At 35.5% G+C, this 98,522-nt stretch carries 88 protein-coding genes, 1 tRNA gene and 2 pseudogenes (1 of these 91 only partly in view); 51 read left to right on the top strand and 40 right to left on the bottom strand.

All coding sequences use genetic code 11. The annotated features are described in order from the left end of the window. The first annotated feature begins 373 nt into the window (after positions 1–373). The 3 genes from HNP35_RS19070 (at position 374) to HNP35_RS19060 (ending at position 1,997) form a co-directional block, all read left to right on the top strand. A complete protein-coding gene (locus HNP35_RS19070; protein ID WP_184164949.1) occupies positions 374–631 on the top strand; it encodes a hypothetical protein in 258 nt (85 codons plus the stop codon). A gap of 290 nt (positions 632–921) precedes the next feature. Further along, positions 922–1,179, top strand: a complete 258-nt coding sequence (locus HNP35_RS19065; RefSeq protein WP_184164952.1) for a hypothetical protein — start codon at positions 922–924, stop codon at positions 1,177–1,179. Between the two features lie 101 nt (positions 1,180–1,280). After that, a complete protein-coding gene (locus tag HNP35_RS19060) occupies positions 1,281–1,997 on the top strand; it encodes a type 1 glutamine amidotransferase (RefSeq protein ID WP_184164955.1) in 717 nt (238 codons plus the stop codon). Between the two features lie 58 nt (positions 1,998–2,055). On the opposite strand, the gene HNP35_RS19055 is transcribed toward HNP35_RS19060, so the two are convergent. Both HNP35_RS19055 and HNP35_RS19050 read right to left on the bottom strand, forming a co-directional pair. Continuing rightward, complete coding sequence (locus HNP35_RS19055) at positions 2,056–4,176, bottom strand: cation:proton antiporter (protein WP_184164958.1); 2,121 nt, start codon at positions 4,174–4,176, stop codon at positions 2,056–2,058. Between the two features lie 3 nt (positions 4,177–4,179). Continuing rightward, complete coding sequence (locus HNP35_RS19050) at positions 4,180–4,752, bottom strand: hypothetical protein (protein ID WP_184164962.1); 573 nt, start codon at positions 4,750–4,752, stop codon at positions 4,180–4,182. A gap of 257 nt (positions 4,753–5,009) precedes the next feature. On the opposite strand from HNP35_RS19050, the gene HNP35_RS19045 reads away from it, so the two are divergent. From HNP35_RS19045 to HNP35_RS19025, 5 genes are all read left to right on the top strand, one after another. Further along, positions 5,010–5,528, top strand: a complete 519-nt coding sequence (locus HNP35_RS19045; RefSeq protein WP_184164965.1) for an RNA polymerase sigma factor — start codon at positions 5,010–5,012, stop codon at positions 5,526–5,528. A 46-nt stretch (positions 5,529–5,574) separates the two neighbouring features. Then, positions 5,575–5,784, top strand: a complete 210-nt coding sequence (locus HNP35_RS19040; RefSeq protein WP_184164968.1) for a hypothetical protein — start codon at positions 5,575–5,577, stop codon at positions 5,782–5,784. 10 nt (positions 5,785–5,794) lie between these two features. Continuing rightward, entirely contained in the window at positions 5,795–6,637 is an 843-nt protein-coding gene (locus tag HNP35_RS19035; protein WP_184164971.1) for a FecR family protein, read from the top strand. A 101-nt stretch (positions 6,638–6,738) separates the two neighbouring features. After that, positions 6,739–9,357 carry a TonB-dependent receptor gene (locus HNP35_RS19030; protein ID WP_184164975.1) on the top strand — a complete coding sequence of 873 codons (2,619 nt, stop codon included), beginning with the start codon at positions 6,739–6,741 and terminating at the stop codon, positions 9,355–9,357. Positions 9,358–9,388: 31 nt separating this feature from the next. Continuing rightward, a complete protein-coding gene (locus tag HNP35_RS19025; protein ID WP_246453600.1) occupies positions 9,389–10,201 on the top strand; it encodes a DUF4249 domain-containing protein in 813 nt (270 codons plus the stop codon). Between the two features lie 257 nt (positions 10,202–10,458). On the opposite strand, the gene HNP35_RS19020 is transcribed toward HNP35_RS19025, so the two are convergent. From HNP35_RS19020 to HNP35_RS18990, 7 genes are all read right to left on the bottom strand, one after another. Next, on the bottom strand, positions 10,459–12,261 hold the full coding sequence (locus HNP35_RS19020; protein ID WP_184164981.1) for a glycoside hydrolase family 2 protein: 1,803 nt from the start codon (positions 12,259–12,261) through the stop codon (positions 10,459–10,461). Between the two features lie 202 nt (positions 12,262–12,463). Then, positions 12,464–13,882, bottom strand: coding sequence for a hypothetical protein (locus HNP35_RS19015; protein ID WP_184164984.1), 1,419 nt, complete (start codon positions 13,880–13,882; stop codon positions 12,464–12,466). Between the two features lie 74 nt (positions 13,883–13,956). Beyond that, the gene (locus HNP35_RS19010; protein ID WP_184164987.1) at positions 13,957–14,856 is read right to left on the bottom strand and encodes a PKD domain-containing protein; all 900 of its coding nucleotides are present in this window, start codon (positions 14,854–14,856) and stop codon (positions 13,957–13,959) included. 168 nt (positions 14,857–15,024) lie between these two features. After that, the gene (locus tag HNP35_RS19005) at positions 15,025–16,116 is read right to left on the bottom strand and encodes an endo-1,4-beta-xylanase (RefSeq protein WP_184164990.1); all 1,092 of its coding nucleotides are present in this window, start codon (positions 16,114–16,116) and stop codon (positions 15,025–15,027) included. 90 nt (positions 16,117–16,206) lie between these two features. Further along, positions 16,207–17,796 carry a RagB/SusD family nutrient uptake outer membrane protein gene (locus tag HNP35_RS19000; RefSeq protein WP_184164993.1) on the bottom strand — a complete coding sequence of 530 codons (1,590 nt, stop codon included), beginning with the start codon at positions 17,794–17,796 and terminating at the stop codon, positions 16,207–16,209. Between the two features lie 44 nt (positions 17,797–17,840). Continuing rightward, positions 17,841–20,867, bottom strand: coding sequence for a SusC/RagA family TonB-linked outer membrane protein (locus tag HNP35_RS18995; protein WP_184164996.1), 3,027 nt, complete (start codon positions 20,865–20,867; stop codon positions 17,841–17,843). Positions 20,868–21,193: 326 nt separating this feature from the next. Beyond that, positions 21,194–25,318, bottom strand: coding sequence for a hybrid sensor histidine kinase/response regulator transcription factor (locus HNP35_RS18990; protein ID WP_184165000.1), 4,125 nt, complete (start codon positions 25,316–25,318; stop codon positions 21,194–21,196). 359 nt (positions 25,319–25,677) lie between these two features. Here HNP35_RS18990 and HNP35_RS18985 point away from each other — a divergent pair. Continuing rightward, positions 25,678–26,232 (top strand): annotated as a pseudogene (locus HNP35_RS18985) (REP-associated tyrosine transposase). Positions 26,233–26,860: 628 nt separating this feature from the next. Here HNP35_RS18985 and HNP35_RS18980 read toward each other — a convergent pair. Continuing rightward, the gene (locus HNP35_RS18980; protein WP_184165003.1) at positions 26,861–27,466 is read right to left on the bottom strand and encodes a nucleosidase; all 606 of its coding nucleotides are present in this window, start codon (positions 27,464–27,466) and stop codon (positions 26,861–26,863) included. A gap of 181 nt (positions 27,467–27,647) precedes the next feature. On the opposite strand from HNP35_RS18980, the gene HNP35_RS18975 reads away from it, so the two are divergent. The 4 genes from HNP35_RS18975 to HNP35_RS18960 all read left to right on the top strand — a co-directional run bounded on the left by HNP35_RS18975 (position 27,648) and on the right by HNP35_RS18960 (position 30,002). Next, entirely contained in the window at positions 27,648–28,211 is a 564-nt protein-coding gene (locus HNP35_RS18975) for a DUF6642 family protein (RefSeq protein WP_184165006.1), read from the top strand. Positions 28,212–28,213: 2 nt separating this feature from the next. Next, a complete protein-coding gene (locus HNP35_RS18970) occupies positions 28,214–29,134 on the top strand; it encodes an AraC family transcriptional regulator (RefSeq protein ID WP_246453598.1) in 921 nt (306 codons plus the stop codon). 70 nt (positions 29,135–29,204) lie between these two features. Beyond that, positions 29,205–29,405, top strand: a complete 201-nt coding sequence (locus HNP35_RS18965; RefSeq protein WP_184165009.1) for a hypothetical protein — start codon at positions 29,205–29,207, stop codon at positions 29,403–29,405. 24 nt (positions 29,406–29,429) lie between these two features. Next, a complete protein-coding gene (locus HNP35_RS18960; protein WP_184165012.1) occupies positions 29,430–30,002 on the top strand; it encodes a pentapeptide repeat-containing protein in 573 nt (190 codons plus the stop codon). Positions 30,003–30,126: 124 nt separating this feature from the next. Here the strand turns inward: HNP35_RS18960 and HNP35_RS18955 are convergent, their stop codons facing one another. The 4 genes from HNP35_RS18955 to HNP35_RS18940 all read right to left on the bottom strand — a co-directional run bounded on the left by HNP35_RS18955 (position 30,127) and on the right by HNP35_RS18940 (position 38,577). Continuing rightward, entirely contained in the window at positions 30,127–31,701 is a 1,575-nt protein-coding gene (locus HNP35_RS18955) for a DUF4957 domain-containing protein (RefSeq protein WP_221433468.1), read from the bottom strand. A 17-nt stretch (positions 31,702–31,718) separates the two neighbouring features. Then, positions 31,719–33,521: a RagB/SusD family nutrient uptake outer membrane protein gene (locus tag HNP35_RS18950; protein WP_184165014.1), complete on the bottom strand. Its 1,803-nt coding sequence runs from the start codon at positions 33,519–33,521 to the stop codon at positions 31,719–31,721. A gap of 17 nt (positions 33,522–33,538) precedes the next feature. Continuing rightward, positions 33,539–36,781 carry a SusC/RagA family TonB-linked outer membrane protein gene (locus HNP35_RS18945; RefSeq protein WP_184165017.1) on the bottom strand — a complete coding sequence of 1,081 codons (3,243 nt, stop codon included), beginning with the start codon at positions 36,779–36,781 and terminating at the stop codon, positions 33,539–33,541. A gap of 629 nt (positions 36,782–37,410) precedes the next feature. Then, positions 37,411–38,577: an MFS transporter gene (locus HNP35_RS18940; RefSeq protein ID WP_184165020.1), complete on the bottom strand. Its 1,167-nt coding sequence runs from the start codon at positions 38,575–38,577 to the stop codon at positions 37,411–37,413. A 103-nt stretch (positions 38,578–38,680) separates the two neighbouring features. Here HNP35_RS18940 and HNP35_RS18935 point away from each other — a divergent pair, with 103 nt between their 5' ends. The 9 genes from HNP35_RS18935 to HNP35_RS18895 all read left to right on the top strand — a co-directional run bounded on the left by HNP35_RS18935 (position 38,681) and on the right by HNP35_RS18895 (position 47,426). Beyond that, entirely contained in the window at positions 38,681–39,514 is an 834-nt protein-coding gene (locus HNP35_RS18935) for an AraC family transcriptional regulator (RefSeq protein WP_184165023.1), read from the top strand. Positions 39,515–39,584: 70 nt separating this feature from the next. After that, positions 39,585–39,944 (top strand): hypothetical protein, encoded by a 360-nt coding sequence (locus tag HNP35_RS18930; RefSeq protein WP_246453596.1) that lies wholly within the window; start codon positions 39,585–39,587, stop codon positions 39,942–39,944. Between the two features lie 97 nt (positions 39,945–40,041). Then, a complete protein-coding gene (locus HNP35_RS18925; RefSeq protein ID WP_184165026.1) occupies positions 40,042–40,569 on the top strand; it encodes a DUF3347 domain-containing protein in 528 nt (175 codons plus the stop codon). 2 nt (positions 40,570–40,571) lie between these two features. Further along, positions 40,572–41,132 (top strand): helix-turn-helix domain-containing protein, encoded by a 561-nt coding sequence (locus HNP35_RS18920; RefSeq protein WP_184165029.1) that lies wholly within the window; start codon positions 40,572–40,574, stop codon positions 41,130–41,132. Positions 41,133–41,363: 231 nt separating this feature from the next. After that, on the top strand, positions 41,364–43,892 hold the full coding sequence (locus tag HNP35_RS18915; RefSeq protein WP_184165032.1) for a heavy metal translocating P-type ATPase: 2,529 nt from the start codon (positions 41,364–41,366) through the stop codon (positions 43,890–43,892). A 186-nt stretch (positions 43,893–44,078) separates the two neighbouring features. Beyond that, a complete protein-coding gene (locus tag HNP35_RS18910; protein WP_221433469.1) occupies positions 44,079–46,322 on the top strand; it encodes a multicopper oxidase family protein in 2,244 nt (747 codons plus the stop codon). A gap of 62 nt (positions 46,323–46,384) precedes the next feature. After that, positions 46,385–46,699 carry a hypothetical protein gene (locus tag HNP35_RS18905; RefSeq protein WP_184165034.1) on the top strand — a complete coding sequence of 105 codons (315 nt, stop codon included), beginning with the start codon at positions 46,385–46,387 and terminating at the stop codon, positions 46,697–46,699. Between the two features lies 1 nt (position 46,700). Next, entirely contained in the window at positions 46,701–47,126 is a 426-nt protein-coding gene (locus HNP35_RS18900; RefSeq protein WP_184165037.1) for a hypothetical protein, read from the top strand. 141 nt (positions 47,127–47,267) lie between these two features. Then, the gene (locus tag HNP35_RS18895) at positions 47,268–47,426 is read left to right on the top strand and encodes a hypothetical protein (RefSeq protein WP_184165040.1); all 159 of its coding nucleotides are present in this window, start codon (positions 47,268–47,270) and stop codon (positions 47,424–47,426) included. A 141-nt stretch (positions 47,427–47,567) separates the two neighbouring features. Here HNP35_RS18895 and HNP35_RS18890 read toward each other — a convergent pair whose 3' ends face one another. Further along, on the bottom strand, positions 47,568–48,020 hold the full coding sequence (locus tag HNP35_RS18890; protein ID WP_184165043.1) for a DUF4442 domain-containing protein: 453 nt from the start codon (positions 48,018–48,020) through the stop codon (positions 47,568–47,570). Positions 48,021–48,251: 231 nt separating this feature from the next. On the opposite strand from HNP35_RS18890, the gene HNP35_RS18885 reads away from it, so the two are divergent. The 5 genes from HNP35_RS18885 (at position 48,252) to HNP35_RS18865 (ending at position 52,568) form a co-directional block, all read left to right on the top strand. After that, positions 48,252–48,731 (top strand): DUF4870 domain-containing protein, encoded by a 480-nt coding sequence (locus HNP35_RS18885; RefSeq protein WP_246453594.1) that lies wholly within the window; start codon positions 48,252–48,254, stop codon positions 48,729–48,731. A gap of 111 nt (positions 48,732–48,842) precedes the next feature. Next, positions 48,843–49,175: a PadR family transcriptional regulator gene (locus HNP35_RS18880; RefSeq protein WP_008464689.1), complete on the top strand. Its 333-nt coding sequence runs from the start codon at positions 48,843–48,845 to the stop codon at positions 49,173–49,175. Between the two features lie 3 nt (positions 49,176–49,178). Further along, complete coding sequence (locus HNP35_RS18875) at positions 49,179–50,900, top strand: PspC domain-containing protein (RefSeq protein WP_184165046.1); 1,722 nt, start codon at positions 49,179–49,181, stop codon at positions 50,898–50,900. A gap of 14 nt (positions 50,901–50,914) precedes the next feature. Continuing rightward, a complete protein-coding gene (locus HNP35_RS18870; protein ID WP_184165049.1) occupies positions 50,915–51,649 on the top strand; it encodes a head GIN domain-containing protein in 735 nt (244 codons plus the stop codon). 85 nt (positions 51,650–51,734) lie between these two features. Next, on the top strand, positions 51,735–52,568 hold the full coding sequence (locus tag HNP35_RS18865; RefSeq protein WP_246453592.1) for a GIN domain-containing protein: 834 nt from the start codon (positions 51,735–51,737) through the stop codon (positions 52,566–52,568). Between the two features lie 147 nt (positions 52,569–52,715). On the opposite strand, the gene trxB is transcribed toward HNP35_RS18865, so the two are convergent. Next, positions 52,716–53,663, bottom strand: coding sequence for a thioredoxin-disulfide reductase (trxB, locus tag HNP35_RS18860; RefSeq protein ID WP_184165055.1), 948 nt, complete (start codon positions 53,661–53,663; stop codon positions 52,716–52,718). 174 nt (positions 53,664–53,837) lie between these two features. Here trxB and HNP35_RS18855 point away from each other — a divergent pair. From HNP35_RS18855 to HNP35_RS18810, 10 genes are all read left to right on the top strand, one after another. Further along, positions 53,838–53,912: transfer RNA gene (locus HNP35_RS18855), tRNA-Pro, on the top strand. Positions 53,913–54,212: 300 nt separating this feature from the next. Further along, on the top strand, positions 54,213–55,451 hold the full coding sequence (locus tag HNP35_RS18850; protein WP_184165058.1) for a site-specific integrase: 1,239 nt from the start codon (positions 54,213–54,215) through the stop codon (positions 55,449–55,451). Positions 55,452–55,810: 359 nt separating this feature from the next. Next, positions 55,811–56,272 carry a DUF2231 domain-containing protein gene (locus HNP35_RS18845; protein WP_184165061.1) on the top strand — a complete coding sequence of 154 codons (462 nt, stop codon included), beginning with the start codon at positions 55,811–55,813 and terminating at the stop codon, positions 56,270–56,272. Positions 56,273–56,282: 10 nt separating this feature from the next. Beyond that, entirely contained in the window at positions 56,283–56,960 is a 678-nt protein-coding gene (locus HNP35_RS18840; RefSeq protein ID WP_184165064.1) for a response regulator transcription factor, read from the top strand. Further along, positions 56,957–58,333, top strand: coding sequence for a sensor histidine kinase (locus tag HNP35_RS18835; RefSeq protein WP_184165067.1), 1,377 nt, complete (start codon positions 56,957–56,959; stop codon positions 58,331–58,333). The genes HNP35_RS18840 and HNP35_RS18835 overlap by 4 nt, the downstream gene beginning before the upstream one ends. Positions 58,334–58,424: 91 nt before the next feature. Next, positions 58,425–58,643 carry a hypothetical protein gene (locus HNP35_RS18830; RefSeq protein WP_184165070.1) on the top strand — a complete coding sequence of 73 codons (219 nt, stop codon included), beginning with the start codon at positions 58,425–58,427 and terminating at the stop codon, positions 58,641–58,643. Further along, positions 58,630–59,385: a rubrerythrin family protein gene (locus HNP35_RS18825; protein ID WP_184165073.1), complete on the top strand. Its 756-nt coding sequence runs from the start codon at positions 58,630–58,632 to the stop codon at positions 59,383–59,385. Before HNP35_RS18830 ends, HNP35_RS18825 begins: the two co-directional genes overlap by 14 nt. Before the next feature lie 12 nt (positions 59,386–59,397). Beyond that, on the top strand, positions 59,398–59,892 hold the full coding sequence (locus HNP35_RS18820; protein WP_184165076.1) for a DUF2231 domain-containing protein: 495 nt from the start codon (positions 59,398–59,400) through the stop codon (positions 59,890–59,892). 101 nt (positions 59,893–59,993) lie between these two features. Continuing rightward, complete coding sequence (locus HNP35_RS18815) at positions 59,994–60,695, top strand: VIT1/CCC1 transporter family protein (RefSeq protein ID WP_184165079.1); 702 nt, start codon at positions 59,994–59,996, stop codon at positions 60,693–60,695. A 111-nt stretch (positions 60,696–60,806) separates the two neighbouring features. Next, a complete protein-coding gene (locus HNP35_RS18810) occupies positions 60,807–61,706 on the top strand; it encodes a bestrophin family protein (RefSeq protein WP_184165082.1) in 900 nt (299 codons plus the stop codon). 181 nt (positions 61,707–61,887) lie between these two features. Here the strand turns inward: HNP35_RS18810 and HNP35_RS18805 are convergent, their stop codons facing one another. Next, positions 61,888–62,637 (bottom strand): phosphatase PAP2 family protein, encoded by a 750-nt coding sequence (locus HNP35_RS18805; protein ID WP_184165085.1) that lies wholly within the window; start codon positions 62,635–62,637, stop codon positions 61,888–61,890. Between the two features lie 505 nt (positions 62,638–63,142). Here HNP35_RS18805 and eptA point away from each other — a divergent pair. The 4 genes from eptA (at position 63,143) to HNP35_RS18785 (ending at position 67,896) form a co-directional block, all read left to right on the top strand. After that, on the top strand, positions 63,143–64,669 hold the full coding sequence (gene eptA, locus HNP35_RS18800; RefSeq protein WP_184165789.1) for a phosphoethanolamine--lipid A transferase EptA: 1,527 nt from the start codon (positions 63,143–63,145) through the stop codon (positions 64,667–64,669). 849 nt (positions 64,670–65,518) lie between these two features. Beyond that, positions 65,519–65,797 carry a helix-turn-helix domain-containing protein gene (locus HNP35_RS18795; RefSeq protein WP_184165088.1) on the top strand — a complete coding sequence of 93 codons (279 nt, stop codon included), beginning with the start codon at positions 65,519–65,521 and terminating at the stop codon, positions 65,795–65,797. 229 nt (positions 65,798–66,026) lie between these two features. Continuing rightward, positions 66,027–67,538, top strand: a complete 1,512-nt coding sequence (locus tag HNP35_RS18790; RefSeq protein ID WP_184165091.1) for a DoxX family protein — start codon at positions 66,027–66,029, stop codon at positions 67,536–67,538. A gap of 76 nt (positions 67,539–67,614) precedes the next feature. Beyond that, positions 67,615–67,896 carry a DUF6520 family protein gene (locus HNP35_RS18785; protein WP_123869462.1) on the top strand — a complete coding sequence of 94 codons (282 nt, stop codon included), beginning with the start codon at positions 67,615–67,617 and terminating at the stop codon, positions 67,894–67,896. A 143-nt stretch (positions 67,897–68,039) separates the two neighbouring features. On the opposite strand, the gene HNP35_RS18780 is transcribed toward HNP35_RS18785, so the two are convergent. Continuing rightward, positions 68,040–68,528, bottom strand: a complete 489-nt coding sequence (locus tag HNP35_RS18780; RefSeq protein ID WP_184165094.1) for an alpha/beta hydrolase family protein — start codon at positions 68,526–68,528, stop codon at positions 68,040–68,042. Between HNP35_RS18780 and HNP35_RS18775 the strand changes: the two are divergent. The 10 genes and pseudogenes from HNP35_RS18775 to HNP35_RS18730 form a co-directional block, all read left to right on the top strand. Continuing rightward, a pseudogene (locus HNP35_RS18775) lies at positions 68,518–68,715 on the top strand (conjugative transposon protein TraJ); the annotation flags it as partial. The gene HNP35_RS18780 and the pseudogene HNP35_RS18775 sit on opposite strands and share 11 nt — an antisense overlap. 21 nt (positions 68,716–68,736) lie before the next feature. Next, on the top strand, positions 68,737–69,360 hold the full coding sequence (traK, locus tag HNP35_RS18770) for a conjugative transposon protein TraK (protein ID WP_184165097.1): 624 nt from the start codon (positions 68,737–68,739) through the stop codon (positions 69,358–69,360). A gap of 12 nt (positions 69,361–69,372) precedes the next feature. Continuing rightward, positions 69,373–69,810 carry a hypothetical protein gene (locus HNP35_RS18765; protein ID WP_035649978.1) on the top strand — a complete coding sequence of 146 codons (438 nt, stop codon included), beginning with the start codon at positions 69,373–69,375 and terminating at the stop codon, positions 69,808–69,810. 20 nt (positions 69,811–69,830) lie between these two features. Further along, entirely contained in the window at positions 69,831–70,115 is a 285-nt protein-coding gene (locus tag HNP35_RS18760) for a nitrogen regulatory IIA protein (protein WP_184165099.1), read from the top strand. Next, positions 70,102–71,424, top strand: coding sequence for a conjugative transposon protein TraM (gene traM, locus HNP35_RS18755; RefSeq protein ID WP_184165102.1), 1,323 nt, complete (start codon positions 70,102–70,104; stop codon positions 71,422–71,424). The genes HNP35_RS18760 and traM overlap by 14 nt, the downstream gene beginning before the upstream one ends. 23 nt (positions 71,425–71,447) lie before the next feature. Continuing rightward, positions 71,448–72,341, top strand: coding sequence for a conjugative transposon protein TraN (traN, locus tag HNP35_RS18750; RefSeq protein ID WP_184165105.1), 894 nt, complete (start codon positions 71,448–71,450; stop codon positions 72,339–72,341). Between the two features lie 21 nt (positions 72,342–72,362). After that, positions 72,363–72,923: a conjugal transfer protein TraO gene (locus HNP35_RS18745; protein WP_184165108.1), complete on the top strand. Its 561-nt coding sequence runs from the start codon at positions 72,363–72,365 to the stop codon at positions 72,921–72,923. Between the two features lie 11 nt (positions 72,924–72,934). Beyond that, complete coding sequence (locus HNP35_RS18740) at positions 72,935–73,375, top strand: DUF3872 domain-containing protein (RefSeq protein ID WP_184165111.1); 441 nt, start codon at positions 72,935–72,937, stop codon at positions 73,373–73,375. A 529-nt stretch (positions 73,376–73,904) separates the two neighbouring features. After that, complete coding sequence (locus HNP35_RS18735) at positions 73,905–74,357, top strand: response regulator (RefSeq protein WP_184165114.1); 453 nt, start codon at positions 73,905–73,907, stop codon at positions 74,355–74,357. Positions 74,358–74,431: 74 nt separating this feature from the next. Next, positions 74,432–74,989, top strand: a complete 558-nt coding sequence (locus tag HNP35_RS18730) for a sigma factor-like helix-turn-helix DNA-binding protein (protein WP_084157329.1) — start codon at positions 74,432–74,434, stop codon at positions 74,987–74,989. A gap of 250 nt (positions 74,990–75,239) precedes the next feature. Here HNP35_RS18730 and HNP35_RS18725 read toward each other — a convergent pair whose 3' ends face one another. The 22 genes from HNP35_RS18725 to HNP35_RS18620 all read right to left on the bottom strand — a co-directional run. After that, entirely contained in the window at positions 75,240–76,046 is an 807-nt protein-coding gene (locus tag HNP35_RS18725; protein ID WP_184165117.1) for a PRTRC system ThiF family protein, read from the bottom strand. Next, positions 76,043–76,771: a PRTRC system protein B gene (locus tag HNP35_RS18720; protein ID WP_184165120.1), complete on the bottom strand. Its 729-nt coding sequence runs from the start codon at positions 76,769–76,771 to the stop codon at positions 76,043–76,045. Before HNP35_RS18720 ends, HNP35_RS18725 begins: the two co-directional genes overlap by 4 nt. After that, positions 76,768–77,943, bottom strand: coding sequence for a hypothetical protein (locus tag HNP35_RS18715; protein WP_184165123.1), 1,176 nt, complete (start codon positions 77,941–77,943; stop codon positions 76,768–76,770). The genes HNP35_RS18720 and HNP35_RS18715 overlap by 4 nt, the downstream gene beginning before the upstream one ends. A gap of 17 nt (positions 77,944–77,960) precedes the next feature. After that, positions 77,961–78,179, bottom strand: a complete 219-nt coding sequence (locus tag HNP35_RS18710; RefSeq protein ID WP_184165126.1) for a PRTRC system protein C — start codon at positions 78,177–78,179, stop codon at positions 77,961–77,963. A 24-nt stretch (positions 78,180–78,203) separates the two neighbouring features. Further along, the gene (locus tag HNP35_RS18705) at positions 78,204–78,803 is read right to left on the bottom strand and encodes a PRTRC system protein E (RefSeq protein WP_184165129.1); all 600 of its coding nucleotides are present in this window, start codon (positions 78,801–78,803) and stop codon (positions 78,204–78,206) included. 12 nt (positions 78,804–78,815) lie between these two features. Next, positions 78,816–79,013 carry a hypothetical protein gene (locus HNP35_RS18700; RefSeq protein WP_246453590.1) on the bottom strand — a complete coding sequence of 66 codons (198 nt, stop codon included), beginning with the start codon at positions 79,011–79,013 and terminating at the stop codon, positions 78,816–78,818. Positions 79,014–79,067: 54 nt separating this feature from the next. Further along, entirely contained in the window at positions 79,068–79,220 is a 153-nt protein-coding gene (locus HNP35_RS18695) for a DNA-binding protein (protein WP_184165131.1), read from the bottom strand. 54 nt (positions 79,221–79,274) lie between these two features. Continuing rightward, positions 79,275–80,348 (bottom strand): DUF932 domain-containing protein, encoded by a 1,074-nt coding sequence (locus tag HNP35_RS18690; protein WP_184165134.1) that lies wholly within the window; start codon positions 80,346–80,348, stop codon positions 79,275–79,277. 44 nt (positions 80,349–80,392) lie between these two features. Beyond that, positions 80,393–80,770, bottom strand: coding sequence for a single-stranded DNA-binding protein (locus tag HNP35_RS18685; protein ID WP_184165137.1), 378 nt, complete (start codon positions 80,768–80,770; stop codon positions 80,393–80,395). 1,247 nt (positions 80,771–82,017) lie between these two features. Beyond that, the gene (locus tag HNP35_RS18680; RefSeq protein WP_184165139.1) at positions 82,018–84,528 is read right to left on the bottom strand and encodes a multicopper oxidase domain-containing protein; all 2,511 of its coding nucleotides are present in this window, start codon (positions 84,526–84,528) and stop codon (positions 82,018–82,020) included. Positions 84,529–84,555: 27 nt separating this feature from the next. Next, a complete protein-coding gene (locus tag HNP35_RS18675; RefSeq protein WP_246453588.1) occupies positions 84,556–85,059 on the bottom strand; it encodes a DUF305 domain-containing protein in 504 nt (167 codons plus the stop codon). A 139-nt stretch (positions 85,060–85,198) separates the two neighbouring features. Continuing rightward, positions 85,199–86,071, bottom strand: a complete 873-nt coding sequence (locus HNP35_RS18670) for a DUF2911 domain-containing protein (RefSeq protein ID WP_089055918.1) — start codon at positions 86,069–86,071, stop codon at positions 85,199–85,201. Positions 86,072–86,083: 12 nt separating this feature from the next. Continuing rightward, a complete protein-coding gene (locus HNP35_RS18665) occupies positions 86,084–87,328 on the bottom strand; it encodes a hypothetical protein (protein ID WP_089055917.1) in 1,245 nt (414 codons plus the stop codon). A 26-nt stretch (positions 87,329–87,354) separates the two neighbouring features. Further along, positions 87,355–89,880, bottom strand: a complete 2,526-nt coding sequence (locus HNP35_RS18660) for a heavy metal translocating P-type ATPase (protein WP_089055916.1) — start codon at positions 89,878–89,880, stop codon at positions 87,355–87,357. Positions 89,881–90,056: 176 nt separating this feature from the next. Then, positions 90,057–90,596, bottom strand: coding sequence for a DUF3347 domain-containing protein (locus HNP35_RS18655; protein WP_089055915.1), 540 nt, complete (start codon positions 90,594–90,596; stop codon positions 90,057–90,059). A 21-nt stretch (positions 90,597–90,617) separates the two neighbouring features. Then, positions 90,618–91,832 (bottom strand): efflux RND transporter periplasmic adaptor subunit, encoded by a 1,215-nt coding sequence (locus tag HNP35_RS18650; RefSeq protein ID WP_089055914.1) that lies wholly within the window; start codon positions 91,830–91,832, stop codon positions 90,618–90,620. A 3-nt stretch (positions 91,833–91,835) separates the two neighbouring features. Continuing rightward, a complete protein-coding gene (locus HNP35_RS18645) occupies positions 91,836–93,176 on the bottom strand; it encodes an efflux RND transporter periplasmic adaptor subunit (protein ID WP_089055913.1) in 1,341 nt (446 codons plus the stop codon). Beyond that, entirely contained in the window at positions 93,154–94,404 is a 1,251-nt protein-coding gene (locus tag HNP35_RS18640; RefSeq protein ID WP_244284433.1) for a TolC family protein, read from the bottom strand. The genes HNP35_RS18645 and HNP35_RS18640 overlap by 23 nt, the downstream gene beginning before the upstream one ends. Beyond that, positions 94,388–96,337, bottom strand: a complete 1,950-nt coding sequence (locus HNP35_RS23945; RefSeq protein WP_260402251.1) for an efflux RND transporter permease subunit — start codon at positions 96,335–96,337, stop codon at positions 94,388–94,390. Before HNP35_RS23945 ends, HNP35_RS18640 begins: the two co-directional genes overlap by 17 nt. Next, entirely contained in the window at positions 96,309–97,619 is a 1,311-nt protein-coding gene (locus HNP35_RS23940) for an efflux RND transporter permease subunit (RefSeq protein WP_089055911.1), read from the bottom strand. Before HNP35_RS23940 ends, HNP35_RS23945 begins: the two co-directional genes overlap by 29 nt. Positions 97,620–97,623: 4 nt before the next feature. Further along, positions 97,624–98,094 carry a heme-binding domain-containing protein gene (locus HNP35_RS18625; RefSeq protein WP_089055910.1) on the bottom strand — a complete coding sequence of 157 codons (471 nt, stop codon included), beginning with the start codon at positions 98,092–98,094 and terminating at the stop codon, positions 97,624–97,626. Position 98,095: 1 nt separating this feature from the next. Beyond that, positions 98,096–98,522, bottom strand: the 3' portion of a protein-coding gene (locus tag HNP35_RS18620) for a DUF3347 domain-containing protein (protein WP_089055909.1). The gene runs 86 nt beyond the window's last position; 427 of the gene's 513 nt are visible here — the last part of the coding sequence; its start codon lies off the right edge, out of view; the stop codon is at positions 98,096–98,098.

Raw genomic sequence — 98,522 nt, 5'->3', positions numbered from 1 at the left:
CTCACTTTGCACCGAAATTAGATGGTCACTTTAAACCGAAACGAAGTGGTCACTTTAAATTGGAAAACAGTGGTCAATATGACTGAGTTTTACAGCAACTTAAATGTCATTTTAAATCGTTCAAAGAGTTGTTTTTCTCAAGCAATCACTAGAAAAACAAGCAATAAAACACAAATACAAATATACTAAAGTTAGACAAAATACACTGCTTTAAACTCTAAGAAAAACAAGATAAATACACCCGAAATTTGGTGGTCAAATCTTTCCGAAGCTCTGAATCTACATAGATCCATATTTAAAATTTGATTTGATATAATTATACAAAATTACTGTAATTGCAATAACTTTGTCCTTCATTACCTAAAAATCAAAAATGGACATTGTCAAATTTAAAATTACTTCAAAAACAATAAAAGTTGAAGTCCGAAATTCTAATAATTATGTTTTCAATTTTAATACAGCTTTAGAGATAGAAAAAGAAGATAGAGATGTCTTGTTGAAACTATATAATGCCTTAGATCTTCTTTTTAAAAAAGATAATAATGCTGAGATAAAAAATTACATTTCCCCAAATCAAACAAATATTTTAGATCAAATTTCAGCTGTTGAAAATCATGAGTCAGAGGTCTAAATTTCACAAGATTCTCAAGTGAGGAAAGGGAGTGAGGAAATCATTAAAAAGCTAAAAAAATCTTTTTTTTCGAAATCAAAAAGAAATTGAAAATCAATTATTTACATTTTTGTAAGTTTTAACTTTCACGATTCATAACCCTGAGGTCACGGGTTCAACTCCCGTCCTCGCTACGAAAAGGCAAAACCCTTAAACAGAAATGTTTAGGGGTTTTTTATTTGAAATAATGCTTTATTTAAGTCAAGATCTTTATTAAATTAGCATCTTTGCAGAAAGTAATTTAGAAATGTATGGATATAGTTAAATTTAAAATCACATCGAAAACAATAAAAGTGGAAGTAAGAAATTCCAACAATTATGTTTTTAATTTTAATACTGCTTTAGAGATTGAAAAAGCAGACAGAGATGTTTTATTAAAACTGTATAATGCTCTTGATTTACTTTTTAAGAAAGAAAGTGCTCCTGAAATAAAAAACTACATTTCGCCAAATCAAACTAACATTCTGGATCAGATTTCTGATGCAGATAATTTGGAACAGAATAAATAAAATATACGTTTCATTCAACTGGACTATTATTTTAAAATTAAAGCTGGACCATTAACAATGTTCTTTATCAAAATAAATTTGACATAATTTATTATATCGCGATGAACATACACTTTATACAGCACGAAACTTACGAAGCTCCAGGCGCCTATCTTAAATGGGCCGAAAATAGAAACTATAAAATATCTTTTTCGAAAGTTTTTGAAAAAGACGTTTTGCCAGATTCTATAGATTTTATAGACATCCTTATTGTAATGGGCGGTCCTCAAAGTCCAAATACAACTATTGAAGAATGTCCTCACTTTAATGCTGATGCGGAAATTGGGTTAATACAAAAATGCATTGCGGCTGGAAAAGCAGTTGTCGGAGTTTGTTTGGGTTCTCAATTAATCGGGCAAGCTTTAGGAGCAAACTTCAATCATAGTCCAGAAAAAGAAATTGGTGTATTTCCGATAACTTTGACCGAAGACGGAAAAAACGATGAAAAAATAAATCATTTTGGAAATATTTTAAATGTTGGGCATTGGCATAATGACATGCCAGGTTTAACAAAAGAAAGTAAAGTTTTGGCTTTTAACGAAGGTTGTCCAATTCAGATTGTTTCTTACTCAAACCTTGTGTATGGATTTCAATGTCACATGGAATTAAATACTGAAGTTGTTGCTCTTTTGATTGAAAGTGAAACAGATTTATTAGCCAAAAGTGAAAAGTTTAAATTCGTTCAAGATCCTAAAACTATTTTAGATTATGATTATACCGAAATGAATGAAAAACTTTTTCAATTTCTCGACAAACTTGTATTAGTATATAAAAATTAGAATTTCCACAATAAAAACAAACCCTTAAACAGAATTTGATTAAGGGTTTGTCTTTTTATCATTTAAAAATATTTCGAATTATTTTTCCGATTTCAGCAAAATCGTCGTGACTGCTAACGGCTCTTTTCTCGGCAGTATTTTTTTCAATTTTAGAAAAAGGATAGATAAGCATGTAATTATTATTACTCACTCTACTATTAAGTAAATTTGGCACTTCTTGCATTTTAGCAAAATAAGAATGCATTCCCTTATTGGCCATCATAATAATTAATCCATCGTCTTCTTTGAGATCAAAAGCTGTTTGTTGAGCCTCTTCCCAAGAACTAATAATATCAAATGAAGCTTCAATAGTAGCTTTCTTTACGATTCTTTTTAAAATCTGCATCGTTTTGTCTTTTCCATAAAAATTCATTTTCGCTCCAGAATTGCGTCCAATATTCCATATTCTAAGCATCGAATGAAAAAATCCAGCATCCATTTCTGCGTTTTCGGGTATAAGTACCACATATTTTTTAATTGTCGAAACAGGCTGAACGGCATGATAAACCATAAGATTTATATTCTTATTCTGAAGATAACCATTGTACAAATTGTATCCAAATGAGGCAGAAAAACCTTTTTCGCCTTGCAAACCAATAATAAGATCTGTTATTTCTTTTTCTTTAATCACATTACTTATTCCGCTTGCTGTATCATTATCGTGCCGCGTAATCGGATTCAGTTTAACATCGGCTGCTGAAGCGGCTTTTACCGCCGTTTCCAGAATCTTTTCAGCATTTTTAACCGATGATTCGTTTTCTGCCTCATTAATCACATTTACAGCAAAAACACGATCCTTGTTGGTTGAAGTTTTTACAATAAGTCCTAGATTAACTATTTTCTCTACAGTTTCTTCGTGGTTAAGTGCCAAAAGAATATTTTCTTTTTCTTCACTATTACCAGACACTTTATTGTCTTTATCAGCTTCCGCGATTTTTTGAGCGCTTGCCATAGAAACAAATGAAGAAACAGTACATGAGATTAATATCAACAGAATACTTCCATTTAAAACATGATCATTTAAAAGTCTGATTGGTTCTCCTGCGTCATTTTCGCCAATAATAATATTATATCCAACCATTACAGAAGCTAGAGTTGCCGCTGCTGAAGCTGAACTCATTCCAAAAATCAGCTGGCCTTCATCATTAGTAAGTTTGAATGTTTTTTTGGTTAGCATGGCGGCAAAATATTTTCCGCCAATAGAAGCTATTAACATAATTGCTGCCACCCATAGCGTTTCCCAACTTTGAATAAACGCACTGAAATCAATAAGCATTCCGACACTTATCAGAAAGAAAGGAATAAAAATAGCATTACCAACAAATTCTACTCTATTCATTAAAGAGGAAGTATGCGGAATCAATCTATTTAAGGCTAAACCGGCAAAAAATGCACCGATAATAGATTCTATTCCGGCAAGTTCTGCCAAAAGTGCCGCTAGATAAATCATTACAATAACAAAAAGATATTGCGAAATCTTATCTTCAACGTTTTTGAAAAACCAGCGTGCGATTATTGGAAAAACTAATAATACAATCAATGTAAAAACAATCATCGAAATAGAGAGTTTCAGCCAGAAAGCCGCTCCGACTTCTCCTTGCGACATTCCGACCACAACTGCCAAAACCAAAAGAGACAAAACATCTGTAATCATGGTTCCTCCGACAGTTATATTGACAGAAAGGTTTTTAGCAATTCCTAAACCACTTACCATCGGATACACAATTAGAGTGTGCGACGAGAACAAACTAGCAAAAAGTACTGAAGTTAAGAACGAAAATCCTAATACATAATAACCACCAACAAGCCCCAATACAAACGGAACTGTAAAAGTATAGAGTGAAAACAGTATGCTTTTCCATTTATTCTTTTTAAAATCGGCCATATCGATTTCTAATCCAGCCAAGAACATGATATACAAAAGTCCCGTAGTTCCTGTAACCACAACACTGCTATCTCTTGATAAAACTCCGAATCCATTTGGACCAATAACTGCTCCCGCAATAATAAGCCCAAGCAAATGCGGCACTTTAATCTTATTTAATAAAAGCGGAATACACAGTATTATGATAAGTTCTATGAGAAATTTTAAAAGCGGATCTTCAATAGGAAGACTAATATGATGAATACTCAAAAACATAAATTATTTTTTAGATGGCGTAAGTTCGACTGAGAATTTTGCGGTGCAATTATCTTGTCCTGTTATGGTTTGTGTTCCTTTTATGATATTCTTTTTAATATCGTCGAGCACAACGCTAACTTTTATATTGTTTTTAGCAGAACTCTCTTTTGCCGAATCAAGAACTATTTTATTGACTAAATACTGTCCTCTAAAAACTCTTTTAATTTCTTTATTACTGACAACATTTGCATACATTCCTGTAGAATCTGATACAAAATCCCAAATTTCTGTGCGTTGGTCTCCAATAACATAATTACTGCAATTTGATTCTTTGCAAATCATTTTACTGCTCCATTTAATCTTTAAACTATCTGGCCAAACTTGCATTTTAGGAACTGTATCTTTTACTTGAAGAGTTAATTGAATACTATCTTTCATTTTCAATAATAATTCATATTCAGCTTCTTTATCGGCAAATTTCTTTTCGCGCTCCAGAAGCTCATTTTCTCTTTTGGTAATTTCTTGTTCTTTTTTATCATTACAGGAAAATAAAAAAGGTAGAAACAATACAACTAAAAGTTTTTTGAAAGTCATGATATTTAGATTTTGTTATCTACAATTTAAGCATAAAAATCCTTTTATCTCTGTAAAACCAATAAAAATGCAACATTTTGAAGATTTTTAAAATCTCATTATGTAACATTTCTCCAGCAACAGCGTCAAATCTTAAATTAAATACGGTTCTTTGTAACTAATTACATTCAATATTTGAAATCCTCTAGATTTTGAATGCAATAATATTGAAACCAATGAGTTTAGATTAGTTAAAAACTGGTCGCGATATTTTCGTTATGGACAATAAAAAGTTTATTTTAAGTTTAAAAAAAGGTAATGAAGCAGCTTTCAAAGAAGTTTACTTCAACTATTACGATAAACTTATCAATATTGCCCGACGATTTAATTCTTCTGTTTTTACTCCCGAAGACTTTGTTCAGGAAACTTTTATCAGATTATATAACAAAAAAGAATTACTCCACGAAGATGTTTTGCTAGACAAACAATTGTTTACAATCTGCAAAAACATCATTATCAATCACATTAACCGAGAAAATAAAATCATTCAGCTTGATCCTCAAGTTGATATTTTACAAGAAGAAACTGATTCTGGAATTTTTGATGAAAGAAAAGAAAAACTACACACTTTCATTAATCAGCTTCCAGAACAGCAGCAAAAAATATTTACTTTACATAAACTGGAAAACCTTAGCTATAAGGAGATTGCCGAAATTACAGATCTTTCTGAAAAGACAATTGCCAATCACATTTATCTTGCCAGTAAATTTATTCGAAAAAAAATCGAAAACCATTAGGAACTTTTTTGTTCTCGTTTGTTATCTATAAAAACAAGGACAGAAAATGCATATTGAAGCGTATAAAACTAATGTTAGAACTAAAAAAGAGGCCAATCTACTTGTGGCACATTTACAGTTCATCATTTCAGATTGTATCATCAATTTTGATAAAAAGGGCCGTGAAAACATTCTAAAAATCGAAACCAATCGTGAGATTAAAGAAATGGTTTATGGAGTTTTTACCAAACAAGGATTTCATTGTCAAATTATTTAAAACCAAAAAAATGGATAAGAAAAAATTTGACGAAGAATTTGAAAAGTTATGGAATGAAAACCCAGCTTCACATTCAGAAGATGAAAAAGAAGCTTCTTGGGAACAATTTCATGAAGCAACTTTTGCTAAGAAGAAAAGAAAATCTAGACCTTGGCGCTATATTGCAGCTGCTTCAGTTTTACTTTTTATTCTTATTGGAACAGGAATTTATTTTAATGGAAATGCTTTAAGCGAAAACAATATTGTTGCCGAAACTATTATCGAAAATACTTCTTCAACAATAAAATTTGTTGTTTTACCCGATAGTTCAAAAGTGGAATTGAGTCCAAATTCTAAAATTTCTTACGGAGCTAATTTTGCTTTAAACAGAAAAATAGAGATTGATGGTGAAGCTTATTTCAAAGTTAAAAAAGACAAACAGCATCCTTTTCAGGTTTTCTGCGACGAAACTACAACTACTGTTTTAGGAACTTCATTTATTGTAAAAGAATCTGAAAATGAAGAAATAACAGTTGAACTTTTTGAAGGAAGTGTTCAAATGAACGTAAAAGGTCAAGATCAGAAATGGATTTTGAAACCTGGGGATAAATTTACCTACGGAAACCAAAAAGCTTCTTTAACTGAATTTAACCGTTTTATAGATTTTGACAATCAGAAACTTTCTGTTGTAAGTCAATATATCGAAGAAAACTATGGTTACAAAGTGATTCTTCCAAACGAAAATCTGAATCAGAAAATCACAATTCGAATCAATAAAAAAGAAGATTTAAAGACAATTGTACAATTAATATCAGAGATGTATAACCTAAATTTTGAAATCAATGAAGATTTAAAACAGATTACTTTTCAATAGAAAAGAAAAAAGGATGTAAGCCGCGAAACTCCACATCCTCCTCATATTCAGGATAACACGAGGTTATTCCATTTAATAATAATTCAAAAATACAAAATTTCATGAAGCATATAATTTCAGCATGCTTTTTTTTACTCAGTTTATCTATGACCGCACAAAAGGTCACCGTAACTGTAGATCAGAATGTAACATTAAAAGATTTTTTTAAACAGATCGAAAATCAATCTGATTTTAAATTTGCCTTTACAGAGCAATTCGATACCAATAAAAAATATTTCACTAAAAAAAGCATTTTTAAGCAAATCGAAATCGAGAAGCTTATTGCGGAATTAAACAAAACTGCAACGGTCCAATTTTCTATTGTAGGCAACAATATTTTTGTAAAACAGAAATCTCCCTCTCAAAAAGCAGTCAAAAAAAAAAGCAAGCTAAAGGGACAGATTTTTGATAATGAAAGACAGCCAGTTATTGGTGCTAATGTTTTTATTAAAGAATTGGAAGCTGGAACTATAACAGATATTAACGGAAGATATAGCTTTGAGATTCCAAACGGAACCTACACTCTCACGATTAGTTATGTTGGATCTAAAAATCAGGAAAAACAAATTACAATTTCTGATGATGTGACGATGAATTTTAGCATTGAATCTGATAGTCAGCAATTAGGAGAAGTTATTGTAATGAATAACAAAGCTGTCGATATCAAAACAACTCAAATGAGTGTCAACAAGCTTTCGATGCAGGAAATCAAAAAAATTCCGGTTGCGATGGGAGAACCTGATCCTTTGAAATCAATTCTGACTTTGCCTGGAGTTACCAATGCTGGAGAAGCTTCTTCTGGTTTTAATGTCCGCGGAGGTGCTGCCGATCAGAATTTGATTCTTTTAGACGGTGCGCCTGTTTATGCTGATTCGCATATGTTTGGTTTTTTCTCCATTTTTAATGCTGATATCGTTAATGGTTTAGATTTATATAAAGGTGGAATTCCGTCTAAATTTGGAGGCCGTGTTTCTTCCGTTTTGGATGTAGCACAACAGACCGGAGATTTTGATGAATATAAAGTAAATGGCGGAATCGGAATTATTTCGAGTCGTCTTTTGGTTCAAGGACCAATACAAAAAGAGAAAAGTTCGTTCATCCTTTCCGGACGTACTTCGTATGCGCATTTGTTCATGAAACTGGCGGACAATAACAACTCCGCCATGTTTTATGATTTGAATGCTAAATTAAATTTCCGTTTTGATGCCAATAACACCTTATCTTTTTCAGGTTATTTTGGAAATGATTTATTCGACATTAATGATCGTTTTGCGAGTACTTACGGAAGCACAATGGGAATTTTAAGCTGGAAACATAAATTTTCTAATAGCTTAAACAGTAACCTATCTGCTTTTTATAGCGATTACAGATTTAATCTTGAAATTCCGATTGAGAGTTTTAAATGGGACAGCAATATTCAGAGCTACGGAATGAAATACAATTGGAATTACCAGCAGTCCGAAAAATTCAAAATCAATTACGGTATTGATGGTTTGTATTATAATTTTAATCCGGGAGTTGTACAGCCGACTTCTTCAGATTCTCAATTCAATTACAAACAATTAGATAAAAAATATGCTCTTGAAGCTTCTGCATTTATTGATTTTGAAAACCAGATTACAGAAAAACTGAATTTCCGTTATGGACTTCGTTATAGTTCATTTTACCGTTTTGGACCAGAACCAATCAGCACTTACGAAAATGGTCAAGCGGTTGTATACAATCCTTTATACAAAATTTACGAAGAAGGAACTCCGACAGGAACAATCAATTATAAAAAAGGACAGGCTATAAGCACTTTTAATAATTTAGAACCTAGAGCTGCTCTTTCTTATGCTTTTAATGATGAAACTTCTATAAAAGCAAGTTACAACAGAATGGCGCAGTACATTCATATTTTAGCCAATACACAATCTCCGTTACCAATGAGTATCTGGACTCCAAGCGGACCTTTTACAAAACCTCAACTTTTGGATCAGTATGCGATGGGTTATTTCAGAAATTTCAGAGATGGCGATTACTCTTTAGAAACCGAATTATTTTATAAAAATGTCCAAAATCGTATTGATTATATTGACGGAGCTGATGTTTTGGCTAACAATAATATTGAACAGGTAATCTTAAATGGTAAAGCAAGGTCTTATGGAATGGAATTATTATTTAGAAAAAATGTCGGCGTTTTCACCGGATGGATTTCTTATACTTTATCTCGTGCAGAACAAAAAACTCCAGGAAGAACTCCTGAAGAACCAGGCGTTGCAAATGGAAATTGGTATTTATCTGGTTATGATAAACTGCACAATTTAAGCATTGTTGGAAGTTATGAATTAAATCCAAAATGGTCTTTTAATGGTAATTTCACTTTGCAATCTGGCCAGCCTGTAACTTATGCAAATGGTTATTATGAAATGGGAGGCATTCATGTTCCGAATTATTCTCTAAGAAACGAAAATAGACTACCGCTTTTCCATCATTTAGATCTTGCGGCGACTTACACGCCAAAACCAGACAAAAAGAAAGGATGGCAGAGTTACTGGGTATTTAGTCTTTACAATGTTTACAACAGAAAAAATGCTGCTTCGGTAAGTTTTACAACCAATGAAGACACTGGCGCAAACGAAACCAGAAGACTTTCTATTTTCGGAATTGTACCTGGGGTTTCTTATAATTTTAAATTTTAATGCTATGAATAAATTGAAAAAAAATTGGATAATGAACAGAGCGTTAGCATTAATAACTCTTCTTTTTGCTTTTTCGTTTACATCTTGCGAAGACGTCGTGAATCTTGATCTCGAAACAGGCGAAACCAAATTGGTGGTTGATGCCGAAATTCTATGGAAAAAAGGTACAACAGGAAACGAGCAAACCATAAAAATTAGTAAAACCGCACCTTATTATAGCGGTTCAACGCCAAAAGTTTCTGGCGCACAAGTGAGAGTAGAAAACAGCAACGGAGATGTTTTTACTTTTAATGAAACCGAAGCAGGAATTTATAAATGCAATAATTTTGTCCCAGTAATAAACATGGATTACAAATTATTTATTACTGCTGAAGGACAAAGTTATACGGCAACAGAAAAACTAACAGCTACAAATCCAATAAATAAAATAGAGCAGAAAATTGTTCCTGATTTTGGAGGTGAAGATGTAATTGAATTGACTTTTTATTACAACGATCCAGCAGATCAAGTCAATTTTTATGTAACCGATTATCAAAGTGAATTTTTGATTTATCCAGAATATGAAATCACAAATGATGATTTTTATAACGGAAATGAAATCAGCACAAGATTTTCGCATGAAGATATGAAAGCTGGAAATACGGTAAAAATTACGCATAGAGGTGTTTCTAAAAACTTTTTTAATTATTGGAAATTAATTTTGGAAGCTTCAAACTCAAATCCTTTTCAGGTTCCACCTGGAAATATCAGAGGAAATATCATCAATACGACCAATACTAATAATACCGCTTTTGGTTATTTTAGACTTTGCGAAGCCGATCAGGTTGATTATTTGGTGAAGTAATTTTTAAATTCAGTATTCATTCCGTAGGAATGTTTGATCGGTAGAAAAAAATGTAATAGTCCAGAATTACGTTCCGTAGGAACGTTTGACATGCGTATTATTGAAAATGATTTCAAAATCAAACGTTCCTACGGAACGTAAAACAATAATTGCGACGTAATTTTTTCTACCGATGAAATGTTCCTAACGGAACATAAAAAAACCTCCAAAATCATTTTTGATTTTGAAGGTTTTTCCACTTTATTTAAACTACTGACTTATTTATATTCTTTTTCTTTCTGTGCGTACCAATCTTTCATCACATAAAAAGCTTTCTTTTTAATTCCCTGATCTGAAATCAAACCTTTACGGTTGAAGAAATCCTGAATATTTGGCAATTGTCTTCTTGGTGATCTAAAGTCAACTAAAATCCACGGTGAAACTCCTGCTAAACCTTCAATTCTATTAAACATCTGTGTATTCTGAATGTATAACTCCTCCTGGTATTCTTCGTTCCAGCGTTCTTTTTTGTCTCCGTGGAGACCTTGCAATGCTTCTCCTCCAAATTCGCTAATAATAACTGGTTTGTTATACGGAATTACCCATTGCATATCTTTACAAGATTCGTTTGTTCCTCTGTACCAACCCAAATATTGATTAAAACTTACAATATCTACAAACTCATTCATATTATCGTGAAGTGTATTCACATTGTTTGGACTTTTAGTCACTTCCATCGCCATACTGATTAAACGTGTATTGTCTTGCGTGCGGGCATATTTTGCCAGTTTACTTAAGAAAAGATCTCTTTCGTCGCTATGCGGAGTTTCGTTTGCAATTGACCAGATTACGATTCCACAGCGGTTTTTATCTCTGTAAATCATATCGTGCAATTGACGTTCTGCGTTAGCGTATGTATCTGGATTTGTCCACGAAATTGTCCAGTAAACCGGAACTTCAGACCAAATCATAATTCCCATTTTTTCGGCTTGTCTTACCATATTTTCGTTATGCGGATAATGTGCCAGACGAACATAATTGCAACCTAATTCTTTTGCCCAGTTCAATAAAGTGATAGCATCGTCTTCAGACCAGGCTCTTCCCGATCTGAAAGGCGCTTCCTCGTGAATACTGATACCGCGTAAAAAGACTTTTTTTCCGTTTAAAAGAATTTCTTTCCCTTTGGCTTCAATTGTTCTAAAACCAATCTGATCTGCAATATTTTCATCCGCTTTAGAAATCGTCACCTCATATAATTTTGGTTTTTCAGGCGTCCATAAAACTGGATTGGCTTTAATCTCAAAATAAGCCATTCCTTTTGCATCTGTAGTAACGCTCTTTTTGATTTTTAATTCCGGAATAGAAACTGAAACCGACTCGTTTGCTGTTTCACTATTTAGTTTTATCCAGCCAGAAATCTTTCCTTTTTCTTTTTTATCCAATTGAACCAAATAATCTTCCACATAAGTATTTGGAACCTGAGCTAAAGTGACGTCTCTTGTAATTCCGCCGTAATTCCACCAATCCATGTTTACAGTTGGCACATTGTCTTTATGGCGTTTGTTATCAACCTTTACAACTACGAAATTGTTTCCGTCGACTAATAAATCGGTAACATCAAAATTGAAAGGCGTATAACCGCCAACATGAGTTCCTGCCAGTTTTCCGTTTACATACACTTTTGCATCGTAATTGACTGCTCCAAAATGAAGAATCCCTTTGGTTTTAGCATCTTTTTTATAATTAAAGTCTTTCTGAAACCAAACAGTTCCTTCATAAAAAAACAATCTTTCGTCTTTGCTGTTCCAATCAGACGGAATATCCATTGTGGCTGATGTAGCGAAATTATATTCGGTTAAATCTGTAGCGTTCCATTTTTTATTTTCGAAAAATCCGTTGTTTTTAAAGGGCATTAATCGGTAATCGTAATATCCATTTTCCAAAGGATCTACAATATAACTCCATTTTCCGTTTAAGGTAATATTGTTTCGGGCAGCAATATTAGAAACTAATGGAACTTCCTGTGCTATGGCTTTTCCCATTAATAGAAAAGTACAACACAGCATTACAATTTTTTTCATAGTTTTTATTTTTAATTATATGGGTCTAATTAATTTAAACACATAGAAACATAGGTTTTCTTTATGTGTAAAAGGCGTTTCACTTGCATAAATACACATAGCTGGATTTTACTAACAAAGTTTAGCTATGTGTTAGAAACTAGTTTCTTTTAGTATCCTTTTTTTAAGTCTAAAAAATCTATGTTTCTATGTGTTTAAAATTTTACATTTTATCAAAATAACGTGTCAGTTCGTAGGCATTATCATTAATCAATTTCATCTCTTTTAATAAAGGCTGATACGGTTCAAAATTGCTGTTTACAATTCCTTTGTTAGAATCTCGGTTAGAATAATCGGTACTTAAATCCTGCGGATCATTATCCATATATTTGAACCAATGCCAGCCAACGCTATTTTTATTTTTAAGCAAATCCAAAGTAAAATTCTGATAAAAAAGTCCTCTTTCTTTTTGCGTTCGAACCAGCCATCCTGCGCCAGTATTATTTGGCAAACCAGAATCTTCTCCTTTTGTATACCACTCTGTAATTAAAAATGGTTTTCCTGACCATTCGCCCCATTTATTCATTAAATCCTGACTTGGCTCCCATTTTCTATAATGATTGATCGAAATGATATCCATATACTTTCCAGCAACTTTAAAAATTTCTGGATTGGTTAATTCCTGTTCTTTATCTTGATTGAAACGACATCCTAAATACATGTGGTTTGGATCTGCTTTTCGAAGTGCTTCCGTTACCTTTTTCATATAGGTTTCAAAATAAAAAGCCGTAAATGCCATTCGGTCTTCTTTAGTAATATCTGAAACAGAAGCATTGAAACCTTTTCTTTTATCAAACCACTCTTTTGCAGTGATATAACCCTGTTCATCTTTCGCCAATAAAGTTAAATGTTTATCCAATGCGTCATTATACCAAGGCAGTTCATTATCAGTAAAATAACCCATCAAATACTTATCATTTTTGTACTGAGAAACCTCTTCTACCGCTTTTTGGACATATTCATCAAATTCTTTATCAAAAACCATCACCAAATCAAAACGGTAATTCTGCCAGCTTGCTTCTTTGTATTTTCCGCCATATTTTTTGATATGATTTGAATGATACATTCCCATTGGCGAAATAATCACGGTATAAACCAGCGGATTTTCTGCATTTCTAACCAAATCAACATTTGACCACGCTCCTACGCCATTAAATCCGTTATCACGCAGTAATTTTGATTCTTGTTTTTCCCAGTTTTCAGGACTTCCGTACTTTTTATCAAATGCTTTTTGCTGATTTACAGAACGTCCAGCGTTAAAAACGGCAATTCCTTTATAAATAAACGGATAACCTTCTGGATCAATAATCCACCATCTATTGTCAATTTTTTCAGTTCTAAAAAAACCTGTTGCTTCCTTTTTCCAAACTTTAAAACCACCGTAAATCGAAGTTGATTCTGTTTTTTTGGTTTTAAATCCGGGCAGTTTATCAATAGTTTTAGCATCATAAGCAACCCATTTTGGGTCTAATGCATTTTGTCTGGCTTCGACTTTTTGGTACGTAATTTTATTCTGCGCGTGTAATGAAATAAGGCTTGCAAAACAGAACAATACGCTAATCGAATGTCTCTTTAAATTCATTTTAATGTTTTTTGAAAAATTATGGGACAGAGCAAAACTGCCCCATAATAAATAGTCTAATAAAAAGGGAAAAATTATTTTGATAAATAGATATGATCAAAATCGAAACTATAGTTGTTTAAAGCTCTTACATCTTCTGGATCAACACTTCTTAGAACCAGAATATCTTTGATTTTGGTTAAGTCTAATGCAGGATTTTGTTTTTTATAATCTGCAATCGGAATTTTAACCATGTTCCAGCTTCCGTCTCTTTTTAATCCGTAAAGATTACTTGTGGCATCAAATTCTACATAACCTGTATTGGTTGCGTCTTTCATTCTAAATCTGATTTTTCCGGTACTTGTAGTTCTTACCGCCATATTGATATAAGTGTAAGATGAAATATCTGTGAAATTAACAAACTGCAGAATCGCCATTGCCCATTTTGCTTCAGTTGCAGGCGGTGTGGCTGGAAGAGAGAAATTTCTATAAGCATTTTCATATCCCTCAGTTGCCACTTCTTTTATTACAAATTGATTACTTGAAACCCAGTTTAAAACAGGAGCTGTTTTTGTAAAATCAGGATTTTCAGAGTAAATTTTCAGTGCATCTGCCGGAATAACAAGTGGTGGCGTTGGCGGTGCTTCAACCTCAACAGTAAAAGTTTTCTTTTGTACTGTATTATCAACATGTGTAATTTCGAGAGTTGCTGTAAAAGTTCCCGCTTTTGTATATTTTACCTCAACTACTGGCTCGATAGAAGCTCCTGGAGATCCCCCTTGAAAGGTCCATTTTATGGCACGCACTTTTGTTGAAGAATCTGTAAAAGTTACGGTTTCTCCGCCTTTAATAGTTGTGTTTGTCGAAGATGCTTCTATGGTTCCTTTTTTATAAAGATAAACTTCGCGCACATCGTCTTCGCAGGAAAACAAAACAGCAAAAAGCACAAAAAGTAAATATTTTAATTTTGATATATAATTTAGTTTTATGGTCATGATTTCTAATGTTTTTGGTTAATTTTTTTGGAGAGAGTAATAGATGCAAGAAGCAAGAGGAAAGACTTCTTATCTTGTTTCTTATTTCTTGCTTCTTTTAAAGGAATGAATAAAGAGAAAAGACATCTAATAAAATCTTTCTTCTTGCCTCTTTCTTCTACACCTCTCTTACTTCAATCCATCTAAAAATCCTTGATAAGCTGGTTTTTTGTTATAATCAGCATCTAATAGTAAAGGATATTCTTTTGAATGCCAGAAACTTGTTAGCCAAGTATACTTATCGGTTACTCCCCAAGTTGAAATCGCAAATTTTTGAGTCTGAGGCAATTCTTCATACATGCTTGTAATGTATTTGTACGTTTCAGATTGCTTTTGGGCTTCGGCATCATTGAATACATATGAATCTGATTTTGCTGTATTTACTTTAATATCTAATTCTGAAATATGAATTAGCAATCCGGTAGAAGCCATATCGGTAAAACCCGTTTTCATGGTTTGTCTGTTCGTATCTGTTGCATAATGAAACTGATCTCCTAAACCATCAATTGGCACTCCATTGGCTTTAAATCTGGTTACCATTTTTTTGATTGCAGCTCTTTTTCCTGCGTCTATTACAACACTATAATCATTGTAAAATAATTTAGCATCTGGATCGGCTGCTTTTGCATAACGGAAACATCTTCCATAAAACCCGATTGGATCTTTAAACAAAGAATTTATTACCGTTTCATTTCTCATCGCTCCCCCATCGGCAAAAACTTCGTTGACAACATCCCAGCTTTTTACTTTGCCTTTGTAACGTCCTACCACATCTGTAATGTAAACTTTGACTTTCGATTCGAATGCGATAGAATCGTATTTGGCATTTTTAAACCATTCTGGAAAAGAATCGTACCAAACCAAAGTATGTCCGTGAACTTCTAATTTATTATCCTGCGCAAAACCTACTAAATAATCGGCAGCAGTATAATTGTAAGTCGTTGCAGAAGACCAAATACTAGCCATTTTCATTTCATATTCGGCTGTTATCTGACTGTAATGTTTCAAAACTGCATTTTTAAAATTGGCTTCATTTTGCAAATCTTTCATTTTTACAGCAGCACCAATTTTAAATTTTGCTTTTTCTTTTAAAGTCTGCGTAATCGGATTCGGATTTCCAGTATCGCCTTCTTCTGCATTAATAAAAACTACTTTTTCATCGTTGCTGCAAGAAGCAAACATCAAAGCGGTTAATGCTCCTAAAATATATTGTTTTATCATCGTGTTATTTTTTAATAGATCTGGAAATCAAAACCAAAATTGATTTCCAGATCAGTGTTACTAACAAAAAACTTATTCTAAAAAAACTAATTAATAACCAACATTAAATCCTGCAGGTTTTCCCATCAAATCGATTTGCGATTGTGGAATTGGCATGTTTACCATTACAGGCGTCATTTTTAACTGTACTTCACCAGAAATAGTTCCCGATGGGCTTGAACGGAAATACAAATTCTGTCTTTCTACCAAAAGACCTAATCTTTTCAATAAAAACCATCTGTTGTTTTCAAAAGCTAATTCTCTTGCTGATTCGTCTAAATAATTATTTAAAGTCCAAGCTGTCAAATCGTAAGTTGTTACCGTACTTTCAGGATTTCCTGTATAACCTCTTCTTCTTACTTTGTTTAAATAGGCCAATGCTTTTGTATCATTTCCTAAATTATGGTACGCTTCAGATGCCAATAGATAAGTTTCAGCCAATCTGTAGTACATATAATCTTTATAACTGTTAGATGTCATTGGCAATTTTTCGGTGTCATGATATTTTTTCAAACTCCAGTGCCAAGCTCTGTAATTTCCGTTTGGAGCTGCAATGGCTGGATTTGTAATTGCTTGTCCAAATCTTGGATGTCCTGCTACATTGATTTTATAATCTTGATAATTATCTGAATAATAATAGGTTTTGAATCTTAAATCGTTCGTCTGATCGTAAAGCGATTTCAAGTAATTATTTGGATAAAACCATCCTAATGCTTGACCACCGTAAGCTACATCCTGAACCAATTCACTTGCGTTTAATTCATAAGTTCTATGTGTAAAAACACTGCTTAACCAAGAACCGCCGCCGCCAGCTAAATCATCACTTGGTCCTAACAAGAAATCTTTTTGATACGTAAAAAGTGATTCTTTATGATTTCCGTTTTGTCCCCAAACATCAATAAGATTTACTAAACCGTGAGTTCCGTCATTAATAATTGCATCAAATTGAGCTGCTGCGCCTGCCCAATCTTGTTGCCATAAAGCGCTTTTTCCGCGAATGTGTCTTGCAACGCCTTGTCCATAACGTCCTGGATCTACTTTAAATGGAAGATTTGCAATTGCGTAATCCAAATCTCCATCAATCAATTTGTAAACATCGGCGTCACTCGCTACTTTATATTCTACTGGATCATTGATGTTTTGTGGCGTAGTCGGAATCGTATCAATTAGAATTCCTCCATACATTTGTTTTAAATCCAAATACAATTCACCTCTAATTACACGAGCCTGTGCAACCAATCTTTTTTTAGCAGCTTCGTCCATTTGTATTGATCTTGCAGCAGTAATAATTGCCGAACATCTATCGATAATTTTATAGCCTTGAATCCATTTTGAACCTGTAAAAGATTGCGGATTGTGTCCCGTTCCGTATGGCGTATTCCAAGTTCTGTGCAAACCTAAATCTGTTGCTACCATAAAGAATACGTTGGCCCATAAATCGTTGTTATCTCCAGATGGCAAATTATAATAACGCATCTGATTGTAAAGTGCATTAACTCCAACTTCTAAACCAGCTGGAGAATTGTAGATATAATCTACTGATACTTGATCTTTTACTGTTTCTTCCAGAAAATCTTCGCAAGAAGTAAGTCCTAAAGAAAGTCCGAAAACCAAAAGAAATAGAAAATTTATATTTTTCATGATCTTGTTATTTTTTATTTTATTGAATGTCTTAAACTGTGTTATTAAAAACCTACCTGTAAGCCAATAACACAAGTAACAGGTTCTGGATAATCGTAAATTTCTTTTTCTGGACTGTACGATTGATAATCCGTAAGCGTAACTAAATTGCTTCCTGTAACATAAAGTCTCATATTGGTCAATCCTAAAGATTTAAGCGTGCTTTCTGGGAATTTAAATCCAACCGAAACGTTTTGTAAACGAATGTAAGACGCATCTTGAAGCCCTAAAGTATTGATGTACGGCGGATCATTTCCATCTCTCGGTCTTGGCCAATTTCCTCCTGGATTTTCTGGTGTCCAATAGTTTTGTTTGATACCGTTTTTAACACCTCTCAAAGATCCTCCACGAACGTAATCGTATAAAAATGGATTATCTCTTGTAATGCCTTGAACTGTATAAATATCTGCTGAGAAATCAAATTGTTTGTATTCTAAAGCCAAAGAGAACGTTCCGAACCAATCTGGCATTTTAGATGTAATAACTCTATCCTGATCTGGATTTGGATTTGCACCATTTGACGGATCTGCATCCCATAATTTTATATCTCCAGGATATAAAGTAGTTCCTGTTACAAGCGGAATATTTTCTCCTTCCTGATAAATTCCAACAGCTTTATAGCGGTAGTAAACATCAATTGGTTTTCCGATGAACCATAAATTTCCAACAGCATCATCTTCTCTTCCATCTCCATCTGCATCTTTTCCGTAAATACTAACAATACTATTTTTGTTTTTAGTGAAAGTGGCACCAAGATTCAATCTAAAATCTTTCTTTTTAATTAAATCACCATTCAAAGTAACCTCCAAACCTTTGTTATTTACTTTACCAATATTTGAAAGTTTCAAAGTGTATCCTGTATTGGCATTCAAAGTTTCATAAATCAATAAATCTGAAGTATCTGTATTATAAACCTCAACCGTTCCTGTTAATCTATTTTTAAACAAACCGAAATCTGCTGCAAGGTTTAATTGCGTTGAAGTTTCCCATTTTAAATCTGGATTTGATAATTGTGTACCTGGCACATATCCAGAAACTTTTACACCATTGATAATATAATCTCTTTGCGTAGCGGTTGCCATACTTTGATATGGGTTTTGAGGCTGATTACCCACTTTACCATAACTCGCTCTTAGTTTTAAATTGCTCAAAACAGGAACGTATTCTTTCATGAATTCTTCGTTAGAAACATTCCATGCCGCGTTAACCGCTGGAAAGAATCCCCATTTGTTATTGGTTCCGAATACAGAAGAACCATCAGCTCTTCCTGAAACAGTAAAGTAATATTTGTTGTCAAAATCATATTCTAATTTTCCTGCGAAAGAAACTAACGATCTCTCATTTCCTCCAATTTCAGGGGTGTTTAAGAAAGCACTTTCTAAACCATAAATTCCTAAAATATCACTCGGAATTCTACTTGCCGAGTTTCTGAAGTCATTATATTCAGAAGAAGTAATCTCATAAACTCCAGTTAGGTTAAAATGATTTTTTTCGGCAACATTTAAATTATAATGCAAAATATTACTCAATTGATATTCTACGTTATCTTGAAAACGGATATAACCGCTTCCTTGTCCTGAATTGGCAATTCCAGAAAGAGATTTTGAAGAATTAAAAGACCTCGCTTTGTAATTCCAAGATCTGCGGCTGGCATTCAATTTATAAGTAAAACCTTTTGCAAGATTCATATCTAGAAATATGTTCATGATATCGTTACGATTCAACTCGTTTGTAGTTGTTTCGTAAACATCAATAAGCGGATTTGGTGTTTCCTGAATTCCTCCTGGAAGATAACGGAAAGAACCATCTTCATTGTAAACCTGTCCTAATGGCGATGTATTAATAGCATTGTTTAAAATGTTACCAACGTTTGGACGATTTGATTCTGAATACTGAAGCGAAACATTCATTCCGATTTTCAACCAATCTGTAACTCTTTGGTCCACATTTACTCTCATCGCAACTTTATCATAATCTGAATTTGGAACTACTCCAGATGTATTGATATAGTTGATACTTGAAAATATGCTCATTTTATCAGTTCCAGAAGAAACACTTAAACTGTGGTTATTTGTTACACCAGTTCTTAAAACCAATTTTTCCCAATCAATATATTTTCCAGATTGAATAGATTGCAATTCTAGTGGAGTGAAAACTTGATTGTCTGGTCTGTAAACTCCATTGTTACTCGTTCTGTACGCTTCTCTTTTTAGTTGAGCAAATTCTTCTCCGCTATAAACATCAAAGTTTCTGTTTACCGTTTGAACTCCAGAAAAACCATTATAAGAGATTTTTGCTTTTCCTGTTTTTCCTCTTTTCGTTGTAATCAAGATAACTCCGTTAGAAGCTCTTGCACCGTATACAGATTGTGCCGCAGCATCTTTAAGAATTTCCAAAGAAGCAATATCGTTCGCATTAATATCATTAATATTTCCGATTACAATACCATCGGCAATTACGATTGGTTCGTTACTTCCGTTAATCGATTTTTTTCCTCTAATTTGGATTGAAGACGAACTTCCCGGTCCACCATCATTTAAACTTACTTGAACTCCGGCAGCTTTACCTCTAAGCATTTCTCCAACATCAGAAGTTGCAACTTTTGTCAAATCGCCTGGTTTAACCGAAGCAACCGAACTGATTACATCACTTTTCTTTTTCGTGCCGTAACCTACTACTATGATCTCATCGAGTGCTTGAGAACTTTCTTTTAAAACTACTTTTAAGTTTTTCTTGTTTTCGACATCAACGGAAGTTTCATCCATTCCGATAAAAGAAAAAACTAAAATGCTTTTTGGAGCTGTATTGATACTGAAGTTACCGTCAAAATCGGTTTGGGTTCCTTTTGTGCTTCCTTTTACGTGGACATTTACACCTGGCAAAGGAAGACCTTTATTATCTACTACTTTTCCAGTAACTGTATTTTCCTGCGCTTGCATATTCGTGGACAATATGCACATCAAAAGCATCAAAACTAGTTTTAGATAATTTCCACCAAGAAAAAGCATCTTTTCGGGTTTGTTGTTTTTCATTGTAATTTTGGTTTGGTTAGTTAATTAATAATTCGTGTGATTACATTGCAAAAGTGCTTAAATAAAGGCTTCTGCAAGGGAGGGTGTTATTCGTATTTAGGGGTGTCAATGTCTTTATTTGAGAAATTTGCATTATTTAAAGCTTTAAAAAACGGTATTCGTAATAAAAAACTTAATTTTTGAGAAGACAGTTAATTTTGATATTATAAGATGAATTTAAACGCAAAGCACACAAGGGAAGAAGCGCAAAGTCCGCAAAGTTTTCAATCAACCTTGCGGACTTTGCGAAAAATCTTTGCGCTCTTTGTGGTTAAATAATCTAAAAGTTAATTCACCTGAGAACTTTTATAATCGCTTGGAGAAAGATTGTAGAATTTCTTAAACTCTTTGCTAAAATGTTTTCGATCATTAAATCCGACCATATAAGTTACTTCGGCGACAGAAAAACTAGTATTGGCTAAAAGACTAGCCGCTTTCTTCAATCGCATATTTTTAATTAAACCAGCAACGGAATGATTGGTCATACTCTGAACTTTTTTATAAAGCACCGTTCGGCTCATTCCGATTTCGTTTACCAGATCATTTACATCAAAATCTGCATTATCAAGATTGCCCTCAATAATATGTGTTAGTTTTTTCAGGAATATACCTTCTGGCGTGTTTACGTTTTCTTCTTCTACGGCCGCAATAAAACCTTCGCCATATTTCTGACGCATTATTTCTTTAGCCGATAATAGATTGGCAATTGTCAGTTTTAATTCTTCAATGCTAAAAGGTTTCGAAATATAAGAATCTGCTCCTGTCGAAAGTCCTTCAATTCTATTTAAAGTCGAAGATTTTGCCGTTAGTAAAATAACCGGAATATGATTGGTATTTAAACTCGTCTTCAAAATTTTGCACAATTCAAAACCATCCATTTCTGGCATCATAACATCGCTGACAATCAAATCTGGAATTTCAGTGTCCATATATTCCAAAGCATTTAGGCCATCGGTAAATTTCAAAACTCGATAATCTGCATGAAGCACATCAAAAACAAAAGACAACACTTCTTCATTATCATCGATAACCAAAATAGTCTTTTTATCGCCGTGATCTTCTACATATTCTGGTTCATAAATATCAATTTCTGTTTTTACATCAGAAATCGGATTGGCATTTTCATTAACAGAAATCGCATTTTCAACAATTTGAGATTTTTTAAAATGCTCTTTTCCTTTCTTCAATTTGATGGTAAAAATGGTATTGAAATTCGGATCTTCTTCGGTCTGCACTTTAATTTCTCCGTGATGCAATTCTACAATACTTTTACTCAAAGCCAAACCAATTCCGCTTCCTAAATTGGCGCTTCCGCGATCGTCAAGCTGGAAAAAGTTCTTGAAAATTTTCTTTTTTCTATTATCTGGAATTCCAATTCCATTGTCTTTCACTTTAATTTCGATACAATCTGAATTGTCTTTTTGTTCGACTGCCAAAGTGATTTTACCGCCTTTGCTTGTAAATTTAAAAGCATTGGAAAGCAGATTGTAAATCACTTTTTCCATCTGATTTTTATCGAAATAAATCAAAGCGGTATTGATATTCAGAACAAATTTATAATCGATTTTCTTCTCAACTGCAATTCCTCGAAACGATTCGTAAATATCAAAACAGAAAGAAACAATATCCTGTTGTTCACAATAGATTTTCATGCTTCCTTTTTCGGCTTTTCTGAAATCCATTAATTCGTTAACCAATTTCAACAATCGGTCAGAATTGCTTTTTATGGTTTTTAGTTTGTGTTCGAGGTTCGAATTCTTTTCGGCACTGCTCAATAATTCTTCAACCGGTCCGCTAATTAAAGTCAATGGCGTTCTGATTTCGTGTGACACATTGGTAAAGAAATCCAGCTTCATTTTATACAATTCTTCCTGTCTTTCTTTTTCAACTTGCTCCAAATAATAGGCTTGTTTTAATAATTCTCGGTTTCTAAAAAATCGGAATAATAAAACCGAAGTTCCCACCAATAAAGCGATATAAAACAGATAAGCCCACCATGTTTTCCACCAAGGCGGTAGCATAATAATTTTTAAGGTTTTAATGGTCGGATTCCATTCTCCTCCTCCATTTGAAGTTTTTATTTTTAGAATATAAGTCCCAGAATTCAAATTCGTCAAGTTGATATAATGCTGCGAACCAATAACATGCCATTCGTCTTTATTAAATGAACTTTCTAGTTTGTACGCATATTCATTTTTTTCTGGCGAAATAAAATTCATCGCGCTAAATTCTAAACCAATATATCCTTGATCGTGTTTTAAAGTGATTTCAGTCGTTTCACTAATTCTTTTTTCTAAAGAAACTTCTTTATTTCCTGGTCTAATTTCCTCGTTGTTAACAATCAATTTTGTTAAAACAATTGGCGATTTGTCTTCTGTTTTAATCAGTTTTGAAGCATTAAAAACAATCAAACCATTTGAACAGCCAAAAACAAGTTCTTTTGCATTGAGATTAGCACTGCAATTATTAGAGAATTGTTTGACTTTCAAGCCGTCTTTTGAAGAAAAAGAAGTGATTTCAAAATCCTTAATATTAAAAACTGGTTTTAGATTTTTGGTTTTAATTTTATAAAGCAAATTATTGTCGCTAATCCAGATATTTCCTTGTGCATCTTCAGAAATACTTTTGATGGTTTCGTCTGTAAAACCCATTGTTCGGTTAATTTCAAAGAAACGTCCTTTCTTTTCATCAAAAATATTGACACCTCCACTTTCTGCTCCAATCCAGAATCTATTTTTAGAATCGGTAAACATGACCGTTAAACTATTGTTGGACAAACCACTTTTTGGACCCGCTTTAAAAACTCTCGTAACTTGCTTTAATTTTTTGTCAAAATAATTCAGACCGTACTGTGTCGCAATCCAAAGTCCATCTTTTCTGTTGACGATATCGGTAATAAAATTATCGCTAAGCGAGTTAGAGGAACCATCTGCCATGTAAATTTCTACCGTTCCGTCTGGCATGACTTTTTTTAGTCCGTTGCCGTTTGTTCCAACCCATAAATCTTCATTATCCATTAATAAAGATGTAATTGGGCGTTCTCTTTCTTTGGAATCCTTTCGCGAAAGCGAGATAAATTGAAACGATTTACTGCTTTTATTGAATTTGAACAATCCGTTAAAAGTTCCACAAAACAAATTTTGCTCATTCTGATTCACCAAAGCCGTTATCATATTTACGCTTTTATCAGAATCGTAACCTTCAACAAAATATGAAGCGCTTTTGTTATTTTTAAAATCCAAATAATTCAAACCTCCGCCGTTAGTTCCCACCCAAATTGAGCCGTCATTTTCTCTCGAAACTGCATTTACGGTTGCATTGTTTAATCCGAAATTGGGTTTTACAACTTCTCGAACATTGCTAAAATTGGTGTTTGTTTTTTGAAAAAAGTTGACTCCGCCTCCATTTGTTCCGATCCAAATATCGTTATGACGATCTTTTAAAAAGCATTTTACATCATCGTCTGAAAGGCTATAATTCTGCAGCGGATTATGTCCGTATTTGGTAAATTCGTTTCTGTCTTTTTTATAAACACACAAACCATTTTTTGTAGCAAACCAAATCGTGTTCGCATCAACTGTAACAATATCGTTTACCCAATTTGAAGACAAACTTTTTCGATTTCCAGCATTGAGAATAAAATTGGTAACTGTGTTTTTGTCAACATCAAAACGAAAAACACCATTGGCTTCGGTTGCAAACCATAAATCGCCATTTTTTTCTTTGACAACTTTCCATATTTTAGATTTAAGTAAAGCTTCGTTTTCAGTTAATGCTTTTGGCAATGCTTTTTTAGAACCATTTTTAGGATCAAAACATTCTAAACCTTTAGAAGTTCCGACCAAAACGCCATAATTTTTATCATGAAACAAAGATAAAACCCTGCTTTTTCTGAAAGGAGAATTGTGGTCGTTGGAGATTTCTTCTAACAAAAATTTCTGTTTGTTTAGTTTTTTAATTCCGCCAAAAGTTCCAATCCAGATTCTGTTTTGATCGTCTTGAATTATGGATGAAATATAGTTTCTCCCACCTTTTATTTTCTGAACGTCAACGCGTACAAACGTTCTTTCGTTTTTATTAAAAAGATTCAATCCGTTATTGGTTCCAATCCAGATTTGTCTTTCTTTATCTTCCAAAATCACATTCACATGATTGTTGCTGATGCTGTTGAGAATGTCTTTATTGTAAACATATCTCAGAAAATTGTAGCCATCATAGCTTATCAAACCATTTGCAGTCCCGATCCAAATAAATCCTTTTTGAGTCTGATGAATACTCGAAATCATACTTTGAGAAAAACTCGTATCGTAATTGATATGGTCAAAATACAAGTCTGATTCCTGCGCCTTCGAATTTAAGGGAAGAAAAAGAAATAAGATAAAACTTAAAAAGTAGCTTCTAACGTACTGCATAAAGGAAATGGAATAAAACTCAAATAATTAATTGTGATAAACCTATGAAAAAAATCAATCGATTTCGGTGCAAAATAGGCTTTATTCGAAAAAAAGAAGAGGAAGTTTTTTCTTTTTAAGGGGTGTAGATGTACTTTATTACGACTATTTTTACTTTATCACGTAAATATCTCTCCGTAACGATAGCGCGGATTTGCAATCCGTGCCCAAAAAGTGATTTCTTCAAAACCTATAAATAAAAAGTAAAAATTTCCCTCAACGATAGCGCAGATTTGCAATCTGTGCCCACAAAATAATTCCATTAAAATAATAAAAAGTAAATATTTTCTTATATTATTCTGTTTTTACAGAAAAAAAGCGTGTCAACAAAATACAAAGCAACAACAACTGATGAAGCATATTTTATAACTATAACTGCTGTAGGATGGATAGATATATTTACAAGATTAAATCAGAAAAGTGTTCTAATAAATGCACTAAAATAATGTCAGGAAAATAAAGGTCTAGAAATTTATGCCTATTGTATTATGAGCAGTCATATTCATTTGCTCTGTAAAGGAACAAATGGTTTTGTTTTATCTGATATTATTAGAGATTTTAAAAAATTTACATCCAAAAAAATAATACAGACTATAATAGATGAACCCGAAAGCAGAAGAGAATGGATGCTGGAATATTTCCAGAAAGCATGCGAACATTTAAAAAAGAATCAGACTTATAAGGTTTGGCAAAATGGCTATCATGCAGAACATATTTACAGCAATAAATTTATCAAGCAAAAGATAGATTACATTCATAATAATCCTGTAAAAGATAAAACTGTTAGTTCGGCTGAAGATTATTATTTTAGTTCCGCAAGAAATTATTCTGGTTTAGAAAATGATTTAGATGTTGTTTTGCTAGATTTGTTTTAAAAAAAAATCAATAGTTTTTTAGAAAACATCGACAACTGTTTAATATTTTTGATTTGCATTGTGTCCAATCTTTGAGGGCACAGATTACAAATCTGCGCTAACGATTGAGAGTAGATCTGAACGATCGGGCAATACTTTTTATTATGACGTTTTATTTAATTGAAAAAAATTACAACATAAATAAAACCTATAATGCAGATTTTTAATCTGTACACTTGGTAAATAACCCCGCTCCCAACTGGAGGTGGATATACAAAAGAAAATCCAACACGATAATGAAAAAAAAATCAATCTTTTTAATTCTTATTCTATTAGTCATAGGGGTATTTTTTCAATATTTCTTGATTGAAACATCACCACGTATACCGTGCAACGAAATTAAAGAACAGTTTTTAAAATCAGTTAATGCTTTAATTTATGAATTTATTTTTCTAATATTTTTACTGTCACTTATATGTAAATTTATATTCAAAGAAACTAATATTGAAATAGCAAAAAAGTCTTTCATATTCACTTTTTTATATCTTCTTTTTTTTGTGTTTTTATTTTATAAATATGCAAGTGAATGTGTAGATATTTAAAAAAGAATATCTAAAGAATAAAACTCTTAAAAAAAAAGCCACTTCAATTAAGAAATGGCTTCAGCTTCTTCAATCAAACCTAAGATTTTACCATAAGCAATCGCCGCTTTATGAACCTGAATCGTCCAATCTTCGGCGGCATTATCGTCGGCACCGTCTGAAATATATTTTAAACTCAAAAACGGAATATTTTCTTTCATGGCAATCATAGCTAAAGCGTAAGCTTCCATATCTACCACATTGTAAAGGTCAGATTTGTGCTCCATTTCGAAGTTATCACCTGTTCCGCAAATGCCTTCTGGCAAGTTGTCCATTTTTAAACCGTATTCTAAAATTGGAGGAAGACCAGATAAAGGCGTTTCGTATAGTTCGAAACCTAAACCGCGAACATCCATATCTCTTTGCACAAATTTGGTACAGCAGATTACTTCTCCTTTTTGAAAACTGCTACTTCCCGCCGATCCTAAATTTATAATCACGGCTGGTTTTTTATTTAAAATTGCTTTTGATAATTCGTAAGCCGCATTTACTTTTCCGATTCCGGTAAATAAAACATTGTGTCCTTTAAAAACTTCTGCGGCTTCAGATTCGAGAGCAAAACAGAATAATATATCTTCAACAGCAAAAGAGGCTGTTTGGTTAATTTGTATCATGCGTAATTTATTTTCGGTTTACAAAAATACGCTTAAAAATTTACGTAGCTCTAACCTAAATTTAAAATCTAAAAAACACGTTAAAGTCTGCTTTCTATGGTGTTTTTTAATTCAGAAAAAATACTTTTGTTAACATCGCCAAAATTAAATTCGAATCTTTAAAACCAGAAAGAAAAACTACATGGATAATGAAAAATTTATTTTCTGCCTTGAAGGCGTCCGAGATATAGACGATCACAACCCAACAAATGTGGTAAAATGTTTGGAAGAATTGGCAATTGACCAAGGCATTTCGAGCATTCACAAAACCTGTGATACTATTGAAGGTTTAGAAGAAAGTCTGAATATTCTGCTCTACGAAGATCATAATTTTAAAGATTACGAAATTATTTATCTAGCAATGCCAGGACAGCAAAACAACATCTGTCTTCACGATTATTATTACAGTATTGAAGAAATTGCCGAGTTGTTTGAAGGCAAAATGAAAGGCAAGATCATTCATTTTGCGAATCTTAAAGTTTTAGATTTAAACGAAGAAGAAGCCCAATATTTTTTAGACATAACAGGCGCTAGAGCCATATCGGGTTACGGTTCTACTTATAATAAAATTGCCAGCTGCAGCACAATTGACAAGGCGTTTTTCAGTCTTTATCAAGATAACGATAATCTGATTGAAGTGGTTGAAGATCTTTATACCAAACATTACAATCTATGCAAATTGCTTGATTTTAGATTATATTATTAAAGATGAAATCAAAGTCGGCTGAAAAAATAAAAACGTATGAAGCAAAGGGTTTCCGAGAAAAATTTCTTGGAGAAGACAATCCGATTCATTTGCTTTTCAAATCCAATTCGGATCATTTTTTCTGTCTTGAAATCGAAGAGATTATGCATATGCAGCATCCTGTTCCGCCTTCTAAACATTCCTGCCATACCTTAATTTTTATTTCTTCGGGGCAGCATGTTATGAAATTGGGAGATCAGGAATATATTACGACCGACAATCAAATGATTATGGTTCCTGCTGGTCAGATTTTCTCACTTGATAATGTTAACAATATTCATAATGGCTATATCTGCCAGTTTCATCCCGATGTTTTAATTCGAAAATACGGCAGCCGTGAATTGCTTAATGAATTTGATTTTCTAAAGATTTCCGGAAATCCTAAAATCGAACTGGCTCCAGAAGATATTGGCGCTATTACGAATATTTTGGAACGATTGAAAAAGGAATATTCTGAAACCACCTTTACCGATTTGAATATTGTACAATCTTACTTGATTACTTTGTTTTATGAAATGAATAAAAATGCTGTAAAAACCTCCAAAAGCATTTCGGCAGCAGAAGCAATAACTGGAAAATTCAAAGAATTGATTCACGATCAAATCAAAACTCAGCATCAGGTTAATTATTATTCTTCCCTATTAAATATTACTCCCAACCATTTAAACAAATGTGTAAAGACTGTGACGGGAAAAACTGCTGTAAAATGGATTGATGACAGCATATTATTAGAAGCCAAATATTTACTTTTTCAAACTACACTTTCTGTTGGTGAAATTGCTACTCAAGTTGGCTTTGAAGATCAATCTTACTTTAGCCGTTTTTTCAAAAAAGCAGAAGGAATTTCTCCAATAAGATATCGAAAATTGATTGATAAGTCCTAATCATTGATTACAGAATCCTAACAAATAAGTTGGCTTTTTTCAGAAATTTGTATCCTCAAAAATGCAAATTATGATTTATGTTTTTAAAACTTCCGTTGATAGCCAGGCTAAATTTGAGTCTGCTTCTGCACTTCTAGATCTATTATTACCAGAATCTCAGTGGAATTTTGATCTTGAAGATTGCGACAATATTTTAAGAGTAGACAGCGAATTAAATGTTGCTGAATTACTTCAAAACAATGCCATTTTCGATTGCATCGAATTAGAATAAACTTACACGCCTTTTTAAACATTTATGGAATCCAAATTATACCAAAACCGAACTTTTGAAACAATTGATTATTCGGAACAAAGTTTAGCCAATACCGAATTTGTAAACTGCGAATTCATAAACTGCAATTTTTCTAAAAGCGATTTAAGCCACAATGATTTTCTAGATTGCACTTTTAAAAACTGTAATCTTTCTTTGGCTGTTTTACGAAATACCGGTTTAAAGAATATCAAATTCATTGGCTGTAAATTGATGGGATTGGATTTTAGCGCTTGCAATAGCTTTTTATTTTCTATGAATTTTGATGATTGTCTTTTGGACTATTCGACATTCATTTATAAAAAACTAAAGAAAACCAATTTTACAGATTGTTCTTTAAAAGAAACAGACTTTTCGAATACAGATTTGTCTCTTGCGGTTTTTAAAAATTGTGATCTTTCTAGTGCCACTTTCGTGGAAAGTATCTTAGAAAAAACCGATTTCAGAACATCCAGAAATTATGCCTTCGATCCATCTGAAAATAAGATTAAAGGAACTAAGGTTTCGCATACAGCACTTGCGGGTTTATTACAAAAATTCGATTTATCGATTGAATAATTTTAGTCACAGTCACAATTTTCAGTCACAACGCACTGAAAACTGAAACTGAAAACTGCGACTAAAAAAAAGCGGAATACAAACTTAATTGTATCCCGCTTTTCCTATTTATTAACCATGAATTCTAGTTACCAGTAATCCAACGTGGATCTCCAACTTTTCTATCAATTAAAGCTTGATTTTTAATTGTAAAGTTGCCAGTTGCTGCACTTGTAAATTGAGGGTCAAGTACAGTTGCAGTAGCATCAGGTCTATTATTACTTCCTGTAGCTTGCAAACCAGTCGAATTGAAATTATTATTATTTAAGAACGTCGGAGCTGCTGTTGCAGTCGTGTTCGTATATACTGCCGATCCAACTGCCAATAACGAATTACGCACTGTTAATGTATTTGAAACAAAACGTACATATAAAATTCTACTTGCTGCTGGTAAAGTAGTCGTATAAATTGTACACATATCAACTAAAACAGTACTTGTTAAACCAGTTCCAGATAATGTAGCAGCAGCATCTAAACGAATAAAATCACGAGATGAACAGTTATCAAATGTACTTTTTGTTAAGGTCACATTTGCCACATAAGTAGTTCTGAAATCGATAAAATCAGCTCCAGCAGCAGTGTTTACATTTTTAATGATACTATTATCAACAGTAAACGATTTTAATCTAGCTAATGCATTTCCGTACATTAATTGAGAAGGATAATCATGAACATTACAGCCACTAATTAAAACATCTCCTAATTGTGTTGGTGATGCTGTACCAATTGTGATTGCTCCACCAGTTGTTCCAGTTCCATTCAAATCTAAATCGATTAAAGAGAAATTAACCACTTCACTTGCGTTAGCAGGATTATTGCCAAGCGTGAAATTAACTTTTAGTTTTGATTTATCAGCTGGTCTCAAACCTCTTAATGTTAGCGTTTTGTTTACAGCAATTGTTCCTGTTTGCGCCGTGTAATCACCAGGCATGAAAACTAAAACAGATCCAGCAGGTGCATCGGTAATTTTTTGGAAGATATTATCTTCTGGTTTTACTAAAATACCTGTACCGATATCAATTCCTGTTGTAAAAGTTACCACTCCTCTTTTCTTAGCTCCATTTAATAATGTTGCAGTATAAGCAGTTTCTCCTGTAAGTCCAGTGATCACAGCTACACCAGACGTTTTTTCTGCTGGAGTAATAGTGTGAGAAATATTTCCTGGCATAACTGTAATTTGAGTTACAGTACTATTAGGAACCCATCTTAAAGTAACTTGTTTTGCATCAATATCAGCAGGCTGAACCGCATAGAAAAGCTGTTCTGATAATGTTGTTGCAGTAGTTACCGACCATTTAGAATCTTCTAAACCTGTAGTAACTGATTTTACTCTAATAGAGTAAACCGTTTCTCCTTCTAATGCAACTTGCACAGGAAGTTGCGACGCTGTAACATTTACTGTTTTGTAAATTGTTTTAAATTCAGGATCATCTGCGCTAAATTCTACTACATAATGATCTGCGTTATCACCACTTTTTACATTCCAAGTTAACTCAACTGTAGTTTGGTTTCTAATTGTGGCTTTAAGGTCAATTGGTGAAAATTCTCTTGTATTTCCTATACCGTCTAATAATCCTTCATTATAACTTTCACAGCTTGAAACAGCAATAGCAAGTAAAAATGCGACTATTAATCCTTTAAATATATATTTTGCTTTCATAATAATTTATAAATTTATTAAAAACCGTAATCATTTTTCAACTGTCCATTACTTCCGTCAATAAACACTTGCCAAATTGGCCAGAACTGTCTATTATCTGGGTTTACACCAGTTTTGTATAATGAGTTTACTTTTGCATCTGCAGTAGTTCCTGTCCACGTCCAAGTAACTGCTGTATAAGTTGCACCCGGATTTACATTCTCTCCTCTATTTAATCCGTAGATGTCAATAGATACGTTATCTGCTTTAAATTTATAATACAAAGTTGTTGGTACATCAGCATACTCACCTGTACGAGCAGATAAGGCAGCCATTTTTGTTTTAGCTTCGTCTAATTTTGCTTTTAATAAATTCCAACGAATCAAGTTTTGTTTACGCTCCATTTCTCCTGTAAACTCATATTTGTTTTCAGTAACAAGAGCATTAAACATTGCTTCTTTACTAGTTAGAGCATCTACATATGCATCAACTTTTACTGCTTGAGAAGCTGAAGGGAATGATCTTCTACGAACTTCTTTCAAATAAGGCATTGCAGAACCAGGGCCTTCCAATTCGTTTGCTGCTTCAGCTGCAATAAGAAGTACCTCAGCATAACGCATGTACATTTTATTAACCCCATCATCATTAGTAGAAGTTACATAACGTTTCATCCATTCATAACGGTATTTTCCGAAATACCAAGTATCTAAAGTACCTAACTCTTGTTTCGCAATGTTATTAGTTGCTGCACCATATTTATAAGGAACACAAGTAACATCTCTTCGAGTATCCACTTGATCATAATCGTAGAAAACAGTAGGTAATGGACCAGCTACACCACCGCGGTTAGCTCCGTTAGCTTGAAATTGATCACTAGCAGCTGTGTGTTTTACAGCGAAAGTAAATAGCATTCTACCACGTCCGTCAGCGAAAGGAAGTTCCCAAAGAGATTCTCCTCCTGCTGTAGTATTTTCTTCATTATATTTTCTCCATAATCCTTCAAAAGTAGATTCTAAATGAGCAGAACCACTTGCAATTACAGAACGAGTTTCTGACAAAGCCAATGCATACATTTTAGCAACAGAAAGTTCTGGATCTGTACTTCTTCTTACTCCATCAGGATATTGTTGATAACCACTTGCTACCATAGCCAAACGAGCTCTGAATGCTTTAACAAAAGCTTTGTTTACGTGCTCTACAGTATTTGTATAAGAAGTCTGATTTGGCCATGCAACCAATTCTGAAGCTTCTCCTAAATCTGCAATTAATTGTTTATAAAGAATGTCTCTACTTGTTTTAGGCAAATATAAAGTTTCACTAGTAATAGGCTCAAAACGAGCTGGTACATCACCCCAAGCTTTAATTAAATCAGCATAATAAATTGCTCTTAGCGTTAAAGCTTCTCCTAACAATTGTCCCATTTCTGATCCTGGAGTAGGATTTCCGTATTGACGTATTCCTTTTATACAAACATTGGCACGCTCAATTCCAGAAAACATCATTGAATAAGCATTATTAGTTGTGTTCATCTCCGTATTTCCAGGCTTTGCATCATACACACATAAATCGGCTTTATCTCCAGCTGTTTGCGAAGTATTATACCACTCTGTATCTGTATTTAGTCCATAATATGGTAAAAATCTTCCTCTATAAGAGTTAGTTTCTGCAAATGGCACTTTTATTCCATCAATAGCTCCTTTTGCAAGTCCAGGTGTTGAAAAAATCAAAGCAGCATCTAAAGTTGATTGTGCAGGCGATTCTAAATAGTCATCTTCAAATTGCTGGCAAGAACTAAATAAGCTCGAAATAATTAATCCCGCTATTATTATTTTATGTTTCATTTTTGTAGTAATTAAAATTAGAAATTAAGATTCATCCCAAAAACCATTTGTCTGCTTCTTGGATAAGGACTTGAATCAACCCCTGGTGTAAGTGGGTTTTTTCTTCTAGTTGAAACTTCCGGATCAGAACCCGAATAGTTAGTCCAAACAAAAACATTGCTTGCCGTCAGATAGAATCTCAATTTAGAAACTCCTAGTTTAGATGTAAACATCTCAGGTGCTGTATACCCTAATGTCAAAGTATTTAATCTTAAAAATGATGCGTCTTCAACTGCCCAATCTGTAAAGATAGCAGTTCTCATATATGGCGACCACATTGTTGTATTAGCGTTAAGCGCTGCTAATGCATCAGGATCTGTAACTAACTGACCAGAAGCAGGATCTAAATTTGTCCATCTTTTTCCGTCAGCCATTGTTGAATTTAAATTTTTATACTGTGCTGAAGCGTTAGCTGTAGAAAACTCAATTTTATCAGCATTATAAACATCATTACCTATGCTCCAGTTAAAAGCAGCCATTAAATCAAATCCATAAGCATTCCCGTTGATAACAAAACCTCCTGAACTTTTAGGATTAACATTACCGATAACCGTTTTATCACTTAAATCTACTTTACCGTCTCCATTCACATCTTTCAATTTCATATCTCCTGGTTTAAGTGAACTTCCGTCTCCAACCAAAGTTGTAGCTGTAGCAACAACTCCTGTTTTTAAAACATATTTCCCTCCAACATAATCAAAGTCAGAAACCTCATATCTTCCGTCATTTTTATAACCGTACATTGTTCCTAATGAAGATCCAACTTGAATTAGATAATCATCTCCAATTTGTGAAGAAGCCCATCCTGTTGCAGCTCCAAAATTATTCATAACTCCTAAAGAGTTGATACGGTTTTTGTTTATTCCCATATTGAATGAAAAATTCAATCCGTATTTCGCTTTTTCAATTGCTACAACATTAATAGTAGCCTCAAAACCTGTGTTTTGTGTTTCTCCCATATTACGGTATTGGAAATCATATCCAGAACCTGGAACTGGGAAATTGATTAATAAATCACTTGTGATATTTTTGTAGACATCAAAATTACCACTTAAACGATTCTTGAAAAATCCGAAATCTAAACCGAAATTCTGAGTAACAGTTGTTTCCCATTTCAAATCAGGATTAGGCATTGTTTTAGAAGGCGCCCAAATACTGGTAACTCCATTAATCCAAGTTGTTGCTGTAGATTGGAAGATTTGAACTTGCTGTCCAACAGGAATATTATTGTTTCCTGCCTCTCCATAACTAGCTCTTAATTTCAAAAGATTTATCCAATTTTGATTTTTCAAGAAATTCTCTTCAGAAATTTTCCATCCTGCTGCGAAAGCTGGGAAATATCCCCAACGATTTTGCTCTAAAAATTTACTAGATCCATCTGCACGAAATGTAGCCGATAAGATATAGCGATTTTTGTAATCATAATTTGCACGTCCGAAGAATGATAATAGTTTGTCATCTGGACTGTAATAGTTATCCACTGATTGAGGTGTTCCTTGTGTTGTTAAAGTTTTTGCTTTATCAAAATCAAAAAACTTAGGATATCCATGAATAGTAGTGGTTACAGTATTGCTATTGTAGTTAATACTTTCCTGTCCAATAAGTGCTGTCAAATGGTGATTTTCTCCCATTATTTTTTTGAAATCATAATTCAAAGTATTAGCATTTCTGAAACGTCTTTCTTTGCTATCTCCCATAATCATCGCAGGCATTCCTTGTAAAGGTCCTAATGGTGCATTAGCAATATAGTAAGTAGTTAATCCATAAAAACGATAATCTAAATTGTTAAAATTATCAAGTCCTAAGTCAACATTTAATTTTAAATTTTCTGCCAATTCCCATCCAAAACTTCCTAACATATTAAAGTTTTTACGAAACTGTTGGCGGTCGTTATCATAAACTGAACGTAACGGATTTACCAATACATCTGAACCATCACCAGAAACATCATCAGAACTCAAACCAGCAACTGGAAGTGGCGCATATCCAACAATGGTACGCATACGGGAATCTGCTGAAGATTTTTCATTTTGCTCATTCACACCTCCACCATCAATCTCTGTATCTGAATAACGCATTGTAAAACCAATATCAATCTTGTCATTTAATTTACTTTTTAAAGCCAAAGACAAGTTGTTTCTTTTATAATTAGAACCAATCATAATAGCCTTTTCATCGTAGTGAGCATAATTAAAGTTGTAATTAAGCTTATCCGTTCCGCCTCTAATTCCTAAATCACGACTTTGCACTTCACCAGTACGTCCAAAAATTTGTTTTTGCCAGTTATCCCCTTTTAAGCCTTTGTACATATCCTGATCTTGCCAATTACCAAAATACTTAGTATATGAAGATGGATTTGAAGCCACTTTTGTTCCTGTTTGCGAAAGCAATGCATATTCATATTGCCATTTTGTATAATCTTCAGGCGACAGAACATCAATTTGTTTCGCCATAGTTTTCATACCGTAAAACATATTAAAGTTTACAGCAATTTTACCATCTTTTCCTTTTTTTGTTGTAATCAAAATTACCCCATTTGCACCACGAGAACCATAAATTGCAGTCGAAGCAGCATCTTTTAAAACAGTCATCGAATCAATATCAGATGAAGAAATATCATTCATACTGTTAATTGGAAATCCATCCACAATAATCAAAGGCGAAGCATCTTGAGTAAGCGATCCACCACCACGAACTCTAATTCTAATATCTGCATCTGGAGAACCTTCAGCCGATGTAACTTGCACACCCGCAATACGTCCAGTTAAAGCTTCAGCAACGTTTGCTACCGGAACTTTTTTCAAATCTGTACCAGAAATAGTAGATACCGCACCAGTCAAATCAGATTTTTTAGATGTTCCATATCCGATAACTACAACTTCGTTTAGGTTATTTGCGTCTTCAGTTAGGGTTGCGTTTACTTTTGTTTTACCAGCCGCAGAAACCTCAATAGTTTGAAATCCAATAAAAGAAAAGCTTAATACCGCTTTTGGGTTGGTTAGTTTAATTTTGTAATGACCGTCAAAATCGGTAGAAGTTCCGTTCTTAGTTCCTTTCTCTAAGACATTTACACCCGGTAGAGAAAGTCCCGCAGCATCTGTTACGGTTCCCTCTATAGTTGTACCCTGCGCATGTAATTGACTGCCGATCAATAAGCACAGTAAGAAAACAAGTTTAAAGCAAAAAGCTGCTCCTTTGTTTAATAGTTCTTTAAAGTTCATGGTTGATTGTTTAAGTTAATTAATTGTTTTTAGTCGTGGTTTAAGTGGTTTTTTGTGGTTACTTTCAATTCATTTATATAATTATTACAGGTACTTTCATTCATTATCAGATCTTACAATTTTTAACAAATCAGATTTATTTTAATCACTGTTTAATTTCTGATTACTTAATCGATTTCGAAGATCAAAAATAATGTTGTAATCGATTACACAAACATAGATATTTTTTTTAAACGAAAAATAATTTTTCATAAAAAAGTCATAAAAAAAATTACATATCAAAAAAAATATTCATTTTTTATGTGAGATATATAATTTTAATGAATATAAAATATTAAACATATTATTATTATTCGTTCATTTGATTCGATTTTTTTAAAAAAAACAATCGATTACATGAATATTAATCATGAAATTATTAGGTGTGTTTTTTACACTTAAAAAGTTAAAGAGATGCTAATTTTTTTTAATTAAAGGGAAGAAAATGACGCTTTTTTAAAATGAATTTTCTGATATAAAGAAGATTTTAGTTCCTTAAAAGTGAATTTGACATGGAAAACGGTTGCGTAAAAACATAAAAAAAGCCCTTAAACAAAAGTTAAGGGCTCAGAAAAATATATTTTTAACTGTTAAATATGCTGCAACTGTACTTTCTTTTGATGTAATCTCATCAATATGAATGTAATAATCATTCCGATAATTGACATTGCAACTCCTATTAAATTTGGAGATGAATAACTAAATCCGGCAGCTAAAGGCAATCCGCCAAGAAAAGCTCCTAAAGCGTTACCAATATTAAAACTCCCTTGAAGTGATGCAGAGGCAATCATTTCTGCTCCTTTCGCTGTACGAATCATAAGCATCTGAATTGGTGCAATAACCGAGAATGAAATAGCTCCAGTTAAAAAAGTCAGAAACAAAGATACATATTGATTGAACGAGAAAAAGTAAACCAAAACCAAATCTAGAGACATTACCATTAACAAGGCTAATGTAGTTGGAGCCGGCGAGAATCTATCGGCTAATTTTCCTCCAACAAAATTTCCAACAACCATTCCTAATCCTGCTAAAATTAAGATTGAAGAAACATCTTCTGGCTCAAATTTAGACACATTAATTAATAATGGAGCAATATAACTGATCCAGGCAAATAAACCTCCAAAACCAATTGCTGTAATTCCGATGATTAACCAAGCTTCTGTTCTCTTAAAAAATTGAAGCTGTGTTTTCATATTTACACTTTCACCTTTTTCAAGATTTGGCATCCATAAATAAATTGCCAAGAATGTCAACAACCCTACAAAAGCGATTAAGACAAATGTATAACGCCAGATAAAATGATGTCCAATATAAGTTCCAATTGGCACACCTATTAAGTTTGCAATTGTTAAGCCAGCAAACATTGTTGATATGGCTTGCGCTTCTTTCCCTTTATCTGCCAAACGGCTTGCCACTACAGCTCCAACTCCAAAGAATGCTCCATGCGGTAAACCAGAAAGAAAACGAGAGGCAAATAAAACATTATAATCGGGAGCAATAATTGACAAAGCATTAAAAACGGCCAGCATTAAAGCTAAAATTAAAAGCATTTTTTTAGGCGCATAATTTCTTCCTGCGATTACTAATAAAGGCGCTCCAATAACAACTCCAAGTGCATAAGACGAAATTAAATATCCCGCAACCGGAATTGAAACTTTCATATCTGAAGCAATGTCTGGGAGCAATCCCATCATTACAAATTCTGTAATTCCAATAGTTAACCCTCCTAAAGAGAGTGCAATAAGACTTTTTTTCATTTTGATTTAGTGTAGAAAGGAATAGATTTCTACGGGACAAAATTAACACCGTTAACCGAGAAATAAATTGTAAATTTGCGACATAAAATTGTATATTTAAGTTATGCCTAAATTAAATCAGTTTAAAACGCTTGTACTTGATGAATTTGAAGAAGAGAAATTTCATCTTCCTCCGCATACTCATACGTATTACGAAATCATATATATTAATAAAGGAAGCGGTATTCATCATTTAAACAATAATCTGTTACAATACAAAGCGGGTGACCTATTTGTGATTTCGCCAGATGATGAACATTATTTTGACATTAAGAAAAGTACCCGTTTTACTTTTATCAAGTTTACCGATAATTACTTCAACTCCAAACAGAACTTAACTTGCGACGAATTTTTGGTAAATACTCCGGAAAGTTTCATGCGTGATAAAATCTTAAAAGAAACTGTTTTAAAGTTTGATGAACCTTGCAAAACGATTCTGAAAAACACTGTTGAAAACATTGTTACCTATGGCAAATACATTGATGTAACTTCTTCTCCTATTGTTTTCTATCAGATTCTTTCGATTTTTGGTTTGATAAAAGAAACTATTCGCTGTATGAATCTTCAAATGCAATCGACACATTTAGATAATGAACAAATTGCGAATTATATTCATCAGAATATTTATCAGCCGAAATTGGTTCAAATAAAAGTCATTGCAGAGCATTTTAATATTGCGCAAACTTATTTTAGTGCTTATTTTAAAAGAACTTTCAGCATTAGTTATCGTGATTATATCCATAATTTGAGAACAACTTTGATTGAAAAGAGATTCCATAATAATCAATTGCCTATTAAACAAATTGCGTATGAATTTGGTTTTACAGACGAAAGCCATTTAACCAATTATTTCAAAAAGCGAAAAAACATGAAACCCACCGATTTTAAGAAACTGTAGTTAGCAAAATCTTAAATAATGATTTACCCGAAGTTTTTTAACTAAATTTGTGCTCCTAAAAACAATTTCTTTGAAAAAGAAAATCCACATAATAATGCTTTTTATAACGCTTAGCTTCTTTTTGAATCCGAGTTATACTTATGCATGCAATATGGGGCATCATAAAGAAATTGCTTCTAAAGAAGAAAACAGCTGTTCTAAAAAATGCTGTGAAAAGAAAACTTCGAAACAAGAAAAACACAATTGCGATGGAAAATGCCGTCACTCTGGCTGTACAACTTCTGCATTGCAATTTGTTATTTTGACTTCAAATGATCTTGATTTGCAAAATGATGTTTTCAATTTTTCTCTAAAAAACAAGATCTCGTCTTATAGTAATTCTACTATTTCTTCTGGATTTACTTCTATTTGGCTAAAGCCGAAAATATAATTATTGCATTTATGACAGCCCATATTGGGTCTTTTTGAAATCAACTTTTTTAATTAATTTTAAAGGAAATAAATTCCTTTACCAAATATTATATACAATGAAAAAATCAATCATAGCTTTAGCAACAGCATTTACAGTATTATTTAGCACAAATGCAATTCAGGCAAAAACCAATAATTCTGAATTAACAGCAATCGAAACTGCGGATTCTCAATTACAATCGGTTTACGATGCTTATTTTACTGTAAAAGATGCCCTTATTAAAAGTGACTCAAAGTTAACTTCGGCGAAAGCCGCAACTTTATTGACTGCGATCACAGCTGTAAAAATGGACAAACTAAAAAGCAACGAACATACCGTTTGGATGAAAGTGGTTAAAAAATTAACTGCCGATGCCAAAAGTATTTCGTCAACAACAGATTTAAAAAAACAGCGTGAGACTTTTAAATCTTTATCTAAAAGTACTTACGATCTTATAAAAGTTTCAAGCCCGACGGAACCAATCTACAAACAATATTGCCCAATGGCAGATGCTGATTGGTTAAGCAAAGAAAAAGCAGTGAAAAATCCTTATTACGGTTCTTCGATGCTGACTTGCGGAAATGTTGTAGAAACTATAAAATAAATATGAAGCTCTACATCAAAAACATGGTGTGCGCTCGATGCAAAATGGTTGTGAAGTCTGAGTTCGAAAAACTCGGACTTCAAACTATTGCTGTTGAATTGGGAGAAGTTGAGCTACAGGACGAAATCAACGATTCGCAAAAAGAGTTTTTATTAGAAAATCTTCAAGCTTTAGGTTTTGATTTAATTGATGATAAAAAAACAAAAACTGTCGAGAAAATAAAAAATCTAATTGTCGATTTGGTTCATCATAAAAACAATGATTTAAAAATCAACTTATCAGAATATCTGGCAGAAAACCTTAATCAGGATTATAATTCGTTAAGCAACTTATTTTCTGAAATTGAAAACACAACTATCGAAAAATATTTCATCAGTCAGAAAATTGAAAAAGTAAAGGAATTATTGGTCTATAATGAGCTATCTCTTAGCGAAATCGCCGATATTCTAAACTACAGCAACGTCGCGCATTTAAGTAATCAATTCAAGAAAATTACGGGCTACACTCCTACTTCGTTCAAACAATTGAAAGATAATAAACGGATTCAAATCGAAAATATTTAAGGAGTTCTTAACCGCAATGGACGCAAAGGTTTACGCAAGGTTCGCAAAGTTATATAGACAAAGCTTTGCGAACTTTGCGTTTTTTATAAAGCCCAGCATATCAAAAACCCTTGCGCCCTTTGCGGTTAAAAAACAACATTTAGTAAATCTTACAAATCATTCTCAAAATTATACAAATCGTTGTAAATTGTACTTCGGAAATTTGCATTGTAATACTTAAAAACCAATACAATGACTCATCAATATATAATTTCAGGAATGTCTTGCAACGGATGTCGAACCAAAGTCGAAAAAACTTTAAATGAAGTAGAAGGCGTTCAGGCAGAAGTAACTTTGAATCCGCCAACGGCTACGATTACAATGGAGAAACATGTTCCAACAGAAAAATTTCAAGAAGTTTTATCGGCAGCTGGAAATTATACTATTGAAATGGATTCTCCTAAAAATCAAGGCGAAGCTAAATCTTGCTGTTCGAGTCATAAAAAAGAGCATCACGATCATCATAAAACAGCAACTAAAAAAGTACATCAACACAGTGCAAATGGTGTTTATTATTGTCCAATGCATTGCGAGGGCGACAAAACCTATAATAAGCCTGGAGATTGCCCCGTTTGCGGAATGGATTTAGTACCTCAAGTTGCCATCACAGCAACAAAATTTACTTGCCCAATGCATCCTGAAATTGTTTCAAACGAACCGGGCGACTGTCCGATTTGCGGAATGGATTTAGTTCCGATGCAGGCTTCAGAAAGCGAAGAAAACAAGACCTATTCTGATTTATTGAAAAAAATGAAAATTGCGATTTTGTTTACGCTTCCTATTTTCATTATTTCGATGTCAGAAATGATTCCGAATAATCCGCTTTACAATATAATGTCCATTGAAAAATGGAATTGGGTTCAGCTTTTATTTTCGATTCCCGTTTTGTTTTATGCAGGTTGGATGTTTTTTGTTCGCGCTTACAAATCGATTGTGACATGGAATTTAAACATGTTTACTTTAATAGGAATCGGAACAAGTGTCGCATTCCTTTTTAGTATTGTCGGAATGTTTTTCCCTAATATTTTTCCAGACGAATTCAAATCGCATCACGGAACCATTCATTTGTATTTTGAAGCCGCAACCGTAATTATCACTTTGGTTTTATTGGGACAATTATTGGAAGCCAAGGCACACGGACAAACGAATGGCGCGATAAAAGAATTATTGAAATTAGCGCCAACTGAAGCTACTTTGGTAGAAAATGGAAATGACCGCATAATATCCATTCACAATATTAAAAAAGGAGATTTACTTCGTGTTAAACCAGGAGAAAAAATTCCAGTTGACGGAAAAATAACAACCGGCGAAAGCAGTATTGACGAATCGATGATTACTGGTGAACCTATTCCGGTAGATAAAAAAGTTGGCGATTCAGTAATTTCTGGAACAATAAACGGTACAAAATCGTTTGTAATGATTGCCGAGAAAGTTGGATCGGAAACTATGCTTTCGCAGATTATCCAAATGGTGAATGACGCTAGCAGATCTCGCGCTCCAATTCAGAAATTAGCAGATAGAGTTTCTAAATATTTTGTGCCGACAGTTGTTATCATTTCAATTTTAACCTTTTTTGCGTGGGCAAAATTTGGTCCAGAACCCGCTTACGTTTACGGATTAATTAATGCGATTGCGGTTTTAATTATTGCTTGTCCTTGTGCACTTGGACTCGCAACTCCAATGTCGGTTATGGTTGGAGTTGGAAAAGGCGCTCAAAACGGAATCCTGATTAAAAACGCCGAAGCGCTAGAAAACATGAATAAAATTGATGTTTTGATCACCGATAAAACCGGAACAATTACTGAAGGAAAACCATCAGTTGAAAAAATCTATGCCGTAAATGATGACGAAGATTTTCTGCTTGAAAATATCGCTTCGTTAAATCAGCATAGTGAACATCCATTGGCGCAGGCCGTTGTTCATTTCGCGAAAGCAAAAAACACAACATTCAAAGAAGTTCAAGGTTTTGAAACTATTGCCGGAAAAGGTGTTTTTGGAACTATAGAAAACAAAAAAGTCGCTTTAGGAAACAAAAAACTAATGGATGAAATTGGCGCTTCTGTTTCTAATGATTTAGAACAAAAAGTAACTGCCGAACAAAATCTAGGAAAAACCATTTCATATATCGCAATTGAAAAAGAAGTTTTGGGTTATGTTGCCATTACTGATGCTATAAAAGAAAACAGTGCAAAAGCGATTAAAGAATTAATTGCTCAAGGCGTTGAAGTGATCATGATGACAGGTGACAACCACAATACCGCAAAAGCGGTTGCAGAACATTTGCATTTAAGTTCTTTCAAAGCCGATTGTCTTCCTGAAGATAAACTGAAAGAAATTGAACGCCTGCAATCTCAAGGAAAAGTTGTAGCAATGGCGGGTGACGGAATCAACGATGCGCCTGCTTTAGCTCAATCTAATATCGGAATTGCAATGGGAACCGGAACTGATGTTGCGATTGAAAGCGCTAAAATTACCTTAGTAAAAGGAGATTTAAACGGAATTGTAAAAGCCAAAAACCTCAGCCATGCTGTAATGTCAAACATCAAGCAGAATTTATTCTTTGCTTTTATTTATAACACTTTGGGTGTACCAATTGCGGCTGGAATTCTATATCCATTTTTAGGAATCTTGCTTTCTCCAATGTTGGCTGCGGTGGCAATGAGTTTAAGTTCTGTATCCGTAATCGTAAATGCGTTGCGATTGAGAAATTTAAAATTATAAATTGGAGCGTAATTATTTTAACACATAGAAACATAGCTTTGCATTGTGCGTAAAGGCGTTTCACTTGCATCAATACAATAGCTATGTGTGGAAACTAGTTTCTTCTTTTCTCTTTTTTAGACACAAAAATCTATGTTTCTATGTGTTGAAATTAAATTGTATTCAATTGATTTAAAATTATAATCCATGATTAAAATTAAATATATCCTAATCCTTTTTTTAATTGCTTTTCAGCTAAAAGCGCAGAAAGTCGTGCGTTACGATTTGCATGTTCGCGATACGGTTGTCAATTTTTCGGGTAAAGAAAAACGTGCGATTGCAGTAAATGGACAAATTCCGATGCCTACTTTGACTTTTACCGAAGGCGATATTGCGGAAATTTATGTGCATAACGAATTAAAAAAGGAAACCACTTCAATGCACTGGCACGGATTATTTCTTCCAAATAAAGAAGACGGAGTTCCCTATTTAACCCAAATGCCAATTAAACCTGGAACAACTCATAAATATACTTTTCCGATAATTCAAAACGGAACGTATTGGTATCACAGTCATTCTGGACTTCAGGAACAAATTGGTTTGTATGGACTTTTTATCATCAACAAGAAAAAAGACGATTCAACGATTAGAAAGGGAATTGACGATTTACCAACAATTCCAGTTATTTTAAGCGAATGGTCAGATCTTAAACCAGAGAATATTCAGCGAATGCTCCATAATGCCAACGATTGGTTTGCTATTAAAAAAGGAACCACTCAAAGTTATTTTGAAGCTTTAAAACAAGGACATTTTTCGACCAAAGTGACCAACGAATGGAAACGAATGAATGCTATGGATGTCAGCGATGTTTATTATGAAAAGTTTCTAATTAACGGTAAAAACGAACAGCAATTTTCAGATCTGAAACCAGGCTCTAAAGTTCGACTACGAATTGCCAACGGCGGAGCTTCCAGTTATTTCTGGCTGACATACGGAGGAGGAAAAATCACCGTTGTGGCAAGCGACGGAAATGACGTAGAACCTGTAGAAGTTGATCGTTTGATTATTGCCGTTTCTGAAACTTATGATGTTGTGGTTACCATTCCCGAAAACAACAAATCTTTTGCCTTTTTGGCTACAGCCGAAGACAGAACGGGATCTGCATCTTTGTTTTTAGGAAATGGAGAAAAACAGCCTGTTCATCATCTTTCGAAATTAAAATATTTTGAAGGAATGAAAATGATGAACGATATGATGAAAATGAACGGCGAAATGAATGATATGGGCATGAATATGTCACTCAACAAAATGGACATGAATGCCGTAATGTATCCAGAAATTTCGGGTGAAGATGAAAATGCAAAACCTGCAATGGATCATTCGATGCATAATATGGAAGAGATGAAAATGGAAAGTGACAGCACGGAAACTTCTGAAATTGTGACTTTGAATTACGGAATGCTTAAATCTCATTTTAAAACCAATCTTCCAAAGGACGCTCCTGTAAAAGAATTGCGTTTCACACTTTCTGGAAATATGAATCGTTACGTTTGGAGTTTGGATAATAAAGTAGTTTCTGAAACCGATAAAATCTTAATCAAAAAAGGAGAAAATGTTCGTATCGTTTTATACAACGGCTCAATGATGCGCCACCCAATGCATTTACACGGACATGATTTTAGAATTTTAAACGAACATGGCGATTATTCTCCACTAAAAAATGTGATTGACATTATGCCAATGGAAACCGATACGATCGAGTTTCAGGCAAATGCAGATGGCGACTGGTTTTTCCACTGTCATATTTTATATCACATGATGGCCGGAATGGGAAGAATTTTCACTTACGAAAATTCAGCGCCAAATCCGTTGATTCATCATCCTGAAATGGCGTATAAAATGCTGAAAATGGATGATCGAATGTTTCATTTTATGGGCGAAAATGATTTTGCAACCAACGGAAATGATGGAGAAGCTATGTATAGCAACACACGTTGGAGTATTGGAACCGAATGGAGATTGGGCTATAACGACAAACATGGTTACGAAACTGAAACTCATATTGGAAGATATATTGGAAAAAATCAATGGTTAATGCCTTTTGTTGGTTTTGACTGGCGCTACCGAAAAATGGGAATGGACGAACAGGAACAAAATCTTTTTGGACAGAAAAACACCAAAGACAATCGTTCGGTCTTCAGTTTAGGTGCCGAATATACGTTGCCAATGCTCATAAAAGCGCAAGTTGAGGTTTATACCGATGGAAATGTGAGAGTGCAGTTTGAACGAAAAGATATTCCGCTTTCGCAAAGACTTCGAATGAATTTAATGTGGAATACGGATAAAGAATATATGGCTGGACTGAAATACATCGTTGCCCGAAACTTCGGAATCACGACGCATTATGATAGCGATATGGGAATCGGATTTGGGGTTAATTTGAATTATTAAAAAAGAATTGGCATTAATTTTGGAATAGAAAAAACACCAAAAAACCAATTTAATTAAACCTTATGAATCAAATTCTTTTCCTTTCATTACTGGCTTTGCCAATAATTTTTCAAATTATATTCGGAAGAAAAGGAATCGCCGAAAGCATAAAACTAACTTTTTCTAAAGTTTGTTTAATTACTTTTCTTTCTCAGTTTATATTTTTCATCATTGCATTTAAAATACTTTCAAACAAACTTCGATCAGAATCAAACGGACTAATTCACTGCGGAATGCCCTTTGTTGGATTAATAGGTTTAGAAATCTTGATTGCCATAATTATATTGGTTATCATTTTAATTCAATATTTAATTAAAAGGTCATATAATCGTAATTAGAATGAAGAAACTAAATTCCTTATTGTTACTTTTCTCTGTCTTTATCTTGACAAGCTGTGATCCTGCTCATAATATTAATTTTATAAATAATGGAAGCACTGCTGTGAAAGTCACACTAAAAATCGATCCCAAAACTGAAGATTATCACTTAAACCAATATAAAACAGGTGACTCTATAGTTTTCAATTTAAAACCTGCTTTAACAGAAGACAACCAATATCAAATGTCTTTTGGAATTGGTACTTGGCATGAAAAAGAAATGATTGAAGTTTCCAATTCAATTAAAAGTATAGAAATCGAAAACATTAATTATAAAATAATATACAAATCACAATACTCTATAGCAAAAGTATTGTCTCAAAATAGAAAAGGTTATTGGATGAGAACAGATATCGATTTCAATATTAATGATGATTTATTGAATTAAAATGCAGATTAGAAAACGTTCTAACGCCAACAACTTATTTTTACAAAAACATTAACAATAAATATATTCTTACAAACAATAAATCCATCTATATTTGATACACTCAATTATAATTTTCTAACAAAAAACAATTAAAACAAAATGACAAAAGTAATTACAATCATTACCGTTGCCTTATTTACAATTAGCGTAAGTGCTCAAGAAACAAAACCAGCTTCTAAAGACAAAGCAAAAAAAGAATCATGCTGCAAAAAGACAACAGATAAAAAAGATAAAAAATCTTGTTGTGCAAAGAAATAATTGAAATACTATTTCAACAAAAAAGGCTTCAAATAATTGAAGCCTTTTTTATGTTTTTTCGTCACGAATTTCACGAATTTACACTAATTACTTTGCACTTAAAATTTGTGCTAATTCGTGAAATTCGTGGCAAAAAAAACTCTATTTCACTCGAATACTCCATTCAAAATCCATTTCAGAAACCTGAACACCTTCTTCATTTGTTCCTATAGATTTCATCCAGAACGTCTGCCCTTCTCCAGTTTCTATTGTTTTTTTAATAGCATCGGCAATTAAATGTCCGTCTTTGCAAACAAACGTTATTCTTCCTGTTGCTTTCTTAGTAAAGTTTCCTTTGTTATTGGCAACTAACATGGAGATCTTTTTTCCGCTTTGCTGAATTTGAGAAATCACCAAAGCTCCTGTTGTCAACTCAGCCGCCATTGCCTGAACAGCAAAATACATAGAATTAAAAGGATTCTGATTAATCCATCTGTGTTTAACTGAAACAGTACAGCTAGAATCGTTTATATCCTTAACTCGAACTCCACAGAAGTATGCAGAAGGTAATTTGAATAAGACGAATTTATTAAGTTTTGATACAGAAAGTGCCATGTGATTTATTTTTTTATGTAAAAATACAAAAAAACTATGCATGCACAATAAATTATTAAACTATCAGAAGAACCTCAATAAAATCAATACTTCAGAATGATTTTCAATGATTTAAGACCAATTTCTTACTTTTATATTTGTTAAATTTTTGTTAATATTTGGTACTATGCAAAACAAGATACTGTTTTTTAGACATATATTTGCATAAGAAATTACTATATACTTTTAATCATGGAAACAACAACACCACTCATCATGGAAAAAACATCAGAAAAGAATACAGCGGCATTTACTCATTTGAGTACATTAAGTCAATATATAATTCCGTTTGGGAACTATATTTTTCCGTTAATCATTTGGACAAATTACAAAGACAGATCTGAATTTGCAGATCATCACGGAAAACAGGCTTTGAATTTTCAGTTAAGCTTATTGCTTTATACTTTGATTTTAGCACTTATTGCAATACCAATTTTCGTATCAGTGATCTTGCAAAATATTCCGCTAGAAGCCGTTTTTAATGATCACGATTTTGTAATTAGAAACTTTGATTTTCAATCGCATATCGGAATGCTTAGTGTAGGAATTACATCTGTAGTGCTTTTTGGATTATTAAAATTTGTTGAATTCTTTTTAGTGATCTATGCTACAATAAAAGCTTCAAACGGAGAACTTTATAAATATCCGCTAACAATTCCTTTTATTAAGTAATTCTAAAAAAGGTTAAAAGATATATTCGAATCAATCATCAATCATCATCATCAATCAATCATCATCAATCAAAAAACGAATTGTTCAATCTAAAAAAAACAAAATGAAATTATGAACATTGAAAACACAAAAGCACAGATGCGCAAAGGTGTTCTTGAGTTTTGCATCTTATCTGTTCTAAAAGAAAAAGACGCATATACATCTGAAATATTAGACACTTTAAAAAACGCAAAATTACTAGTTGTAGAGGGAACTGTTTATCCGTTGTTAACTAGATTAAAAAATGACGGTTTACTCAATTATCGCTGGGAAGAATCGACTTCAGGACCACCACGAAAATATTATGGGTTAACCGAGATAGGACAAACTTTTTTAAACGAACTTAGCGGTACTTGGACAGAATTGTCTGACGCTGTAAACTTAATCACCAATCAAAATCAATAAGTCATGAACAAAACAGTAAATATTAACTTAGGCGGGATGTTTTTTCACATAGATGAAGATGCATACTTAAAATTAACACGCTACTTTGACGCTATAAAACGATCACTGAACAACTCATCTGGACAAGATGAAATTATTAAAGATATCGAAATGCGTGTTTCTGAATTGTTGACAGAAAAACAAAAAAGCGAAAAACATGTTGTTGGACTGAAAGACGTTGACGAAGTGATTGCGGTTATGGGACAACCAGAAGATTACCGTATTGAAGACGAAGAAAACACTAATCAATCTTTTAACAATTACGGCGCAAGAAAACACAAAAAATTATATCGTGATAAAGAAAGAGGTGTAATTGGTGGTGTCGCAACAGGTTTAGGACACTATTTCGGAATTGATGCTGTATGGATCAAAATCGTATTCTTAATCTTTGTTTTTGCTGGATTTGGAACTGGAATTTTAGCTTACTTCGTTCTTTGGGTTGTAACTCCAGAAGCGGTTACAACTTCTGAAAAATTAGAAATGACAGGAGAACCAGTTACCATTTCGAACATCGAAAAAAAAGTTCGAGAAGAAATTGATTCATTATCTGACAAATTTAAAAACGCAGATTATGACAAAATGGGAAACCAAGTAAAGTCGGGAGCTGGGAGAATAAGTAGTTCATTTGGAGACTTTGTCATGACGATTTTCAAAATTTTTGCTAAATTTTTAGGTGTAATCTTAATTATCGCAGGGCTTTCAACTTTGATCATGTTGTTAATTGGTGTTTTTACTTTAGGCACAAACATCTTTATTGATTTTCCTTGGCAGAATTTCGTTGAGGCAGGAAACTTTACAGAATATCCGCTTTGGTCATTTGGATTATTAATGTTCTTTGTTGTCGGAATTCCATTTTTCTTCTTAACTCTTTTAGGATTTAAATTGTTATCTCCAGACTTAAAATCAATCGGAAATATTACAAAATACACGCTTTTAGCAATTTGGATTATTTCTATCGCAATTTTAGCAAGTATCGGAATTAAACAAGCAACTGAGGTTTCATATGACAATAAGATTGTAGAAAAAAAATCTCTTGCAATTAAAGCAACAGATACATTGTACATTAAGTTTAAATACAGCGATTATTATGCAAAAAGTTTAAATCACCGCAGTGATTTCGAATTTGTACAAGATTCGGCAAACAATGAACTGATTTATTCTAACGATGTACGTTTACATATCTTACACACAGATGAAGCTGCGCCATTCATTCAAATCGAAAAAAGCGCAAGAGGAAATTCTTTTCAAAATGCGAAAAAAAGAGCAGAAAAAATCACTTACAAGTTTCAAATTACAGGAAATCATTTAATTTTGGATAATTATTTTCTGACAGATGTAAAAAATAAATTTAGAGGTCAAGAAGTAGATATTTACATTTACCTACCAGAAGGACAACTAGTTAAACCAGATTCTTCTGTTAGAGATTACTACAATTCTGATGAAGGCTTTTTTAACCTAAACTATGATGGAGATTACAACTATAAAGTTGAAAATTCTAAAGTAAAATGTTTAAACTGCCCTGAAGATCACGACTATGATTATGATTCAGAAGAAGTAAATACAATTGTGAATGATTCTGTAAATGAAGTTTCTGTGAAAATTAATGGAAAAGAAATTATAAACGGAAAAAAAACTAAAGGCAAACTAACCACTGATAAAAACGGAGTTATAATTAAAATTAACTAATAATACCAAAAGCCATGATCAAAATAATCATTCATATTACGAAATTTATAATTGCTACTGTTACCGCTTTATTATTTGCTTCTTGCAACTTTAATGTAAATGCTATTGAAGGAAGCGGACACGTTACAACAGAAAAAAGAGTTGTGCAGGGTGAGTTTAAAAATATTTCTGTAAGCAACGCTATTGATGTTGTAGTTGAACAATCTGACAATGTTGAAATTACTGTTGAAGCTGATGATAATCTTCAAAACGAAATTGTTACGAAAGTAGAAAACGGAACTCTTATCATTAAATGTAAATTCAGTTCTTTCCGTAATATTACCGCAAAAAAGGTAACAGTAAAAATGCCAGTTGTAGATAAAATTGAAGCTTCTAGCGCTTCATCTGTTACCACTAAAGGAATTATTGAAGGAGAAGATATTACTTTGGAAACTTCTAGCGCTGGATCGATGAATGTTAATATTGAATCTGATAAAATTTCAGCAGATGCAGGAAGTGCAGGTTCTATTAATATTGAAGGTAAAGCTTTAAGTTTTAATTCTTCTGCGTCAAGCGGAGGAAGTATAGATGCCGAAAAATTGATGGCAAACGAAGTAGAAGCACAAGTATCTAGCGGCGCAACTATTGTTGCCAATCCAATTGTAAAATTAAAAGCTAAGGCTTCAAGCGGCGGAAGCATTAACTATACCGGTTCTCCAAAAACAATCGAAAAAGAAGCGAGTTCTGGAGGAAATATTAACAAAAACTAAAAACAGTTAACTGTTAAATATAAAAGAAATCATTCATCAAAAGTGGATGATTTTTTTATATTTGTCAAAATCAAATCTAGAATTAATGAAAAAAAGTACAGCGCTGCTCCTATTATTGTTTGTTACAACATTGACTTTTGCTCAAAAGAGAGAAAAAATTAAAGGTTCTAAAATTGTAACGACTTCAATGAAAGAAGTTGGAAGTTTTGACGCCATTGAAGTCGATGATAATCTGGAAGTTTATTTAGAACAAGGAGAAAAAAATGAAATCAAAATCGAAGCCGATGATAATCTACACGATATTATCGGAATGGATTTAAGAGAAAAAACGCTTCGATTATATACTAATAAAGAATCTACCATTTTCAAAAAATTAGCGGTTAAGGTTACTTACACTAAATCATTAAACAAAGTAATCACCAAAAATGAGGCGGTTGTTTATGCTATTCAGGAATTACAATTGGACGATATTACCATGAATTGTCTTGATTTTTCTAAATTGTTTTTGAATGTAAACGCGAAAAAATTCACCTTAATTGCCGATGATAAAACCAGAACGGAATTAAATCTAAAAGCAGATGATGCAAACTTGCAATTAAGTAAAAATGCGGTTCTAAAAACTCTGGTTTCTGCTATAAAATTTAAGTGTGATTTATACCAAAAAGGAAATGCCGCAATTGAAGGTATTGCCGAAAAAGCAACTATTCGATTAGATAATAATTCGGTTTTCACAGGAACAAAATTTACATTGAAAGATGCTAACGTGACTGCTGAAAATTTTGCTGTAGGAAGCATTTTAGCAGAAACAACTGTTTCTCTAGCTATTGGAGATAAAGCAGAAGTCTCTCTTCTAGGAAGTCCAGCTATTACATTAACTCGTTTTTCTGAAGAAGCTAAGTTGCTTAAGAAAATTAAATAATTTGTTTCAGGTTTTTCTTGTTTCAAGTTTCAGGTTAACCAATAAGAACTTATATAAAAAAAACAGCTCCAATTGAAGCTGTTTTTTTTATAAACAAAGTTTACAAGTTTCAACAACTTGAAACCTGAAACCTGAAACTAAAAAACTTTATTCTTTAGCAGCCAAATATCTCTCAGCATCTAAAGCCGCCATACATCCTGTACCTGCAGCTGTAATAGCTTGGCGGTATACATGATCTGCAGCATCTCCAGCTACGAAAACACCATCAACATTTGTTTTAGATGTTCCTGGAGTATTTACGATGTAACCTGTTTCATCTAGAGTGATATAATCTTTGAAAATATCTGTATTTGGTTTGTGTCCAATTGCTACGAAGAAACCAGTTGCAGGAATTTCGATAACTTCTCCAGTTGTTTTGTTTAAAGCTTTAATGGCATGAACAACATTCGAATCTCCTAAAACTTCAACTGTATCATGATTCATTAAGATTTCGATGTTTTCTGTTTTACGAACACGTTCTTCCATAATTTTAGAAGCTCTGAATTTTTCGCTTCTTACTAACATCGTTACTTTTTTACAAAGTTTAGATAAGTAATGTGCTTCTTCACAAGCAGAATCTCCTGCTCCAACAATTACAACTTCTTGATTTCTGTAAAAGAATCCGTCACAAACAGCACAAGCAGAAACTCCTCCACCCATATTAAGGTAGTGTTGTTCTGATGGCAATCCTAAATATTTAGCCGAAGCACCTGTCGAAATAATAACGGTTTCACAGTGCAACTCGATAGAATCATTAATCCAAACTTTATGAATATCTCCAGAAAAATCAACTTTTGTAGCCCAACCATCGCGGATATCAGCACCAAAACGTTTTGCTTGTTCTTGTAATTGTATCATCATTTCTGGTCCAGTAACACCATCAACATAACCTGGAAAGTTTTCAACCTCATTAGTTGTAGTTAATTGACCACCAGGCTGCATTCCTTGATATAGCACCGGATTCATATTAGCTCTAGCCGCATAAATAGCTGCAGTGTAACCCGCAGGGCCAGAACCTATAATAAGGCATTTAATTTTTTCGATTGTATTTGACATAGTAATAGTTTTTTTGAGTTGCAAATGTAAACTTTATTATAAAAAATTAGGACTAAAATAAATCCTAAATAACTATGTCAAAATAAGTTTTATTTATTTTCATTTTTTCCTTTTGTAAACGAAATTTATTTATATCTTTGCATCCGCTTTCGGGCAGTATTACAAATTCATCTTCGGGGTGTAGCGTAGCCCGGTTATCGCGCCTGCTTTGGGAGCAGGAGGCCGCAGGTTCGAATCCTGCCACCCCGACTTTTAAGACTTTCAAAGTCAGTCAAAACCCCTTAAATCCAATGATTTAAGGGGTTTTTCTTTTTATTCCACTCCAAAATATTCAAGTTATATCAAAGAAAATGGGACCTATTCGGCTACCCCTTTTCTTTTTTTACCTTGCAGGTCCCAAAAATCATTTTAATATTTTAAAAGTCAGTCAGTTGTACTCAAATTTTAACATTTGATGCTTCTTCAATTATGCAGTTTTTCAAAAGAAAATCCAGCTTTCTTGGGACCCATTTAATGTGCAATTGATCTGAAACATTAAATTTTTGAGATATGAAAACAGCAGGAATTACATTCGGGGTCCTCTTTTACCTAAAGACCCAAAAAACCACGATCCAAGGTTCGGCTCCTATCTGTGCCCGAGTAACGGTAAATGGAAAACGGACTGAGATTTCAGTCAAGCGTTCGGTTAAGCCTGCCGAATGGGATGAAAGAAAAGGCATGGCTAAGGGAAACCGCAAAGAAATTACTGAACTCAACATTTTTCTTAACCAGTTCAAGGCAAAAATCATAAATACCTATCAGCAGATGCTACTGAATGATGCTGCTATAGACGGCCCTGCGATACGCGACCGGGTAATGGGCACGGACAACACAACTCCAACATTAATGGCACTGATAGAATATCATAATGAACAGCAGATGCATAAACTTGCTCCCGGAACAATGAAAAATTACCATACCACCCAGCGGTATGTAAAAACATTCCTAAGGGAGAAACTCTACAGAAATGATATTGCCCTTTCGCAGCTTAAGTACAAATTTATTCTGGATTTTGAACGCTACCTTTTTAATTATGTTCCCAAGGATCACCAGAAGCCACTTAATAACAACGGCATCATGAAGCATATCGAAAGGCTGCGAAAAATGATAAATATGGCTGTCAAGCTGGATTGGCTTGCTAAAGATCCTTTTGCCAGCTTCAAAAAACATTTTGACAAAGTGGAACGGCATTCATTGAACGTTAAAGAACTTGCATTGCTGGTAGATAAAGAATTTACTATCGAAAGGCTGAGACATGTTCGGGATATGTTTCTTTATAGCTGCTACACAGGCCTTTCATATATTGAACTCGCTGAACTTACCACAGACAAAATTATCACAGGTATAGACGGAGGACTTTGGATATCTACAAGCAGGGCAAAGACAGATACATGTGTATGTGTACCGCTGCTGCCACAGGCAATAGAATTGATGGAAAAGTATAGAGATGATGCGAGAGCTCTGAATAACGGGACAGTATTCCCCGTAATTTCAAACCAGCGAATGAACGGTTATCTTAAAGAGATCGCTGACCTCTGTGGGATAACAAAAACTCTAACTTTTCATATAGCACGGCATACCTTTGCAACGACCGTTACCCTGAGCAACGGCGTACCTATTGAAAGCGTATCCAAAATGCTCGGGCACACAAGCATTCGTACCACTCAAATCTATGCTAAAGTCGTTGAACAAAAACTCAGTGAGGATATGCGCAATCTTGAACAGCGGATGTCTGCAAGTGTATCCTAATTTTTCAAAAATATTTTTTTGCGTTTTTGAATCTCTCTTTCTCCGCCAGCCGAAATGCAAAATGAAATAAACCTCACTAAATTCAAGGATTTAGTGGGGTTTTTTCTTTTAGAATATCAAATTATTCATAAAATATCAAACCATAGGCGTCCAAAGATGAGTCGCTTGATTTTTCAAATTTTAGTGACTCCTCGCAGAAAACTTCTCACCAATCCAGCAACCTGTTCACTTACCTATCCACATTGTGAACATCTTGTTCGGTCTTTTTTACTTAATAATACAAACCTTTAGCTAATCTTAAGAAATTACTAACCTATTCCCAATCCATAGTGGTACATCTTTGTAAAAAATAAAATACGATGATATCATCAACTCACCTCCATGCTATGGTAATACATTTTCCCATTGCATTACTTATGATTGGGTTTCTAAGCGAGTTAGTAGGGCATTTAATACGGAAGCCATTTTTTAATCAAGCAGCTTTTTATTTATTAATATTAGGTACATTTGGGACTATTGTTGCTTATCTATCAGGCGATGCTGCAGGAGAAGGAATGGAAGAGGGCACTTTAGGAAGGGCAATAGGTATGCATGAAGAGGCTGCTATTATAACAATGTGGCTCGCCATCGGAACAAGCCTGCTATATGCTGCTACAGTGTTTTTTAAGTTACAAAGTAAATGGTTCAAAGTAATTAGTGTTTTGCTGTTTGCTGCTGTAATTGGCGCTGTTAGCCGTACAGCCTATTTAGGAGGACAATTAGTCTACAAACACGGAGCTGGAGTAGAATTGGGCTTGCCTGATTTAAATAGTAATCAATAATATAGTATTAATGAGAGTTTTACTAGTAGAGGATGAATCGTCCATTTCAGGTTTCTTAAAAGAGGGACTTGAAGAGGAAGGCTTTGCTGTCGATTTAGCCGATAATGGCAGAAAAGGTCTTGAAATGGCTTTGGATTTCGTAAACGAGTATGATATCATGTTACTCGATTGGATGCTGCCGGGTGTTAGCGGTATTGAGATTTGCCGGAGTGTCCGCAAAGTAAACCAGGAGGTTCCTATTATTTTCCTAACCGCTAAAAATACAGTAGATGATACTGTTTTTGGCTTGGAGACAGGAGCCAATGATTATCTGAAAAAGCCTTTTGCTTTCGAAGAATTATTAGCGCGCATCAGAGTTCTAATGCGTAAAAAAACTGGTGAACAATCCGTTTTTAAAATTGGAGATATTCAATTGGATATTGATATACATGAAGTAACGAAATCAGGTAGACAAATCATCCTGACACAAAAGGAATTTGCACTACTCGAACTGCTGTTGCGCAACAAGGGGAAAGTATGCCGCCGTACACGCATCATGGAAAAAATATGGGATGTTCATTTTGATAAAGATACCGCCGTTATCGATGTTTTTATTAATGGCATACGAAAAAAACTGGACGATAAAAATTCAGAATCTTTTATCCAGACCATCAGAGGCGTTGGCTATAGAATTAACCAAGAGGAATGAAACTAAGTTTTAAGAAAAGAATTGCTACCTATAATTTAATTGCGATTGCTGCATTAACGGCTATCGCTTTTATCACTATTTATGGTGTAGTCTATTATACTTCCTACAAGCACCTAGATGATGATATTACTACCGAAAAAGCTGAAGTTTTTTCTAATTTAGATTGGGAAGAGGATACCATCATCATGAACAAAATGCCCGAGTGGGAAGAAGCAGAGCACAAACAGCTTGAAGTCAATCCCACTTTCATACAAATCGTCGATTTGAATGGTGAAACAGTTTTTAAATCGGCCAATTTACAAGGGAATCACTTTCTTTTTGATCCAAAAAATAAAGCAACCACCTTTTACAACGCAACGATAAATAATCAGAGAATACGGCAAGGCCAATTCCCTGTTTATAATAATGATAAAAAAATAATTGGGCAGCTTACAATCGGTGTATCACAACAGGAATCCTATAATGTTTTACACAATTTGCTGATTGTGCTGTCTGTAATCTATATTTTTATCTTATCCATTTTGTACTTCATCATGAGTTTTGTGGCTTCCAAAGCCATAGCACCAATTCATCAGTTGATTGAATCAACTGCTAAAATCAATTACTCCAACATAAATTCACGCTTACCTCTTCCCGAAAATGAGGATGAAATATACCGATTAGCCACTACTATCAATGAATTGTTGAACCGGCTGGAAAGTAGTTTCTATCAACAAAAACAATTCACCTCAGATGCATCCCACGAAATGCAGACACCACTGGCGGCAATAAAAGGGATTATCGAGGTGCTTTTAAGAAAACCCAGGACAGCCGAACGGTATGAAGAAAAAATGCGCGAAGTATTACTGCAAACCAATAGACTATCACAATTATACGACCAACTTTTGCAACTGGCCCAACTCGAATCAACAACATTGGTAACTAAAAAAGAACATTTTTTTCTGGAACCTGCAATCAAAAAAATTATCAAAAATCATGAGGCTCTTATCAAAAGTAATGCTATCCAAATACAAAACAGCGTTCCGTCAGATGCGTCAGTTTGGGCAGACCCGCTATTATTGGAAATGATTTTAGACAATTTAATTTCCAACGCTATTAAATATAATAAAATGGGCGGCGGGATTTTCCTTAGTTGGGATGCTGCAACCGGGATACTTAGTGTAAAAGACGAAGGAGTTGGAATTGATGCTGATCAACTACCACTATTATTCAACCGCTTTTTTAGGGCCGATGAATCAAGAAGCTCTCAGATTCCCGGAAATGGTTTAGGCCTATCTATTGCCAAACGCCTATGCGATGCGCTAAATATTATCCTCACAGTAAGCAGCGTGAAAGGCAAAGGAACCACTTTTCAGTTACAGTTTCCTGCCTAAATACTTTAGCTGATTTTAAGATTGAACTTAGAAAAGGAAAAGACGCCCTGTCTGACCTTTACACTATTATAAATCTTTAATCAGTTATCTTATGAAAACGCAAATCATCACCTTCGGATTACTTTTAGCAACTCTTAGTGTTGCTTCTTGCAAAAACAACGAAACCCCACCAGAACCAGTTCCTGTAACTACAGCAGCTCCTGCTCAGCCCGAGGCTACTACACATGCAGTGCCGGCTGTAGCAAAAGATTCGGTAAAGCCCGCAGAAAAATCAGAGAATGAAGCCGACGAAAAAAATGAAAAAGAGTAATCAATCCATAAACAAAAAAGAAATCATGAAAAAAAATGTAACCGTATTGGGGGGGATTGTAGCTATCCTATTTTCTTTAAGTTCTTGCAAAGAGGCTGACGAAAATAAATCAGAAATGAAAAATCCAACAGAAGCTATGGCAACCAATAAAAAGACTGTTGCTATGGGTTCAATTACAATGGCAGAAGCAAAAGAAAAAACCATCACCAACTTACAAGAGGCATTTAATGGTGAATCCAACGCAACAGCACGATATGCTGCTTTTTCCAAAAAAGCTGCCGAAGAAGGGTATAAAGAAATTGCCTTATTGTTCAAAGCTGCATCCTATGCAGAAAAAATACATGCCGGTAATCACAAAGCAGTGCTGGAAGAAATGGGTGTTACTGTAAAACCAGCAACTATTGATGTTAAAGTACTTTCTACTAAAGAAAATCTTGAGTTTGCCATCAAAGGGGAAACCTATGAAGCAACAACCATGTATCCCAACTTTCTTAAAGATGCAAATACAGCAGCAAATCAATTAGCATTGATTAGTTTAAACTATGCGTACAAAACAGAGAAAAAGCACAAAGAATTCTACGAACAAGCATTGGCCGCTTTAATCAGTAACAAGGCCAACACTTTACCCTCAACTTATTTTGTGTGTCCGACCTGTGGCAACACTTATGAAACTACAGCTCCTAAACGTTGTGGTATTTCAATGACAAGCGGCGAAAAGTTTGTTAAAATTAATTCACTTTAAACAATAGAAATCATGGACCAGACCCATATACATTTGTTAATTACACACCTACCTATTTTTGGTTCACTTTTGGGAACTTTAGTCCTGGGGTACGGCATGTGGAAAAAAAGCGATACCACTCAATTGGCATCATACTATTTGCTGGTAATTTCAGCTATAGGTGCAGCAATAGCCTATTTAACCGGCGAAGCTGCCGAAGAAACAGTGGAAAACATACAGGGGGTTTCTGAGAATATAATCGAGCAACATGCTGATTTTGCCAGTTATGCCTTGGTAGCTTTGATTATAGTAGGTGTCACGGCTTTAATAGGAATCTACCTCAATATTACAAAAAGTACTTTTGCAAGACCGGTGGCAATAGCTGCTCTGGTTTTAGCACTAATCAGCTTTGGATTGGTCGCTCGTACAGGTTACTTGGGCGGACAAATCAGGCATACCGAAATTGCATCAGGCACATCGCAAACCCAAGGAGAACAAGGAGGCGAACAGGAAGGCGATGATGATTAAAGAGTATCCTCATAATAAAAATAACGTCTTAAAAGCGATTCCATACCGAATCGCTTTTTTTTAACCAACAATAGTGTTAAATTTAAATTCAAAAACTAAAAATGATAACAATCGATAACTATTTAGACAGCCATTACATCCACAGAAGTAATTGGTTAAGAGCTGCAGTACTCGGCGCAAATGATGGGATTATATCTATTTCCAGTCTGGCTATTGGCGTTGCGGCGGCTAGTTCAACACGAGAACCTATAATTTTAGCAACAGTAGCCGGCTTAGTTGCCGGAGCTTTATCTATGGCTGCAGGCGAATACGTCTCGGTTAGTTCTCAAACCGACACGGAGAAAGCCGATATCGAACGAGAAATTGAAGAACTACGGGAAATGCCGGAGGAAGAGTTGCAAATATTAGCGCAGATCTACGAAAAAAGAGGGCTTACTAAAGAAACAGCAAAACAAGTAGCTCTTGAATTGACAGCACATGATGCATTAGGCGCTCATATTAGAGATGAATTAGGTATAAACGAAATCAGTCAGGCAAATCCAATTCAGGCAGCAGGAGCTTCAGGAGCCGCATTTACCGTTGGAGGTGTTTTACCACTGCTCGTAATTCTTTTCGCACCCGTAAAAAATATGGAATACTGGATGTATGGTTTTACCATAGTTTTTCTAATTATTCTAGGTACAATTGCTGCAAAAACAGGAGGTTCAAGCATTAAAAAAGCAATCTTACGTATTACTATTTGGGGTACAATCGCTATGGGGCTGTCTGCAACGGTAGGTTATCTTTTCGGAGTGAAAGTATAGTTGCCGCCTCTTTTATAAATAGGTAGTGATACTCTCTTAAATAATCATATAAGGTTAGATAGTCCAGGTTAGTTATAACCCGCGAATATAATTGATCTAGAACATTTTAAAATGATAAAAACTGAAAAACAAGGGCTCGTTGAATTGGCGAAAATCACAGCGCCTTTCATTATTGTTACAACGATATACACCGTTATTGTGCTTGGTCTGGAAGAATACCTTGGTGATCACATTTATAAGATATCAGGTCAAATAGGTTCTGTATTTGGTCTTGCAGTGGCATTCTTCCTTGGGTTTAGAATGAATTCTGCTTATGATAGATGGTGGGAAGCAAGAAAGATTTTTGGTGAATTAACCAATAATACCAGAAGCTTTGTCACAAAGATATATGCGTATTATGGTAATGAGAGTCATTTTAAAGAAACAGAACAAACTGATTTAAGACTCAAAGCAAAAAAAACAATCGATTTAAGCATTTTGTTTATTAGACAATTAAAAAATGAAATGCACAACAACCATAAACCAACTTTCAGTGAGGAGTCAAGCCAACTTCTTTCTGAGTTTGATATCAATCAAGAGAATAAAATTTCAAATGAGATTCTGGTCGCAATTACAAAAACCATTGAAGATAGTTTTGCTTTTACAGCGAGAATTGAAAAAGGCGATTTAATGCAACATATCAATAGGTTTTATGACATACAAGGTAAAGCAGAGAGAATAAAAAACACACCTTTTTTGATGATTTACAGTGCTTTCACAAGAATAATTGTGTATTTCTACGTTCTACTAATTCCTTTGTTTATAGGAGACATTGACTTAGGAGGAGAAAATAGTGGTTTTGAGTTTTTAGCAATACCAATTATGGTTATTATAAGTACTGTCTTTTTAACAATTAATAAACTGGCTAATTTACACGGTGAACCTTTTTCAGAGAACAAAACCTCAGTATCGATAGATGAAATTTGTAAAACAATCGAGCAAAATTGCCGTGAAATAAAAGACAAACTTTAGTAAATCAATTGAAATATTCAATTTTCATTGCATTCTTTCCCAGCGCTCCTAAAAAAAATACCGTCACAGTTATTGGTGCAATAACACGTTCACTGCGTGACTTGCATCGGACATACTCCTAGCATTGGTGAACTTCTTAAAAATAAGGTGTTTTTTTTATTTTTTTTACCAGACAGGTTATCTAAAATGTCATTGCCAGTCCTATTCCATATTTTTTGTCATTGTAAAAAGGCATGATCATACCATTAAGGTCGCTTTTCCCTTTAAACAAGTGTCGTTTTATAAATGGATGCACCCAATATGCGATTTTGGTACTCATAATTCCAATACCGGCTCCAGTCACTACATCAGTTAACCAGTGCCTGTGGTTGTACATCCTGAAAAACCCGGTTCCGGCAGCAACTGTATAGCCTGCGATTCCATACCATACCGAAGCATCCTTGTATTCCTGGTATAAAAATTCCGCACCCATAAAAGCGGTAGCAGTATGCCCCGAAGGGAAGGAGTTGTTTGAACTTCCATCAGGCCTTTCTACGTTTCCTGTATTTTTAATGATATTTACCGTTCCACCCATAATCAGGTAAGCCGTTCCCAAAATAATAGTACGATCCTTAAAATTATTTTTGCCTTTAACTCCGGCAAGATTGAGTGCATATACCGAAACAAAAGGAGCATATTGTGTAATATCATCAATGGTAAACTTTTCATCAATATGTTCCTTCAGTTCATTATTGGTCCCTGAATTAATTTCTATGAGCGTATGGCTTTCCAGGCCAATAACACCATAACCAATCAGGACAGAAGGTATAATCAGGGCTTTGTAATTGAATTTCATAGTCTTATCGGTATGTAAGCTGTCCAGCGCCTTGTCCTGTCCAAAGAGGAATGCAGTGGTCAGAAATAATAAAACAGTAAGGTTTAATCTTTCCATAAGGTTTTTTAATTTTTAGCATAACGGTAGGTCGCTATCGGGTGAATGTGAATGTATGCAATTTATTGTATTTATTTACTATAATTGAATAACTAAAACAAAACGATTTTTCAGAAAGTAAAGACAAGATAGTATGATACTTTTTGTATTAAAGGCCTTTGGACGGAATTCTTTACCGAATGTTCCTTTCATTCCAATCGGTTAGTATCTTATCATACTCGCAAAGTAAACCTGTTTAATTTTTAGTCAATTCCTTTTGAGAATGTCTGCACAACCGTTCCCATTCTAATTGCCAATCATTCCCAATGCTTGCAATACGATTTGAGGTAAAAAATATGAAAAAGGCTAAAATTAATATAAGCTGTGAACTTGATGGGCCTTAAATAATTGTTTTAGTATAAATTTGTTACTTTTACTTAGCTTAAAAAGTAACAAACCGTTGCATCGCTCGTAGGACTATTAGGAGCCAAAAAAAATGAAACATTTTAAAAAACATCTGCCTAAAATGTTTAAGTTAAAAAATCAATTGACAATAACTCAGTTTGTCTTATTAATCAGTTTGCTTAATTTTCTATTCTTTCACTTCCCTTTTTACGTCTTTGTCTTTGAGAATGTCGATTACAAAAGTTTGAACGGCATTGTTCTTATTGCAAGTTTAATCATTCTAATGCTGCTTGTAAATTCTCTTGTTTTTTACCTGGTGTTTTTTCTGTCACGCTTTGTTGGGAAGTTTTTATTGGTCTTATTCTTTAGTATCAACGCAATTGCAGTATACTTTATTAATACCTACAGCGTCATAATAGACGAAAACATGATCGGAAATGTACTCAATACCAACTATCAGGAATCAAGTAGTTTTTTTTCTATTAAATTAATCTTATACATAATTCTTTTTGGTGTTATTCCCGGCATTTATATCATTAAGGTCAAAATAATAAATGTAACTCTAAGGAGATTTATAATTACTACTTCACTTGCCCTTTTATTTATTCTAACCTTAGTTTTTGCTAATGGGAGCAACTGGTTATGGATTGATAAAAATTCGAAAACATTAGGCGGTCTTGCAATGCCCTGGTCTTATACGGTAAATTTTTCTCTTTTTTATATCCATAAACATAAAGCAAATGAAAAACAAATTTTATTACCAAATGCTACGATAAAAGATAACAGCAAATCGGTCGTAGTCTTAGTAATCGGAGAGTCAGCAAGGAGCGAAAATTTTTCTTTATATGGGTATAAAAAAAACACAAATCCACTGCTTTCCAAAACAACTAACTTATTTCATTTCAACGCTACATCCTGTGCTACTTATACCACCGCAGGTGTAAAATGCATTTTAGAACACACTAATTCGGATAAATTATATGAGATCTTACCGAATTATTTATACAGAAATAATGTCGAGGTTATTTGGCGAACCACTAATTGGGGCGAACCGCCTGTCCATATAAAAAATTATCAAACCCGGGATGCTTTAACATCAAATTGCAAAGGAGGAGGATGTAATTATGACGAAATTCTTTTGTCCGGGCTAAAAGAACAAATAGTAGCTAGTAAAAAAAATAAAATATTAGTAGTATTGCACACAAGTACAAGTCATGGTCCAACATACAACAAGAAATATCCACCTCAATTTGAGTCTTTTAAACCCGTTTGCAATAGTGTTGAATTAGGAAATTGTTCTCAAACGGAACTTATCAATGCTTATGACAATACTATTGTTTACACCGATTATATTTTATCCGAATTAATTAAAAATTTAAAGCAGTTGCCGGATTATAATAGTGCCATGATTTTTGTTTCAGACCACGGTGAATCTCTAGGTGAAAATAATTTATTCATGCATGGTTTACCTTTAAGTATTGCACCGAAAGAGCAATATGATATTCCTTTTATTGTTTGGGTATCTGACGGTTCAAAACAACTCAAACCCAATCAAACATTAACTCAGAACCATGTATTTCATAGTGTTTTAAATTTTTTAAACATACAAAGTCCTGTTTATAATGAAGAAATGAACATTTTCAAATAATATATTTCATTTAATTTGTTTATCTGAAACAGAAAAACAGGCAATATTTCAAAACTTAGCACTAAAAAATTATACAGCATTAGTTTTTAGTATAGAGTTAGATGATAACTGTCTACATTCCAGTTACCACTCCTTGCCCTCGCTCCTAAAAAAATTACCGTCACAATTATTGGTGCAATAACACTTTCACTGCGTGGCTTACGCCGGTAATTTTTTCTCCTAAGCTTCTTTACATAATGTCGCATTATGTCTCTAAAGAGACCTATAGCATTATGTAAAAAAGCCAAGCATCCCACCCGCGTGCCAGTGGCTCCAGGACACCATTTTTTGCAGCTTCCATCGCATAACCGAGGTTTATTTTTTGCACACTGTTGCTGTTTATAATGACACTATTGGAATCGAATGACGTCGTTTTTTCTTAATACTTTACAAATTTTACCATTTATAATATTATTTTGACCTAAATAAAAATTGTAATTGGGTGGTAGATTTCCAGAAGTGCCTCAATTATATTTAGTTTAATAATGCGTCCTGGAACTTTACAAATAATAAGATAAAAAGCTTTAGTTTTTTATCTTATTATCTTCTTTTTGTCTAAATAAGAAGGTTTCTGTTACTGACGCATTTTCATTGCCAATGGGATCTAAGTTCGAATCACTAATATATTTTGATTTACAATGATCTCTCCAACAAAGGCCATTATCACTTCTTCCCTGTAAAAGAGAGCCATAGCCGGCCAAACATGTACTCTTTTATTTTTCAGTATTCTTAATGTATTTATTTTGTAATAGTATAAAAATCCAACAAAATTGTAGCCTTGGATTGTATTGTTAATTTAAAAGTTAGAATATGAATGTAGATCTTATTACCAGAGATGACCTTGATAAATTCAAAAAAGAACTGTTGGAAGAAATTCGAAGATATCAGCAGTATCCCCGCAAACCGGGCCAGGAAGCGCGAGTATGGCTCAAAAGTTATGAAGTGCGCAAACTCTTAAATATTTCAGCCGGTACCCTTCAGAACCTTAGGATAAACGGCACCCTTCCCTATAATAAGATTGGCGGGCTTATGTATTATCGCTATGATGACATTCAGAAACTGATGGATGGAGCTGGTAATTCAAAATAGAATTAGCAGAAGATAGACTTAAAAACTAAGTATTTCAATTACAGTAAAAATATAAAATGGATCGTTTTTTACAAATTTAGGATCGTTTTTTACATCAATCCTTCGATATTCTTGTCATAATTTAGCATTATAAAATACTCATATAGTGATAATTAATAAATCATATTAAGCTCGTTTACTATCTCTTCAAAGGAGATGATAAAACACTGTGAGAGTTAAAATCTGCGGCATGAGAATATCAGTATCATTTAAAAACACAATAGTCTATATAATTTGTTTGCTCTATGCCTTACTGTTTGTGTATGCGGCTGTAAGTAAACTATTGGATTTTGAAAATTTCCGAACCCAACTTGGACAATCTCCTATGTTGAGTGTATATGCTGGAATCATTTCTATACTTGTACCTGGAATTGAAATTGCTATAGCACTAGCTTTACTTTACCAGCGTATTCGGTTTTGGGCCATACTTGGAGCGTTTACTTTGATGGTCATGTTTACCACATACATAATCATTATATTGAATTTTAGCTCTTTTGTTCCCTGTTCTTGTGGAGGTGTCCTGGAAAAAATGGGATGGACAGAACATTTAGTATTTAATATTTGTTTTATAATCATTGCACTTGCAGGTATATTCCTTGAAAGAGAAAATGTACACAATAAAAAGCCTAAAAAATACAACAGTCCTATTACAATTTTACTTAGTTGTTTTATTGGAGGTATTTCTGTAGTCTCTCTTTTATACTTGTTGTCTGAAAATGAAATACATAGAAATAATAGCTTTTTGAGAAGGTATCCTCCACATCCCGTAACTACAATAAAAGGATTAAACATTAAATACAACTCCTATTATATTGCAGGCGTAGATAAGGATCGTATCTATCTTGGTAATACTACAGCTCCATCCCATGTTTTTAGTATCGATACTACACTTAATAACCCGGAGACGATAAATATACAATTAGACAATAAAAATAATACTACGTTCTATGCACCTCAAATCAGAATTCACACGCCATACTTCTTTTTAGTTGACGGTAATGTACCAGCAATTTTTAAAGGAAGCATGTCAGATTGGAAAGCCAAAAAATACTGGCAGGGCAATCATACATTTTCACAGTTTGAAATTATTTTCCCCTCAAGATTTATTTTGAGTGGTCTGGATAAAACCAGAGGTCAGAATGTTATCAGTTATCTTGATTTTTCCAAGGGCATCCCTATTATAGAAACGAGTCAATTACTTGAAAAGAAGATTGACGGCGTATTTGATACCGATGGAATGCTGAGATATAATGCGAATCTCGAAAAAGTAGTATATGTATATTACTATAGAAATGAATATTTAACATCAGATACTACCCTAAAACTAAATTATAAAGGTCGCACGATCGATACGATCACACAATCATCAATTAAACTGGCATATCAGGATTCTGGCCGCATAAGAACACTGGCGAAGCGTCCAGAATTGGTACAACAACAGTCTGCAGTATCTGGAAAATACTTGTTCACAAAATCAAATAGATTGGGCAAATATGAATCTGAAGAGATGCTAAAAGATGCATCAATTATAGATGTTTACGACTTAAAAAAACAGAGTTACGAATTCAGCTTTTATCTGTATGATTATGAAGGAGAAAAAATCAAGAGTTTCAGTGTGTATGGAAATATACTAATTGGATTGAGCGATCATTATTTGGTATTATATCGTCTGCAAGCACTCAATTTCGATATAGGCAACTAAAAATATACGGGCCGGCCGTGTCAGGGGAAGATCGAAAACCTGAAAAAGAGTAGATCATAATCAAACAATAAATATCATGAGAACACAATTTTTTAAAATGGTTTTGCCAGCATTTGTATTACTGTTGGCAGTGTTTGGTGCTTTTGCATTTAAAGGTGCAGATAGTAAAGCAGTTCTCGCTCCAGAGAGCGGATGGATTAACCTGCCGGGACAGCCTTGTGCCGTTCAGGTTCAATGTAATAATGACCCAGGACCTGTATGTACAGCAATTTATCAGGGAACTTCACACCAGGCTTTTGGAAAACTAAATCCACAGGCGATGGCTTGTAATAAAGTACTCTCAAGACCTGCTAATTAATTTAAAAAAAGCGGTGTCCTTTATAGGCACCGCTTTTGTTTAATAAAGTATTTGATGAGAGTAACTCTTTTAAACATGGTTTTCATCCACTATAATAACCTGATTTACATATTGTTTCAATACAGAATCCAATAAGTATAAACCTAGTCATTCATCCAATCTTCTTTGGGTGAATTTTTCAGTTGGTAATCAAACCACTGGGTTAGTTTGAGAGTAAGATCCCTCTGGTTAACTGGATTAACAATTACATGTGGTTCATCAGGGTAGATCAGCAGTGTACTTTTCTTTTGAAGTCTCCATAAAGCTGCGAACATTTTAATAGCATAGGATGATTTTACCATTTTGTCATTGTCGCCCGTCCAGATCAAAAGCGGTGTGTTTATTCCCTTGACATTCATAATTGGAGACTCTGATAAAAATTCGTTCTCTGTAAAAGCAATTCTATTTCTGAACTGCGAATTTTCAAAACGTTCCATATTTGAGATATCAGATGAATCGATATCCAGATAGAAGCTCAATAAATCTGTAACGCCGGCACCCGCCACTGCAGTCTTGAACCTGTTAGTCTGCCCCACAATGTAGGAAGTTTCAAATCCTCCGAAAGAATGCCCTATAAGTCCCGTGTATATCATATTTATGATTATAGGAATTGTGGGTTACTTCACTATTCCAACAGTAACAGGCTGGATTATCCAGGCCGGCGGAGCTGGGAACTTTACACGCAATGTCAACCAGACAGCGATGAAAGCAGGAAATGTTACCGGAGCGGGAGCCGGTTCAGCAGCAGGAAATATTGGCGGCAGGCTGATGAGCAAATAAAACAACTAATTATTTAAGAAAATGGAATTTAAAACGCTAAGAAATATCGAAAACAGTTTCAGACAGATAAGATTGTATGCTATTGTGTTTGCCATGCTCTGCACAGCCATTGCAGGATATGCCGTATGGAGATCTTACAGTTTCGCTGAACAACAGAGACAAAAAATATATGTGCTGGACAATGGCAAATCACTCATGCTGGCACTCGCTCAGGACGCGTCTATAAACCGTCCCGTGGAAGCAAGGGAACACGTAAGGCGCTTCCATGAACTGTTCTTTACGCTAGCTCCGGATAAAAATGCTATTGAGAGCAACATGAAAAGGGCATTTAATCTTGCCGATAAAAGTGCCTATGATTATTACAAAGACCTCTCGGAAAAAGGATATTACAACCGTATCATATCGGGAAATGTACAGCAGCGTATCGAAATTGACAGCGTAGCCTGCAATTTTGAGAATTATCCGTATGCCGTGCGCACCTATGCCAAACAGTTTATCATCCGTTCGAGCAATGTGACAAAACGTAACCTTGTGACCTCCTGTTTTCTGGTTAACTCCGTCCGCTCGGACAATAACCCGCAGGGCTTTAATATCGAGAAATTTTCCGTGGTGGAAAATAAGGACATAGAAGTCATTGAACGTTAAAAATTAAGGATAATGAAACTTTTACTTCATTTAGACGCATTGGTAAAAACCCTGACCGATAAGGGATATGACGGTTCTTTCCACACTGAGGGCTGTTGCCCAGGCAAACTAAAGGATAGCATTAGCGGGTTTTTACAGACTTGGGAAAATGGTAATGATGCTCCGAGATTAGCAAATTACTTGCATTTATCCACCTACCTCGAATGGAATGGCGAAGACAGGCCAAAGGTTGAGTGCAATATGCGTGTAAGATACGAGAACGGGAAATTCGATTTAGGGGATACAGAAATGTATATAAAAAGAACAGACCGCTACGGGCAATTAATGAAGGAATCTAAACAGACAAACCTTACAGCAAGTTCGCTTCCGACGATAAAGGAGGCTATTGCCCAAGTGTCAGAAAAACCCAATGAAGAGATTGCTCCGCGAAAAAGAGGGTTTAGAATGTGATAACCCATAATCTTTAAAGTATGAAAACAATAAGAATAAATATAGACAAGTGGTTTGACAAGCAGGATAAAAGCTGGCGGGCCTTATCCTTAGACAGACAGCGAAGATATACGCTATGCCTTTTTTTAGCGTACCTGCTGCTTACCGTCGTGGTTATTTTAAAAGTGTGCTACGACATGGAAAAATCTGATAACAGGATGGTCATCGAGCATATTGACAACCCTGTCCGTAAAAAAGAAAGTCCTGCCTCCCAACTGGACACATTATCAACAAAATTAAAAGAAAAGATTTATGAAAGAAAATGAAAAAAGGGTCAGCGTTCTGGTTGAAGAAGCTGACCAATCCAGAGCATCCAATCTGCCCGATGATAAAAAGAGCAGCAAAGAACAGCTTAAAAAACCGGTAATATTCATACTTATGGGAATCGTTTTTCTCGGATGTATGTACCTGATATTTAAACCGTCTTCAGACAAGAAGGAAATCGAGAATATCGGCCTGAACGATGCCGTCCCGCAGGCCAGCGAAGCCGGCATGCAGGCCGACAAACAGAAAGCATATGAGCAGGAAATGCTGGAGCAGAAAGACCAGGAAAAACGTAATGCCCTGACCACGCTTTCCGATTACTGGAATGAGGACAGTTCATCTAAAGACAATCAGGATACACTCGCTGAGCAGGAAGATCAAAGCATGGGTTACGGTAATAATCCGGGAAGATCATCTAATCCGGCATTAAACAGTTACCGCAATTCTCAAAGTGCGCTTGGCTCCTTTTATAAGGATGACAATAATGAAACGCAAGAACTCCGCAGACAGCTTGATGAGCTGAAAGAAAAGCTGGCTGATAAAGACTTTCCCAAAAGCGTGACTGTAGATGACCAGCTGGCACTCATGGAAAAGTCCTATCAGATGGCTGCAAAATATCTTCCGACAGGTACAAATAATGGTGAAGCTTCCCCCAACAAAGGCAGTACAGCTTCTGCCAGTACGCAGAAAGAGTATTTTGTGGCATTTGCCCCTGCAGGAAAAAAAGCCGTTTCGGCTTTGTACAGAGAGCCTTCAGATAGTACTTTTTTAGCGGATTGGAGCGCAAATAAAAACAGGAATTTTTATACTCCGGGATCTGTACAGCAGACTGCACAACCCAAAAACAGTGTGAAAGCCTGCATACAGGAAACGCAGACCATTATTGGTGAAAGCGGCGTGCGCCTGCGTTTATTGGAACCTGCCCAAACCCCTAACCGCACCATCCCGCAGGGAACGCTCTTAACGGCAATCGCTAAATTTCAGGGAGGTCGTTTACAGATGAAAATTACTTCCATAGAACTCGATGGTAATATTATCCCGGTAGACATAACCATTTATGACCTTGACGGTCAGCAGGGTTTGTACGTCCCGTATTCTCCTGAAATGAATGCCCTTACTGAGATGGCTGGTAATATGAGCCAGACTTCAGGAACGAGCCTGATGCTGACCCAATCAGCAGGACAGCAGGTTGCGGCAGATTTGAGCAGAGGTGTTGTACAGGGCATTTCAGGCTATTTCTCCAAAAAAGTAAAAACGCCAAAAGTTACCCTGAAAGCTGGCTATCAGGTATTTCTTGTCTCTAAAAAATAATAATAAACTAAAATAAATTAACAATGAAAAATTATTTAAAAACCTTTTGGGCAGCTGCCCTTATGATCGGCTTTTCCGCCGCCTCTTTTGCGCAGGAAACTGCAAAAACTTCGCTTGCCCTGGGCAGGATAGAATCGTACGAAATGCAGGTTACTTACGACAAGACTTCTCATCTGATTTTCCCAAGCGCAATACGTTATGTGGATCTGGGAAGTGAGTACATAATTGCAGGAAAAGCAGAAGACGCAGAAAATGTGCTTCGCGTAAAAGCCTCGGTAAAGGACTTTGAGCCTGAAACTAATTTTTCGGTGATTACCGACGACGGCCGTTTTTACAGCTTCAACGCCTATTATAGTGCCTGCCCATCTACATTGAGTTACAACCTTCTGGCAATGCAAAAGGCGGTGGATAGATCCGCCGGACAAGATGTGCTATTTGAAGAACTGGGGAACAACTCGCCATCCCTGGCAGGTTTGATACTGGAAACGATCTATAAAAAGGATAAACGTTTTGTAAAACATATTGGGGCAAAAAGTTTCGGTATTCAGTTTATTCTCAAAGGAATTTACATCCATAACGGTAAATACTATTTCCATACCGAACTGGATAATCGCACGAATGTTCCCTTCCAGATTGAATTTATGAATTTCAAGGTGGTAGATAAGAAAATAGCCAAACGCACCGTGATACAGGAAAGACCGATGATACCGCTTCGCAGTTACAAGCCACTGGGTGTGATTGGCGGTATAGAAGTCGAAAAAAACGTATTCCTTTTGGACCAGTTTACCATTGCCGATGATAAGGTATTGCTGATTGAGATTTTTGAGAAGAACGGCGAAAGGCATCAGACGCTTCAGGTGGAAAATTCGGATTTGATAAAAGCCCGATTAATTAGCGACATGCATCTGAAGTTTTAGTAATCCATTAAGCAATAGAAAATGAAAAAGTATATCTATACAGTAATGCTCGTTTTGATGAGTATCACAATTGCACAGGCGCAACGTATGCTGCCTAAACAAAAAGGACTGGAAGTAAATTCAGGTGTATTATCCAATGACAAAATCGGCAATGATTTTTACATTAATGCGGCTATGATCGTAAATGGTAAAAACGGGAATTACCAGCTTTGGATGTTGGAATATGCACACCAATATTATCAATATAAAGACCTCCGCATTCCGCAGGAGACCTATACAGCAGAAGGCGGCTACAGTTTCTTGCTGCTGGGTGATACCCGTAAGAACATTACATTCAATGCAGCCATAACAGGTGTAGTCGGGTATGAAAGTATCAATCGAGGCGAAGAGCTTTTATTTGACGGGGCGAAAATTGTAAGTGAAGACAATTTCATTTACGGTGCTGGCGGACGGCTGTCTTTTGAAACATACCTATCTGACCGATTTGTACTAGTCCTGCAAGGGCGTACAAAAGTTTTGTGGGGTACTGACCTGAAACAGCTCCGCCCATCCGCAGGTGTGGGATTAAGATTTAATTTTTAAAACGAAAAACGATGACAGCATTTTTTAATAAGTTGAGAATAGGGTTACTGCCGGTACTCGTGGCAATCCTGCTAAGTTCTGCTACACTCTTATCCTGTGATAAGGAAGAACTGGAAATACAGCATGAGTTCCCATTTGAGGTAAAATTTATGCCCGTACCCAAGGAAATTGCCATTGGAGATACCGTAGAAATAAGGTTAACAATAGAGCCTACAGGTAATTACACAGGTACGCACTATTTTATTCGCTATTTTCAATTTGACGGACAGGGCACATTACGTTATTACAATGAACCGGCTTACCAGCCAAATGATTTATATTCGATACCAACAGAACAGTTCAGACTGTATTACACTTCAAACTCCACCGTTTCCCAGTCTTTTGAAGTGTGGATTTCAGATAACTTTGGGAATGAAAAACAATTGAGTTTTGAATTTAACAGTAGCGATTAAGAGTACAATATTAGTTTAATATAAACAGTAAAATTTAGATTTTTTTTAGCACAACCCGGAGATCATCTTCGGGTTGTTTTATTGTCAATTATTAATGGATTCTGTTAAAGAAACATTGGATAACTTCACAAACGTTACTATCTTTGGACAAAATATAGAAAACTCATTTAGTGTTTTTGCTTAGGGCTCGGTAACTGAAAACTGGTAATTTTTAAAGACCGCGAGACAAATAAGTAAGGACGCTCATGCCATTGGCGTGGGCGCTCGCTTATTCGTGGTCGGGTATACCAGTGCCTCAGTTCCGATAAGTGTAGTGGTCTGCGCCATATTTTTTATAGAACGGCGATTACGGCTACTTAACTAAGCAGGAACATATTTTCAGTTATCGACAAGTAATTTATAAAGACCTTTTATTATTACTCTGAAGTATTAATAAAGTCTTTAATCACTACATATAGGACGAAAGTCCTATGGCGACAAATTATGGGTCATTATTTTCTATAATTTGTTCAACATTAAATAAGGAATAATGGAAAAAGAGAATCAGATTACGATTGCCTTAATTGATGACCATGAAGGGCTTAGAATATCCCTTCAAAATTTTTTGGAATATAGTAATTTTAAAGTGGTGCTTCAGGCTGCTAACGGTCAGGAAGCAATCGAGGGTTTGCAGTTGCAGGAAGTACTGCCGGACATTTGTATACTTGATATCAGCATGCCTGTTATGGATGGTTACCAGACAGCCAAGCAGATGGCAGAAAGATACCCCGAGATCAAGATATTGGTTTTCAGCAGTCTTGACAATAAGAAAAGTATAATCGAAATGCTTAGGCTTGGCGTTCGGGGCTACGTACTGAAAGGTTCTGCTCCTGAAAAACTAAAAAAAGCTGTAATCAAGCTGGATCAGGGAGAGTATTATTTCAGCGAGACAATAAGTAAAACTGCCTTAACCTACTTAGCAGGAAACAGCGATTTGGCTTAATTCAGGTGCACGCTACAAATTTAATGTGAGGCACAATATATACTTTGTGACGACACTTAACTACAATCTTACGAATGATGTTAACTAATACACTGATAGACCGTACCAATAGATTTTATATCGAAATGTCCAGAAAGGTACTTTCTGAAAAGGAATATGATATACTCCAGAAACTTTTGATAGATAAAATGACACTTAAGGAGTTGGGTGACAATTACGGGGTCACCGGCGAGAGTGTCCGTAGATTATATGAAAGGACATTTGAAAAAGTGAAGTGTGTAACTGAAATGCTTGACGATATAGACCACTATAAACAGAAATTAGAGCAGTTAAAAGAGGACTTTGAATACGAAACAGGGCGGATTAAAAAAAGAAGAAGTAAAGCTGAAACCGACCTGAATAAATTGCTTTATGATACCCATTTTCCTTTCAGCAAGAGAATGTTCACTATAATCGAGGCTTTAGGGATTACTACCATAGGAGAACTTGCAAATATCCCCCTCAAGGATTTTCAGTGTTTCAGGGGATTTAAAGGGAAGTGTAAAAATGAACTGATTGCTTTTATTGAGTTTGAACACATTGAACATCTTTTTAAGGGTTTTTCTGTTTGGAAAACAGTCCCAGTTAAATAGGATAACAATTATAAAAAGCTGTCCGAAATTGCGGCGTTCTTTTGCTTCTTTTCTTTGGTCGCTTTTACGGAAAGAAAAGAAGTCCTCTAAAATAATAAAAGGGATAATGATATCCCTAGCATAATTCTCGCAGCCTGTTTGATAAAATGGCGCATTGTGCATTTTTATTAAAGTGGCTGCACCGCTTAAACGCAAAAAGACTGTCCCGACCTTTTGGGAGGGAGTGTCTTTTTGCCGCCCGATTTTCGGGTCAGGCGACTTTTAGGGGTTGTGACTGAAAGTTTCCAAGATTAAGGAAAAATCCCCTGTACTCGGTCATACCATAGCGGAACAAGCTCCACAACAGCGAACATCCCATTTGTGCCAAGGCAGAATTGATAAAGAGTTCTTGTTTTTCCAGGGCTTCGGCTAAGGAACAGCTTGGCGTATCGTCCTGCTGTTCTGATTGTCTTAATAATTCGCCAAATTCTTCGGTAACAAACGGCAGGCTTGCCACCGTTTCATACTTTTCAGAGTTGGGTTGCTTAATTTCTCCAATAGTGGATAATATGACCTGTCCTGTATGTTGGCTGTTGCCAAAGTCTAACCAATATTTTGGCGTATCTCTATGATTTCTGCGGTTGCATAATTCTTTAAGTATTTCAGCAACACCAAACCTCGCCTGTACATTGTCCACACAAGTAATATAGATTGTTGCCTGTGCATTTTGGGGCAGTCTTCCCAAACTATCTTTCTCAAATTTCACCGTTTCCGCTTTCCAATAAGTTCCCATAAAACGATTGGCTCGATTTATCAGGGCAACGGATTTACATAAGCCAACCTCGCACTCGGCAAAACGCTGTCTGCCCAAATTGGCAGTCGTGATAACATCGTCGTCCCAAAGGCGAACGGATAGTCCTGCGTGTCCAAGTTCAACTAAACTGTGGTTCATTTCCATTAAGGCGGTCAGTACTTTTGAACCCGTGCCTCCTGCACCAATTATGTTCACAGTGATAGGGTTAGTCGGATTTATGAGGTAGTTATCCGTAAAATGTATTTTTGTTTTCTCGGTATTCATGGCAATAGATTTTTAAGTGTTTTGTTGTTTTTTTTCAATACATCTTTAGGAAAAGGTTTACCCGTTTGGATAAGCTCTTTCCAAAGGTTTACACAATTGCCTTGTATCGGACTGTTGTTTCCCAGTAAATGGCTGAAGTAACTGTTGAAAAAGTAATCTTCCCAAGCAAGTGTAAATTCTTCTATCGAAGCGGAGTTTTTGATATTGATATTGACCGAACCCATACATACTTTCCCATCTTGGTAGATGTTAAAAAATGGTGCGCAATACAAAGGTGTTTTCTCTGTTGGTCTTCTATCGCTTACGAGTGCATAAACCGCAAGGCTGTTTTTGTTGGCATACCAAATCATTGGTGGTACATACGCAATTCCGTTGGGTATATCCAAATTCTCCACAAAATACAGTTGTCGCTTTTGTGCTTTTGAGTGCCATAGTACAGCACCTTTCTCTTTATTAGGATTGATATGCAGTATGTTCGACCCCAAAATCCCATTGGATTTTAAAAAAGCTTGTTCCTTGTCCTTTTCTGTTACCAATGCCCTTGCCAATACTTTTGCTTCCCTCTCTGTGAGTGGGTGGGCATTAATAGGAGTGCCATTATTGTCCATATCAAAATGCTCCACATATACATCGCTGTCCGCTCCTTTGGTTTCATAGAAAACGAGTGCAGATTTAGGATGGTACAACGTACCAAAGCTTTCTGTTATATCTATTGTATTTTTCATTTCCTTGTGGTTTTGTAGTTATAAAGCAAACTGCACATATCGTCCAAAAGCGCAAATAATCCGTTTTCAAAATCAAGGGTGTTTTTCGTGACCACTTTTTTGTCGAAACGTTTGCAGATGGTCGGTTCCTGCATTTCTGCGTACTCGTTAAACTCATTGTTGATGCTCTCGGCAAGGTTCTCGTACAGCCATCCTTTTGTGTGCGATATAAAGGAAATATACTTTTCCATACCAATGGTTTCATTGTCGTCGTCGTCATTATCAGGGTCTTGTTCCCGCATTGGAGCATTTCGGAAAATGCTTGCCTTTGGATATTCCGTAAATAGTGCAAAGGCATTAGAAGCTGTCAGCCAACACTCGTGGTCGAATGCATTACTTCTTTTAAAAGTGTCTAAACGCTTTTGAAATACCTGTAAACTCATAGGGTGAAAAATCTTTTGCTCGATATAATCTCCGATGAATTCCGCTTTTTCAAACTCAAGTTTACACGGCTCATTTTCTTCAGTTTTATCGTCCTGCTCCACCCACTCTTTGTGCATTTCATACATCCAATACAGATAACTGTTTTCCTGTCTGAAATAAGGAATATCAGCAATGTGATATAGGTAAGAGCAAACAGAAATAAGCAATTGGGCGTTTCTTTTATGCTTGGGGTCGTGGAGCATCTGATACAGCGGTTCAATGGGTATATAATACAGGGTTGTACCGGTGTTGTATTTTTCCTCACTGATGAAATAGGTTTGCTTACTGTCCTGCACCAAACGTATTTCCTGCCAATTCAGAACAATTTGCTTTAACTTTTCTTCCATATCCCTTATAGCCAATGCCATATTGTACGGATAGTCAAATTGGTTGGTTTGCATAGGTTCAATATTATAATGCTCTGCAAGTAATGACAGCGACTTGTAAAAATCCTTCTGCATTTTTGCTGTTTCCATACAAGCCTGTACCGTTTCAGTTTCTTTCAGCCTTGGCAGGAACGAAGTTTTTAGAAAACCATTGGCAACATTTCCACAGGTACTGACCTGCGTTTGTCTTTTTGAACCTCGCTCGCATCTTTGGGTTTTTGCATCCATTGGGCGAACTCGCTGAGCTGTTTGTACAACTGCCTTTGTGGTTTTTGTTCGGGTGGCTTGATTGTTCCCGATATAATATGTTTGTGCATAGTCCATTGCTTTAAAATTTTAGATTATCCTTTAGTTCCCATTACGCTCTCAAATAGGTATTCTACTGCATCATCCTTGATGGCGGGTGCAGAGATTTTAGCGGTTGTCAAAATGGGATACCTGTTGGCATAAAAATTCAGTACTGCTTCCACGCTCCAGCGTGGTTCGGGATCGGTCAATATAATATCGTGTCCTTTATCTTTGAGTATAAACACTCTTTCCAATTGCGTTGCTAATAACATGATGATGAATTTTAAGTTATTACATTAGTTTTCCTGTGCGGTTTCTGCTGAGTAATTGGCAGTTATTGCTTCCGCTTTTGCGGGTTCGGGTTTTTCTTCCTCTATAGCTCCGAAAAGACTTGGCGCAGAAAACTTGTCGGACAGTTCTCTTTTGCGTCTGCGTATATCGTCAGCCTTTTCAGGGAACTCTGTTATTTCGGGTACTTTTACCCACGCTTCACGGTGCTTTCCTTCTTTCTCAAGTTCATCCGCTTTTGCCATTGCGTCCTTGAACTTTTTGTCTTTGGCTTCCTGTTCTTTCTTCTGCCTGTCGGCTTTATCTTTTTCCATTGCCGACTGTTTTTTGGTTTCTTCCAACTGCTTCATAAAGCTTTCCATATCGACCATTAAGCCCGAGGCAGTTTGTATGGGTGTGGTTATCTTCTCGAAAAAACCGTTGTCGAGTTCTTCGGCTGTTCCCCGAAGATTAAGGGGCGGTATGATGTTCTTTGCGTTATCTCCGCATTGTTCGTTTTGGAGCATAACCGATACGATTAGATTGTTTTCTGCTCCTTTTGCTATTGTGAGTTGCAAATCACCTGTAATCTGCAACTGCGCTATCTGATGGAAAAAATTTGCGTTCATCGTTCTAAAGTTTTAATTGTCGTCTAATTGTTTTTTAATGGCTCTGAGTTTCTCGTACATATCTGTCCAATAGGTTTTCTGCCTTTTATCGAACTCGGAGAAACTTTTATCATCGTGGCTGTATTCCTTGTACTGTCCTGACATTTTGATGGCTTCGTTAAGGTTTGTCACCTCAATAGGGCAACCGTTCAAGTCTGTTATTTTCATCATTTTATCAGTTCAGTTTTCAGCGGTATAAACTCCGTTCTCGTAATAGCCTGTAAGCTATTCCCAATTCCTTAAAAGGCTATTGGTATCTACATAGAAATACTCGGTTTTATTGCAGTAAACGATATATACAGCCTCGTCTTTGAATTTCGTTTCAAGGCTTTGTGATTTGGCGATGCTTTTAGCTTCGTCTATTGATTTAGCTTTCATATCAGTTATTGTTATAGTAGGCTACCACCGATTAAGGCGGTAGCCTATGGTTATCTAATTAAGGTTTAGGATTTCTGCACCGTCTAAGGCAAAGCCTGTACACAAGTCAAATGCTTTTTGTGATTTGAGCTGTGCAGTACCACCCAAAACAATGCTCTGCAACTTGGCTTCATCGTCTTTGTAATTGCGTACATTCTGATAGTAGCCCGTAACAGCGTTATATGCCCCGAACAATGTGCCTTTTGTAGTGTCCATTTGCTGTGTGTCGCTTGTCATAGCATACGCAAAGGCATCGTCTACCATATTTCTGAACAGCGTGGAAACTTCATCCTCTGCACCTTTTTTTAGTAAATCGAAAGTTTCTTTATTTGGACAAAGTGCCAATTGGATTAGCTTTCTCACTTCCTGGTCTGTTACCTTTACTTTCGCCCATTCATTGAAAATATTCTCTAACTGGATGCTCAAGGTGTTCGCTAAACCCATAATCTTGTGAGCGTTCTCGATACGCTGTTTTGCTCCAGAAGTGTGTTTGATACGCACTACATTAGTCATACTCCGCAAGGAAGCGTTAAGCGTGTTTTGGCATACGATACGAATAGGCGTAAAAGCGGCTGTTATACTTCCGCTACCATCGTGCGAAGTGGTCAGGAAAATGTATTTTTCGGTTACATCATCACCATTTCCAACTCGGATATAGTCGGGCAGTTTGGCTGTGATAAATATGCGTTCCCCATTACCCAGCGCTCCTGCGGTTTCATATAGTATTCCCTTTCCACCGCCTACAATGGCATCAAAAAAGTTAAATGCTTCACGGTTCTGCACGATATGATAGTCTTTGCCTACCACCCCCAATACTGCATTGTTATCAGTGCGGATATTGGCAAAGTAGTTAGGAACTTCCAATTCGTTACTGCCAATCTCGATACTGTCGGCAGTTTGAATGATACCCGAACCTTTGGTAAATAGCGGACTTTTAACGACTTCGTAATCTAACCCTGCAAATTTTATAGCTTCCTCGCTTGTTGGGTATTGCTCTACAATTTGCCCTAGTCCGTGCCACGCTTTTTCCTTTACGCTAAAGAATGAATAACGTCCTGTTTCGCTGTTAAAATTGATATTATGTGCCATGATTTTAAAATTTTAAATTGTTTAAATTATTTAGGTGCTCGTTGTTAAAATGGTAGGTCGTCCTTTGTATCGTCATTGTTGTTTCCTGCAGGAGCCTGTACAGCTTCGGCTTTTTTACCGCCCCCGTGAAGTTTGATTTGCGAGGTGTTGAAGTTCAGTCCTGCGTGCGGTTGTCCGTCACTTCCTGTCCACGCTCTTGCGCTCACTTTCCCTGTCAGTTCTACCACCGTACCTTTAGTGAGTATCTGTGCTACTTTTGGACTAAGCCAATAGGCGCAGTCGAAATACGTTGTCTGCTCTATGCGCTCGCCCGCTTTGTTTTTGTAGCTGTCGTTGATGGCTACCGAAAAGTTTACTACTGTTTTGCTGTTCGACACGTTGCGTACCTGCGCATCCGCTGTCACTCTTCCTGTAATGTTCATAATTCCTGTGATTTTTAGTGATTATTTTTTTTTGAAATTTTATTCGGCAATGAGAGGAGGTGCTGTTTTGTTTCATCAAATCCATTTTTAATATTTTACTTTTCATTGCTGACATTTTTTTTATTCGTCTAAAGAGCCGGAGTATGCTATGTTTCGTTTCGGGAGCATAAAAAGGTTAGTGTTTAGCAATAGCAGGGCTTTGCCAAAAAATACAACCCGGATGGGTGGAGATTTTTTATCAAACCTGAAAGGCCTGGCCTTGCTATTGCGTTAAGGACACGGAAATACCTTTGCTGCTGAAATGAGACAGAAGCATACTGGTTATTGAATTTAAAAATTAAGGGGAAGCAATGGAGAATGCAATCTGGCAAAGGGTTCGCTATGATCAGAACAATTCCTCTTACTGAGGACTGGAAAAGGAATGTCATTTTTGCGGAATTCGAAGATATTTGCTTGAATAACAAATAAAAAAGCCCATTAAAATCAATGCTTTTAATGGGCTTTTTGCACTAAAAATTAGGGTTTATGCCTGATTTGTAACATATTATAATATTTTTTATCTTTAGCAATGCGTTATATCTACCTCATACTCTGCTATTTCACAATACGAAGCATTAACACGACGCTAATAAAGATAGTCGTTGATACTGGTAGTGATGTGCAGATTCTGCAATCACACACAGCAACGGAGCTTTACGTAAAAATGAAAACCATTTATGCTCCTAGCATATGGAATGTAACTACTGTAACGGAAATGAGAGAACATTATAAAGCACTATCGGATTTTGATAAAATAGTGAGGAAATTTAGCTTAGAAAAAAAATAAAATTTTATGCGTTTCAATATTTTTTGCCAGGTTTGCGATCCCTTAAATGTTTCATCGTCATCAGTAGAATCGTTGTTATTGTTTTCCATCAATTCCTTTATATGAGACAAAACTGCTTCTGCGAATTTGAAAGAAGTTTTTCCGCTGCAGAATTCATTTCTCTATCATCCTAATATCTAGTTTAAAAAGACTCTTTTAGAAAGCATTGCAATTGGTTGACACTTAAGAGCATTTTGCAAAGACTTGGTTGAAGTACAAAAAGAAAGTAATAATAGATGCAAAAAAAACCAGCCTTCAAAGGCTGGTCGGATTAAATGCGGTATTTAGAAAAATATAGAATTATCAAATATTGTATTCTTTATGAATTTTTTTCTTCCCTGTTTGGTTATAACTGCGCTATGCTACTTTTTAAGTTAAAAATTTAGTAGTTTAAAATAAAACCTGCGCCAAAGCCCATATCGCTATCATAGTGAGAGGATAGAGATCCCCATCTGGTAATTATATAGCGCAACCCTGCCATATATTCCTTGTCTGTATTCCACATTAAATTCATTCGAAGTCTTTTAGAAACTGGAATGTCCTTACGCTCAAACTGTAATCTGACTTTACCATCTGTGAAAACCTCAGCCTGTGCTACTATTAACATAGGAAGGGTATAGTTGACTCCCAGACTTACTACTGCACGTTTATCTTTAGTGTTCTTTTGTCCAAAGAGATTTCTTTCTTGTTCATCTTCTCCCATTTTTCGATATCTCCAGTCAAATCCTATAAATGGCATTAACCATTGCATTTTTCCAATATATCGACCAATATGTGTTTCAGTTTCATAACCATGCATGTCATTGTATCCTAATCTCCATTCGGTTCCAATACTCCAACGCGTACTTTGATACATTGCTTCACCATCATTTCCGTTGGTTGCAAAATCATTCTCTGCCATAAAATGAAATTTCCTGTCGTCAGCAAAGAGTTTTCGTCGTGCTAATTTTGGGTCTGGAATTTCAGGGTTGGGAGGTTGATTTTCGTAAGTAAAAACCCTTCCCATTCCGCTCATCATATGGTATAAGATATGGCAATGAAAAAACCAGTCCCCATCTACATTGGCATTAAATTCCAGCGTATCTGTTTCCATTGGCATTATATCAATCACATTTTTTAATGGTGCATACTCTCCCTGCCCATTAAGGACCCTGAAGTCATGACCATGTAAATGCATTGGATGGCGCATCATTGAATTATTATGTAAAACGATGCGTACATTTTCACCTTTTTTAATTAATATTTTATCGGATTCAGAAACCACCTTATTGTCCAAACTCCAGACATATCGATTCATGTTACCGGTAAGTTCAAATTTTAGTTCTTTAATCGGCGCATTTTCAGGAAGTGTTGTTTTGGTAGGCGATTTAAGCATTGCATAATTTAGAGTTGTAATATCTGAAAGCGCATTGGCATTGTATTGCTCTGCATCCATTTTCATACCATCCATCTTTGTATTGCTTTTAGGCTTGGTTTCACCCGTGATTTCGGGATACATTACTACATTCATATCCATTTTATTAAGGCTCATGCTCATACCCATATCATCCAAATCTCCATTCATTTTCATCATACCGTTCATCATCTTCATTCCTTCGAAATATTTAAGCTTTGGCAAGGGTGTCACTAATTGCTTAACCCCGCTGCCAATGTACAGGGAGGTAGATTTTGTGCGGTCTTCCGGTGTTGCCAAAAACTCATAAGCTGTTTTATCATCTGGAACGGTTACAATTATGTCATAGGTTTCAGAAACTGCAATAATTAATCTATCGACCTCAACGGGTTCTACATCATTTCCATCATTGGCCACAACCGTAATTTTCCCGCCGGCATAGGTAAGCCAAAAGTAGGTTGATGCGCCTCCATTGGAAACTCGTAATCGGACCTTATCACCCGCTTTAAATTGAGAAAGCTGATTTTCATTTTTTCCGTTGATTAAAAATTTGTCGTAATAAACATCACTGACATCCATGGCATTCATTCGTTTCCATTCATTTTTTATTTTGTCCTTAAAATACCCTTGCTTTATAGCTTCCGCATAACTTTGTGTAGTCCCTTTTTTAATAGCAAACCAGTCCGATGCATTGTGCAGCAATCGGTGTACATTTTCAGGTTTCATATCTGTCCATTCACTCAATACAATAGGAACAGAAGGCAGATCATCGATTCCTTTGCGGAAAGTTGGATCATCTGCTCTTTTATTCATAATGAAAGAGCCGTACATGCCTATCTGTTCTTGTAGTTCCGTGTGGCTGTGGTACCAATGTGTGCCATGCTGAATAATGGGAAAAGTATATAGATGCGTGGTATGGGGTTTAATTGGCATTTGGGTTAAATTTGGCACACCATCATATTGATTAGGTAAGAATAAGCCATGCCAATGCAGGGAAGTATCTTCATCCAGCTCATTGTGAACATAGATTTCAGCGGTATCCCCTTCTGTAAAGGTCAGCGTAGGCATGGGTATTTGTCCATTCACTGCTATAGCCCTTTTTGCTTTTCCTGTGAAATTTACAATTGTATCTCTTATATACAGGTCATATCGAACAACACGTGGCTGTGCATTATTATCTTCAGGTTTTTTTTGAGCAATCGTACTATTATTATTGTCCTGTATTGCTGTATTTTCCTGGTCAGTTTGTTTCTTGGGGATGTCTTTATGCTGCGATATTTTTGTTTTCTTTTTTGTTTCTTCCGGAACTAGTTTCATACCGCACTTTGGGCAATTTCCCGGTTTGGATTCATGAATTTCGGGATGCATTGGACAGGTATAGGTAGTAGGATTTGACTCTTCTTTCCCTGGCTTTTTATCCATTTCCATTGTTTTCATATCCTGGGCCTGAATCAGGACAGGAAACATAATAAATACAAGTACTGTCAGTAAATTTTTCATATTGCTTTTTTAAAGAATATCGTTCGGTTATTTTTTTTTCATTTTATTCAGCTTGGCTTTCATTTGTGCAATTTCAGCTTCTTGTGCTTTTATAATGTCTTGGGCAAGTTGGCTTATTTCCGGATCGTGAAGAGAAGCCTCTTGAGCCATGAGGATTGCAGCTCCATGGTGTGGTATCATTGATTTTAAGAATTGTCTATCGTCAACAGCTGCTTGCTGTCTGATGCAGGAAAAAAAAATGATTGCGGCAAGGCTACCTGTGACTAATAACATTATGTTCCATTTTTTATTCATATACATACTCCCCATTACAATAATCTCAATTATGAGCATTGGCATAGTCATTAGTCCTGCCATGTAAAATTGGTTTACATTGGGAATGACATTAGCAAAGATATCGACCATTGAATACATTAGTACATACATCGAAATAAATGACAATACTATCATAAGGGCTAATTTTTTGTACATTTTAGAGTCCACCTCTTTTGAATGCAGCTGTGTTGCGTGTTCCATTTTCATATTTTTCATATTTAAAAATTATTTAGATTTAACGATTTCCCTGAACAAAACAAGTCTAAGGTCACTATAACACTGTATCGGCTTAAATGGCAATCTTTTTTTTTAAGCTCCTGTAGTTTTCAGTGTGATATTATAATAGCTTAATTATTTATTTACTTTTAAGTAATAATTGTAACTCTTCAATCTGATTTTTTAATTTTTCAGTACCCTTCATTTTTTTCTGTTCAGCAATTGTTAAGGCTTTTTTTGCAGCCTCAATGGCATTGGGATAATCCTTCAGTTCTAAAGATACTTTCTGTCTTAAAGTGGGATAATAAAAATTTTCGGGATCCAATTTTTCGGCCTCAGTTAACCAGGATACTGTTTGGTTATTTGCTCTTCCCGTGGTTGAATAATAATTTGCTGCCTGAAACAATAAAGTAGCATTTTGACTTTTCTCTTTAATAATATATTTGTCAATCAGGGCTAAAATTTCTTTGTCAGCTTTGCTTTTCATTGGTATTTTAACCATAGTATTTTCCCATTCTATTTTAAGGAAACCTTCTCCTTTACTATTGATGTCATTTAATTCGATGGTAAAAGTTTCGTAGAAATTAGTTGTTTTTTCTGTGGGGACGGTAAAACGCATAACGTCTTTTTTCTCATCATAACCAGTTTCGCCATGTAAAGTACTATCACTATTTATAATGATAGTCCACTCATTTTCTGATGGAATTGAAAATATAGAGTAGGTTCCTGTTTTTAAAATATTATTTCCTAAGGTGATATCCTCATTAGTACTGATGGTCGTACAGTCACTGGCACCTGTCCGCCAGAGTTTGCCAAATGGCACCAGTTCCCCAAATATTTTTCGTCCTCTTACTAAGGGTCTGCTATAGGCCATTTTTATTGTTGAGCTTCCAATTTCTTGTTGAAATGATGCTGAAGGGCTTGCAGAAGTAAGCTTAATTTGAACTTTTTCCTGTGCCCAAATTGATAACGATTGTATTATAATGAAGCTTAATAGAATTATTTTTTTCATAGTTTTTTAATTTTAAATTGATTTTGATATTTTTTCCATTACCGAATGGTCGGTTCCAAAGTTACAGATAGCATCACAATTGGCCCTTAGTTCAGAGAACAGGATATATTGTATATTCATTTTAGAGTTTTTTATAACGGGCCTATTTAGCTGAAGCACTACATCCTTTTCCCTGTTATTGGGAATAATAATATAAAAAACTTCCTGTCCGCTTGATATGCTGAAGTATAGGTCAGACAAGCGCAGTATGCCGGAGTAGATACTAGTGCTCTTTTCCACTTCAAAGGCTCCTATAATTTTGTTTGTGCCTTTTTCGAACCAGAGCACATCAATAAGCCTGATGGTATTTTGAGTATCCTTGTCAGTAGGCAACTCAGGGAATTTTACCAGTGAAATAAATGAGAAATTTTGTCCATTAAATGATTTGTTTTTATCATTGCTTGCCGGGGTAACATCGAAACCTAGAGAAATACCTATTTTTAGCAGATGGTATTGCATCTCACTATGCAGATTTTCCTCCAGTTTTTCTTCGAGTATTTCTCTTTGACGCTTGTGTACGTTTTTTTCGAATCTTGAACGTTCTGCCTCGCTTAAATATTCATCGTTACCGATTAGCATTTTCTGGGTTCCAATTTCAAAACACAATCCTGCAATGGCACCCAAATCATTTGACAGCTGAGATTTATGCAAAGTGTTAGTTTCCATCAAAGTTTCCCTTATTTTAAGATATTCTGTCCAGCTTCCCAATTTTTTTTTGTCTTTAAAAAGAAAATTAAAGCCATTGAGAATAGCAGTGTTGAATGGCGGGAACCAGGTTGGGTGTATGAAATACAAAATACTGGCAACCGCAGGTCCTAATCCTTTAATTTTTAATTCATCGAGTTTTATGATTTCTTTTACAACCTGTTCTTCAGACTTGGCATTAATACAATTTTCAAGGAATTGACCAAAAGCCAATTTATTGTTTTGATTTTCATAGATATCGGGGATGCGTAATTTGGGTTTCCAATAAAACGGATGGGAAACCCCTGCAAAGACTTGTTTTTGTTCAGCAATGCAACTCAGAACAAATTCTAAGCTGCTTTCTTTAAAATCATTAGGAAAGGTTTTCTTTTTAATATCCTCAATGACTTGTAAAACACCTCGTCTTATAGTCCGAAATGCCTTTAACCGTTGGTTGTTATCTATAAACCAGGTATTGTAGACACTTTCGTTATCGTTTTTATACTGCAGAATAATTTGTCCTAGATTGGTCATTTGTTTTAATAATAAATTATTATTTTTTAGAGTTTTAAGCTTCTCAATCGCAATGCATTGACAATAACAGATACCGAGCTAAAACTCATTGCCAGGGCAGCAATCATAGGAGAAAGTAATATTCCGAAAAACGGATATAAAACTCCCGCAGCTACTGGTACGCCTAAGACATTATAAATAAAAGCAAAGAATAGGTTTTGCTTGATGTTGCGCATTACAGCGTGGCTCAGATTTTTTGCTTTTACAATTCCTTGCAAATCTCCTTTTACCAAAGTAATCTTGGCACTTTCTATCGCAACATCTGTTCCTGTTCCCATCGCAATGCCAATGTCCGATTGTGCCAAAGCTGGCGCATCGTTTATGCCATCTCCTGCCATAGCAACAACTTTTCCTTCAGCTTGTAATTTCTCTATTACTTTTAATTTGTCTTCTGGTAAACAACCTGCTTGGAAAGAGGTTAAATGCAAATCTTCGGCAACAGCTTTGGCAGTATTTACATTATCTCCCGTAAGCATGATTACTTCAACTCCTTGACGCATTAATTCTTTTATAGCAGCAGCACTGGTTTGTTTTATAGCATCGGTTATCGTTACAAATCCCACTACGTTCTTATCTACAGCGATATAAGAAACTGTTTTTCCTAATTTTTGTTCGGCAATAATTTTCTCTTCAATTGTGGCAGATATAGCTGCGCCTACTTGCTCCATTAATTTTTTATTCCCTAATGCGATCTTTTTATCAATAGCAGTTCCAATAACTCCTTTTCCTGCAATATTTTCAAAATCATCGACTTTCGTTAAAGAGACATTTTTAGCTTTTGCAAATTTCACCACGGCTTGTGCCAAAGGGTGTTCGCTATACTGATTTAAAGATGCAATGTATTGCAACAGTTCATCTTCTGAATATTGTAGTGCAACAATTTTTTCCACCGAAGGTTTCCCTTCTGTAATTGTTCCTGTTTTATCAGTAATCAGAACATTTACCTTATCCATTTTTTCTAAAGCTTCAGCATTTTTTATCAGAATTCCCGATTGAGCGCCTTTTCCAACTCCTACCATTACAGACATGGGCGTTGCCAATCCTAAAGCACAAGGACAGGCAATAATTAGTACCGCAATGGCATTTATAAACCCATAGACCAATGCCGGTTCGGGACCAAATTTTGCCCAAATGAAAAAGGTAAGAATGGAAATTACAACAACAATTGGTACAAAATATTTAGCAATACTATCGGCTAGTTTTTGAATTGGTGCTCTGGAACGACTTGCATTATTAACCATCTGTATAATTTGCGAAAGCAAGGTTTCCGAACCAACTTTTTCGGCAATCATTATAAATGATTTGTTTCCGTTTATAGTTCCTGAAGACACCATATCGCCTATTTTTTTATCTACAGGAATTGGTTCACCGGTAATCATCGATTCGTCTATTGTACTTTCACCATCGGTTATTTTCCCATCCACAGGAATTTTATCTCCGGGTTTTACCCGTAATAAATTACCTTTTTTTATATCATGGATTGAGATTACTTTATCACCGCCATCAATTACCAAAGTAGCTTCGGTAGGAGCCAATTTTAATAATTCTTTTATAGCACCACTGGTTTGACTGTGCGCTCTGGCTTCAAGCAATTGTCCTAATAAAACCAAAGTCAGAATAACTGTTGTGGCCTCGAAGTACAATAGTACTGTTCCGTGCTGGGTCTTAAATTCACTTGGAAAAATGTCTGGAAAAAACATTCCAACTAAACTAAATAAAAATGCCACTCCTGTACCAATTCCGATAAGGGTAAACATATTTAAATTCCATGTGATTATTGATTTCCATGCTCGTACAAAAAATACCCAGCAGGCATAAAAGACAACAGGAAGTGATAAAATAAGCTGTACCCAATTCCATTTAGCCGCATCCATTAGTTGAAGTAGAGGATTGTTGTGTGCCATTTCTATCATGGCAATGGCGAAAACAGGAACTGTAAATACAACCGCTATTTTCATTTTCTTAACCAAACCCTTATAAATCCTTTGTTCTTCGCTTTCGCTTGGTTCCATTGGTACTAGATCCATCCCGCAAATAGGACATGATCCTGGCGCATTGGTTATAATTTCCGGATGCATAGAGCATGTGTATTGCTGAACCTGAACAGCGGGTGGTTCTTGTACCAAATGCATTCCGCATACAGGACAATCTCCCGGTTTATCATACATTTTATCGCCTTCACAATGCATCGGGCAATAGTATTTTCCACCCGCATCATTATGAGGCGCAGCTAACTTTTTATGATCAGGATCGTTAGCAGTACTACAGCATGGTTTCTCAGCTGTTTTTTCTTGCGAATGAGTCGTGTGTGTCATTTCAATGGTGTACTTTCCAACCGCAGTCAATGCTTCCTGCAGCTGTTCGGTTGCAATATGTTTTTCCATTGTAATGGTTGCCAATGGAGGATCTAAGGTAACAGTTGCCTTTATTCCCTGCACAGCATTTAATGTTTTTTCTACTTTCGTACGACATCCATCGCAAGTCATTCCCGATATTGTATAGGTGTGTGTCATAATGTTGTTTTTTTTTATAAAATTCGATGTGTTATATATTTAATATATAGAAAGTTAGCTTTTTTTTAGTAAACCTGAAATTTTGATTTGCTTAAAATGATCTTATTCCCAATAAGCTTTGATATCCATTTTTTAACACTGAAAAAAATTACAAGTAGTTTTGTTTTAGAACCTAATTATTTAATTGTTTCTTTCACCTCACCGCACTTGAGCATTTTTGCTCCAAAATAAGGATTACGTACTTCTTTGGTAGAACTAATCCATACGGCCCCCTTATTGTCAAACGCCATTGGACAATATTCCACGTACAGCTCAGCCTGGGTCATTCCTGCTTTTTTTAGCAGGTAAATGAGTTCATTGCTTAGCTTAGAATAGGCAGCCCGCTGGTTTTCAATATCAGGAGCTGAAACGATTGCTGCGGCACTTACTGCAAGAGTACTGTTGTTGCTAATTTGCCGTGCTCCCGCTTCAATCGCATTGGCCGCCAGTTTTGCTTCCGCGATATTATCTTCGGTAAGGGCTACTGTTAAATGTGCATACTGGCTGTATATCGCGTTTAAGACATCATCATTTATCCTGATTTCGGCTTCTTTTGAAATTGGGACAGAAGTTTCACTATCCTCAGGATTCTCTTGCTTTTTGTTTTCATTATTACCGCAGGCAATAAGTAAGAAGATTGATAATATCGGGATTCCTATTTTGATTATTTTTTTCATCGTCTGTTGTGAGATTGGTTATTACATTTTCATTCCTGACATTGGGTTTTTGCCTTTCTTTAATATAAATTCACTGTACAGGAGATAGGCGCCAGATGCAACAACGACATCACCTTTTTTTAAGCCGCCAGTAATTTCGACTTCATCGAAGGTTTCCGAACCAATCGCCACCATTCTAGGCTGATATTTGCCTTTTCCAATTTCAATCCAAACATGTGTGCCGCTTCCGTCTCTTATAACAGCATCCACAGGTATGGTCAATTTCATTTTCTGTTCTGAGGAAGGCAGTAAAACAATTGCCTGCTGACCTGCCTGCCATTGATTGTTTGGATTGGCAATAGTACCGCGCAGCTGTATTATCTGCTTGCTTGTCTGCAAGGCAGGATTTATAAAATCTACGGTCATTGTTTGGGGCTGATCTTCATAACCAGAGACTAAAACTTTAACCTTTTGGCCGGTTTTAATTTTACCTGCATCGGCTGGATAAACATCAGCTTCGACCCATAAACGATTGTAATCTTCTAATTTCATAATAGAGGCTCCTTCTGCTACATATTGGCCTTCCGTTATGGAAAGTTCTGCAACTATTCCTGAATTTGGAGAATAATAATCAACATAAGGGGATGCTTTTTGTTTTTTGAATAACTCATTAAGCTGGGCTTCGGACTGACCATACAATAATAGTTTTTGCTTTGCAGCATTTTTTATTTGGGCAAAGCGTTTATCCTCGGCAAAGCTTGTGGCCTGTGCTGTGGCAATGAGGTACTCCTGTTGCAGGGCTGATAGCTGCTCTGAATATATTCTGTATAAAGGCTGGCCTTTTCGAACGGGAACACCAGTTTCTTTTACATACAACTCTTCAATCCTTCCTGCCACTCGGCTTGAGATGTAAATAGTTTGCTCAGGGTCAGTAACCAAACGCCCGTTGAGACGCGATGAATTCGAAAATTCATTTTCTCCGGCTGTTATTGTAGTCAAATTGGCTAGAGCTTGCTGGCTTGGCCCCAAGGTTAGAAAGTCCTGTGAGTTGTTTTTTTCGAAGGGCACTAAATCCATTCCACAGATTGGGCATGAGCCAGGACCATCTTTTACAATTTGCGGATGCATGGGACAGGTATAGGTTTGAACTTTTTCCTGACTGACTTTTTTTTCTTCTTTTTGAACACATGCTGTAAATAGAAGTGGAAAAACCATTGCAATGAGCAAAATAGTACGAATTATTGATTTACTGTTCATGACTTAATTTTTTAATTTATTTTCTGAAGCTATCTTGATAAAACTCTCACTGTCTATCATATAGGCCGCATTGCTGGCAATACCCCAATCACTGATGTCTTGATCTATTAGGACCATTCCATCAGCATTGTTTTTCGTTTTAACTTCTCTGGGAACAAACACGTCTTTTTCTTTTTTGAAAACGATGGATTTATTTCCTAGATTGAGAACGGCACTTTGCGGGAGCCACCAGCCTTTACTGACAATAGGAACGGCTGCAGTTACTAATTTTCCAGTTTGAAATTTATTATCCTGCAAATAAATCCTTGCTATAGTAAAGTTGCTTCCCTCTTTAAAGACGGGCTGAATGAGTCCGATAATACCAGTATATACGTTTTGCTTATCTGAGGGTTCATAAAACACCAGTTTTTGTCCTTTTTTAATCTGGGGTGATACCGATGGATCAAAAGCAAACTCAGCGATAAGGTTTTTGTTGGTATAGATTGTGAAGAGTGATTGTCCAGCACCAATATATTGCCCTTCTCTTAGCATAATAGCAGAGGCAGCAGGGGTAGATGCACTATTATTTGATGCTGCATTGCCACTTGAGCCCATAGCACCCATGCCATCATCTGACACCGAGCTTTGAGGTGAAGCCGCAGGAGCTATTGCAGAAGCATTTGCTGTCGCAGTATTGTCTAAGATGTAGCCGGTGGCATTACTGTAAACAGGAATGCGATAGGAAATTTTACCTGTCTTTAATACCTGTTGTATTTGTTTCTGCTGCATGCCTAGCAGAGACAGTCTCTCTTTTGCTTTTTGAAGCATCGGATTGTTTGCATCAGATTGATAAATAAACAACAACTCTCTTTGCGCGGCAGCAAGGTCAGGTGAATAGATTTCCATGATTAGCTGTCCTTTTTTTATGGGCTGGTAATTGTACTTAATCAGCAGGCGCTCAATCCTTCCGCTTACCCTGCTGGAAATGCTGGTCTGCTCACGGGTATCGTAGGTAATAATTCCTTGTACCTGCAGAGAGAATATTTTAGTACCTCCCTGAGGTTTTATGACAGATATATTAGAAACGACCTGTTCATTGACGGGTTTTAAAAGGTGTTTCAGGCTGCTGTCTATAGCTGTTTCCGTACCAGGGGTATGTCTTGGAACCAATTCCATACCGCATATTGGGCAGCTGCCGGGCTTATCCTGAATAACTTCAGGATGCATCGGACAGGTATATTCCTGATTTGTAACATGCTGATGTGATGGCTTACTGTTATACTCGGTTTTCTTGTTACAGGCTGTCAATAATAATATCGAAACGAATAACAATGCGACTAACTTAGCGATAGAGTTCTTTTTCATAATCGACAATCATTTGATATAGTTTTAATTTTTCATCTAATAAGTTATTCTGCAGCATATTTAAAGCTTCCCAGGAGTCAATTACTACAGGAATCTGCAGTTTGTTTTCCTGATAGTTCAGAAAGTTTACATCCAGGGACTTTTGCATAGAAGGGATTATTTTTGTTTCGAGTCCCTGAATCCTTTTTTGCATGGTCAGTATTTCGTATTGCATACCATATAACATACCTTGGGTTTCCTGCAGCATGGCGGATTTCTCTTTCTCCATAGCCTGTACATTGTATTGCATTGCTTTGACATCTGATTTATACATTTTTGAAGACCAGGGAGCAATAGGAATAGACATCATTGCCATTACCGAATAGGCTTTGGGCATCATTTTATCAAAAGAATTCATATGATCAAACTGGATTTTAAAAGAGGGATTTTTTTCTGCTTTCATGGCCTCAATACTAAGCTGCATCGATTCAATTCCAGCATCCATCTTCTTGATATCTCCACGTACCCCTGCAAGGCTTGTGGTGTCGTGTAAAGCTGGGTTGAAGACAGGATTAATACTCGTGTCTATGGCAAAATCAGCATTGCCGGGCTGGTTCATCAAGCTGTTGAGCCATGCTCTTGCTTTTGCAATTTCACCTTCCTGCATGCGGACCATATTTTTGTTTTCTTCAATCCTTGCGTCGATCTTGTATACATTACCCAATTGCGACTGGTTGTAGGGATAGCGCACTTCCTCAATCTTTTTCATGGTCAGCATTATCTTTTCGTTCTGATCCAAAACTTTCATTCGCTGTTCGGCCACCATCCAGCTGTAGTAGAGCTGTTTGGCCTTCGATTTATAGTCGTTAAGGGTAACGGCACGGGTAGCGTTCTCAATGTTTCCTTGGGACTGGATGAATTTTTTCTTCTTGTTTAGCTTTCCTACATTGGGGATGTCCTGTTCAATTCTGAACATTAAAGATCCTTTGTCGCGGTCATCCATAACCTCCTGAAAGGGATAGGGGGTCATAAAAGTTCCCACACCCACCATTGGTGCCATCCATGCCGTTGCGGCATCGCCACTGTACTTGTATCCTTCTGCCTTTAAACTATAGCTTTGCAGGAGCACATTTTTTTTATCAATCCTTTGAAGGATTGTATCAAGAGACAAGACCTGTTTGGTCTGGCTCCATAGCTGTATGGGCAGTAAAAGCAATAGTACTGCCAGTATTTTAATGTTTGACATCATGTACTTCGAGTTTGCCATATTTTCTTAGTTCATATTCTTTGGACATTAGGAAAATAAGCGGGGTTACTAATAAGATATGCACGGCAGAGGTAAATACACCGCCAATCATAGGCAATACAATTGGTTTCATTACATCCATTCCAACACCATTGGACCACAGGACAGGTACTAATCCGAATAATGAGACGCAAACGGTCATTAGTTTTGGGCGCAATCGTTTTGCGGCGCCGTGTACCACATATTCCCTGAGATCTTCTTTAGTGATGGTTTCCCTTGAGTTTCCTTTGGCCCGGATAAGTTGCTCCATGGCATCATTGAGATAGATAACCATCACAATTCCGGTTTCCACGGCAATTCCAAAAAGGGCAATAAAACCTACTGCTACCGCCACTGATAGATTGACATCCCAGAAAAAAATTATATAGGCACCTCCAATTAAAGCAAAAGGAACTGTTATAAGACTTAAAAAGGCTTCCCTAAGGGAATTAAAGGCAAAATATAGGGCGAAGAAAATAATAAGCAATACTAGCGGCGCAATGACTTTAAGGGTCTTTTCTCCGCTGATCAGGTTCTCATATTGTCCGCTCCATTCTATAAAGTACCCTTCAGGAAGTATGTTTTTGGCACTTTCTAATTTTTTCATTGCTTCCTGTACGGTTCCTCCCATATCACGATCACGTATATTGAACATGACTGCTCCGCGAAGGAGTGCATTTTCAGAACTGATCATTGGCGGTCCGTCTACGAATTTAATATCAGCAACGGCAGATAATGGCACTTCTCCAAAGGCAGGAGACTGTAAGGGAATGCGTTTAATGCGTTCCACGCTATTTCTATAATCCTGTGCCATACGCACACTTATTGAAAAACGTCTTCGTCCTTCAACAGTATTGCCAATGGATGCACCACCTAAAGCAAATTCCACGGTTTGGTTTACATCATCTACTGTTAATCCATATCGGGCCAATTCCTGGCGATTAACATCAACATCAAGGTATTTACCTCCGGTAATAGGATCCACAAATAAATCAGATACTCCCGGAGTTCCTTCTAAAGCCATTTTCACCCTTTCAGATACACGAGCAATGGTGTCGAGATTTTGTCCGTAGACTTTAATTCCTACATCGGTACGAATTCCTGTTGCCAGCATATTGATTCGGTTGATAATGGGCTGTGTCCAGCCGTTTACTACACCAGGTATCTGGAGTTTGGTATCGAGTTCCTTAATAATATCTTTTTTATCTATTCCTTCACGCCACTGTGATTTTGGTTTTAGCATGATAATGGTCTCAATCATGCTCATTGGGGAATTATCCGTAGCTGTGTTAGCTCGCCCTGCCTTACCCAAAACACTTTCAACTTCAGGAACCGATTTGATTATTTTATCCTGTACCTGCAAAATGCGTTTGATTTCTCCATTAGATACATCAGGGAGGGTAACAGGCATAAATAAAATACTCTGTTCATCCAATGGAGGCATGAACTCCGTTCCGAGCCGCATCAATAATGGAATAGAAATCAATAATGCCAGAATATTGACTGCAAGAGTTGTTTTTCTCCATTTCAGAACCCAGCGTATAATTGGCTCATAACCTCTTTCCAAAAAGCGATTTACTGGATGTGCATCGGTTGGACGGAATTTTCCTTTCATAAAAAAAGAAATCAGTACCGGAGCTAATGTAAGTACCAACAGGGCATCCACAATCAGTATGAATGTTTTTGTAAAGGCTAAAGGATGGAATAGTTTTCCTTCCTGTCCGGTAAGCATAAACACAGGCAAGAAAGAGGTAATTATAATTACAGTGGCAAAGAATACGCCACGGGAAACCTGCTTGCTGCTTTTCTCAATTATTTTGAGTCTTTCCTCTTCGGATATCCACTGTGGTTTTTTGCGAAATATATTTTTAATTCTTTTCATCAGAGTTTGTTTCATTTTTTTGTTCAGATTCCCATTGTGCATACCGTTGTGAGAGATGCTGGTAGGCATTTTCACTCATAATAATACCGTTGTCAACTATTACTCCAATGGCAAGTGCTATACCGGTAAGGGACATAATGTTGGAGGATATGTCAAAGGCATTGAGCAGTATGAAACTTGCTGCAATTGTAATTGGTATCTGGATGATAATACTTAATGCACTACGCCAGTGAAAAAGAAAAATAATAACGATAAGGGACACTACAAGCATTTCTTCAATTAAGGTACGCTTCACCGAATCAATAGATTCTTTAATCAGATGTCCCCGGTCATATACAATATTGAATTTTACCCCTTTTGGAAGCCCTTTCGCAACTTCCTTCATTTTTTCTTTCACATTATCAATTACAGCATCTGCGTTTTCACCATAACGCATCACTACTATACCGCCAACGACTTCGCCAGTGCCATTATGATCAAAGATTCCCAATCGGGTTTCCCCGCTCATCTGAACAGTTCCTATATCGCTGACTTTTATAGGAATGCCATTTTGGTTTTTCAGTGGAATATCCTCAATCTCTTTGATGGATTTCAGATAACCGGATGTCTTAATGATATAGCCAATATCACTCATGTCGAATTTTCTTCCGCCGCTTTCATTATTATTGGCACGTACAGCACTTATAACCTCTGGGACAGACAGCTTATAATATAGCAGTTTGTTTGGATCAATGGTAACCTGGTATTCTTTTTGAAATCCTCCAAAAGAAGCAATTTCACTCACTCCGGGAACATTTTGCAAAGCAAACTTGACGTACCAGTCCTGTAGCGCTCTTTGTTCGCCAAGGTCAATACCGGGTGCCTCCAAAGTATACCAGAGTATATGCCCAACCCCAGTTCCATCGGGTCCTAATTGCGGGGCAACTCCTTTGGGCAGGGTGCTGCTAATAGTACTGAGCCTTTCCAGTACTCTTGATCTTGCCCAGTATACATCAACATCATCTTCAAAAATGACATAGATAAAACTCATACCAAACATGGAAGCAGCTCTTACATATTTAATTTTGGGCAATCCCTGAAGGTTGGTAACCAAGGGATAGGTGATCTGGTCTTCAACGAGCTGTGGAGCACGTCCCATCCATTCTGTGAATACGATTACCTGATTTTCAGATAAATCGGGAATAGCATCAATAGGATTTTTTTGAATAGAGATGATACCCCATACAAATATTCCTGCCGATAATAGTAAAACGATATAACGGTTTCGCAGCGACCATTCTATTAATTTGTGTACCATAGATTTAATTTATTTGTGCAAGACTATCGCTTACTTTTTCAATCCAATTGAGCAGTTGTTCTTTCTGAACATTATTCAGCACTGCATTTTTATGGATCAGCGTATAGGAAGCCAAAGGCATTTCGTTGGCTTTTATCTGCTTGGCAATTCGGTCTAATTTATTTTCCTGTTTTCGTTTGGAATAACTTCCCCATTGGCTAAAATTCAAATTTTCTTTACCCTTAGTAATGTGTCCCTCCATGAAAGTACGTGCCGGCTGTATGTAGGAGTACCATGGATATTGCGTGTTGTTGCTGTGACAATCATAACAGGAAGTCTGAAGAATCTTTTGTACATTCTTGGGAATGGGATAGACTCTCGAAATGTGAATTGGTAAAACCTGCCCGTAATCGGAATTTCGGGCAGGCTGATACAATTGCATCAGTAGAAAAATAATTAACCCAATAAAAAGAATCTTTCTGATGAATCGTTTCATTTTACAATTGTTTTTTCATTGAACCGCAGGTAAGCATTTTGGAACCATAGTAAGGGTTTTTTATCTCTTTTGTTTCACTAATCCAGATAGCTCCTTTTCCACCATCATACATAGGACAAGAATCCTGGTATAGTGTTTTTGCAGCTCCAAAAGTTTTGATCAAATCATTTACGTCTTTACTCAGTAGGGCAAAATGCTCTCTTTGATGCTCGATATTACCACCATTAGCCCCAATATGTTCTGCGTGCTCTTTGGCATCGTCGGCTATATCAAGATATGCTGCTTTGGATTTTGGATCTATCGATTTTATATTTACGCTTTTGAAAGTCGCATACAATGCTTTTCCAGCTTTAGCAGCTCCGTTGGTGTCATCTTTTGCAAGTGCATTTTTTAATGCTAAATAATTTGCTACAATTTGTTCAGTTGAA

The sequence above is a fragment of the Flavobacterium notoginsengisoli genome (assembly GCF_014207905.1).
Taxonomy (GTDB): Bacteria; Bacteroidota; Bacteroidia; order Flavobacteriales; family Flavobacteriaceae; genus Flavobacterium; species Flavobacterium notoginsengisoli_A.
This window is presented reverse-complemented; position numbering and strand designations above follow the sequence as displayed.

Excerpts from the sequence above, each read along its gene's own strand:
- HNP35_RS19070 (WP_184164949.1), top strand. The coding sequence starts at position 374 with ATGGACATTGTCAAATTTAAAATTACTTCAAAAACAATAAAAGTTGAA.
- HNP35_RS19065 (WP_184164952.1), top strand. The coding sequence starts at position 922 with ATGGATATAGTTAAATTTAAAATCACATCGAAAACAATAAAAGTGGAA.
- HNP35_RS19060 (WP_184164955.1), top strand. The coding sequence starts at position 1,281 with ATGAACATACACTTTATACAGCACGAAACTTACGAAGCTCCAGGCGCC.
- HNP35_RS19055 (WP_184164958.1), bottom strand. The coding sequence starts at position 4,176 with ATGTTTTTGAGTATTCATCATATTAGTCTTCCTATTGAAGATCCGCTT.
- HNP35_RS19050 (WP_184164962.1), bottom strand. The coding sequence starts at position 4,752 with ATGACTTTCAAAAAACTTTTAGTTGTATTGTTTCTACCTTTTTTATTT.
- HNP35_RS19045 (WP_184164965.1), top strand. The coding sequence starts at position 5,010 with ATGGACAATAAAAAGTTTATTTTAAGTTTAAAAAAAGGTAATGAAGCA.
- HNP35_RS19040 (WP_184164968.1), top strand. The coding sequence starts at position 5,575 with ATGCATATTGAAGCGTATAAAACTAATGTTAGAACTAAAAAAGAGGCC.
- HNP35_RS19035 (WP_184164971.1), top strand. The coding sequence starts at position 5,795 with ATGGATAAGAAAAAATTTGACGAAGAATTTGAAAAGTTATGGAATGAA.
- HNP35_RS19030 (WP_184164975.1), top strand. The coding sequence starts at position 6,739 with ATGAAGCATATAATTTCAGCATGCTTTTTTTTACTCAGTTTATCTATG.
- HNP35_RS19025 (WP_246453600.1), top strand. The coding sequence starts at position 9,389 with ATGAACAGAGCGTTAGCATTAATAACTCTTCTTTTTGCTTTTTCGTTT.
- HNP35_RS19020 (WP_184164981.1), bottom strand. The coding sequence starts at position 12,261 with ATGAAAAAAATTGTAATGCTGTGTTGTACTTTTCTATTAATGGGAAAA.
- HNP35_RS19015 (WP_184164984.1), bottom strand. The coding sequence starts at position 13,882 with ATGAATTTAAAGAGACATTCGATTAGCGTATTGTTCTGTTTTGCAAGC.
- HNP35_RS19010 (WP_184164987.1), bottom strand. The coding sequence starts at position 14,856 with ATGACCATAAAACTAAATTATATATCAAAATTAAAATATTTACTTTTT.
- HNP35_RS19005 (WP_184164990.1), bottom strand. The coding sequence starts at position 16,116 with ATGATAAAACAATATATTTTAGGAGCATTAACCGCTTTGATGTTTGCT.
- HNP35_RS19000 (WP_184164993.1), bottom strand. The coding sequence starts at position 17,796 with ATGAAAAATATAAATTTTCTATTTCTTTTGGTTTTCGGACTTTCTTTA.
- HNP35_RS18995 (WP_184164996.1), bottom strand. The coding sequence starts at position 20,867 with ATGAAAAACAACAAACCCGAAAAGATGCTTTTTCTTGGTGGAAATTAT.
- HNP35_RS18990 (WP_184165000.1), bottom strand. The coding sequence starts at position 25,318 with ATGCAGTACGTTAGAAGCTACTTTTTAAGTTTTATCTTATTTCTTTTT.
- HNP35_RS18980 (WP_184165003.1), bottom strand. The coding sequence starts at position 27,466 with ATGATACAAATTAACCAAACAGCCTCTTTTGCTGTTGAAGATATATTA.
- HNP35_RS18975 (WP_184165006.1), top strand. The coding sequence starts at position 27,648 with ATGGATAATGAAAAATTTATTTTCTGCCTTGAAGGCGTCCGAGATATA.
- HNP35_RS18970 (WP_246453598.1), top strand. The coding sequence starts at position 28,214 with ATGAAATCAAAGTCGGCTGAAAAAATAAAAACGTATGAAGCAAAGGGT.
- HNP35_RS18965 (WP_184165009.1), top strand. The coding sequence starts at position 29,205 with ATGATTTATGTTTTTAAAACTTCCGTTGATAGCCAGGCTAAATTTGAG.
- HNP35_RS18960 (WP_184165012.1), top strand. The coding sequence starts at position 29,430 with ATGGAATCCAAATTATACCAAAACCGAACTTTTGAAACAATTGATTAT.
- HNP35_RS18955 (WP_221433468.1), bottom strand. The coding sequence starts at position 31,701 with ATGAAAGCAAAATATATATTTAAAGGATTAATAGTCGCATTTTTACTT.
- HNP35_RS18950 (WP_184165014.1), bottom strand. The coding sequence starts at position 33,521 with ATGAAACATAAAATAATAATAGCGGGATTAATTATTTCGAGCTTATTT.
- HNP35_RS18945 (WP_184165017.1), bottom strand. The coding sequence starts at position 36,781 with ATGAACTTTAAAGAACTATTAAACAAAGGAGCAGCTTTTTGCTTTAAA.
- HNP35_RS18940 (WP_184165020.1), bottom strand. The coding sequence starts at position 38,577 with ATGAAAAAAAGTCTTATTGCACTCTCTTTAGGAGGGTTAACTATTGGA.
- HNP35_RS18935 (WP_184165023.1), top strand. The coding sequence starts at position 38,681 with ATGCCTAAATTAAATCAGTTTAAAACGCTTGTACTTGATGAATTTGAA.
- HNP35_RS18925 (WP_184165026.1), top strand. The coding sequence starts at position 40,042 with ATGAAAAAATCAATCATAGCTTTAGCAACAGCATTTACAGTATTATTT.
- HNP35_RS18920 (WP_184165029.1), top strand. The coding sequence starts at position 40,572 with ATGAAGCTCTACATCAAAAACATGGTGTGCGCTCGATGCAAAATGGTT.
- HNP35_RS18915 (WP_184165032.1), top strand. The coding sequence starts at position 41,364 with ATGACTCATCAATATATAATTTCAGGAATGTCTTGCAACGGATGTCGA.
- HNP35_RS18910 (WP_221433469.1), top strand. The coding sequence starts at position 44,079 with ATGATTAAAATTAAATATATCCTAATCCTTTTTTTAATTGCTTTTCAG.
- HNP35_RS18905 (WP_184165034.1), top strand. The coding sequence starts at position 46,385 with ATGAATCAAATTCTTTTCCTTTCATTACTGGCTTTGCCAATAATTTTT.
- HNP35_RS18900 (WP_184165037.1), top strand. The coding sequence starts at position 46,701 with ATGAAGAAACTAAATTCCTTATTGTTACTTTTCTCTGTCTTTATCTTG.
- HNP35_RS18895 (WP_184165040.1), top strand. The coding sequence starts at position 47,268 with ATGACAAAAGTAATTACAATCATTACCGTTGCCTTATTTACAATTAGC.
- HNP35_RS18890 (WP_184165043.1), bottom strand. The coding sequence starts at position 48,020 with ATGGCACTTTCTGTATCAAAACTTAATAAATTCGTCTTATTCAAATTA.
- HNP35_RS18885 (WP_246453594.1), top strand. The coding sequence starts at position 48,252 with ATGGAAACAACAACACCACTCATCATGGAAAAAACATCAGAAAAGAAT.
- HNP35_RS18880 (WP_008464689.1), top strand. The coding sequence starts at position 48,843 with ATGAACATTGAAAACACAAAAGCACAGATGCGCAAAGGTGTTCTTGAG.
- HNP35_RS18875 (WP_184165046.1), top strand. The coding sequence starts at position 49,179 with ATGAACAAAACAGTAAATATTAACTTAGGCGGGATGTTTTTTCACATA.
- HNP35_RS18870 (WP_184165049.1), top strand. The coding sequence starts at position 50,915 with ATGATCAAAATAATCATTCATATTACGAAATTTATAATTGCTACTGTT.
- HNP35_RS18865 (WP_246453592.1), top strand. The coding sequence starts at position 51,735 with ATGAAAAAAAGTACAGCGCTGCTCCTATTATTGTTTGTTACAACATTG.
- trxB (WP_184165055.1), bottom strand. The coding sequence starts at position 53,663 with ATGTCAAATACAATCGAAAAAATTAAATGCCTTATTATAGGTTCTGGC.
- HNP35_RS18850 (WP_184165058.1), top strand. The coding sequence starts at position 54,213 with ATGAAAACAGCAGGAATTACATTCGGGGTCCTCTTTTACCTAAAGACC.
- HNP35_RS18845 (WP_184165061.1), top strand. The coding sequence starts at position 55,811 with ATGATATCATCAACTCACCTCCATGCTATGGTAATACATTTTCCCATT.
- HNP35_RS18840 (WP_184165064.1), top strand. The coding sequence starts at position 56,283 with ATGAGAGTTTTACTAGTAGAGGATGAATCGTCCATTTCAGGTTTCTTA.
- HNP35_RS18835 (WP_184165067.1), top strand. The coding sequence starts at position 56,957 with ATGAAACTAAGTTTTAAGAAAAGAATTGCTACCTATAATTTAATTGCG.
- HNP35_RS18830 (WP_184165070.1), top strand. The coding sequence starts at position 58,425 with ATGAAAACGCAAATCATCACCTTCGGATTACTTTTAGCAACTCTTAGT.
- HNP35_RS18825 (WP_184165073.1), top strand. The coding sequence starts at position 58,630 with ATGAAAAAGAGTAATCAATCCATAAACAAAAAAGAAATCATGAAAAAA.
- HNP35_RS18820 (WP_184165076.1), top strand. The coding sequence starts at position 59,398 with ATGGACCAGACCCATATACATTTGTTAATTACACACCTACCTATTTTT.
- HNP35_RS18815 (WP_184165079.1), top strand. The coding sequence starts at position 59,994 with ATGATAACAATCGATAACTATTTAGACAGCCATTACATCCACAGAAGT.
- HNP35_RS18810 (WP_184165082.1), top strand. The coding sequence starts at position 60,807 with ATGATAAAAACTGAAAAACAAGGGCTCGTTGAATTGGCGAAAATCACA.
- HNP35_RS18805 (WP_184165085.1), bottom strand. The coding sequence starts at position 62,637 with ATGGAAAGATTAAACCTTACTGTTTTATTATTTCTGACCACTGCATTC.
- eptA (WP_184165789.1), top strand. The coding sequence starts at position 63,143 with ATGTTTAAGTTAAAAAATCAATTGACAATAACTCAGTTTGTCTTATTA.
- HNP35_RS18795 (WP_184165088.1), top strand. The coding sequence starts at position 65,519 with ATGAATGTAGATCTTATTACCAGAGATGACCTTGATAAATTCAAAAAA.
- HNP35_RS18790 (WP_184165091.1), top strand. The coding sequence starts at position 66,027 with ATGAGAATATCAGTATCATTTAAAAACACAATAGTCTATATAATTTGT.
- HNP35_RS18785 (WP_123869462.1), top strand. The coding sequence starts at position 67,615 with ATGAGAACACAATTTTTTAAAATGGTTTTGCCAGCATTTGTATTACTG.
- HNP35_RS18780 (WP_184165094.1), bottom strand. The coding sequence starts at position 68,528 with ATGATATACACGGGACTTATAGGGCATTCTTTCGGAGGATTTGAAACT.
- traK (WP_184165097.1), top strand. The coding sequence starts at position 68,737 with ATGGAATTTAAAACGCTAAGAAATATCGAAAACAGTTTCAGACAGATA.
- HNP35_RS18765 (WP_035649978.1), top strand. The coding sequence starts at position 69,373 with ATGAAACTTTTACTTCATTTAGACGCATTGGTAAAAACCCTGACCGAT.
- HNP35_RS18760 (WP_184165099.1), top strand. The coding sequence starts at position 69,831 with ATGAAAACAATAAGAATAAATATAGACAAGTGGTTTGACAAGCAGGAT.
- traM (WP_184165102.1), top strand. The coding sequence starts at position 70,102 with ATGAAAGAAAATGAAAAAAGGGTCAGCGTTCTGGTTGAAGAAGCTGAC.
- traN (WP_184165105.1), top strand. The coding sequence starts at position 71,448 with ATGAAAAATTATTTAAAAACCTTTTGGGCAGCTGCCCTTATGATCGGC.
- HNP35_RS18745 (WP_184165108.1), top strand. The coding sequence starts at position 72,363 with ATGAAAAAGTATATCTATACAGTAATGCTCGTTTTGATGAGTATCACA.
- HNP35_RS18740 (WP_184165111.1), top strand. The coding sequence starts at position 72,935 with ATGACAGCATTTTTTAATAAGTTGAGAATAGGGTTACTGCCGGTACTC.
- HNP35_RS18735 (WP_184165114.1), top strand. The coding sequence starts at position 73,905 with ATGGAAAAAGAGAATCAGATTACGATTGCCTTAATTGATGACCATGAA.
- HNP35_RS18730 (WP_084157329.1), top strand. The coding sequence starts at position 74,432 with ATGATGTTAACTAATACACTGATAGACCGTACCAATAGATTTTATATC.
- HNP35_RS18725 (WP_184165117.1), bottom strand. The coding sequence starts at position 76,046 with ATGAATACCGAGAAAACAAAAATACATTTTACGGATAACTACCTCATA.
- HNP35_RS18720 (WP_184165120.1), bottom strand. The coding sequence starts at position 76,771 with ATGAAAAATACAATAGATATAACAGAAAGCTTTGGTACGTTGTACCAT.
- HNP35_RS18715 (WP_184165123.1), bottom strand. The coding sequence starts at position 77,943 with ATGGACTATGCACAAACATATTATATCGGGAACAATCAAGCCACCCGA.
- HNP35_RS18710 (WP_184165126.1), bottom strand. The coding sequence starts at position 78,179 with ATGTTATTAGCAACGCAATTGGAAAGAGTGTTTATACTCAAAGATAAA.
- HNP35_RS18705 (WP_184165129.1), bottom strand. The coding sequence starts at position 78,803 with ATGAACGCAAATTTTTTCCATCAGATAGCGCAGTTGCAGATTACAGGT.
- HNP35_RS18700 (WP_246453590.1), bottom strand. The coding sequence starts at position 79,013 with ATGATGAAAATAACAGACTTGAACGGTTGCCCTATTGAGGTGACAAAC.
- HNP35_RS18695 (WP_184165131.1), bottom strand. The coding sequence starts at position 79,220 with ATGAAAGCTAAATCAATAGACGAAGCTAAAAGCATCGCCAAATCACAA.
- HNP35_RS18690 (WP_184165134.1), bottom strand. The coding sequence starts at position 80,348 with ATGGCACATAATATCAATTTTAACAGCGAAACAGGACGTTATTCATTC.
- HNP35_RS18685 (WP_184165137.1), bottom strand. The coding sequence starts at position 80,770 with ATGAACATTACAGGAAGAGTGACAGCGGATGCGCAGGTACGCAACGTG.
- HNP35_RS18680 (WP_184165139.1), bottom strand. The coding sequence starts at position 84,528 with ATGAAAAATTTACTGACAGTACTTGTATTTATTATGTTTCCTGTCCTG.
- HNP35_RS18675 (WP_246453588.1), bottom strand. The coding sequence starts at position 85,059 with ATGAAAAATATGAAAATGGAACACGCAACACAGCTGCATTCAAAAGAG.
- HNP35_RS18670 (WP_089055918.1), bottom strand. The coding sequence starts at position 86,071 with ATGAAAAAAATAATTCTATTAAGCTTCATTATAATACAATCGTTATCA.
- HNP35_RS18665 (WP_089055917.1), bottom strand. The coding sequence starts at position 87,328 with ATGACCAATCTAGGACAAATTATTCTGCAGTATAAAAACGATAACGAA.
- HNP35_RS18660 (WP_089055916.1), bottom strand. The coding sequence starts at position 89,880 with ATGACACACACCTATACAATATCGGGAATGACTTGCGATGGATGTCGT.
- HNP35_RS18655 (WP_089055915.1), bottom strand. The coding sequence starts at position 90,596 with ATGAAAAAAATAATCAAAATAGGAATCCCGATATTATCAATCTTCTTA.
- HNP35_RS18650 (WP_089055914.1), bottom strand. The coding sequence starts at position 91,832 with ATGAACAGTAAATCAATAATTCGTACTATTTTGCTCATTGCAATGGTT.
- HNP35_RS18645 (WP_089055913.1), bottom strand. The coding sequence starts at position 93,176 with ATGAAAAAGAACTCTATCGCTAAGTTAGTCGCATTGTTATTCGTTTCG.
- HNP35_RS18640 (WP_244284433.1), bottom strand. The coding sequence starts at position 94,404 with ATGATGTCAAACATTAAAATACTGGCAGTACTATTGCTTTTACTGCCC.
- HNP35_RS23945 (WP_260402251.1), bottom strand. The coding sequence starts at position 96,337 with ATGAAACAAACTCTGATGAAAAGAATTAAAAATATATTTCGCAAAAAA.
- HNP35_RS23940 (WP_089055911.1), bottom strand. The coding sequence starts at position 97,619 with ATGGTACACAAATTAATAGAATGGTCGCTGCGAAACCGTTATATCGTT.
- HNP35_RS18625 (WP_089055910.1), bottom strand. The coding sequence starts at position 98,094 with ATGAAACGATTCATCAGAAAGATTCTTTTTATTGGGTTAATTATTTTT.